The 115343-nt window shown below is 62.3% G+C and carries 88 protein-coding genes, 4 tRNA genes and 2 riboswitches (2 of these 94 cut by a window edge); of the genes, 61 read left to right on the plus strand and 31 right to left on the minus strand.

The genetic code is table 11. From position 1 onward, the window contains the following. The 3 genes in view from dapF to AC3RCG_RS02790 are tightly spaced (at most 11 nt apart) and all read right to left on the minus strand, a layout consistent with a single transcriptional unit that may run on beyond the window. Window positions 1-584, minus strand: partial view of a diaminopimelate epimerase gene (gene dapF / locus AC3RCG_RS02780; protein WP_099408032.1) — the 5' portion only. 280 nt of this gene lie to the left of the window's left edge; only the first 584 of its 864 coding nucleotides appear in the window; it begins with the start codon at window positions 582-584; its stop codon lies beyond the left edge, outside the window. A gap of 11 nt (window positions 585-595) precedes the next feature. Next, window positions 596-1471 (minus strand): LpxL/LpxP family acyltransferase, encoded by an 876-nt coding sequence (locus tag AC3RCG_RS02785; protein ID WP_099408031.1) that lies wholly within the window; start codon window positions 1469-1471, stop codon window positions 596-598. Continuing rightward, complete coding sequence (locus AC3RCG_RS02790; RefSeq protein WP_099408030.1) at window positions 1468-2337, minus strand: lysophospholipid acyltransferase family protein; 870 nt, start codon at window positions 2335-2337, stop codon at window positions 1468-1470. The genes AC3RCG_RS02785 and AC3RCG_RS02790 overlap by 4 nt, the downstream gene beginning before the upstream one ends. Before the next feature lie 188 nt (window positions 2338-2525). Here AC3RCG_RS02790 and metK point away from each other — a divergent pair, with 188 nt between their 5' ends. The 4 genes from metK to metF all read left to right on the plus strand — a co-directional run bounded on the left by metK (window position 2526) and on the right by metF (window position 6701). After that, on the plus strand, window positions 2526-3692 hold the full coding sequence (gene metK / locus AC3RCG_RS02795) for a methionine adenosyltransferase (RefSeq protein WP_099408029.1): 1167 nt from the start codon (window positions 2526-2528) through the stop codon (window positions 3690-3692). Window positions 3693-3814: 122 nt separating this feature from the next. Beyond that, a riboswitch (S-adenosyl-L-homocysteine riboswitch) is annotated at window positions 3815-3883 on the plus strand. A gap of 27 nt (window positions 3884-3910) precedes the next feature. Beyond that, window positions 3911-5335, plus strand: a complete 1425-nt coding sequence (gene ahcY / locus AC3RCG_RS02800; RefSeq protein WP_070289496.1) for an adenosylhomocysteinase — start codon at window positions 3911-3913, stop codon at window positions 5333-5335. Window positions 5336-5527: 192 nt separating this feature from the next. After that, a complete protein-coding gene (locus tag AC3RCG_RS02805) occupies window positions 5528-5884 on the plus strand; it encodes a phage holin family protein (protein WP_034783534.1) in 357 nt (118 codons plus the stop codon). After that, window positions 5871-6701: a methylenetetrahydrofolate reductase [NAD(P)H] gene (metF, locus tag AC3RCG_RS02810; RefSeq protein ID WP_070313029.1), complete on the plus strand. Its 831-nt coding sequence runs from the start codon at window positions 5871-5873 to the stop codon at window positions 6699-6701. The genes AC3RCG_RS02805 and metF overlap by 14 nt, the downstream gene beginning before the upstream one ends. A 14-nt stretch (window positions 6702-6715) precedes the next feature. Here metF and AC3RCG_RS02815 read toward each other — a convergent pair whose 3' ends face one another. Then, complete coding sequence (locus tag AC3RCG_RS02815) at window positions 6716-7315, minus strand: 5-formyltetrahydrofolate cyclo-ligase (RefSeq protein ID WP_492402378.1); 600 nt, start codon at window positions 7313-7315, stop codon at window positions 6716-6718. Window positions 7316-7380: 65 nt separating this feature from the next. On the opposite strand from AC3RCG_RS02815, the gene AC3RCG_RS02820 reads away from it, so the two are divergent. The 4 genes from AC3RCG_RS02820 to AC3RCG_RS02835 all read left to right on the plus strand — a co-directional run bounded on the left by AC3RCG_RS02820 (window position 7381) and on the right by AC3RCG_RS02835 (window position 11967). After that, window positions 7381-9336, plus strand: coding sequence for a lytic transglycosylase domain-containing protein (locus tag AC3RCG_RS02820; protein WP_492402377.1), 1956 nt, complete (start codon window positions 7381-7383; stop codon window positions 9334-9336). A gap of 12 nt (window positions 9337-9348) precedes the next feature. Further along, complete coding sequence (locus AC3RCG_RS02825; protein ID WP_070220832.1) at window positions 9349-10065, plus strand: glutathione S-transferase family protein; 717 nt, start codon at window positions 9349-9351, stop codon at window positions 10063-10065. A 12-nt stretch (window positions 10066-10077) separates the two neighbouring features. Further along, window positions 10078-11175, plus strand: a complete 1098-nt coding sequence (locus AC3RCG_RS02830) for a tRNA nucleotidyltransferase/poly(A) polymerase-related protein (protein ID WP_070313028.1) — start codon at window positions 10078-10080, stop codon at window positions 11173-11175. A gap of 87 nt (window positions 11176-11262) precedes the next feature. Further along, the gene (locus tag AC3RCG_RS02835; RefSeq protein ID WP_070313027.1) at window positions 11263-11967 is read left to right on the plus strand and encodes a GNAT family N-acetyltransferase; all 705 of its coding nucleotides are present in this window, start codon (window positions 11263-11265) and stop codon (window positions 11965-11967) included. Here AC3RCG_RS02835 and AC3RCG_RS02840 read toward each other — a convergent pair. Continuing rightward, window positions 11959-12483, minus strand: a complete 525-nt coding sequence (locus AC3RCG_RS02840; protein WP_070220829.1) for an Lrp/AsnC family transcriptional regulator — start codon at window positions 12481-12483, stop codon at window positions 11959-11961. The two genes, AC3RCG_RS02835 and AC3RCG_RS02840, sit on opposite strands and share 9 nt — an antisense overlap. 125 nt (window positions 12484-12608) lie before the next feature. On the opposite strand from AC3RCG_RS02840, the gene hppD reads away from it, so the two are divergent. The 10 genes from hppD to kefC all read left to right on the plus strand — a co-directional run bounded on the left by hppD (window position 12609) and on the right by kefC (window position 28947). Beyond that, window positions 12609-13736, plus strand: coding sequence for a 4-hydroxyphenylpyruvate dioxygenase (hppD, locus tag AC3RCG_RS02845; RefSeq protein WP_492402376.1), 1128 nt, complete (start codon window positions 12609-12611; stop codon window positions 13734-13736). Between the two features lie 357 nt (window positions 13737-14093). Further along, on the plus strand, window positions 14094-17690 hold the full coding sequence (locus AC3RCG_RS02850) for an indolepyruvate ferredoxin oxidoreductase family protein (protein ID WP_121670885.1): 3597 nt from the start codon (window positions 14094-14096) through the stop codon (window positions 17688-17690). 124 nt (window positions 17691-17814) lie between these two features. Beyond that, complete coding sequence (locus AC3RCG_RS02855; protein ID WP_492402375.1) at window positions 17815-19311, plus strand: S41 family peptidase; 1497 nt, start codon at window positions 17815-17817, stop codon at window positions 19309-19311. A 165-nt stretch (window positions 19312-19476) separates the two neighbouring features. Next, window positions 19477-22200 (plus strand): TonB-dependent receptor plug domain-containing protein, encoded by a 2724-nt coding sequence (locus AC3RCG_RS02860; RefSeq protein ID WP_121670886.1) that lies wholly within the window; start codon window positions 19477-19479, stop codon window positions 22198-22200. Between the two features lie 194 nt (window positions 22201-22394). Then, a complete protein-coding gene (locus AC3RCG_RS02865) occupies window positions 22395-24170 on the plus strand; it encodes a M14 family metallopeptidase (protein WP_492402374.1) in 1776 nt (591 codons plus the stop codon). A 97-nt stretch (window positions 24171-24267) separates the two neighbouring features. Continuing rightward, window positions 24268-25407 (plus strand): MGDG synthase family glycosyltransferase, encoded by a 1140-nt coding sequence (locus AC3RCG_RS02870; protein ID WP_492402373.1) that lies wholly within the window; start codon window positions 24268-24270, stop codon window positions 25405-25407. Further along, complete coding sequence (locus AC3RCG_RS02875) at window positions 25404-25886, plus strand: hypothetical protein (RefSeq protein ID WP_070220815.1); 483 nt, start codon at window positions 25404-25406, stop codon at window positions 25884-25886. Before AC3RCG_RS02870 ends, AC3RCG_RS02875 begins: the two co-directional genes overlap by 4 nt. Beyond that, complete coding sequence (locus AC3RCG_RS02880) at window positions 25883-26467, plus strand: dual specificity protein phosphatase family protein (RefSeq protein ID WP_492402372.1); 585 nt, start codon at window positions 25883-25885, stop codon at window positions 26465-26467. The genes AC3RCG_RS02875 and AC3RCG_RS02880 overlap by 4 nt, the downstream gene beginning before the upstream one ends. Beyond that, on the plus strand, window positions 26464-27048 hold the full coding sequence (locus tag AC3RCG_RS02885) for an SRPBCC family protein (RefSeq protein WP_492402371.1): 585 nt from the start codon (window positions 26464-26466) through the stop codon (window positions 27046-27048). The genes AC3RCG_RS02880 and AC3RCG_RS02885 overlap by 4 nt, the downstream gene beginning before the upstream one ends. An 84-nt stretch (window positions 27049-27132) precedes the next feature. Next, on the plus strand, window positions 27133-28947 hold the full coding sequence (gene kefC / locus AC3RCG_RS02890; protein WP_492402370.1) for a glutathione-regulated potassium-efflux system protein KefC: 1815 nt from the start codon (window positions 27133-27135) through the stop codon (window positions 28945-28947). An 85-nt stretch (window positions 28948-29032) separates the two neighbouring features. Here kefC and pepF read toward each other — a convergent pair whose 3' ends face one another. The 4 genes from pepF to AC3RCG_RS02910 form a co-directional block, all read right to left on the minus strand. Next, complete coding sequence (pepF, locus tag AC3RCG_RS02895; protein WP_492402369.1) at window positions 29033-30922, minus strand: oligoendopeptidase F; 1890 nt, start codon at window positions 30920-30922, stop codon at window positions 29033-29035. A 179-nt stretch (window positions 30923-31101) separates the two neighbouring features. Next, complete coding sequence (gene ttcA, locus AC3RCG_RS02900; protein ID WP_409028786.1) at window positions 31102-32064, minus strand: tRNA 2-thiocytidine(32) synthetase TtcA; 963 nt, start codon at window positions 32062-32064, stop codon at window positions 31102-31104. Window positions 32065-32069: 5 nt separating this feature from the next. Continuing rightward, the gene (locus tag AC3RCG_RS02905; RefSeq protein WP_070220805.1) at window positions 32070-32468 is read right to left on the minus strand and encodes a dihydroneopterin aldolase; all 399 of its coding nucleotides are present in this window, start codon (window positions 32466-32468) and stop codon (window positions 32070-32072) included. 52 nt (window positions 32469-32520) lie between these two features. Beyond that, complete coding sequence (locus AC3RCG_RS02910; RefSeq protein ID WP_492402368.1) at window positions 32521-33309, minus strand: SDR family oxidoreductase; 789 nt, start codon at window positions 33307-33309, stop codon at window positions 32521-32523. 74 nt (window positions 33310-33383) lie between these two features. Between AC3RCG_RS02910 and AC3RCG_RS02915 the strand changes: the two genes are divergently transcribed. From AC3RCG_RS02915 to AC3RCG_RS03005, 19 genes are all read left to right on the plus strand, one after another. Continuing rightward, window positions 33384-34535 carry a class I SAM-dependent methyltransferase gene (locus AC3RCG_RS02915; protein WP_230504094.1) on the plus strand — a complete coding sequence of 384 codons (1152 nt, stop codon included), beginning with the start codon at window positions 33384-33386 and terminating at the stop codon, window positions 34533-34535. A 149-nt stretch (window positions 34536-34684) separates the two neighbouring features. Continuing rightward, entirely contained in the window at window positions 34685-35776 is a 1092-nt protein-coding gene (locus AC3RCG_RS02920; RefSeq protein ID WP_070220799.1) for a J domain-containing protein, read from the plus strand. Between the two features lie 63 nt (window positions 35777-35839). Continuing rightward, window positions 35840-37435, plus strand: a complete 1596-nt coding sequence (locus tag AC3RCG_RS02925; RefSeq protein WP_070220797.1) for a DUF3369 domain-containing protein — start codon at window positions 35840-35842, stop codon at window positions 37433-37435. 133 nt (window positions 37436-37568) lie between these two features. Then, complete coding sequence (locus AC3RCG_RS02930; RefSeq protein ID WP_230504090.1) at window positions 37569-39215, plus strand: response regulator; 1647 nt, start codon at window positions 37569-37571, stop codon at window positions 39213-39215. Between the two features lie 232 nt (window positions 39216-39447). Then, window positions 39448-39532: transfer RNA gene (locus AC3RCG_RS02935), tRNA-Tyr, on the plus strand. 63 nt (window positions 39533-39595) lie between these two features. Further along, a tRNA-Gly gene (locus tag AC3RCG_RS02940) sits at window positions 39596-39669 on the plus strand. Window positions 39670-39712: 43 nt separating this feature from the next. Continuing rightward, window positions 39713-39787 (plus strand) — tRNA-Thr (locus tag AC3RCG_RS02945). A gap of 88 nt (window positions 39788-39875) precedes the next feature. Beyond that, the gene (gene tuf / locus AC3RCG_RS02950) at window positions 39876-41066 is read left to right on the plus strand and encodes an elongation factor Tu (protein WP_077398776.1); all 1191 of its coding nucleotides are present in this window, start codon (window positions 39876-39878) and stop codon (window positions 41064-41066) included. A 66-nt stretch (window positions 41067-41132) separates the two neighbouring features. Further along, window positions 41133-41208: transfer RNA gene (locus tag AC3RCG_RS02955), tRNA-Trp, on the plus strand. Window positions 41209-41240: 32 nt separating this feature from the next. Further along, window positions 41241-41624 carry a preprotein translocase subunit SecE gene (gene secE, locus AC3RCG_RS02960; RefSeq protein ID WP_010394308.1) on the plus strand — a complete coding sequence of 128 codons (384 nt, stop codon included), beginning with the start codon at window positions 41241-41243 and terminating at the stop codon, window positions 41622-41624. Continuing rightward, on the plus strand, window positions 41624-42250 hold the full coding sequence (gene nusG, locus AC3RCG_RS02965) for a transcription termination/antitermination protein NusG (protein ID WP_070223388.1): 627 nt from the start codon (window positions 41624-41626) through the stop codon (window positions 42248-42250). Before secE ends, nusG begins: the two co-directional genes overlap by 1 nt. Window positions 42251-42468: 218 nt before the next feature. Then, the gene (rplK, locus tag AC3RCG_RS02970) at window positions 42469-42903 is read left to right on the plus strand and encodes a 50S ribosomal protein L11 (protein WP_034783246.1); all 435 of its coding nucleotides are present in this window, start codon (window positions 42469-42471) and stop codon (window positions 42901-42903) included. Continuing rightward, on the plus strand, window positions 42903-43598 hold the full coding sequence (gene rplA, locus AC3RCG_RS02975; RefSeq protein WP_034753134.1) for a 50S ribosomal protein L1: 696 nt from the start codon (window positions 42903-42905) through the stop codon (window positions 43596-43598). Before rplK ends, rplA begins: the two co-directional genes overlap by 1 nt. Window positions 43599-43918: 320 nt before the next feature. Further along, window positions 43919-44458: a 50S ribosomal protein L10 gene (gene rplJ, locus AC3RCG_RS02980; protein ID WP_034753621.1), complete on the plus strand. Its 540-nt coding sequence runs from the start codon at window positions 43919-43921 to the stop codon at window positions 44456-44458. A gap of 67 nt (window positions 44459-44525) precedes the next feature. Beyond that, window positions 44526-44897, plus strand: coding sequence for a 50S ribosomal protein L7/L12 (gene rplL / locus AC3RCG_RS02985; RefSeq protein ID WP_070223390.1), 372 nt, complete (start codon window positions 44526-44528; stop codon window positions 44895-44897). Window positions 44898-45141: 244 nt separating this feature from the next. Next, complete coding sequence (rpoB, locus tag AC3RCG_RS02990) at window positions 45142-49248, plus strand: DNA-directed RNA polymerase subunit beta (RefSeq protein WP_070223392.1); 4107 nt, start codon at window positions 45142-45144, stop codon at window positions 49246-49248. A 109-nt stretch (window positions 49249-49357) separates the two neighbouring features. Next, complete coding sequence (rpoC, locus tag AC3RCG_RS02995; RefSeq protein ID WP_034753138.1) at window positions 49358-53599, plus strand: DNA-directed RNA polymerase subunit beta'; 4242 nt, start codon at window positions 49358-49360, stop codon at window positions 53597-53599. A gap of 1521 nt (window positions 53600-55120) precedes the next feature. Further along, window positions 55121-55753 (plus strand): transcriptional regulator, encoded by a 633-nt coding sequence (locus tag AC3RCG_RS03000; protein WP_070310050.1) that lies wholly within the window; start codon window positions 55121-55123, stop codon window positions 55751-55753. Between the two features lie 76 nt (window positions 55754-55829). Then, complete coding sequence (locus AC3RCG_RS03005) at window positions 55830-56669, plus strand: HDOD domain-containing protein (protein WP_070223450.1); 840 nt, start codon at window positions 55830-55832, stop codon at window positions 56667-56669. Between the two features lie 61 nt (window positions 56670-56730). Here AC3RCG_RS03005 and AC3RCG_RS03010 read toward each other — a convergent pair whose 3' ends face one another. The 6 genes from AC3RCG_RS03010 to AC3RCG_RS03035 form a co-directional block, all read right to left on the minus strand. Then, window positions 56731-57906, minus strand: coding sequence for a zinc-dependent alcohol dehydrogenase (locus AC3RCG_RS03010; RefSeq protein WP_070291754.1), 1176 nt, complete (start codon window positions 57904-57906; stop codon window positions 56731-56733). Continuing rightward, a complete protein-coding gene (locus AC3RCG_RS03015) occupies window positions 57903-58982 on the minus strand; it encodes an SRPBCC family protein (RefSeq protein WP_492405452.1) in 1080 nt (359 codons plus the stop codon). The genes AC3RCG_RS03010 and AC3RCG_RS03015 overlap by 4 nt, the downstream gene beginning before the upstream one ends. A gap of 158 nt (window positions 58983-59140) precedes the next feature. Continuing rightward, window positions 59141-60961, minus strand: a complete 1821-nt coding sequence (locus tag AC3RCG_RS03020; RefSeq protein ID WP_492405453.1) for a DUF885 domain-containing protein — start codon at window positions 60959-60961, stop codon at window positions 59141-59143. A gap of 136 nt (window positions 60962-61097) precedes the next feature. Continuing rightward, entirely contained in the window at window positions 61098-62195 is a 1098-nt protein-coding gene (locus tag AC3RCG_RS03025) for a M48 family metallopeptidase (protein ID WP_492405454.1), read from the minus strand. Next, window positions 62192-63358, minus strand: coding sequence for an HPP family protein (locus AC3RCG_RS03030; protein WP_492405456.1), 1167 nt, complete (start codon window positions 63356-63358; stop codon window positions 62192-62194). Before AC3RCG_RS03030 ends, AC3RCG_RS03025 begins: the two co-directional genes overlap by 4 nt. 79 nt (window positions 63359-63437) lie before the next feature. Beyond that, entirely contained in the window at window positions 63438-63728 is a 291-nt protein-coding gene (locus AC3RCG_RS03035) for a DUF3349 domain-containing protein (protein ID WP_240453684.1), read from the minus strand. 167 nt (window positions 63729-63895) lie between these two features. Here AC3RCG_RS03035 and AC3RCG_RS03040 point away from each other — a divergent pair, with 167 nt between their 5' ends. Next, entirely contained in the window at window positions 63896-64408 is a 513-nt protein-coding gene (locus tag AC3RCG_RS03040; RefSeq protein ID WP_205602315.1) for a thioredoxin family protein, read from the plus strand. Window positions 64409-64425: 17 nt separating this feature from the next. Here AC3RCG_RS03040 and AC3RCG_RS03045 read toward each other — a convergent pair whose 3' ends face one another. Beyond that, window positions 64426-66414, minus strand: a complete 1989-nt coding sequence (locus tag AC3RCG_RS03045) for a methyl-accepting chemotaxis protein (RefSeq protein WP_492405459.1) — start codon at window positions 66412-66414, stop codon at window positions 64426-64428. Between the two features lie 167 nt (window positions 66415-66581). Further along, window positions 66582-67079 carry an Lrp/AsnC family transcriptional regulator gene (locus AC3RCG_RS03050; protein ID WP_070223410.1) on the minus strand — a complete coding sequence of 166 codons (498 nt, stop codon included), beginning with the start codon at window positions 67077-67079 and terminating at the stop codon, window positions 66582-66584. Window positions 67080-67246: 167 nt separating this feature from the next. On the opposite strand from AC3RCG_RS03050, the gene AC3RCG_RS03055 reads away from it, so the two are divergent. Both AC3RCG_RS03055 and AC3RCG_RS03060 read left to right on the plus strand, forming a co-directional pair. Then, complete coding sequence (locus AC3RCG_RS03055; RefSeq protein WP_492405461.1) at window positions 67247-69274, plus strand: aminotransferase class V-fold PLP-dependent enzyme; 2028 nt, start codon at window positions 67247-67249, stop codon at window positions 69272-69274. A gap of 407 nt (window positions 69275-69681) precedes the next feature. Continuing rightward, the gene (locus tag AC3RCG_RS03060) at window positions 69682-78309 is read left to right on the plus strand and encodes a glycoside hydrolase family 94 protein (protein WP_492405482.1); all 8628 of its coding nucleotides are present in this window, start codon (window positions 69682-69684) and stop codon (window positions 78307-78309) included. Here the strand turns inward: AC3RCG_RS03060 and AC3RCG_RS03065 are convergent. After that, the gene (locus AC3RCG_RS03065; RefSeq protein ID WP_070223414.1) at window positions 78306-78512 is read right to left on the minus strand and encodes a hypothetical protein; all 207 of its coding nucleotides are present in this window, start codon (window positions 78510-78512) and stop codon (window positions 78306-78308) included. The genes AC3RCG_RS03060 and AC3RCG_RS03065 overlap by 4 nt on opposite strands. 113 nt (window positions 78513-78625) lie before the next feature. Further along, window positions 78626-79201, minus strand: coding sequence for a TMEM165/GDT1 family protein (locus AC3RCG_RS03070; RefSeq protein WP_492405463.1), 576 nt, complete (start codon window positions 79199-79201; stop codon window positions 78626-78628). A gap of 21 nt (window positions 79202-79222) precedes the next feature. Beyond that, window positions 79223-79392, minus strand: a riboswitch (yybP-ykoY riboswitch). 145 nt (window positions 79393-79537) lie between these two features. On the opposite strand from AC3RCG_RS03070, the gene AC3RCG_RS03075 reads away from it, so the two are divergent. The 5 genes from AC3RCG_RS03075 to AC3RCG_RS03095 all read left to right on the plus strand — a co-directional run bounded on the left by AC3RCG_RS03075 (window position 79538) and on the right by AC3RCG_RS03095 (window position 86311). Continuing rightward, complete coding sequence (locus tag AC3RCG_RS03075) at window positions 79538-81931, plus strand: M1 family aminopeptidase (RefSeq protein ID WP_070310043.1); 2394 nt, start codon at window positions 79538-79540, stop codon at window positions 81929-81931. A gap of 118 nt (window positions 81932-82049) precedes the next feature. Beyond that, on the plus strand, window positions 82050-83909 hold the full coding sequence (locus AC3RCG_RS03080) for a M1 family metallopeptidase (RefSeq protein ID WP_070310042.1): 1860 nt from the start codon (window positions 82050-82052) through the stop codon (window positions 83907-83909). Between the two features lie 22 nt (window positions 83910-83931). Beyond that, on the plus strand, window positions 83932-85569 hold the full coding sequence (locus AC3RCG_RS03085; protein ID WP_492405466.1) for a serine hydrolase: 1638 nt from the start codon (window positions 83932-83934) through the stop codon (window positions 85567-85569). Window positions 85570-85836: 267 nt separating this feature from the next. Next, a complete protein-coding gene (locus AC3RCG_RS03090; RefSeq protein WP_492405468.1) occupies window positions 85837-86031 on the plus strand; it encodes a hypothetical protein in 195 nt (64 codons plus the stop codon). Window positions 86032-86119: 88 nt separating this feature from the next. Beyond that, window positions 86120-86311, plus strand: coding sequence for a hypothetical protein (locus AC3RCG_RS03095; RefSeq protein WP_070223423.1), 192 nt, complete (start codon window positions 86120-86122; stop codon window positions 86309-86311). A 68-nt stretch (window positions 86312-86379) separates the two neighbouring features. Here the strand turns inward: AC3RCG_RS03095 and AC3RCG_RS03100 are convergent, their stop codons facing one another. Both AC3RCG_RS03100 and AC3RCG_RS03105 read right to left on the minus strand, forming a co-directional pair. After that, window positions 86380-87210, minus strand: coding sequence for a class I SAM-dependent methyltransferase (locus AC3RCG_RS03100; RefSeq protein WP_492405484.1), 831 nt, complete (start codon window positions 87208-87210; stop codon window positions 86380-86382). Window positions 87211-87295: 85 nt separating this feature from the next. Beyond that, complete coding sequence (locus tag AC3RCG_RS03105; RefSeq protein ID WP_070223425.1) at window positions 87296-87952, minus strand: pyridoxamine 5'-phosphate oxidase family protein; 657 nt, start codon at window positions 87950-87952, stop codon at window positions 87296-87298. Window positions 87953-88059: 107 nt separating this feature from the next. On the opposite strand from AC3RCG_RS03105, the gene pdxR reads away from it, so the two are divergent. Beyond that, a complete protein-coding gene (gene pdxR / locus AC3RCG_RS03110) occupies window positions 88060-89532 on the plus strand; it encodes a MocR-like pyridoxine biosynthesis transcription factor PdxR (protein ID WP_070223427.1) in 1473 nt (490 codons plus the stop codon). Window positions 89533-89547: 15 nt separating this feature from the next. On the opposite strand, the gene AC3RCG_RS03115 is transcribed toward pdxR, so the two are convergent. The 8 genes from AC3RCG_RS03115 to AC3RCG_RS03150 all read right to left on the minus strand — a co-directional run bounded on the left by AC3RCG_RS03115 (window position 89548) and on the right by AC3RCG_RS03150 (window position 98477). Then, window positions 89548-90327, minus strand: coding sequence for a spermine/spermidine synthase domain-containing protein (locus AC3RCG_RS03115; RefSeq protein ID WP_070223429.1), 780 nt, complete (start codon window positions 90325-90327; stop codon window positions 89548-89550). 59 nt (window positions 90328-90386) lie between these two features. Beyond that, a complete protein-coding gene (locus AC3RCG_RS03120; protein ID WP_070223431.1) occupies window positions 90387-90911 on the minus strand; it encodes an FxDxF family PEP-CTERM protein in 525 nt (174 codons plus the stop codon). 238 nt (window positions 90912-91149) lie between these two features. Beyond that, window positions 91150-92466: a sensor histidine kinase gene (locus AC3RCG_RS03125; protein WP_227742088.1), complete on the minus strand. Its 1317-nt coding sequence runs from the start codon at window positions 92464-92466 to the stop codon at window positions 91150-91152. Between the two features lie 14 nt (window positions 92467-92480). Continuing rightward, window positions 92481-93833 (minus strand): sigma-54-dependent transcriptional regulator, encoded by a 1353-nt coding sequence (locus AC3RCG_RS03130; RefSeq protein ID WP_070310037.1) that lies wholly within the window; start codon window positions 93831-93833, stop codon window positions 92481-92483. Between the two features lie 28 nt (window positions 93834-93861). Continuing rightward, entirely contained in the window at window positions 93862-95100 is a 1239-nt protein-coding gene (locus AC3RCG_RS03135) for an ABC transporter permease (protein WP_070310036.1), read from the minus strand. Window positions 95101-95128: 28 nt separating this feature from the next. After that, window positions 95129-96451, minus strand: coding sequence for an ABC transporter permease (locus tag AC3RCG_RS03140; protein WP_492405472.1), 1323 nt, complete (start codon window positions 96449-96451; stop codon window positions 95129-95131). A gap of 9 nt (window positions 96452-96460) precedes the next feature. Further along, window positions 96461-97177: an ABC transporter ATP-binding protein gene (locus AC3RCG_RS03145; RefSeq protein WP_070223441.1), complete on the minus strand. Its 717-nt coding sequence runs from the start codon at window positions 97175-97177 to the stop codon at window positions 96461-96463. 34 nt (window positions 97178-97211) lie between these two features. Then, entirely contained in the window at window positions 97212-98477 is a 1266-nt protein-coding gene (locus tag AC3RCG_RS03150) for an efflux RND transporter periplasmic adaptor subunit (protein WP_492405474.1), read from the minus strand. Between the two features lie 213 nt (window positions 98478-98690). Here AC3RCG_RS03150 and AC3RCG_RS03155 point away from each other — a divergent pair, with 213 nt between their 5' ends. Beyond that, window positions 98691-100256, plus strand: coding sequence for a MutS-related protein (locus tag AC3RCG_RS03155; RefSeq protein ID WP_492405476.1), 1566 nt, complete (start codon window positions 98691-98693; stop codon window positions 100254-100256). A gap of 9 nt (window positions 100257-100265) precedes the next feature. Here AC3RCG_RS03155 and AC3RCG_RS03160 read toward each other — a convergent pair whose 3' ends face one another. Beyond that, the gene (locus AC3RCG_RS03160) at window positions 100266-102191 is read right to left on the minus strand and encodes a phosphoethanolamine transferase (RefSeq protein WP_492405478.1); all 1926 of its coding nucleotides are present in this window, start codon (window positions 102189-102191) and stop codon (window positions 100266-100268) included. A 425-nt stretch (window positions 102192-102616) separates the two neighbouring features. On the opposite strand from AC3RCG_RS03160, the gene rpsL reads away from it, so the two are divergent. From rpsL to AC3RCG_RS03190, 6 genes are all read left to right on the plus strand, one after another. After that, window positions 102617-103000: a 30S ribosomal protein S12 gene (gene rpsL, locus AC3RCG_RS03165; protein ID WP_010394376.1), complete on the plus strand. Its 384-nt coding sequence runs from the start codon at window positions 102617-102619 to the stop codon at window positions 102998-103000. 152 nt (window positions 103001-103152) lie between these two features. Further along, the gene (gene rpsG, locus AC3RCG_RS03170) at window positions 103153-103623 is read left to right on the plus strand and encodes a 30S ribosomal protein S7 (RefSeq protein ID WP_010394377.1); all 471 of its coding nucleotides are present in this window, start codon (window positions 103153-103155) and stop codon (window positions 103621-103623) included. Between the two features lie 108 nt (window positions 103624-103731). Further along, window positions 103732-105837, plus strand: coding sequence for an elongation factor G (gene fusA / locus AC3RCG_RS03175; RefSeq protein WP_070223447.1), 2106 nt, complete (start codon window positions 103732-103734; stop codon window positions 105835-105837). Between the two features lie 72 nt (window positions 105838-105909). After that, complete coding sequence (gene tuf, locus AC3RCG_RS03180; RefSeq protein WP_077398776.1) at window positions 105910-107100, plus strand: elongation factor Tu; 1191 nt, start codon at window positions 105910-105912, stop codon at window positions 107098-107100. A gap of 179 nt (window positions 107101-107279) precedes the next feature. Then, on the plus strand, window positions 107280-107597 hold the full coding sequence (rpsJ, locus tag AC3RCG_RS03185) for a 30S ribosomal protein S10 (protein WP_010394389.1): 318 nt from the start codon (window positions 107280-107282) through the stop codon (window positions 107595-107597). A 143-nt stretch (window positions 107598-107740) separates the two neighbouring features. Next, on the plus strand, window positions 107741-108586 hold the full coding sequence (locus tag AC3RCG_RS03190) for a DUF817 domain-containing protein (RefSeq protein WP_070221709.1): 846 nt from the start codon (window positions 107741-107743) through the stop codon (window positions 108584-108586). A gap of 22 nt (window positions 108587-108608) precedes the next feature. Here AC3RCG_RS03190 and AC3RCG_RS03195 read toward each other — a convergent pair whose 3' ends face one another. Continuing rightward, entirely contained in the window at window positions 108609-109154 is a 546-nt protein-coding gene (locus AC3RCG_RS03195) for a tetratricopeptide repeat protein (protein ID WP_492405566.1), read from the minus strand. Window positions 109155-109330: 176 nt separating this feature from the next. Here AC3RCG_RS03195 and creB point away from each other — a divergent pair, with 176 nt between their 5' ends. The 8 genes from creB to rplB form a co-directional block, all read left to right on the plus strand. Then, complete coding sequence (gene creB / locus AC3RCG_RS03200; protein WP_070292463.1) at window positions 109331-110062, plus strand: two-component system response regulator CreB; 732 nt, start codon at window positions 109331-109333, stop codon at window positions 110060-110062. Continuing rightward, on the plus strand, window positions 110059-111480 hold the full coding sequence (creC, locus tag AC3RCG_RS03205; protein WP_070292326.1) for a two-component system sensor histidine kinase CreC: 1422 nt from the start codon (window positions 110059-110061) through the stop codon (window positions 111478-111480). Before creB ends, creC begins: the two co-directional genes overlap by 4 nt. Window positions 111481-111577: 97 nt before the next feature. Continuing rightward, window positions 111578-112969: a cell envelope integrity protein CreD gene (gene creD / locus AC3RCG_RS03210; protein WP_070221706.1), complete on the plus strand. Its 1392-nt coding sequence runs from the start codon at window positions 111578-111580 to the stop codon at window positions 112967-112969. Window positions 112970-113212: 243 nt separating this feature from the next. Continuing rightward, on the plus strand, window positions 113213-113401 hold the full coding sequence (locus AC3RCG_RS03215; protein ID WP_070221705.1) for a hypothetical protein: 189 nt from the start codon (window positions 113213-113215) through the stop codon (window positions 113399-113401). Window positions 113402-113726: 325 nt separating this feature from the next. Then, the gene (gene rplC, locus AC3RCG_RS03220; RefSeq protein WP_010394393.1) at window positions 113727-114383 is read left to right on the plus strand and encodes a 50S ribosomal protein L3; all 657 of its coding nucleotides are present in this window, start codon (window positions 113727-113729) and stop codon (window positions 114381-114383) included. A 3-nt stretch (window positions 114384-114386) separates the two neighbouring features. Further along, complete coding sequence (rplD, locus tag AC3RCG_RS03225) at window positions 114387-115007, plus strand: 50S ribosomal protein L4 (RefSeq protein WP_034753197.1); 621 nt, start codon at window positions 114387-114389, stop codon at window positions 115005-115007. Then, on the plus strand, window positions 115004-115321 hold the full coding sequence (gene rplW, locus AC3RCG_RS03230) for a 50S ribosomal protein L23 (RefSeq protein WP_010394398.1): 318 nt from the start codon (window positions 115004-115006) through the stop codon (window positions 115319-115321). Before rplD ends, rplW begins: the two co-directional genes overlap by 4 nt. Next, a protein-coding gene (rplB, locus tag AC3RCG_RS03235; protein ID WP_034753198.1) for a 50S ribosomal protein L2 crosses the window boundary here: on the plus strand, window positions 115321-115343 show its 5' end (the start). The gene runs 805 nt beyond the window's last position; the window shows 23 of its 828 coding nt (coding positions 1-23); its start codon is at window positions 115321-115323; its stop codon lies off the right edge, out of view. The genes rplW and rplB overlap by 1 nt, the downstream gene beginning before the upstream one ends.

The following is a 115343-nucleotide window of genomic DNA, read 5'->3' on the forward strand; positions in this document are numbered from 1 at the left end:
TGGTGCTCGATGCGCGGGCCCGTCACTTCCAGGTCTTGCGCATCAACATCGTCGACCACTTGCACGGCATGCGGATTGCCCATCGAGACGACGGATACCAGCACGGAAGCTGCGTGGCCCGGCAAGGCCAGGTCCAGCGGCCATAAGGTGTCGTTGCCTTGCGCTACACCGGCGAGGCCGGCCGCATCGAACGGTACCTGCTGTGGCTCGAGCACGGGCGCGCCCATGTCGACCGTGATGCTGCCGTCGAGTTCCAGGCGCGGCGCGATGACGCCGGCCATGGTTTCCACGCGGATGCTGGCCTTGCTGGACAAGCCTTTTTCGCTGACGAACTTGACGAAGGCGCGCGCGCCGTTGCCGCACTGTTCCACTTCGCCGCCATCGTTGTTATAGATGCGGTAGCGGAAATCGCAGCCGGGCAGGCGCGGCTTTTCCACCACGAGGATCTGGTCGGCGCCGATGCCGAAACGGCGGTCGGCCAGGCGCTGCCATTGGGCCGGCGTGAAGTCGATGTCCTGATTGATGGCGTCGATGACGATGAAGTCATTGCCCGCGCCGTGCATCTTGGTAAAGTGGAGTTTCATGTTCTGCCGTATCACTTGTGCTGGTTATAGAACGAGGCTTCGCCTTCCGGACGCGTCTTGAAGCGTTTATGCGTCCAGAAATACTCGGCCGGCGCTTCGCGCACGCGCTCTTCGATGAATTCGTTCATGCGGCGCGTGGCGGCCGTGATGTCGTCGCCCGGATAATCGTCCCACGCCGGGTAATAGGTCACTTGCCAGCCCTGGTAATTGGGTAAAAAAGTGGCGATGACGGGAATCACCTGCGCCTTGGCGGCCAGCGCCAGGCGCGCCGTGGCCGTCAGGGTGGCGGCTGGCACGCCGAAGAAGGGCACAAATTCTGCATCCTTTTCGCCGAAATCCATGTCCGGCAGCATGAAATACGGCAAGCCGTCGCGCAGCGCGCGCAAAATCGTCTTGATGCCGTCCTGGCGCGTAAACAGCTTGGGCGGCTTGAAGCGCGAACGGCCGTTGCGCAAGGCCTGGTCGAAGGCGGCATTCTTTTGCTGCACGTACATCGACGAAGCGGAAATTTCCATGGCCGTGGCGGCGCCGGCCACGTCGAGGCAGACGAAGTGCGGGCACAGCAAGATGGTGGGCTTGGCTGCGATCTGCTGGCCCGGGAAGGCGGGCACCTTTTTGATCAGGCGGTTCAATCGCGCTTCTGATGACCACCACAGAATGCTGCGTTCCCACACGCTGCGCGAATAGGCCTGGAAATGCTGGCGCGCCAGCGCCACGCGCTGGGCTTCCGTCAGTTCCGGCATGCACAGGCGCAGATTCGTCAGGGCGATCCTGCGCCGCGTGGGCATGGCGATGAACAGCACGCTGCCGACGGCCATGCCGAAGCGGCCGAGGATGGGCAAGGGCAGCCAGTGCAGCAGCCACATGAAGGCGATCAGCAGTCTCATGCCTGCTCCCCGGCGGCATCGGTCGTGGCGGGCGTGGGCGGCGCCGCGCCGCGCGGCACTTTATAGCGGTTGTAGCTCCACAGGTATTGCGCCGGGCTGCGCGCGATCAATTGCTCCATGGCAGCATTAATGGTGCGCGCCTGTTCGGCCGAGCTGCTGTCGAGCGACTCGGTGAAGGGCACGAAATGCACGACATAGCCGCGCCCGCCCGGCAGGCGTTCCGCGTAGGTGATGATGACTTCGGCGCCGCCCATCTGCGCCAGCTTGGCGGGTAGGGTCATGGTGTAGGCGGGGCGGCCGAAGAAATCGGCCCATACGCCTTCGCCTTCCTGCGGCACCTGGTCGGGCAGCAGGCCGATCGGTTGTCCCTTTTTCAGGCATTTGGCGAAGATGCGCACGCCCGACATGTTCGCCGGCGCCAGCATCAGGTTTTCGCGCGCGCGCGCCCCTTCGATCAGCGGTTTCAGGGCGGCGCGCTTGGGCGGGCGGTACATTACGGTGAGCGGCGTGCGCAGGGCGATTTGCTGGGCGACGATTTCAAAGCAGCCCAGGTGTGGTGTCAGGAAGACAATGCCGCGGCCATGCTGCAGCGCTTTTTCCACCAGTTCCCAGTTTTCCACCGTCGCATGGCGCGCCACGCGCTCGGCGGGGGCGCACCAGATGAAGGGCAGTTCCAGCACGCTCTTGCCCGCTTCGGCCACGGCCGTGTGCAAGTGTTGCGAAAACCCCGCACCTTGCATGTTCTCGCGCATGCGGCGGCGGTAGGATGGGGAAATGGCGTAAATCACCCATCCCAGCACAGCGCCAAGGCCATGCAGGACGGGCAGGGGAAAGACGGACAAGAAGCGGAAAATTGGGACTAACATGTATAAGCTATTTCCAGGAATGGCGTGTTGCCGTGCCAAAATTTTTTAAGAAGCGTAAAATACCACGTATGCAGTAACCGCTGAGTTAATAGACAACTTGCGATGCGGAATATAAATCTCGCTAAAGCGTCGCAGGCAAAATCCTCTTTACTGCGACAGAACATTCACATAGTAATCAGGAGCTTGCAATGTCAAACGACTATCTCTTCACTTCCGAATCCGTTTCGGAAGGCCATCCCGACAAGGTTGCCGATCAAATTTCCGACGCCATCCTTGACGCCATCCTGGCCCAGGATCCAGCCGCCCGCGTGGCCGCCGAAACCCTGTGCAACACGGGTCTGGTGGTACTGGCTGGCGAGATTACCACGCACGCCAATGTTGATTATATTCAAGTTGCGCGCGAAACCATCAAACGCATCGGCTACGACAACACGGAATACGGTATCGACTACAAGGGTTGCGCCGTGCTGGTGGCCTACGATAAGCAGTCGCCGGACATCGCGCAAGGCGTCGATGAAGGTGCGGGCATTGACCTGGATCAAGGCGCCGGCGATCAGGGCCTGATGTTCGGCTACGCCTGCGATGAAACGGCCGAGCTGATGCCCGCCGCCATCCACTACGCGCACCGCCTGGTCGAGCGCCAGTCGCAACTGCGCAAGGATGGCCGTCTGCCATGGCTGCGTCCGGATGCGAAATCGCAAGTAACCCTGCGCTACGTCGATGGCCGCCCCGTCGGCGTGCACACGGTGGTGCTGTCGACCCAGCATGCGCCGGAAATCTCGCACAAGCAGATCGAAGAAGCCGTCATCGAAGAAATCATCAAGCCCATCCTGCCGCGCGAATGGCTGACGGAGACCAAATTCCTCGTCAACCCGACGGGCCGTTTCGTCATCGGCGGTCCGCAAGGCGATTGCGGCTTGACCGGGCGCAAGATCATCGTCGACACCTACGGTGGCGCGGCCCCGCACGGCGGCGGCGCGTTCTCGGGCAAGGACCCATCGAAAGTCGACCGTTCGGCAGCGTATGCGGCCCGCTACGTGGCGAAAAACATCGTCGCGGCCGGCCTGGCGCGCCAATGCCAGGTGCAGGTCAGCTACGCCATCGGCGTGGCCAAGCCGATCAACATCACCGTCTACACGGAAGGCACGGGCGTGATTCCCGACGCGGAAATCGCCAAGCTGGTGCTGGCGCACTTTGATTTGCGTCCAAAAGGCATCGTGCAAATGCTCGACCTGCTGCGCCCGATCTACCAGAAGAGCGCCGCCTACGGCCACTTCGGCCGCGAAGAGCCGGAATTCACGTGGGAGCGCACGGACAAGGTCGCCCTGCTGCGCGACGCTGCCGGCCTGAAGTAATCTAGCCCGCTTGCAAAAGAAGCGCCCCGGCCAGCTGGCCGCGGGCGCTTTTTTTATATGTTGTTAGTTGGCAATGCATGGCGAACAAGCTGGCGCGCCGGCATTGACGATGTTAAAATCCACCGTCCGAGGAGCGTTGCGACGAAGAAATTCGCCAGGCTCGGAATATCCTGCAACCGCGCTCACGTACCTTTTTCAACAACTGAAAGGAGGGCGTGATGAACGCCGTACTCAAATCGCAACACGACTACACCATCGCCGATATCACCTTGGCCGCATGGGGCGACAAAGAAATCAAGATTGCTGAAACGGAAATGCCTGGCCTGATGGCCATCCGCGAAGAATTCGCGGCAGCGCAGCCTCTGAAAGGCGCGCGCATCACCGGTTCCATCCACATGACCATCCAGACCGCCGTGCTGATCCAGACCCTGGAAGCACTGGGCGCGCAAGTGCGTTGGGCATCGTGCAACATTTACTCCACGCAAGATCACGCTGCCGCCGCCATCGCTGCCGCCGGCACGCCGGTGTTCGCCGTCAAGGGCGAGTCGCTGGACGACTACTGGGAATACACGCACCGCATCTTCGAATGGCCGGATGCGGACGGCAAGGCTGTCTACTCGAACATGATCCTCGACGATGGCGGCGATGCTACCCTGCTGCTGCACCTGGGCGTGCGCGCGGAAACCGACCTGTCGGTGCTGGCCAACCCCGGTTCGGACGAAGAAATCTGCCTGTTCAACTCGATCAAGAAGCACTTGCTGGCCGATCCGACCTGGTACTCGAAGCGCCTGCCGGAAATCCTCGGCGTGACGGAAGAAACGACGACCGGCGTGCACCGTTTGTACCAGATGCACAAGGAAGGCAAGCTGGCTTTCCCTGCGATCAACGTCAACGATTCCGTCACGAAATCGAAATTCGACAACCTGTATGGCTGCCGCGAGTCCCTGGTCGACGGCATCAAGCGCGCCACCGACGTGATGATCGCCGGTAAAGTGGCCGTCATCGCCGGCTACGGTGACGTGGGCAAGGGTTCGGCGCAAGCCATGCGCGCCCTGTCGGCGCAAGTATGGGTGACGGAAGTCGACCCGATCTGCGCACTGCAGGCGGCGATGGAAGGCTACCGCGTGGTGACGATGGATTACGCGTGCGAACACGGCGACATCTTCGTCACTTGCACCGGCAACTATCACATCCTGACGCACGATCACCTGACGCGCATGAAAGACCAGGCCATCGTCTGCAACATTGGTCACTTCGACAATGAAATCGACGTCGCTTCGTTGAAACAATACGAGTGGGAAAACATCAAGCCGCAAGTCGACCACATCATCTTCCCGTCGGGCCGCCGCATCATCCTGCTGGCCGAAGGCCGTCTGGTCAACCTCGGTTGCGGCACGGGCCACCCGTCGTACGTGATGAGCTCGTCGTTTGCCAACCAGACGATCGCCCAGATCGAGCTGTACGCGAACACGGCCAACTACCCGGTCGGCGTGTACACCCTGCCAAAACACCTCGATGAAAAAGTCGCCCGTTTGCAACTCAAAAAGTTGAATGCGCAGCTGACGGAACTGACGCAAGAGCAAGCCGACTACATTGGCGTGCGCACGGAAGGCCCCTACAAGCCTGAGCACTACCGTTACTAAGATGGTTGCCTCATGAACCTACTGCGCGGCGCGGGGCGCGGCCGGCGATGCTCGCTGTACCTTCGTACAGCTGCGCTTCTCGGCCACGCCGCGCATCCGCTCGCTACGGTTCCTGAGGCAACAAGACTGATCGGTGTACTTTGAAAAGGCCGGCTATGCCGGCTTGCCCCTCTTTTTTGACAGGCTAGAGAAATGCGCTTGCTACTGATTTGGTTTATCAATGCGGCAGCCCTGTTTGCCGTCCCCTACCTGATGCACTCGGTGACGATGAGCAGCGGCTGGACCGCGCTGCTGGCCGCTGCCGTGCTGGGGCTGGTCAATGCGCTGATCCGTCCCTTGCTGATCCTGCTGACCCTGCCCGTGACGTTCCTGTCGCTGGGCCTGTTCATTTTGATCATCAATGGATTCCTGTTCTGGCTGGTGGCGCAGGTGATCGATGGTTTCCATGTCGCCAGTTTCTGGTCGGCCGTGGGCGGCGCCATTCTGTACAGCATCATTTCCTGGGCCCTGTCGACCTTACTTTTGAGTAATGACGATGGAAAAGCATAATTTCAGTATTGAGTTTTTCCCGCCGAAAACCCTGGAAGGGGCGGAAAAGCTGCGCGCCACGCGTGTCAAGTTGTCTGAATTGCATCCGAAGTATTTCTCGGTGACGTTCGGCGCGGGCGGCACCACGCAGCAGGGCACGCTGGACACCGTGCGCGAGATCCTGGCGGCCGGCGAACAGGCCGCGCCGCACCTGTCTTGCGTCGGCGGCTCGCGCGAATCGATCCGCGCCGTGCTGGCCGACTTCAAGGCGGCCGGCGTGAAGCGTATCGTGGCCTTGCGCGGCGACTTGCCGAGCGGCTACGGCGCCTCGGGCGAGTTCCGCTACGCCAACGAGCTGGTGGAATTCATCCGCGCCGAGACGGGCGACCATTTTCATATCGAAGTGGCCGCCTATCCGGAAGTGCACCCGCAAGCCCGTTCGCCGCAGGACGACCTGAACGCGTTCGCGCGCAAGGTGCAGGCCGGCGCCAATGCGGCCATCACCCAGTACTTCTACAATGCCGACGCGTATTTCCAGTTTGTCGAGCAGACGCAGAAGATGGGCATCAACGTGCCTATCGTGGCCGGCATCATGCCGATCACGAACTACACGCAGCTGATGCGCTTTTCGGACATGTGCGGCGCGGAAATTCCACGCTGGGTACGTCTGAAACTGGCCAGCTTCGGCGACGACAGCGCGTCCATCAAGGCTTTTGGCCTGGACGTGGTGACGGGCCTGTGCGAGCGTTTGCTGGAAGGCGGCGCGCCAGGCTTGCATTTCTATAGCATGAACCAGGCGGCGCCCACGACGGCCTTGTGGCAGCGCCTGGTGAAATAAACCGTCCTGACTTGTCAGAACAGATCGCCCTCGGTCACGATGTGATCGAGGGCGATGTCGTATTCGCCGTTGGGAAAACTTGCCGCCAGGCAGGCATACGCGATGCCGAGCGTACGCGGACGGGGTGTTTGGGCCAGCGTGCGGTCGTAATAGCCGCCGCCATAGCCGAGGCGAAAGCGTTCCTGGTTAAAACCCAGGCAGGGCACCAGCAGGGCGGCCGGCGCCGGGCGCAGGCGCAATTGCGCGGGCACGGTCACGCCCATGCCATCCTTGACCATGGGCTCGCCCGGCGTCCAGTCGGAAAATGCCAGCGGCGCATGTTTTTCCAGCACCACCGGCAAGCTTAATTGCACGCCGCGCGCGGCCAGCTGCGCATACGCGCCGTGCAAGTCCGGCTCGCCGTGCAGGGGCCAGTACACGCCCAGTTCCTTGACGTTTTCTTGCGCGCACCAGTCGAGCAGCCGCTGCGCGATGGCCGCATCCCACCTTGCTCGCGTGGTCTCGGGCAGGGCGCGCCTGGCCGCCAGCAAGGCTTTGCGCAAGCCGGCTTTTTCCTGTGGCGCAATGGGTGGCCGTGTAGCCGGATCGCATGTTATTCTAGGGTCGCTATTCATATCACCATCAAGTTAAGATTGAGAGTCGTACATTGATTTCCCCACTGAAATGGATTGCCGGCACGATGCTGTGTGTTGCATCGGCCTTGTCTCCCCTGGCCGCCCTGGCCCAGGTATCGACCACCGTCTCCCCAGCCGCCCCCGACACGCGCAGCGAGGACGATGCCTTCCTGCTGCTGCGCGACGCCGCGCGCAAGGATGACGCCGAAAAAGCCGACTTTTATGCGGGGCGCCTGACGAATTACCAGATTCCATCGTATGTTGACTATTATCGGCTGAAACCGCGCATCAAACTGCTGACCGAGGCGCAATTTCGCGATTACCTGAACCGCTACAAGGGCAGCGCCATCGCCGACCGTTTCCGCAACGACTGGCTGCTGGAACTGGGCCGCAAGCGCGACTGGGTCGTGTTCGATGAACAATATCCGCAATTCGCCCTCGACGACGATACCCAGCTCAAGTGCTATGCGCTGATGTCGCGCGCCGCCAAGGGGCAGAACGTGGCGTCCGAGGCGCGCAAGCTGCTCGTCGCGCCGCCTGGCTATGGCGAAGCGTGCGGCAGCCTGATCGCAGCACTGGCGCAAAATGGCCAGTTCGACGCGAACGACCTGTGGGCGCAGATCCGCCTGGCGGGCCAGACCAACGCCACGGGCCCGGCGCGCCGCATCGCGCTGCTGCTGGGCGCCTCCGACGCGAAGATGGCGCAGGCGATCGACTTGCCCGCGCTGGTGCTGGCCAAGGGCCCCGGTCTAAGTCGCGCCGACCACGAGATGTACCTCGTGGCCGTCGGCCGCATGGCGAAAAGCACATTAAAACTGGGCGTGGTGGCGCTGCAAAAGGCGAGTGCGCAGCTGACGGCACAGGAACAGGCCATCGGCTGGGCCAGCCTGGCCCTGCAGGCGTCGTATTCGCTGGCGCCGGAAGCATTCGAATATTGGCAAAAAACCAATGGCGCACCGTTGACCCAGGAGCAGATGCAATGGAAGGCGCGTATCGCCTTGCGTGAAGGCAACTGGCCGCAGGTGAAGGCGGCGATCCAGGCCATGCCGGCCTCGCTGCGCACGGACCCGACCTGGGTCTACTGGCTGGCGCGCGCGCAGCAGGCGGAAACGCCGGGCCGCCCGAATGCGCAGGCCGATGCCCTGTACCGCACGATCAGCGATCAATCGAATTTCTACGGCTTGCTGGCCAATGAAGAGCTGGGCAACCACCTGGTCTTGCCGCCGCCGGGCCAGCCCGTCACGCCGGCGGAAATCGCCGCCATGGCCGCCAATCCGGGCTTGCAGCGCGCCTTGAAATTCTTCAATATGCGCTTGCGCTTCGAGGGCACGCGCGAGTGGAACTGGGAATTGCGTTCGATGACGGACCGGCAACATCTGGCGGCCGCGGAATTTGCGCGCCAGAACAATGTGCTCGACCGCATGGTCAACACCTCGGACCGCACGCGCCTGGAAGTGGACTATACGCAACGCTACCCGACGCCGCACGACGACGTCATGCATCCGGCCACGCAAACCCTGGGCCTGGACAAGGCCTGGGTGTACGGCTTGATCCGCCAGGAATCGCGCTTCATCATGGATGCGCAGTCGCACGTGGGCGCGTCCGGTTTGATGCAGGTCATGCCGTCGACGGCCCGTTATGTCGCCAAGAAGATCGGCCTGACCGATTTCGTCACGGAAACCTTGAGCGATGTGCGCACCAACGTCTTGCTGGGCACGAATTACCTGAACATGGTGCTCGGTGGCCTCGACGGTTCGCAAGTGCTGGCCAGCGCCGCCTACAACGCGGGGCCGGGGCGCTTGCGCATCTGGCGCGCCACCATGACGCGGCCGCTGGAAGGCGCCGTCTTTGCCGAGATCATTCCCTACACGGAAACGCGCGGCTACGTGAAAAACGTGATGGCCAACGCCACGTATTACGCGGCCCTGTTCGAAAAAAGCCCGCAGTCGCTGAAAGCGCGCCTGGGCACCGTGGGGCCGAAGAATAGCGCCGTTTCTGCCGATTTGCCATCATCCAACTAAAGCTAGCCGACCATGCAAACGACCATCCTTGATCCCAGCCTGACGCAAACCCTGGCCGCCGCCCGCGAGCCGGGCCTGACCCTCATCATCGGCAACAAGAATTACTCGTCGTGGTCGATGCGCCCGTGGGTGGCCATGACGGCCTTCGGCATTCCGTTCCACGAAGTGCGCGTGCTGCTCGACCAGAGCGACACGGCCACCAAAATTGCCGAATATTCGGCTTGCGGCCGGGTGCCCGTGCTGCTGGCGGGCGAGATCACGATCTGGGACAGCCTGGCCATCTGCGAATACCTGGCCGAGCAGTTTCCAGATAAACACCTGTGGCCGCAGGATGTGGCCGCGCGCGCCATGGCGCGTTGTGTCTGTGCGGAAATGCATTCGGGCTTTACCGGCTTGCGCACGGATATGTCGATGAATATCAAGGCGAAGTTGCCGGGCCGTGGCCGCACGGCCGCCGCCCAGGCCGACATCGGCCGCATCAGCGAAATCTGGGAAGAGTGCCTGTCGCGCTTTGGCCACCACCAGTTCCTGTTTGGCGAGTTTTCCATCGCCGATGCGTATTTCGCCCCCGTCGTCATGCGTTTCCGCACGTATGGCGTGTCGCTGGCGCCGGCCCTGAACGCCTACTGCGAGCGCGTGCAGGCGCACCCTGCCGTGGCCCGCTGGATCGCGGAAGCGCTGGCGGAAACGGAAACGGCGCCCAAGCACGACGCGGAATTGCCTGATTAAGAAAAGAGTGTTATGAAGATATACACGGTCGGTGGCGCGGTGCGCGACCAACTGCTGGGCTTGCCCGTGAAAGACCACGACCACGTTGTCGTTGGCGCCACGCCGGAAGACATGCTGCGCCAGGGTTTCCGGCCCGTCGGCAAGGATTTTCCCGTCTTCCTGCACCCGAAGACGCAGGAAGAATACGCCTTGGCCCGCACGGAACGCAAGACGGCCCCCGGCTACCGCGGTTTTGTCTTCCACACGGCGCCCGACGTCACCCTGGAAGACGATCTGGTGCGGCGCGATCTGACCATCAACGCCATCGCGCAAGCCGAGGATGGGACCTTGACCGACCCGTTCGGCGGCATTCAGGATATCCAGAATAAAATCTTCCGCCACGTCTCCGACGCGTTCGGCGAAGACCCCGTGCGCATCTTGCGCCTGGCCCGCTTTGCCGCCCGTTTCGACGCCTTTACGGTGGCGCCCGCCACCATGGCCCTGATGCGCCGGATGGTGCTGGACGGCGAAGTCGACGCCCTGGTGGCCGAGCGCGTGTGGCAGGAAGTGGCCAAGGGACTGATGGAAAGCCATCCTGCGCGCATGCTGACGGTGCTGCACGAGTGCGGCGCACTGGCGCGCATCATGGGGGAAATTACCATCAGCGAGCGCTTGCTGCAGGTCGTCGACCACGCGGCCGCGCAAGGTCATGACTTGCCCGTGCGCTTTGCCGCCTTGATGCTGCATTTGAGCAAGGATGCCATCGAGCAGCTGAGCGAGCGCCTGCGCGTGCCCAACGAGTGCCGCGAACTGGCCGTCATGGCAGCGCGCGAGCTGGACAATATCAACGGCGCGCTGGATTTGGGCGCCGAGGCCATCGTCAGTCTGTGCGAACGCTGCGACGGCTTGCGCAAGCCGCAGCGCTTCGTGCAACTGTTGCAGGCCGTGGCCTGCGACGGACTGGTCACCGGCGGCTTTCCGCAGGCGGCGCGGCTGCAGGGCGGGCTGGACGCGGCGCGCGGCGTGAATGCGGGTGCGCTGGCGCAAGGCTGTACGGAGCCGAAACGCATCCCCGAAATCATCCATGCGGCACGGGTGGCGGCCGTGGCGGCCTTCCTGGCCCAGGCTTGAATGGTGGGAATAGGCTACAATGGCGCCATGATGTTGCACTGCACAATAACGGCCTGACGTGCCGCAGCACCGCCCCCAGGAGTCGACGTGACCTTACCCAAGCTGTTTCAAAACCCGTTTCGCCGCTGGCTCAGCCGTAGCGGCGGCGGGCGCCCGACCGTGCTCGTCAAGCAGTTGCATGAGCGCGACCGGCGCCGCATGATGAAGCATTTTCTGTCGCTCGAGAAAAGCGACCGTTTGCTGCGCTTCGGCAGCGCCTTGCCCGATGAACTCGTCGCGCAGTACGTGCAAAAGATGGATTTCTCGCGCGACATGATCTACGGCGTCTACAACAGCCTGTTCAAGCTGGTGGGCGTGGGCCATCTGGCGTTTGCGCCGAAGGACCAGTCGCCGGCGAAAAGCGTGGTGACGGACAAGGAGCAGGTGGCGGAATTCGGCGTGTCCGTGTCGAAATCGATGCGCGGCATGGGCGTCGGTTCGAAACTGTTCGAGCGGGCGGCGATTCACTGCCGCAACAACGATGTCGATACCCTGTACATGCATTGTTTGTCGTCCAACAAGACGATGATGCATATCGCCAAGAAGGCGGGCATGGAAATCCAGCGCGACTATGGCGAAGCTGATGCTTATTTGAAACTGTTGCCGCCAAATCCCTCCAGCATGCTGCAGGAAGCCGTGCAGGAGCAGTTCGCCATGTTCGACTACACCTTCAAGGCGAATGCGCGCGCCGCCAGCAAACTGTTCGAGCGCTTGCCGGGGCGCAAGAAGCAGCCCGGGCCGCCATCACAATAAGGGCAGGGCCGTCGTATCCTTGATGCGCTGCAAGGCAAAGCTCGATTTGACGTCCAGCACGGCCGGGTGGCGCAGCAGCGTGGCCATCATGAAGCGCGAAAAGTGTTCCATATCTTCCACGTGCACGCGCAACAGATAATCCATTTCGCCCGTCATCGCATAGCAGGCCACCACTTCCGGCCAATGCGCCACGGCCACGGCGAAGTCGGCGCGCGGCGAGGTATTCGTCACCAGATTCGGCGCCAGCACGCGGGCCGTGCTGTGGGCCGTGGCGTCGCTGTGCTTTTCCAGCCGCACGTTCACGTAGGCGAGCAAGCCCAGGCCGATCTTTTCCGGGTCCAGCAGGGCCACGTACTGGCGGATGACGCCCGCTTCTTCCAGCCGTTTGACGCGGCGCAAGCATGGCGATGGCGACAGGCTGACCTGCTCGGCCACGTCCTGATTCGACAGGCGGCCATCGGCCTGCAGGACGGCGAGGATCTTGCGATCCGTTTTATCCAGCGTAATTTTGCTCATGCTTCCTCCGGTGGTTCGTATTTCACGCAATATTATTGCGCAAATCATGATTGTTCGGGAGATCTTTGGCATTTAATGCCCGTGACCCACGCCTATACTGTGCGCTACTTCTTGGAGGAGACATCATGCAATTTCAGCCTTGGGATAACCCGATGGGTACCGATGGTTTCGAGTTCGTCGAGTATGCAGCACCAGACCCAAAAGCATTGGGCAAGCTGTTCGAGAACATGGGATTCACGGCCATCGCGCGCCACCGCCACAAGGATGTCACCCTGTACCGTCAGGGCGACATCAATTTCATCATCAATGCCGAACAAGATTCGTTCGCGCAGCGTTTTGCCCGCCATCACGGCCCGTCCGTGTGCGCCATCGCCATCCGTGTCGACGACGCGGCCTTCGTGTATCGCCGCGCGCTGGAACTGGGCGCCTGGGGTTTCGATAACAAAACGGGTCCGATGGAGCTGAATATCCCCGCCATCAAGGGCGTGGGCGATTCGCTGCTGTACTTCGTTGACCGCTGGCGCGGCAAGGGCGCCGACAAGCCGGACGCGGCCGCACCGGGCGGCATCGGCGACATCAGTATCTATGACGTCGATTTCGTCGCCATTCCCGGCGCCGTCGCCAATCCCGTCGGCCATGGCCTGACCTACATCGACCACCTGACGCACAATGTGCACCGTGGCCGCATGAAGGAATGGGCAAGCTTCTATGAAAACCTGTTCAACTTCCGCGAAGTGCGCTATTTCGACATCGAAGGCAAGCTGACGGGCCTCAAATCGAAGGCCATGACCTCGCCGTGCGGCAAGATCCGCATCCCGATCAACGAATCGTCGGACGACAAGTCGCAGATCGCCGAATACCTGGACCAGTACCATGGCGAAGGCATCCAGCACATCGCCCTGGGCACGGACAATATCTATGCGTCCGTGCAAGGCATGCGCGATACGGGTATCGATTTCCAGGATACGATTGAAACGTACTATGAGCTGGTCAACCGCCGCCTGCCGAACCACGGCGAGCAGCTGGAAGAACTGCGCCGCCTGCGTATCCTGATCGATGGCCACAGCACGGAAACGGAACGCGAACTGCTGCTGCAAATCTTCACGCAGACGGTGATCGGCCCGATCTTCTTCGAGATCATCCAGCGCAAGGGCGACCAGGGCTTCGGCGAAGGCAACTTCCGCGCCCTGTTCGAGTCGATCGAGCTGGACCAGATCAAGCGCGGCGTGCTGAAAGATACGAACGCGGCCTAAGCCGGGGGCTGTTTGTCGGCTTACGCCGTTCCGGCTAAGCCGACCTACACGAATGGCCCGGTAGGCCGGATGAGCGGGGCCGCCGAGGCGCAGCGTCATCCGACATTGCCAGCAAGCGGCCAATATCTGTAGGTCGGATGAGCGCAGCGTCATCCGACATTGCCGACATTGCCAGAAAAAGAAGCAGCAAAAAGGTAAAACACGGGAGTGCAGCGCAGCAAAGAACTGCGCGCCTTCCTGTGGTAGTCTACGACAAACAAGTCATTTTTCCGCACCGGCATTGCTCATAAAGCGCGGCCGGTACGTGTGAGTTCAACCGACCTGCACGCGTAGCACAGAGAATAATGGAGACAAGTAATGAATGCACCAATCAAGGGCTCGAGTCTTGAGCCGGGCGCGCACGCGTCCGAAATTTCCCTGAACGACAAATACACGCTCGAGCGTGGCCGCGCCTTCATGACGGGCACGCAAGCGCTGATCCGCCTGCCCATGCTGCAGCGCGAGCGCGATGTAAAAGCTGGCCTGAATACGGCCGGCTACATCACCGGTTACCGCGGTTCGCCTGTGACGTCCGTCGACATGACGGCGATCAAGGCCAAGAAATACCTCGATGAACACCACGTCAAATTCCACCCGGGCCTGAACGAAGACCTGGCCGCGACGGCCGTCTGGGGCACGCAGCAGACGAATCTGTTCGAAGACGCGAAATACGACGGCGTGTTCGGCATGTGGTACGGCAAGGGTCCCGGCGTCGACCGCTGCGGCGACGTCTTCAAGCACGCGAATAACGCCGGTTCCGCCAAGCACGGCGGCGTGCTGGTGCTGGCCGGCGACGACCATGCGGCGAAATCGTCGTCCACGGCGCACCAGTCCGACCATATCCTGAACGCCTGCGGCATCCCCGTGCTGTACCCGTCGTCGGTGCAGGAATACATCGATTACGGCTTGCACGCCTGGGCCATGAGCCGCTACACGGGCCTGTGGGTCTCGATGAAATGCGTGACCGACATCATCGAGTCGGGCGCCGCCGTCGATTTCGACCCGGACCGCGTGCAGATCACTTTGCCGACCGACTTCGAGATGCCGGCCGGCGGCTTGAACATCCGCTGGCCCGACACGGTGCTGGAACAAGAAGTTCGCATGAACAGCTACAAATGGTATGCGGCGCTGGCGTATGCGCGTGCCAACAAGCTCAACAAGATCATCTGGGACAGCCCGAAGGCGCGCATCGGCATCATCACGGCCGGCAAATCGTATCTGGACACGCGCCAGGCGCTGGCGGATCTCGGCATCGACGAGCAGACGGCGTCCGACATCGGCATCCGCCTGTACAAGATCGGCATGACCTGGCCGCTGGAAGCGGACGGCGTGCATGAATTCGCCAAGGGCCTCGACGAAATCCTCGTGGTGGAAGAAAAGCGGCAAATCCTCGAATACGCGCTGAAGGAAGAGCTGTACAACCTGAAGGACGGCGAGCGTCCGCGCGTGGTCGGCAAGTTCGACGACACGGGCGAGTGGAGCAACCAGAAGGGTACGGGGCACGGCGACTGGCTGCTGCCGGCCACGTATGAACTGAACCCGGCCATGATCGCCCGCGCGATCGCCAGCCGCATTTCGCGCTACTACGCGGGCCATCCCGTCGAGCAGCGCGTGAAGGAACGCATCGCCTACCTGGAAGCGAAGGAAAACGTCCTCAAGGCCATCAGCGTAAAACCCGATCCGCAAAAGGACCGCACGCCGTTCTTCTGCTCCGGCTGCCCGCACAATACCTCGACCAAGGTGCCGGAAGGCTCGCGCGCGCTGGCCGGCATCGGCTGCCATTACATGGTGCTGTGGATGGACCGCGAAACGTCGACCTTTACCCACATGGGCGCCGAAGGCGTCACCTGGGTGGGGCAGGCGCCGTTCACGAATGAAAAGCACGTGTTTACCAACCTCGGCGACGGCACGTATTTCCACTCGGGCATCCTGGCCATCCGCGCGGCCGTCTCGGCCAAGGTCAACATCACCTACAAGATTCTGTTCAACGATGCGGTGGCCATGACGGGCGGCCAGGAATTCGACGGCCCCCTGTCTCCGGCCATCATTTCGCGCCAGATCGCCGCCGAAGGCGTCGGTCCCATCATCGTCGTCACGGACGAACCGGAAAAATACCCGGACGATTACGCCTGGGCCGAAGGCGTTACCGTGCGCCACCGTTCGGAACTGATGGACGTGCAGCGCGAACTGCGCGACATGCCCGGCGTGTCGGCCATGATCTACGACCAGACCTGCGCCTCGGAAAAACGCCGCCGCCGGAAACGCAATGAATACCCGGACCCGGCCAAGCGCGCCGTCATCAACGAAGCCGTCTGCGAAGGCTGCGGCGACTGTTCCGTGCAATCGAACTGCCTGTCGGTGGAACCGCTGGAAACGGAACTGGGGCGCAAGCGCCAGATCAACCAGTCGTCGTGCAACAAGGATTTCTCGTGCACGACGGGTTTCTGCCCCAGTTTCGTGACGGTGGAAGGCGGCGGCCTGAAAAAGCCGAAAAAGGCGGCTGCCGCCGACAAGGATGCGCCAGCCGCACCGGCCTTGCCGACGCCAAGCATTCCATCGACGGCCGAGCCGTTCGGTATTCTGGTGACCGGCATCGGCGGCACGGGTGTCGTCACCGTCGGCCAGATCCTGGCCATGGCGGCCCACGTGGAAGGCAAGGGCTGTTCCGTGCTGGACATGAGCGGCCTGGCGCAAAAGGGCGGCCCCGTGATGTCGCACGTGCGTCTGGCGGACCGCCAGGAAGATATCCACTCGACGCGCGTCGGCACGGGTGCGGCCGACCTGGTGATCGGCTGCGATTTGATCGTCACGGCCAGCCGCGACGCCCTGTCGCGCATGGGAGAGGGGCGCAGCTGGGCCATGATCAACTCGACCAGCTCGTCGACGGCCGCCTTCGTGAAGAACCCGGACTGGCAATTCCCCGGCGCTTCGGCGCGCATGGAAATCGAAAAGGCCTGCGGCAGCGACCACGTCGACTTCATCGACGCGGGCCAGATCGCCACGGCGCTGATGGGCGACTCCATCGCGACGAATATGTTCATGCTCGGTTACGCCTGGCAAAAGGGCAAGGTGCCCTTGAGCGAAGCGGCCATCATGAAGGCCATCGACTTGAACAACGTCTCGGTGGCATTCAACAAGGCGGCCTTCAACTGGGGCCGCGCGGGCGCCCACGATGCGGCCAGCCTGGTGCGCATGACCACGCCAGCGAAGGTGGTGGAATTCAAGCGCATCGACACGCTCGACGACATCATCGAAAAGCGCGTGGCCCTGCTGACGGCTTACCAGGACCGCGCGTATGCGCAGCAGTATCTGGACTTCGTCGGCCAGGTGCGCGCCGCCGAAAGCGCACTGAACGGTCCGCACTTGCGCCTGACGGAAGCCGTGGCCCGTTACTTCTACAAGCTGATGGCCTACAAGGACGAGTACGAAGTGGCGCGTCTGTACACGGACGGCGCCTTCCAGGCGAAGATCGCGTCCATGTTCGAAGGCGACATCAAGCTCAAGTTCCACCTGGCGCCGCCGATCATGGCGAAAACGGATGCCCAGGGTCATCTGATCAAGAAGGAATATGGCCCGTGGATGCTGAAGGCCTTCGGCGTGCTGGCCAAGTTCAAGGGCTTGCGCGGCACGGCCTTCGACGTGTTCGGCCATACGGCCGAGCGCAAGATAGAGCGTGCGCTGATCGCGGAATACCGCGCGACGGTGGGCGGCTTGCTGCCGAAGCTGACGACGGCCAAGCTGGCGCAAGCCGTGGCGATCGCCAGCATTCCGGAAGACATCCGCGGCTATGGCCACGTGAAGGAGCGTCATTTGAAGGCGGCGAAAGAGAAGGAAGCGAGTCTCTTGATCGCCTTCAATGCGCCGACGCCGCTGCCGCCCGTCGTGGCAGCACCCGTGGCGGCCACCGTGGCGTGATGGGGTGAGTTCCTCGCTGTAGCAATGGCGCCTGCGGGCGCCATTTTTTTTGTATCAAAGAAAGCAACGCTTGCTGGCGAAACGCATTATAATTTTTCGATAATTTCTTTATGGAAAGTTTCTCATGCATTCCCTGCGACTTGGCTCCCTCGCTGTTTCCCTCGTATGTGTGTTGAGTGCCTGCGGCGGCGGAGGCGGCAGCAGCGACAGCGCGCCCGTCGTCCCGCCCGTGACTCCGACAGGGCCGACGGCGCTGGTTGCCTCCTCCACGGTGGCGAACCGTTGCGAGGCGCCGCGCAGCGGCAGCAGCATCGACAAGCCGGGCAGCTTGCTCGATGAGCAAACGTGGGTGCGCAGCTGGATCGATGAAACGTATCTGTGGTACCGCGAAGTGCCGACCACCTACCTGCCGCAAAGCTTTTCCACGGCCAAGGCGTATTTCGATGTGCTCAAAACAACGGCCACGACGGCGTCCGGCAAGCCGAAGGACCAGTTCCATTTCACGTATACGACGGCCGAATGGGAAGCCTCGCTCAACGGCGTGGAGCTCGGTTACGGCATGTTGCTGGCGCTGACGCGCACCACGCCGCCGCGCAAGGCCGTGATCTCGATCGTCGAGCCAGGCTCGCCGGCCGACCTGGCGGGCTTGCGCCGCGGCGATGAGCTGCAAACCGTCGATGGCACCGATTTCGTCAATGCCCCCGACGCTGCCAGCGTGAAGATCATTAACGCCGGCCTGTTCCCTGCAGCGCAAGGCACGCACACGCTGGCGTTCAGCCGCAATGGCTCGCCCCTCTCGGCGAACCTGCAGGCGGTGGAAGTGAGCACGAGCGCCGTGCAAAACGAGCGCATCATCGACACGCCCACGGGCAAGGTGGGCTACCTGACCTTCAACACCCACAACAACGTGGCCGAACGCCAGCTGGTCGAGACCATGCGCCGCTTCCAGGCGGCCGGCATCAGCGACCTGGTGCTTGACGTGCGCTACAACGGCGGCGGCTATCTCGATGTCGCCAGCGAGCTCGCCTACATGATTGCCGGTCCGCAAGTCACCACCGGCAAGACCTTCGAGCAGGTGCTGGCCAATGACAAGACGCGGCCGGAAGCGCCCGTGCCATTCCACACGCAAAGCCAGGGCTTTGCCGGGCCGAATCCCTTGCCCAAGGGCACGCCTTTGCCTTCGCTGGGCCTCAAGCGGGTGACCTTGCTGACGACGGGCAATACCTGTTCGGCCAGCGAAGCGATCATCAACGGCTTGCGCGGCGTCGACGTGCAGGTCAACCTGATCGGCGGCACGACGTGCGGCAAGCCCTATGGTTTCTATCCCACGCCGAATTGCGGCACCACGTATTTCGCCGTGCAGTTCCAGGGTGTCAACGCCAAGGGCTTTGGCGACTTTGCCGATGGCATGGCGCCAACGTGCGATGTGACGGACGATTACCAGCACGCGCTGGGCGATCCTGCCGAAGCCATGCTGGCGGCGGCGTTGCGCTACCGCGGCAGCGGCAGCTGTACCCCGGCCACGGGCGCGCTCAGGCTGTTGAGTTCGATGGCGAGTCCGGCCGACACGGCCATGCGCCTGCTGCGCCCGGCCTACAAGGAAATTGCTGTATTGAAATGATAAAACCCCATGTTGCCCCCCTTCCTGGATGAGGGTGGGGCATCTTTCTTCTCACAAATATTTCTATATAACAATTATGATATATAGAAAGACGAATCCATTCGTTCTGTAATTGCTGGCATCTTGATATCTTTCGCCTTCTCCCTAACCTTGAGAAGCGCAAAGATGCCTATACAATTCAAGTTACCACCGCTCACCGTAGCCGTACTGGCCATCCTTGGCGGTTCCGCATGGCAGGCGCACGCGCAGACGCAAGCGCCCGCAGCGGATCAGCAGCCGGCGGCCACCCCGCCAGCCGTCGTGGTCACCGGTTCGCGGATTCCCCGCGCCAGCCTGGAGGGACCATCGTCCGTCACCATCCTGACGGGCGATGAAATCACCAAGCAAGGGTACAAGAACGTCTTCGATGCGCTGACCAACCAGGTACAGAACAGCGGCTTTACGCAAGGCGAGGACTTCGGCAACACGTTTACGCCGTCGGCCAATACCATCAGCCTGCGCGGCCTCGGTCCGAACCACACCCTGATCCTGCTCAATGGCCGCCGCCTGGCCGACTTCCCCGTCGCCTACGAAGGCACGGTCAACTTCACCAACCTGGCGAATATCCCGTCGAGCATTGTCGACCGCATCGAGATCCTCAACGGCGGCGCCTCGGCCATCTATGGTTCCGACGCGATCGCCGGCGTGGTCAACGTCATCCTGAAAAAGCAGACGGAAGGTTTCGATATCAACGTCAAGGCGGGCGGCACCACGCGCGGCGGCGCCGGCAACCAGCGCGTGCAGCTGACGGGCGGCGGCAATTTCGACAAGCTGCATACCTTGTTCAGCGTGGAGCTGAGCCAGCGCGATCCGCTGTCGAGCCTGCAGCGCGACTTCATGGCCACCCGCTCGGGCACGCCGACGAATATCGCGTCGCGTCGCGTGGTAAAGGCGGGGTCTTCCGGCACCTATGTGGACCTGGGCGACACCTGCACGCAGTTCGGCGACCTGTTCGGCGGCAGCACCGTCAAGTATCAGGCGAAGAACGGCAGCTATTGCGCCAGCCCGAAAGTGGGCCCCACTTACTGGACCACGCAAACCAAGAACCGCAGTCAGAACGTGTTCGGCAGCGCCAACTATGAGCTGTCGCCGGAAACGACCTTGTTCGCCGACTTCCTGATCGGCAAGAACTCGACCGAGAACAACACGCGCGGCCCGACGTGGACGTCGTCGTCGACGGGCAGCAGCTATTTCCGCAACCAGAATACCGATCGCTACGAAGCGTGGACGCGTTATATCTCGCCCGAGGAAATGGGCGGCGTGGAGCGCTACAACCGCAAGTGGGACGACCTGGCCACGGCCATCTCGCTGGGTGCCAAGGGCCGCGTGCCGGGCACCAGCAGCTGGCAATACGAAGCCAATTACAATGCCTCTGTGTACAAGAGCGAAAGCCACACGCCGCGCGCGCTGGCCAATATCGACAGCTTCTTCCTGGGTCCGAAACTGGGCACCGATGCCGCCGGCGTGCCGGTCTACGCGCCGGATCCGGCCCGCCTGTCGCGCCGGGTGACGGCGGCCGAATTCGACAGCATCACGGGCAATTCCGACAGCGACGACAAGGCCTGGACGAATACCCTGAGCCTGGCTACCAACGGCGACCTGTTCCAGCTGCCCGCTGGCGTGGCGAAGATCGCCACCATCGCCGAAGTGGGCAAGCAGGGCTTCAGCAACGTGCCCGACGCGCGCCTGAACGAAGGTTACTTCAACGTCGCCACCAAGTCCGACATCACGGCCGGCACGCGCACCCGCTATGCGCTGGGGGCGGAAGTGAACCTGCCGCTGCATGAAAAGCTGACCGGCACCCTGGCCGGCCGCTACGACCGCTACAGCTTTGCCGGCCGCCATGACGGCAAGTTCACCTATAACGGCGGCCTGGAACTGCGTCCCACGCCGGAGCTGCTGTTCCGCGCCAACTACGCCACCAGCTTCCGCGCGCCGGACATGAACTACATCTACAAGGCGCGCGGCACCGGTTACTACTCGAGCACCACCGACTATTACCGCTGCGGCGTCGCCGGGCAGGCCATCGATGATTGCGACTACGCGAACAAATCGCCGGGCGCCGACTATGTGCAGAACGGCAGCAAGGATCTGCAGTCGGAGAAGGGCAAGTCGTTCGGCGTGGGCGCCGTCTGGTCGCCGACATCCAATTTCGACGTCTCGGTCGACTACTGGAATATCAAGATCGACGACCTGGTAACCAACCTGAGCTCCGACAAGATACTGCGCGATGAAGCCGATTGCCGCCTGGGCAAGACCGACATCAACTCGCCGACCTGCGTCGATACCCTGAACCGCGTCGAGCGCTTTGCCGCCAATGCGCTGAACCGTGCCGGCGAGATCAAGACCATCACCGTCAATCCGATCAACGCGGCCAAGCAGAGCAGCAGCGGCATCGACATCAGCGTCAAGTATTTGCTGCGCACGACGGACTATGGCCGCTTTGCCTTCAAGGCCAACTACGCCAAGGTGCTGAGCAATAAATCGCAGCAATTCGTCGGCGACGAAGAGATCGACGAGCTCAAATCGCTGAACAATTCGGACTGGCGCGATAAGCTCAACCTGAGCGTGAACTGGAGCGCTGGCGACTGGTCGAACACCTTGCTGGTCAGCCGCTACAGCAAGATCCCGAACGCCGCCGGCAAGGCCTATCTGACGCCGACGGCGCTGGCCAACATCAGCACCGTGTACCGCATCAACGACCGCGCCACCTTGTCGCTGATCGTCAACAACGTATTCGACAAGATCAAGCGCGACGACAGCGGCGGCTGGCCGTACTATCCGGTGGGCAGCTACAGCCCGCAGGGACGCCAGGGATGGGTCGAATTCAATTACCACTTCGGTAGCTGAAACCCGGGGTCAGACCCCCGCGAACGTTGGCGCAAGTCTCTGAGTCAGCGGCATTGAGGGTCTGACCCCAGCCTTTGCGGTGTTGGAGGTAAATAGAAAAGCCGGGAGCGCATATTGCTATCCTGGCTTTTATTTTTTTCGCTTATTTAGCCATATAATCCCCCGCTTCCCATCTGCCCGCTGGAGCCTCCCCCATGCTACGCCTCGCCCTGCTGTCCGCCGCCATATTGTCCGTCTTTGCCTCTCCCGCCCAAGCCGGCGCGCCGTTGACCACGGTGGCCGAACGCTCGGGCTTTGTCAGCACCGGCCGCTATGCGGAAGTGGAAGCCCTGTGCCGCCAGTTCCAGGCGCGCTATCCGAAGCAGGTGCGCTGCGTGGAATTTGGCCGCACGCCGGAAAACCGCCCCATGCTGGCACTGGCCGTCTCCAACACGGGCGCGCTGACGCCGGCCGAGGCGGCGCGCCGCAAGCTGCCCGTGCTGCTGGTGCAGGGCGGCATCCATGCGGGCGAAATCGATGGCAAGGATGCGGGCTTCCTGGCCTTGCGCGAAGTCTTGGAGGGCAAGGCGGCGCCCGGCGCGCTGGATAAACAAGTGCTGCTGTTCGTGCCCGTCTTCAATGTCGACGGCCACGAGCGCTTCGGTGCGTGGAACCGTCCGAACCAGCGCGGCCCCGTGGAAATGGGCTGGCGCAGCACGGCGCAAAACTACAATCTGAACCGCGAATACATGAAGGCCGATACGCCCGAGATGCAGCACATGCTGGCGCTGGTGAACGCCTGGGTTCCGCTGGCCTATGTCGACTTGCACGTCACCGATGGCGCGCAATTCGAACCCGATATCTCGATCCAGGTCGAACCCGTGCATGCGGGCGACGCGGCCCTGCGCGTGGCCGGCACGGCCTTGCGCGATCAGGTCCTGGCCGACCTGGCAAAGCAGGGCTCGGACCCGAAACCGTTCTATATTTCGTTTGCCGAGAACGACAATCCGCAGTCGGGCTTTGTCGATTCGGCGCCGAATCCGCGCTTCTCGCATGGCTATTTCCAGCTGCGCAACCGCTTCGGCATGCTGGTGGAAACCCATTCGTGGAAGGACTATCCGACCCGCGTGCGCATCACGCGCAACACCATCGTTTCGCTGCTGTCGCAAGTGGCGCAGCATGGCGCGCAGTGGCGGCAAACGGCGCTCGAGGCGGACGCGCGCGCCGCGCAGCTGGCCGGCGCCACCTTGCCGCTCACGTATAAAACGACGGACAAGCGCCGCATGATCGCGTTTCGCGGCTACGCCTACACGCGCACGCCATCCGAGGTGTCGGGCGCGCTGATGACGCGCTACGACGAAAGCACGCCGCAGATCTGGAACGTGCCCCTGCGCGACGAGATCGTGCCCGACCTGCAGCAGGCTGCGCCCAAGGCCGGCTACCTCGTGCCCGCGGCGCAGGCGCAGATGGTGGCGGCCAAGCTGCGCCAGCATGGCGTGTCGTATCAGGTGCTGGCCACCGCGCCCGGCACGCTGCCCGTCGAAACCTTCCGCGCCACGCAGGTGAAATTCGGCGCGCAGTCGTTCGAGGGGCGCCAGACGGCGGCCGTGCAGGGCGAGTGGCAGAAAGAGGAGCGTCCGGTCGGTGCAGGTGCGCTGTACGTGCCCGTCAATCAGGCCAAGGCGCGGCTGGTCGTGGCCCTGCTCGAGCCGCGCGCGCCCGATTCCCTGCTGGCCTGGGGCAGCTTCAATACGGCCTTCGAGCGCAAGGAATACATGGAAGAATACGTGGCCGAAGACGTGGCGCGCGCCCAGCTGGCGGCCGATCCGGCGCTGGCGGCGCAGTTCCACGAAAAGCTGGCCAGCGACCCCGCGTTTGCAAAAAGCCCGGCCGCGCGCCTGGAATTCTTCGCCCGCCGCCACGCCTCGTGGGATGAGCGGCTGAACCTGTACCCGGTGCTGCGCACGGATGTCGCGCCGGCGCTGAAGTAAGGGAAGCCGCGCGCCTTGCTAATTTGCAATGTGCGCGGCGTGGAAAATGGTATTGTGCCTGTTTTCCCGATCAGGGCTTCCAGTGGAGCACCAGCGCATGCCGCAGCAAACACCGAAAAAAATTCTTATCCTGAGCGTCTCGGCCGGCGCCGGCCATATGCGCGCAGCGCAAGCCATCGAGGCATACGCGGCGCGCGATGACGGCGCCGGCCCTGCGGCGCTGGCCAGCCATCTCGACATGATGGATTTCGTCACGCCCGCATTCCGCAAGCTGTACACGGATTTTTATATCAAGCTGGTCAACAAGGCGCCCGCGCTGTGGGGCTATCTGTACCATGCCACCCACGACGCGCCGCGCGACAGCTCGATGCAGCGATTGCGCCGCGCCGTCGAGCGCCTCAACACGCGCGCGCTGATGGCGCAGATCGCCGCCTTCCAGCCCGATGCGATCATCTGCACGCATTTCCTGCCGGCCGAACTGCTGTCGCGCGCGCTGCGCCAGCAGCAACTGGCCTGCCCGGTGTGGGTACAGGTCACCGATTTCGACTTGCACCGCATGTGGGTACACGAACAGATGCAGGGCTATTTCGCCGCCACCGACGAAGTGGCGTTCCGCATGCGCCACGAAGGCATCCCCGCCGAGCGCATCCATGTGACGGGCATCCCCATCATGCCCGCCTTTGCGCAGGCGCCCGGTCGTGCGCAGTGCGCGCAGGCGTTTGGCCTCGACCCGCGGCGCACGACGATTCTGCTGATGGGCGGCGGAGCGGGACTGGGCAGCCTTGAAACGGTGGCCGCGCGCCTGCTGGCGCTGCCGGGCGACTTCCAGCTGATCGTGCTGGCGGGGAAAAACGCGGCCGCACTGGCGGCGCTGCAGGCGCTGGCCGGCCAGTATCCGGGCCGTCTGCTGGCGCAAGGCTTTACCAGCGAAGTCGAGCGCCTGATGGCGTGTGCCGATCTGGTGATCACCAAGCCGGGCGGGTTGACCACGTCCGAATGCCTGGCCCTGGGCTTGCCCATGATCGTCAACTCGCCGATTCCGGGGCAGGAAGAGCGCAATGCCGACTATCTGCTGGAGCAGGGCGTGGCCCTGAAGGCATTCGACGCCGTCACCCTCGAATACCGCGTGCGCCTGTTGCTCGATCATCCGGAGCAGCTGCAAGCGATGCGCACGAAAGCGCTGGCCCTGGGCCGTCCGCGCGCCGCCCTGGATGTACTGGCGCAGGTGCTGGCTTGACAGGGGGCGTAGTAAAACCCTGGCAGATCGCCCTGACGCTGGCCTGGGTGGCCCTGCTGGGACTATTCTTCGCCCAGGTGGAAATCCAGATCGAGGGGCCGGCCGGGTGGGCCGCGAACCTGCCCACCTGGCGCATCGAAAGCCATTGGCTGCTCGATATCTTCTGGGGCGGGCGGCCGATGACGGGCTACCATGCCTGGGTGTTTCCCTTCATTGCCCTGTTCTTCCATTTTCCCATGCTCTTCCTGGCGCAATGGTCGCCGCGCCTCGAGTGCCGCGCCATCGGCTGCATCATGCTGTTCTGGATCATCGAGGATTATCTGTGGTTCGTGCTCAATCCCGCCTATGGCGTGGCGCACTTCAATCCGGCCCACATCGCCTGGCACAAGCACTGGCTGTGGTGGGCGCCGACCGATTACTGGGTATCGCTGCTGCTGGCTGGCGTGCTGCTGTGGTTTTCATACAAGAGGAAGTCATGACCTTATCGCCCTTGCCGCATCTTTTGCTGCTATTCCTGGCCCTGGCGGCCGGTTCCGCCGGCGCGCAAGCGCCCGGGGCGCCCGAGCGCAATGCCGAGTGGGCGACGCCGCTGCCGCACGTGTCGAACCTGCACCAGGTCACCCCCGTCCTGTACCGCAGCGCAAAGCTCGACAGCGCCGACGTGGCCCAGCTGCAGACGCTGGGCGTGAAGACGGTGATCAGCCTGCGCTCCTTCCACTCCGACACGCAGGTGCTCGATGGCAGCGGCATCCGCGCCGTCCGCATTCCCATCAATACCTGGGCCATCCGCGACAAGCATGTGATCGAGACCATGCGCAGCATCCGCGCCGCCGAACAGCAGGGACCCGTGCTGCTGCACTGCCTGCACGGCGCCGACCGCACGGGCCTGATGGCCGCCATGTACCGCATGCTGTACCAGGGCTGGCCGCGCGCGAAGGCGATCGACGAGTTGAAAAATGGCGCTTACGGCTATCACGCCGTGTGGAAGAATATCGAAAGCTACCTCAAGCGCGTCGACGTGGCGGCGCTGCGCGCGCAGATTGAACAGGAAAAACCATGAAGACCCTGCTGTTCGCACTGGCCGCCTGTTCCGCCTGTTATCCGCCGGCCGCCCTGGCGGCCACGCCTGCGCTCGATGTGCGCGATGTCAGCAAAGCCGGCATGCCCGGCAAGACCTTTGCCGCCACGACCAGCATGCCGGCCAGCGTGGACACCGTCTGCGCGGCCATCCAGGATTTCGCCGGCTATCCGCAGTTCATGCCGAACGTGGACAAGATCAAGGTGACGGCCGCCGGCGGTGGCGCCTCGCTGGTCGACGTCACGCTCAAGCTGCCAATGGGAAAAATCAAGCAATACCGCCTGAGAATGACGCCCAAGGTGCTCGACGCGAGCTGCAGCCTGGCCTGGAAGCTGGTGCCGATGGAGGGACTGAAGGTGGAGGACACCATCGCCGACACCAGCGGCTACTGGCAGCTGTCGCCCGATCCGCTCGATGCGGGCGCTGCCGCCGTCAGGTACCAGGTGTACACGGATCCGGGCCCCGTGCCGATGGGCCTGGGCTGGATCGTCGACAGCATGAGCCGCGACAGCATCCCGAAAATGTTCGACGCGCTGCGCGCGCGGGTGGCCGCGCGCAAATAGCCGGCGTGGCGGAGCAGCCACTTCACGCGGGCGCGCCACTTCAGGCATGATGTCGTTTCATCCACACATCCGCCCGGAATCCGCATGGAACACCACAGCTTTCTCATCAACATACTGTTTTACCTGGTCGCCGCCATCATCATGGTGCCGCTGGCCAAGCGTCTGGGCATGGGTGCCGTGCTCGGTTATCTGGTGGCCGGCGTCGTCATCGGACCGTGGGGCCTGGGCCTGATCAAGAATGTCGAGGTGATTCTCAGCTTTTCCGAGTTCGGCGTGGTGCTGCTGCTGTTTCTGATCGGACTGGAGCTCGAGCCCAGGCGATTGTGGCTGCTGCGCCGGCCCATCTTCGGCTGGGGCGGGGCGCAGGTGGGCGTCGTCAGCGCGGGACTGTGCGCCGTGGCCATGGCGTTCGGCGTGGACTGGCGCACGGCGCTGGTCGGTGCGCTGGGGCTGTCGCTGTCGTCGACGGCCATCGTGCTGGCCACCCTGGGCGAACGTAAACTGATGAGTACGCCGGCCGGTTCCGCCGGCTTTTCCATCTTGCTGTTCCAGGATATCGCCGCCATTCCCATGATCGCGCTGGTGCCGCTCTTGGGCGGCCTGGTCACGCATAGCGGCGAACCGGGCTGGCTGCGCGTGGCCAAGCTGGCCGCCGTGCTGGCCGCCCTGGTGATCGGCGGGCGCTTCCTGGTGAACCCCATCCTGCGCTTCATCGCCAAGACGGACTTGCGCGAAATCTTCACGGCCTTTGCCCTGCTGCTGGTGATCGCCATTTGCGTGCTGATGGAATCGGTGGGCTTGTCGATGGCGCTGGGCACCTTCATGGCGGGCGTGCTGCTGGCCGATTCCGAATACCGGCATGAACTCATTTCCGACCTGGAACCGTTCAAGGGTTTGCTGCTGGGCCTGTTCTTCATCGCCGTGGGCATGTCCGTCGATTTCGGCGTGCTGCGCGCCCAGCCGCTGCTGATCCTGGCCCTGGTGGCGGGGCTGCTGGTAGTCAAGACCGGCTTGCTGTATGTGTTGTCGAAGTTTTTCGACATTCCCCGCGGCCAGCAGCTGTTTTTTGCGCTGCTGTTGTCGCAGGGGGGCGAATTCGCTTTCGTCGTGTTTGCCGCCGCCGAGGCCGCGCATGTGTTTGCGCCGCAGACGGCCGCGCTGCTGGTCGTGGTGGTGACCCTGTCGATGGTGGCCACGCCCTTGCTGCTGCTGGCGCACGACAAGTTCGTCGCGCCGCGTCTGCAGGGCGAGAAGAAGCGCCGTCCCGACGACCATATCGAGGCGCAGGACAACCCCATCGTCATCGCCGGCTTCGGCCGCTTCGGCCAGATCATCGGCCGCCTGCTGGCGGCCAACAAGATCGGCGTGACGGTGCTCGACCACGACCCGGACCAGATCGAACTGCTGCGCAAGTTTGGCTTCAAGGTGTTTTATGGCGACGCCACGCGCGTGGACCTGCTGGTGGCGGCCGGCATCGAGAAGGCGAAGGCGCTGGTGATCGCCATCGACAATGTGGACGACAGCCTGGCCCTGGTCGACGCCGTGCGCCTGCGCCTGCCCGAGCTGACGATCCTGGCGCGCGCGCGCAACGTCACGCATTACTATGAATTGATGAAGCGGGGCGTGACCCTGATCGAGCGCGAGACGTTTGCCGCGGCCCTGTTGCTGGGCGAGCAGACCTTGCAGCAGGTGGGCTTCAGCGCCGAGCGGGCGCAGCGCGCGGCCGGCATCTTCGGCCGGCATAACCTGAAAACTTTGCTGGAAGTGGCGCCGCACTTCCAGGACCAGCAAAAAGTCATGTCCCTCACGCGCCAGGCGCGCGAGGAGCTGGAAGACATGTTCGAGAGCGATGCGGCGGCGTTTGCGGCGGCGGAAACGGAGAACGGTAGGTCGGATTAGCGGGAACCGCGTAATCCGACATCGTGTTGGCGGTGTCGGCTTACGCGCTTTGCGCTAAGCCGACCTACGCCTCCTGGCAAGCGGCTTATTTCCCCCGCTTCGCTTCGATCGTCTCGATCTGGTCCATGATGCCGTTCATGCGCGCCGCCAGCGCCTGGTACGGTTTCGGCGAGGCCAGGTCGACGCCGGCCGCCTTCACCAGATCGTAGGGGTAGGCCGAGCCGCCCGCACTGAGCATCTTCAGGTAGGCGGCCAGCGCGCCCGGTTCCTTGTCGAGGATGCGCTGTGCGAAATCCTGCGCCGCCGCGATCGAGGTGGCGTACTGGAACACATAGAAGCCGTGATAGAAATGCGGCACATACGCCCATTCCAGCGCGTAGGCGGGGTCGATGGTCATGACGCCCTGCGCTTCGCCGTGGTAGCGCTTGAGGATATCGGCATAGATGGCCGTGATTTCTTCGCCCGTCAGCGACGCTCCCTTGTCCACCTTGCCGTGGATGGCCGCCTCGAATTCGGCGAACATGGATTGGCGGAAGAAGGTGCCGCGCAGGTTTTCCAGCGCCGCGCCCAGGTACAGCAGGCGCTCGTCGTCATCCTTGGCCTGCTTCAGGCGCGCGTCGAGCAGCAGCGCCTCGTTCGTGGTCGAGGCGATTTCCGCGACGAAGATGCTGTACGGCGCATAGATCGACGGCTGCGCCTTGTTGGCCAGCACCGAGTGCATGGCGTGGCCCCATTCGTGCGTCAGGGTGCTGACGGCTTCGTAATTGTCCGTGTAATTGAGCAGCACGAACGGATGCACGTCATACGCGTCGCCATTCATGTAGGCGCCCGCCACCTTGCGCGGACGCGGATACACATCCATCCAGCGCGCGTCCACGGCGGCAGTGAGCGCCTTGACGTAGTCGGGGCCCAGCGGCGCGGCGGAAGCGAGCATCATCTGCTTGCCTTCGGCCAGAGGGAAGGTGCGCTCGCTTTTCAGCAGCGGCGCATACACGTCGTAGTACGCCAGGTCCTTGATGCCCAGCATGCGCGCGCGCAGCTTGAAGTAGCGGTGCAGGGTGGGCAGGTTGGCGTTGGTTTGCGCGATCAGGGTCTGGTAGACGGCCGGCGGCAAGTTGTCGGCATCGAGCGCGGCGCTTTGCGAATCGGCGTAACGGCGCACCTTGGCATACGCGGCATCCGTTTTCAGCTGGCCGTACAGGGTTTCGCCGAACGTGCGTTCGTACTCTTTCCACTTGCCGAAGAAGGCGTCGAACACCCGCTTGCGGTCGGCGCGGTTGTCATCGCCCCGGTATTTCGTGTACGCCGCCTGGTCGAGGCGCACTTGCTTGCCGTCCGACAGTGTGACGGTCGGCCACGGGATTTCCGCGTTGGCCAGGGTGCGGTAGACGCTGGCGGCCGAGCTTGTTGCCAGGCCGAACTGCGCCACCAGCTGTTCGCCGGCCGCGTCGAGCGTGTGCGGCGCGCTGCGCAGCATGTTACTCAATTGAAAGCGGTACAGCTGCAAGCCCTTGTCTTTCGCCAGCATGGCATCGATGCGCTTGCTGCCCAGGGCGAGGATTTCCGGCTGTAAAAAGGTCGCCGCCTGGGTGAACTCGTTGCCCAGCAGGGCGGCGCGCTGGTTCAGCTGGTTGCCCTTGCTGTCGCCCGTATCCTGGTCGTAATACTGCGCCGCATAGGTATACAGCGTGTTGACGCGCTTGCGCGCATCGGCGTACAGGTCCAGGCAGCTTTTCAGGCGGGCCGGCGAGCCTCCCAGCTGCCCCTTGCAGCCGCCCAGTTGCTGCAGCTGGGCCGACAGTTTTTTCGCGTCGGCGTCGAATGCGGCGTCGTTTTGATACAGCGCCGTCAAATCCCAGCGGTCGGCCTGCCTGTCGGTCTGAGCGGGGGCTGGCGCAGGAGCGGCAGAGGCGGTGGCGAGGCTGAGGGCCAGCAGGGAGAACAGCAGGGGGCGCTTGAGTGCGGATGGCGTCATGGTTCATTCCAGTGAGGTTGTCGGAAGAATGCGTGCTGACCGCCGGGCAGGGACGTGCGCGTGACACACCGCGTACCGGCAGAGTTACCTACGGTACAGCAAATGAGGGGAGGGGGAAAGAGGCGGGGCGCCGCCACCTGGGCGGTGGCGGCGAAACAACACGGGCTGAGAACAGCCGATTACAGCGCTTGCAGCGGAATCGTGCCGAACGTGGTCGGCGTCGAGCACGGCTCTTCGTCGAAGGCGATGTCGCCCATGGGGTTGGCCACGCCATCCGCCTTCAAGTCCTTGAAGCCGAACAGTTTCGGATCCATCAGGTGCGATGGCGCCACGTTCGACAGGGCCGAGAAGATGCTTTCCACGCGGCCCGGGAATTTCTTGTCCCATTCGCGCATCAAACCCTTGATCTGCTTGCGCTGCAGGTTTTCCTGCGAACCGCACAAATCGCATGGAATGATGGGGAAGCCCTTGACTTCCGCATAGCGCTGCGTGTCTTCTTCCTTCACATACGCCATCGGGCGGATGACGATGTGCTTGCCGTCGTCCGATTGCAGCTTGGCCGGCATGCCTTTCAGTTTGCCGCCGAAGAACATATTCAGGAAGAACGTTTCCAAAATATCATCGCGGTGGTGGCCCAGGGCGATCTTGTTGGCGCCCAGCTCGTCGGCCACGCGGTACAGGATGCCGCGGCGCAGGCGCGAGCACAGCGAGCAGGTCGTCTTGCCTTCCGGGATCAGGCGCTTGACGATGCTGTAGGTATCCTGGTTTTCGATATGGAAGGCCACGCCCAGTTCCGTCAGGTAGGCGGGCAGGATTTCCGGCGGGAAGTTCGGCTGCTTCTGATCCAGGTTGACGGCGACGATATCGAAGTGAATCGGCGCACGCTCGCGCAAGGTCATCAGGATGTCCAGCAGGGCATAGCTATCCTTGCCGCCCGACAGGCACACCATTACCTTGTCGCCGTCTTCGATCATATTGAAGTCGCCGATGGCCTGGCCGACCAGGCGGCACAGGCGCTTGTGCAGCTTGTTGTTTTCCAGGGCGATCTTTTCCGCCTTCTTGCGCGCCAGTTTCTGCGCTTCCACATTGGCCGGGAATTCCACGGCCGTCGTCGTCGTTTCCAGCACGGCGGTGTTGCTCATGTTGTTCATGCTTCATCCTTGATCTTGAATACTTCCACGCCCACGCCTTCGCAGTCGGGATACACGTCCGGTTTCATGCTCGACACGCGCGCGGCGCGCACGCGCGGGTGCGCCAGCATGGCGGCGAGCACGTCGTCGACCAGGCTTTCCTGCAGCTGCACGTGGCCTTGCGCCATGCGCCTGGCGATGGTTTCGCGCATGAAGTCGTAATCGACCACCTCTTCCAGCTGGTCATCCTTGGGCGTCGACAGGGCCAGGGGAATGTACAGGTCGACGTTGATGAGGACGCGCTGCTCGCCCTTTTTTTCGAAGTCGTAGACGCCGATGTTGATGAGGACTTCGTAATTGCGCAGGAACAGCCGGCGGCAATCAAGCAGGCGAGGGTGGGACAGGGCGGACGACATAGTTTTACCTTTTCGGGAATGCTGAATGCGGGTTGTTTGGCAGGGCTGCTGATTATTTGGTCAAAAACATGACGTCGCGCGGCAAGCCGATCAAATGCTGGCCGCCATCGACCAGCAGGGTCGTGCCCGTCAGCGCGCGCGCGCCGGCCACGTAACAGACGCTGTCGGCCACATCTTCGGGCGTGCTGGAGCGTCCCAGCGGCGTGTTTTCATGCGCCTTGGCAAAGTTCGCTGCCGTCTGCTCGCCGGAGACCATGGTGATGCCGGGGGCAATGCCCACCACGCGCACTTTCGGCGCCAGCGCCTGGGCCAGCATGGTGGTCGCCGACAGCAGCGCCGCCTTGGACAGGGTGTACGACAAAAAATCAGGATTGAGATTGTACAGTTTTTGGTCCAGCAAGTTGATGACCACGGCTTGCCCGCCTGCCGGGGTGGCATGGTACAGCGCTTGCGCCAGCAGGATGGGGGCGGCCAGGTTGGCGTGCATGTGGGCGTCCAGGGCGGCGAAGGAAAAATCGCCCGCATTGTCGTATTCAAACAACGATGCGTTGTTGACTACGCAAGTGACGGGCCCCAGCGCCGCCTGTGCCTGCGGCAGCAGCTGGCGCACGGCGTCTTCCTGCGCCAGGTCGCAGGCGAACGCTTGCGCGCGGCGGCCCAGCGCCGTGATGTCCGCCACCAGGCTGAGCGCTTCATCGCGCGAGTCGCGGTAGTGGACGGCGATATCCCAGCCGTCACGCGCCATGCCCAGCGCGATGGCGCGGCCGATGCGGCGCGCCGCGCCCGTGACAAGGGCGACGCGGGGAATGCTGTCGAAGGGCGTTGTCGTTGCTTCTGTCATGTCTTTGCTATGGTTGAGATATTCGGTGGACGCCACACTGGCGGCATGCGCCGCCGATTCGCTACAATGCGGGAATGTCTCTTCCCGCACCCGATAGCGACGCGCTGGCCGCGTCCCATGCCTTGCAGCACCAGATTGCCGCCGAAATCGCGCGCAATGACGGCGCCATTCCTTTTGTCCGCTTCATGGAGCTGGCGCTGTACGCGCCTGACCTCGGCTATTACAGCGGCGGCGCCGCCAAGCTGGGCAAAGATGGCGATTTTACAACCGCGCCGGAGATTTCGCCCCTGTTCGGCGCCACGCTGGCCCATGTGGCAGCCGCTATTATGGCGCAAACGGCCCCGCGCATCCTCGAATTCGGCGCCGGCACGGGCAAGCTGGCTTTCGATATCCTGACGGAAGCGGCGAATGCCGGCATCGCTATCGAACAGTATGCGATCGTCGAATTGTCCGGCGAATTGCGCGCGCGCCAGGAGCTGGCGCTGGCCGGCTTCCCGCAGGTGGTGTGGCTCGACGGCTTTCCCGACAGTTTTGAAGGCGCCGTGTTCGGCAATGAAGTGCTCGACGCCATGCCCGTCAACCTGATCAGCAAGACGCCCGCCGGCTGGTGCGAACTCGACGTCAGCATTGCCGACGGCCAGTTCGTGTTTGTCGAACGCCCTGCCGGCGCCGACGTGGCCGCGCAGATCGCCGCCCAGGTGCCGGACGCCGATGACTTGCCGGTCGGCTATGTCACAGAAATTCATGGCGTGGCCTGCGGCTTCATGCGCTCGCTGGCGCGCATGCTGACCAATGGCAAGGGCGGCGCGGCCGTGCTGTTCGATTACGGTTTTCCTGCGCACGAGTATTATCTGGACTTGCGCGCCACGGGCACCCTGATGTGCCATTATCGCCACCATGCCCACGCGGAACCGTTTTATCTGCCCGGTTTGCAGGACATCACGGCTCACGTGGATTTTACGGCCATGGCGGTGGCGGCGCAGGATGCGGGCCTCGACGTGCTCGCATACATGAACCAGGCGTCCTTCCTGCTGGGCTCCGGTATCGGCGACTTGCTGCTGCGCACCGACCCCGAGCAGGTCAAGACCTACCTGCCGCAGGCCAGCGCCGTGCAAAAGCTGGTGTCGCCGGCCGAGATGGGCGAATTGTTCAAGGTGCTGGCGGTGGGGCACCAGGTGGCGTTGCCGGAAGCGCTGTTGTCCAGTGACCGCAGTCACCGTCTGTAAGCGCGGTCAATATCAAGGCAGGGCCGTACCGCCCTGTAATTTCCTGTCCGCCGGTGGTTATTATCTTGTCATATCGTATATGATGACCGACACAGCACGGTTCCATCCTGCAAGAACCCGTCGCCGCGCACCGATTTCAAGATAGAACGATGGGAAAGATACATACACACTATGACAACCTGAAAGTGGCGCGCCTGGCGCCGCAGGAAGTCATACGTGCCGCGTATAAAGCCCTCAGCCAGAAATACCACCCCGACAAGAATCCCGGCGACGAAAAGGCCGCCCGCATCATGGCCATCCTCAACAGCGCCTATGGCACCTTGTCCGATCCGCAACGCCGCAAGGAACACGACGAATGGATCGCCGCCGAGGAGTGGGAAATCGAATGGCTGGAAAGCACCCACCACGAAGAAGGCAAGAGCCGCGATGGCCGCGCGAAAGGCCATGCCCAATCGCATGAGCACACCTGGGCGCAGGATGTGCCGCCGCCGAAGGGCAAGCCGCGGAGTGGGGCGCTGCCCATCTGGCGCAACTGGCGCTGGTGGCTGAGTTTGCTTGTCTGCCTGCTGCTGGGCTGGCTGGGCGCCTTGCTGATGCTCGATACCTCACCGCCCGTGCCTGCCGCGCTGGCGTCGGCCTGGAGCGGGCTGGCCCGCGATGGCGCCAGGGTGCACCCGGACACGGCAACGGCGGAGAGCGCAGCTACGCCGCCGGCAAAAAACGAGGCGGTGGCTATCGATAGCTGGGCCGTGGGCAAGCCGTATGCGGCCGAGCCCGCGCAAGCGAAGGCGCCCGAGATCCGCGTGCTGGCCGTGGCGCAGCTGAGCCTGAAAGCCAGCCGGCCCGCCTGCGATGGCGCCAGCCAGGCCGAGTCGGCGGGGCTGGTGGCGCCGAATGGCGAGCCTTGGCCGGCGCGGTCCGGCTATGTCGATGGCTTCCCGATCGGCAACAAGGGCGATGAACTGAGTTTGACCATCGATAACAGCAGCAATACGGCACCCGTCTTCGTCAAGCTGTATGACCAGGAGCGGCGCTCGAATGTGCGCTACCTGTATATCCTGGCCAATGACAAGCTGACCGTGGAGCAGCTCAGCGCGGGCAAATACGAAGTGCGCTACCAGGCCGTCGGGCCAGGCCAGGACAATTGCGGCGGCACCACGCGCAGCGGCGCCTCGATACCGGCGCCGGCGCCTGCCGCGGGAGAGGGTGGTACGCAGAATCCTGTTGTAAGCAGCATCTAATCTGATTATGCTTGATATGCGTCAACGCAGCGTCCACATCGAACTTATCCCTTAGGAGTATTCATGACCGACCTCAAAGCCGATGCAGATGATAACTGGCTGCTCGACGAAGATGAGCCGGTGGCCAGTCCAGCCGGGTTGGCCGCGCCCGACCAGCGCCTGTGGCGTGTGCTGATCGTCGATGACGATGTCGATGTGCATGCGGTCACGCGGCTGGCGCTGCGCAATGTCAGCTTCAAGGGCCGCGAACTGGAACTGTTTTCCGCCTACAGCGGCCGCGAGGGGTACGAGATCCTGCGCGACACGCCCGATATCGCGCTGGTGCTGCTCGACGTGGTGATGGAAACGGATGATGCCGGCCTGATCCTCGCCAAGCGCATCCGCGCCGACCTGAACAACTCCATCGTGCGCGTCGTGCTGCGCACGGGCCAGCCGGGCCAGGCGCCCGAGCAGCGCGTCATCATCGAATACGACATCAACGATTACAAGGCCAAGACGGAGCTGACGACGCAAAAGCTGTTTACCACCGTTATCTCGGCCTTGCGCGCCTACGAGAGCCTGATGATGCTCGAGCGCAGCCGCATCGGCCTGGGCAAGATCCTCGCCGGCGCCACCAATCTGTACCAGATCCATTCGCTGCGCGAATTCGCTTCCGGCGTGCTCAACCAGGTTAGCGCCATCCTCGACGTGGGTGCCGACGGCGTGCTGTGCCTGATGCAGGGCGGCGCCGGGCGGCCCGAGGTGGTCGCTGCCACGGGCACCTACGCCGTGCTGGCCGAGGCGGAAGCCATGCCGGCCGACCACGCGCTCACGCCCACCATCGACAAGGCGTTCGCGGAAAAACGCAGCCAGTTCGAGCACCCGGCCAATGTGCTGTTCATCCACACGGAAGGCAACCGCGAGCTGGCCATTTCCGTCACGCCGCCGTGGCCGCTGGCGCAGATCCAGCGCGACTTGCTGGAAGTGTTTTGCCAGCGCATCGCCGCCGCCTTCGACAATCTGTACATGTTCGGCCAGCTGCGCAAGGCGCAGGAAGCGACCGTCGTGGCGCTGGCCGACCTGGCCGAGTTCCGCGACAGCGACACGGGCGGCCACGTGCGGCGCGTGCAGCAGCTGTCCGACGCCATCGCCCTGCGCATCCAGCAGCGCGGGGTGTATGCCGACGAACTCACGCCGCAGCTGCTCGACATGATCGGCCTGGCCAGCATCCTGCACGACGTGGGCAAGGTGGCCACGCCGGACGCCGTGCTGCTCAAGCCGGGCCGGCATACGGACGAGGAGCGGGTGCAGATGCAGCTGCACGCCAGCGTCGGGCGCACCATCCTCGAGCGGGCCGCCAACATGGTCGACGGCGTCAGCTACCTCACGTATGGCGCGCAGATCGCGGGCGGCCACCATGAACATTTCGACGGCGCCGGCTATCCGAACGGGCTGAAGGGACGCGACATTCCCTTGGCCGCGCGCATCGTTGCCGTGGTCGACGTCTTCGATGCCTTGCTGCATGAGCGGCCGTACAAGGAGCCGTGGCCGTATCCGCAGGTGCGCGAATACATCGAACAGCGCAGCGGCAGCCAGTTCGATCCGGAAGTGGTGGCGGCGCTGCTGGATCTGATCGACAACGAGCCGCAACTGTGGCATCCGGAGCGCGCCACCGCTTGAGCAGCAACTTCGTTGGCGCTTTTCGGCACGGCCCCATTCCCTTGCGCGCGGCGCCGTCATATACTCGGCAGCCTCATGCTGGCCGGCGCCACGCACCGGTGTGGCGCGCCGCGGAGTTTTCGGACATCACGACATGAAAGAACTCAAGGGCCTTAGCGCACTGATCATCGAGCCGCATCCGGGCATGCGCGCCAGCCTGCACAATATGCTCAACCTGTGCGGCCTGGCGAAGATCGACGACGCGGCCAGCTCGGGCCAGGCGATCCGCATGCTGGGCAGCAAATCGTATGATCTGATCCTGTGCGAATACGACCTCGGCGGCGGGCAGGATGGCCAGCAGATGCTGGAAGACTTGCGCCACCATAAATTGATGCACGCGTCGACCATGTTCTTCATGGTCACGGGCGAAGGCAGCTTCGCCAAGGTGGTCAGCGCCGTCGAGCTGTTGCCCACCGATTACATCCTCAAGCCATTTACCGCTGACAACATGCTCGAGCGCATAGCCCGCGCGCTCGACAAGCGCAATGCCTTCGTGCCCGTGTACGAACTGATCGACGTGGGCAATGAGCGCGCGGCGATCGCCGCCTGCACCGAGGGCGCGAGCCTGTACCCCCGTTACGCCACGGATTTCCTGCGCCTGCGCGCGGAGCTGCATTTGCTGCTGGGCGAGGCGGCCGATGCCGAACCGATCTACACAGCCTTATACGAAAGCAAGTCCATCGGCTGGGCGCGCCTGGGGCAGGCCAAGACGCAGTTCCTGCTGGGCGAGTACGAAGCGGCGCAGGGCACCCTGGAAGGGCTGCTGGAAAACAACAAGCGTTTTCTCGACGCCTATGACTGGCTGGCGCGCACGCATATGGCGCAAGGCAAGCCGGAACTGGCGCAGGCGGCCTTGAGCGAAGCGGTGGCCCTGTCGCCGCATGCCGTGCGCCGCTTGCGCCGCCTGGGCGAGGCGGCCCTGGCGGCCGACGATATCGACATGGCGGAAAAATCCCTGAAACTGGTGGTCAGCAAGGCCAAATATTCGGAATTCCGCGATCCGGAAGACCATGTGCGCCTGGTGCAGACCCTGGTGCGCAAGGGAGATCCCTTGCAGGCGGGCGCCGTGATCCGCGACCTCGACAAATCGATGGGCGGGCAAAAGAATGCGGAACTGTGCAGCGCCCTGTGCAGCGCCATGCTGCATGCGCATACGGGCAACGAGGAGCGCCTGCAGCAATCGCTCGACGCGGCCCTGGCCGCCAACCGGCACAGCGTGGGCAGCTCGAATACGCTGAAAACGGAGCTGGCGCGCCACTGCCTGGCGCACGGCCGCGAAGACGGCGCGGCCGAGGTGATGCGCGAAGTCATGCGCAATGCGCCCGACAGCGCGGCCATGACGCGCGCCATGGCCGTGTTCGAACAGGCGGGGCGCGAGGAACTGGCCAAGGCATTGGCGCGGCAAAGCCGCCAGGAAGTGGCCGACATGGTGGCGGCCGGGGCAGCCCGGGCGGGCGAGGGCGATTTCCGCGGCGCCGTCGATCTGATGGGCGAGGCCGTCACGCGCCTGCCCGACAATCCGCAGGTGGTCTTCAATGCGGCCGTGGCCGTGCTGAAATGCCTGGAGCACGAGGGCTGGGATGAGCGCATGGGGCAGCAGGCGCTGACTTTTATCGCCGGCGTGCGCCGCCTGGACCCGCGCAATCCCAAATTGCCCGTGCTGTCGGGCCTGCATCAGCAGTTGTTGCGTAAATACAAGCCCTTGGGCAATGCCTGGATGCATCCGCCTGACGCAAGGTAAGCGGGGAAATGCGGGGCAAATGACGGGAAAATGCGGCTTGCCGGCAGGGGCGATAAAAAAAATACGAAAAAAGCTGACTTTTTCGCGCCAACCCTTGCACTTTCTCAAATCGGGAGCTTATAATCACGCCCCGAAGCAGCCAACTTCTTCTTTATACGCAAATGCAGCAGTCAGGCATCAGTGAATAAGGTTGACAGTTGTGAGTAGATGCTTCATACTCTGCGGTTCCCGCGGAGGGGTGGCCGAGTGGTTAAAGGCGACAGACTGTAAATCTGTTCTCTATGAGTACGCTGGTTCGAATCCAGCCCCCTCCACCAAGTTTTTGCAAGGAAAACTGGGTAGTAGCAAAAAGCAAGTGAAGATAAAGTGAACGATACCTCGCGGGTGTAGCTCAATGGTAGAGCAGAAGCCTTCCAAGCTTACGACGAGGGTTCGATTCCCTTCACCCGCTCCAGTTTCCGTTCAGATGCTTGATGCATCGCATGCAACAAATTACAGCCCTTGTAGCTCAGTGGTAGAGCACTCCCTTGGTAAGGGAGAGGCCACGTGTTCGATCCACGTCAAGGGCACCAGAATTCGCAGCAGGCAGCACAGAAGCAATTCAAACCAGACCGTCGGGCGTGTGCCTGAGCAATCTAATCAAATCATTAGGAGTTCAAAATGGCAAAAGGTAAATTCGAACGGACCAAGCCGCACGTCAACGTCGGCACCATCGGCCACGTCGACCACGGTAAAACCACGCTGACCGCTGCAATCGCAACGGTTCTGTCGAAGAAATTCGGCGGCGAAGCTAAAGCATACGACCAGATCGATGCAGCACCAGAAGAAAAAGCGCGCGGTATCACGATTAACACCGCCCACGTCGAGTACGAAACGGAAACGCGTCACTACGCGCACGTTGACTGCCCAGGCCACGCCGATTACATCAAAAACATGATTACCGGTGCAGCCCAGATGGACGGCGCGATCCTGGTGTGCTCCGCAGCTGACGGCCCAATGCCACAGACCCGCGAACACATCCTGCTGGCCCGCCAAGTTGGCGTTCCATACATCATCGTGTTCCTGAACAAGTGCGACCTGGTCGACGACGCAGAGCTGCTGGAACTGGTTGAAATGGAAGTGCGCGAGCTGTTGTCGAAGTACGAATTCCCAGGCGACGACCTGCCTATCATCAAAGGTTCGGCACGTATGGCGCTGGAAGGCAAAGAAGGCGAAATGGGCGTTGACGCAGTGCTGCGTCTGGCCGATGCGCTGGATGCTTACATCCCAACGCCAGAGCGCGCTGTTGACGGTGCGTTCCTGATGCCAGTGGAAGACGTGTTCTCGATCTCGGGTCGCGGTACCGTTGTGACCGGTCGTATCGAGCGCGGCATTGTCAAAGTCGGCGAAGAGATCGAAATCGTCGGTATCACCGATACCGTCAAAACGACTTGCACCGGCGTGGAAATGTTCCGCAAGCTGCTGGACCAAGGTCAAGCTGGCGACAACGTTGGTCTGCTGCTGCGCGGCACCAAGCGTGAAGACGTGCAACGTGGTCAAGTTCTGGCCAAGCCAGGCTCGATCAAGCCGCATGCGCACTTCACCGGCGAGATCTATGTTCTGTCGAAAGACGAAGGCGGCCGTCATACGCCATTCTTCAACAACTACCGTCCACAGTTCTACTTCCGCACGACGGACGTAACCGGTTCGATCGAGTTGCCAGCAGACAAAGAAATGGTCATGCCAGGCGATAACGTGTCGATCACCGTCAAGCTGATCAACCCGATCGCGATGGAAGAAGGTCTGCGCTTCGCTATCCGTGAAGGCGGCCGTACCGTCGGCGCCGGCGTGGTTGCAAAAATCATCGCATAAGGAAATGTTATGCTTCCACCCGGGGCGTCCTGGGTGGTAGAATAGCACTCCTCGAAAGTTTTACGTAGGGACGTAGCTCAATTGGCAGAGCGTCGGTCTCCAAAACCGAAGGTTGGGGGTTCGATGCCCTCCGTCCCTGCCACCGTCAAGGTGCAGGGCACCGAAAGTAGAAAAATGTCAAATCAATCCGTGCAAACCGTTAGCACGTCGAGTGACAAGATAAAAGTCGCGCTGGCAATAGTAGCTGCGATTGCAGGAGTAGTCGGGTTTTATTACCTGGCAGGCCAACCAGCTCTGGTGCGTGCAAGCGCGCTTGTGGCTGGTTTGGTTATTGCTGTTGCGCTCTTGTATGTCTCGACGACCGGCCGTGAATTTCTCAATTTCGCCAAAGAAGCTGTGCGCGAAACCAAGAAAGTCGTTTGGCCTACCCGCAAAGAAGCCACGCAGATTACCGCGATCGTGTTTGCCTTTGTGCTGGTCATGGCGATTTTCCTGTGGGGCACGGATAAATTGCTCGAGTTTTTGTTGTATGACGTAATTCTGGGTTGGAAAAAATAATGAGCGAAAATGTGCATGATGAAGCGGCGGAAGAGTCCGTTCCGGGCGACGCTCCGGCAGCGGATACTGGTGCAGCGCTGAGCGTGCCAGTGAGCAGCAAGCGCTGGTATGTCGTGCATGCTTATTCCGGCATGGAAAAAAGCGTCATGCGCGCACTGACCGAGCGCATCGAGCGCGCGGGCATGCAAGACCAGTTCGGCCAGATCCTGGTGCCGATCGAAGAAGTTGTCGAAGTCAAGAATGGCGTGAAGTCCGTCACCGAACGTCGTTTCTATCCTGGCTATGTGCTGGTTGAAATGGAAATGACGGACGAGAGTTGGCACTTGGTCAAGAACACCAGCAAGGTTACCGGTTTCATTGGTGGCAAGTCGAACAAGCCGACGCCGATCTCCGCGCGCGAAATCGACGGCATCATGAAGCAGATGCAGGAAGGCGTTGAAAAGCCCCGTCCGAAAACCTTGTACGAGGTGGGCGAGCAGGTACGCATCAAGGATGGTCCGTTCACCGATTTCAACGGCAATGTCGAAGAAGTCAATTACGAGAAATCCAAAGTGCGCGTCTCTGTCACCATCTTCGGCCGCGCTACCCCGGTAGAGCTCGAATTCGGCCAGGTCGAAAAAGTTTAAGGCGGTTCACAAAACCGTAGCGAGCGGATGTGGGTTGTGGCTGAGAAGCGGAGCTGTGCAAATGCACAGTGAGCATCGGAAGCCGCAAATCGCGCCGCGCAGTAGGTTTGAAAGCGCCACCAGGAGCGTTGCGGTAGTAACAGCAAAATCCGGTCAGAGGAGCCCCGCCAGGGTAGGATCGGCGGGGCGCTACTACTCAATCCAAGATAGGAGCCATCATGGCAAAGAAAATCATTGGTTTTATCAAGCTGCAAGTGCCAGCTGGTAAAGCAAACCCATCCCCACCAATCGGTCCAGCTCTGGGTCAACGCGGTCTGAACATCATGGAATTCTGCAAAGCGTTCAACGCGCAGACCCAAGGTATGGAACCAGGCATGCCGATCCCAGTCGTGATCACCGCGTTCGCTGACAAGTCCTTCACGTTCGTGATGAAGACGCCTCCAGCAACCTACCTGATCAAAAAAGCTGCTGCGATCACCAAAGGTTCGCCGAAGCCACATACCGACAAAGTCGGTACGCTGACCCGCGCACAAGCTGAAGAAATCGCTAAATTGAAAACCCCTGATCTGACCGCTGCCGACATGGATGCTGCTGTACGCACCATCGCTGGTTCCGCTCGTTCGATTGGTATCACGGTGGAAGGTGTTGTATAATGGCTAAGTTATCCAAACGTATCAAGGCTTTGAAAGCCAAAGTCGACCGTACCAAAGTGTACGCTTTCGACAACGCTGTCGCTCTGATCAAAGAGTGCGCAACGGCCAAGTTCAATGAATCGATCGACGTATCGGTACAACTGGGTGTTGATCCTAAGAAATCCGACCAAGTGGTGCGCGGCTCCGTCGTGCTGCCAGCTGGTACCGGCAAAACCGTACGCGTGGCAGTCTTCGCGTCGGGCGAAAAAGCGGAAGCTGCCAAAGCAGCTGGCGCCGACATCGTTGGTATGGAAGACCTGGCCGAGCAGATCAAAGCCGGCGACATGCCTTTCGACATCGTCATCGCTTCGCCAGATACCATGCGTATCGTTGGTACCCTGGGTCAGATCCTGGGCCCACGCGGCATGATGCCTAACCCGAAAGTCGGCACTGTTACTCCTGACGTCGCTACCGCCGTGAAAAACGCGAAAGCCGGTCAAGTTCAGTACCGTACCGACAAATCCGGTATCATCCACGCTACCATCGGCCGTAAATCGTTCGCTGACGCAGATCTGAAGTCGAATCTGGTCGCACTGATCGACGCACTGAACAAAGCCAAGCCAGCATCGAGCAAAGGCGTGTACCTGCGCAAAGTTTCGCTGTCGTCGACCATGGGCGCTGGCGTCCGTGTTGACCAGGCTAGCCTGGCAGCTTAAGTAACAGAATCAAGTCCTGTAGCGCCTTCGGGCGCTGCGGGCGCATCTTTGGGCTGTCTGCCTGGTGTTCACATCAGGCAGGCAGACAATCAAAGACCGTTGGGCCGACTGCGATTGCACATGCAGAAGGTTAATAGGCTTGCCGGCAACGGCAAGTGCCCAACGCAGATGGTGTACCCGAACAAGTTTTGTAGTCCTCATGCTGCGTGAATCCATCCGCTCAGTTTAGTACTTCTTGACTTCGGACGCCGTGTTCGAACCGATGCAAGGCGCTCAACCACTCGGTTGTGATCGCTGAACATCATTTAAGGAGGTTGACCGTGAGTCTCAATCTGAATGACAAAAAGGCCGTCGTCGCCGAAGTTTCCGCACAAGTAGCAAATGCGCAAACGATCGTCGTGGCCGAATATCGTGGCATCCAGGTTGGTCACTTGACGCAACTGCGTGCTAAAGCGCGTGCCCAAGGCGTGTACCTGCGTGTGTTGAAAAACACTCTGGCTCGTCGCTCCGTTGAAGGTACCGCATTCGCCAGCCTGGCAGATGCCATGACCGGCCCGTTGATCTACTCGATCTCGGCCGATGCCGTTGCAGCAGCTAAAGTCATCGCTGACTTCGCTAAAACCAACGACAAACTGGTCATCAAAGCAGGTAACTACGCAGGCAAGCCGCTGGATACAGCTGCTGTCACCGCGTTGGCGAGCATTCCTAGCCGTGAAGTCCTCATTTCGCAGTTGTTGGGCGTTATGCTGGCTCCGGTTTCGGGCTTTGCACGTGGTCTGGCTGCCCTGGCAGCGAAAAAAGGCGAAGGCGCCGAAGCTCCTGCAGAAGCAGCAGCAGAAGAAGCCCCAGCAGCCGCTTAATTGCGCGCGCTTTTTTCTCTCAGTACCAATCTGATGTAACTAACGTAATAAATTTAGGAGTTTCAAAATGGCAATTAGCAAAGACGATATCCTGGAAGCAGTTAGCGCCATGTCCGTAATGGACCTGAACGACCTGGTTAAAGCATTCGAAGAAAAATTCGGCGTGTCCGCAGCAGCAATGGCTTCGGCCGGTCCTGCAGCAGGCCCAGCAGCAGCTGCTGAAGAGCAAACCGAGTTCAACGTTGTTCTGGACACCTTCGGCGCAAACAAAGTTGGCGTCATTAAAGCAGTTCGCGAAATCACCGGCCTGGGCTTGAAAGAAGCTAAAGACCTGGTCGATGGCGCACCAAAAACTGTGAAAGAAGCAGTGTCGAAAGCTGACGCTGAAGCTGCAGTGAAGAAACTGGTTGAAGCCGGCGCAACCGCTTCGATGAAGTAATATCTGTACCGGCGGCAGTTAGCGCCCGAGTCAAAGTCTGAGGTTTCCCCTCGCAAGGGGGGAAATCCGACTTTGGCTCCTTTGTCGTCTGCATCGTATTTGTCATGTAGTTGTAGCAGCAGTTTTTATTCGATTCAAGCCGGAAAGCAGAGCCTTGAGGTTTCGTCTGTGTCACACGCAGCGGTGCAAACGAACACTTGCAAAACCTGAATTTTCTATCCTTTCTGTCACTCACGGAGTGTCCATGCACTACTCATTTACTGAGAAGAAACGCATTCGCAAATCATTCGCGAAGCGCGCCAACGTTCACCACGTTCCGTTCCTGCTGGCGACCCAGCTCGAGTCTTATCATAGCTTCTTGCAAGAGGACATAGCACCGTCCGGCCGCAAGAATGATGGCCTGCAGTCGGCTTTCACCTCGATTTTCCCTATCGTGTCGCACAATGGTTTTGCGCGACTCGAATTCTTGTCGTACGTTCTGGGCGATCCTGCCTTTGACGTCAAAGAATGTCAACAACGTGGCCTGACGTTCGCGTCGCCGCTGCGCGCGAAAGTGCGCCTGGTGATCCTGGACAAGGAATCGCCGACCAAGCCCGTCGTCAAAGAGATGAAGGAACAGGAAGTCTACATGGGCGAATTGCCGCTCATGACGACCACCGGTTCGTTCGTGATCAACGGCACGGAGCGGGTGATCGTTTCCCAGCTGCACCGTTCGCCTGGCGTGTTCTTCGAGCACGACCGCGGCAAGACTCACTCGTCCGGTAAGCTGCTGTTCTCCGCGCGTATCATTCCTTACCGCGGTTCGTGGCTGGACTTCGAGTTCGACCCGAAAGACATCCTGTTCTTCCGCGTCGACCGCCGCCGCAAGATGCCAGTGACGATTCTGCTTAAAGCCATCGGCATGTCGCACGAGCAAATCCTGGCGAACTTCTTCGTCTTCGACAATTTCAACCTGCGCTCCGAAGGCGCGGAAATGGAATTCGTCTCCGAGCGTCTGCGCGGCGAAGTGGCGCGTTTCGACATCGTCGACAAGTCGGGCAAGACCCTGGTGCTGAAAGACAAGCGTATCAACGCGAAACACGTGCGTGATATCGAAGCTGCCGGCATCAAGCACATTTCCGTACCGGAAGACTACCTGCTGGGCCGCGTATTGGCGAAGAATATCGTCGATGGCGACACCGGTGAAGTCGTCGCTTCCGCGAACGATGAGCTGACGGAAGACCTGTTGGGCCGCCTGCGCGACGCCAACATTTCCGAAATCCAGACCTTGTACACGAACGACCTGGACCAGGGCGCCTACATCTCGCAAACCCTGCGTATCGACGACACCGCCGACCAGATGGCTGCGAAAGTGGCGATCTACCGCATGATGCGTCCAGGCGAACCGCCAACGGAAGATTCCGTTGAAGCGCTGTTCAATGGCCTGTTCTACAACTCGGACCGCTACGACCTGTCGGCCGTGGGCCGCATGAAGTTCAACCGTCGCATTGGCCGCGATGAACTGACCGGCGCCATGACGCTGTCGAACGAAGACGTGCTGGCCGTGATCAAGATCTTGGTGGAACTGCGCAATGGCCGCGGCGAAGTCGACGATATCGATCACTTGGGTAACCGTCGCGTACGTTGCGTGGGCGAACTGGCCGAGAATCAATTCCGCGCCGGCCTGGTGCGTGTTGAGCGCGCCGTCAAGGAACGCCTCGGCCAAGCCGAAGCGGACAACCTGATGCCGCACGACCTGATCAACTCGAAGCCGATTTCGGCTGCGATTCGCGAGTTCTTCGGTTCGTCCCAGCTGTCGCAGTTTATGGACCAAACCAATCCTCTGTCGGAAATTACCCACAAGCGCCGCGTATCGGCTCTGGGACCCGGCGGTCTGACACGCGAACGCGCCGGCTTTGAAGTGCGCGACGTGCATCCGACCCACTACGGCCGCGTCTGCCCGATCGAGACACCGGAAGGTCCGAACATTGGTCTGATCAACTCGCTGGCTCTGTACGCCCGCCTGAATGAATACGGCTTCCTGGAAACCCCGTACCGCAAGGTCGAAGGCTCCAAGATTACCGATCAGATCGACTACCTGTCCGCCATCGAAGAAGGCCGCTACATCATCGCTCAGGCGAATGCGACCATCAACGACGCCGGCATGTTGTCCGATGAACTGGTCTCGGCCCGTGAAGCCGGCGAAACCATCCTGGTCTCCCCGGAGCGCATCCAGTACATGGACGTGGCGCCAGGCCAGATCGTTTCCGTCGCTGCCTCGCTGATTCCGTTCCTCGAACACGATGATGCAAACCGTGCATTGATGGGCGCCAACATGCAACGCCAGGCCGTGCCTTGCTTGCGTCCGGAAAAAGCGCTGGTCGGTACCGGTATCGAACGCACCGTTGCGGTCGACTCGGGCACCACCGTGCAAGCGCTGCGTGGCGGTATCGTCGATTACATCGATGCGGGCCGTGTCGTGATTCGCGTCAATGATGACGAAGCGCAAGCTGGTGAAGTGGGCGTCGACATCTACAACCTGATCAAGTACACCCGTTCGAACCAGAACACCAACATCAACCAGCGTCCTATCGTGCAAGTGGGCGACCGTGTTGCCAAGCGCGACGTGATCGCCGACGGCGCATCGACCGACCTGGGTGAATTGGCGCTGGGCCAGAACATGACCGTGGCCTTCATGCCATGGAATGGTCTGAACTTCGAAGATTCGATCCTGATCTCGGAAAACGTCGTCAAGGACGACCGCTACACCTCGATTCACATCGAAGAGTTGTCGGTGGTGGCCCGTGACACGAAACTGGGCGCGGAAGAAATTACGCGCGACATCTCGAACCTGGCTGAAAATCAGCTGGCACGTCTGGATGAGTCCGGTATCGTCTACATCGGTGCAGAAGTCCAAGCGGGCGACACCCTGGTTGGTAAAGTGACGCCAAAAGGCGAAACCCAGCTGACCCCGGAAGAGAAGCTGCTGCGCGCGATTTTCGGCGAAAAAGCCTCGGACGTGAAAGATACGTCGCTGCGCGTGCCTTCGGGCATGATCGGTACCGTGATCGACGTGCAAGTCTTCACCCGTGAAGGCATTGTGCGCGACAAGCGTGCCCAGCAAATTATCGATGACGAACTGAAACGCTTCCGTCTGGACTTGAACGACCAGATGCGTATCGTTGAAGGCGATGCCTTCCAGCGTCTGGAAAAAATGCTGATCGGCAAAGTTGTCAACGGCGGCCCGAAAAAGCTGGCCAAAGGCGCCAAGATCACCAAGGAATACCTGGCCGATCTGGACAAATACCACTGGTTCGACATCCGCCCTGCGGACGACGATGCCGCGGTAGCGCTGGAAGCGATCAAGGAGTCGATCAACGAGAAGCGTCACCAGTTCGATCTGGCCTTCGAAGAGAAGCGCAAGAAACTGACGCAAGGCGATGAGCTGCAACCAGGCGTGCAAAAAATGGTCAAGGTCTACCTGGCCGTGAAACGCCGCCTGCAGTCGGGCGACAAGATGGCAGGTCGCCACGGTAACAAGGGTGTGGTTTCCCGTATTGTTCCTGTGGAAGACATGCCATACATGGCCGACGGCACGCCAGCCGACGTTGTGCTGAACCCGCTGGGCGTTCCTTCGCGGATGAACGTTGGTCAGATTCTCGAGACGCACTTGGGCTGGGCTGCCAAGGGTCTGGGTATCCGCATCGGCGAAATGCTGAAGGCGCAAACCAAGGTCGAGCAAGTGCGCAAGTACCTGACGACGATCTACAACGACAACGGCCGTGCGGAAGACCTGAACGACTTCGACGATGAAGAGATCATGAAGCTGGCGGAAAACCTGAAAAAAGGTGTTCCATTCGCCACGCCAGTGTTCGACGGCGCCAATGAAGAAGAGATCCGCCGCATGCTGGACCTGGCGTATCCGGACGACATCGCCAAGAACCTGGGCATGACCGCTTCGAAAAACCAGGTGACCATGTATGACGGTCGCACCGGTGAAGCGTTCGAGCGCAAGGTCACTGTCGGCGTCATGCACATGCTGAAACTGCATCACTTGGTTGATGACAAGATGCATGCGCGTTCGACCGGTCCTTACTCGCTGGTGACGCAACAGCCGCTGGGTGGTAAAGCCCAGTTCGGTGGTCAGCGTTTCGGTGAGATGGAAGTCTGGGCACTGGAAGCGTATGGCGCGTCGTATGTCTTGCAAGAGATGTTGACGGTCAAGTCCGATGACGTGAATGGCCGTACCAAAGTGTACGAGAACCTCGTCAAGGGCGACCACGTGATCGACGCCGGCATGCCGGAATCGTTCAACGTGCTGGTCAAGGAAATCCGTTCGCTGGGTATCGATATCGACCTCGAACGCAACTAAACGACAGCACCCTGTCATTTGGTTTGGGAAACACAAAGCCCGGCTGGGAAACCACGCCGGGCAATGTAGTCTCAGGAATATAGAAATTTAATCACCTCTGGAGTGATACATGAAAGCACTGCTCGATCTATTCAAGCAAGTACAGACCAACGAGACCTTCGATGCAATCAAGATCGGTCTCGCTTCGCCTGAGAAAATCCGTTCGTGGTCCTACGGCGAAGTCAAGAAGCCGGAAACCATCAACTACCGTACCTTCAAGCCTGAGCGCGACGGCCTGTTCTGCGCCAAGATCTTTGGCCCGATCAAGGATTACGAATGCCTGTGCGGCAAGTACAAGCGCCTGAAACACCGCGGTGTGATCTGCGAAAAGTGCGGCGTCGAAGTCACCTTGGCCAAAGTGCGCCGCGAGCGCATGGGCCACATCGAGCTGGCTTCGCCGACCGCGCACATCTGGTTCCTGAAGTCGCTGCCGTCGCGTCTGGGCATGGTCCTGGACATGACCCTGCGGGACATCGAACGCGTGCTGTACTTTGAAGCATACGTCGTGACCGATCCAGGCATGACCCCGCTGAAGAAGTGCCAGATCATGTCGGAAGACGACTACGCCGCCAAGTACGAAGAGTACGGCGACGACTTCACCGCCTTCATGGGTGCCGAAGGTATCCGTGAACTGCTGCGCTCGATCGACATCCACCGCGATGCCGAAACCCTGCGCGTGGAACTGAAGGAATCGAAATCCGAAGCCAAGATCAAGAAATACGCGAAGCGCCTGAAAGTGCTGGAAGCGTTCCAACGTTCGGGCATCAAGCCTGACTGGATGATCATGGAAGTGCTGCCAGTGCTGCCGCCGGAATTGCGTCCGCTGGTACCGCTGGACGGTGGCCGTTTCGCGACCTCGGATCTGAACGATCTGTATCGCCGCGTCATCAACCGTAACAACCGCCTGAAACGCCTGATGGAGCTGCGCGCTCCAGAGATCATCACGCGTAACGAAAAGCGCATGCTGCAAGAAGCGGTCGATTCGCTGCTGGACAACGGCCGTCGCGGCAAAGCGATGACCGGCGCCAACAAGCGTCCGCTGAAGTCCTTGGCCGAGATGATCAAGGGCAAGGGCGGCCGTTTCCGTCAAAACTTGCTGGGCAAACGCGTCGATTACTCCGGTCGTTCGGTCATCGTCGTGGGCCCGCAATTGAAACTGCATCAGTGCGGCTTGCCGAAACTGATGGCGCTGGAACTGTTCAAGCCATTCATTTTCAATAAACTGGAACTGATGGGTCTGGCGACCACGATCAAGGCAGCGAAAAAGCTGGTCGAGATCCAGGAACCGGTCGTATGGGACATCCTGGAAGACGTGATCCGCGAACATCCGATCATGTTGAACCGCGCACCAACCTTGCACCGTCTGGGTATCCAGGCGTTCGAGCCAGTCCTGATTGAAGGCAAGGCCATCCAGCTGCACCCGCTCGTCTGCGCCGCATTCAACGCCGACTTTGACGGTGACCAAATGGCGGTCCACGTTCCTCTGTCGATCGAAGCGCAGATGGAAGCACGCACCCTGATGCTGGCATCGAACAACATCCTGTTCCCATCGAACGGCGAACCGTCGATCGTTCCTTCCCAGGATATCGTGCTGGGTCTGTACTACGCGACCCGCGAAGCGATCAATGCGAAGAACGAAGGGATGATGTTCCCTGACGTGTCGGAAGTGATCCGCGCCTACGACAACAAGGAAGTCGAACTGACGACCCGCGTCACCGTGCGTATTACCGAATACCCGAAAAACGCCGAAACGGGCGAATTCGAGAAAACGGTTACCCGCTACGAAACGACGATCGGCCGTGCGATCCTGTCGGAAATTCTGCCGAAAGGCCTGCCGTTCTCCGTCTTGAACCGCGCGCTGAAAAAGAAAGAAATTTCCAAGCTGATCAACACGTCGTTCCGCAAGTGCGGCCTGCGCGCCACCGTGGTGTTCGCAGACAAACTGATGCAATCGGGTTTCCGCCTGGCGACACGCGCCGGTATCTCGATCTGCGTCGACGACATGCTGGTACCGCCTCAAAAAGTCACTTTGATCGCGACGGCCGAATCGGAAGTCAAGCAGATCGAACAGCAATACGCCTCGGGTCTCGTGACCGCCGGCGAGCGTTACAACAAGGTCGTCGATATCTGGGGCAAAACCTCGGATGAAGTCGGCAAGGCCATGATGGACCAGCTCAAAGTCGAAGACGTGATCCGCCGCGACGGCACCAAGTCGACGCAAGAATCGTTCAACGCCATTTACATGATGGCCGACTCCGGCGCGCGCGGTTCCGCAGCCCAGATTCGCCAGTTGGCCGGTATGCGTGGTCTGATGGCCAAACCGGATGGCTCGATTATCGAAACGCCGATTACCGCGAACTTCCGCGAAGGTCTGAACGTTTTGCAGTACTTCATTTCGACCCACGGTGCGCGTAAAGGTCTGGCCGATACGGCGCTGAAAACGGCGAACTCCGGTTACCTGACGCGTCGTCTGGTGGACGTGACGCAAGACTTGGTGGTGATCGAGGACGATTGCGGCACCATGAACGGTGCCGTCATGAAGGCACTGGTCGAAGGTGGTGAAGTCATCGAACCGTTGCGTGACCGTATCCTCGGCCGCGTGGTGGTGCATGACGTCGTCAATCCTGAAACCCAGGAAACGCTGTACGAAGCCGGCACCCTGATGGACGAAGACATGGTCGAAGAGATCGAGCGTCTGTCCATCGATGAAGTCAAGGTCCGCACGCCACTGACTTGCGACACGCGCTTCGGCCTGTGCGCCAAGTGCTATGGCCGCGACCTGGGCCGCGGCATGCTGGTCAACGCCGGCGAAGCCGTCGGTGTGGTGGCAGCGCAGTCGATTGGTGAACCTGGTACCCAGCTGACCATGCGTACGTTCCACATTGGTGGTGCGGCATCGCGTGCGGCAGTGGCATCGTCGGTGGAAGCCAAGTCGAACGGTACCATCCGCTTCACGGCAACCATGCGTTACGTGACGAACGGCAAGGGCGCGCAAATCGTCATTTCCCGTTCCGGTGAAGTGCTGATTACCGACGACCACGGCCGTGAGCGTGAGCGTCATAAAGTACCGTACGGTGCGACCCTGATCGTCAAGGACGGCATGGTCATCAAGGCCGGTACGGCCCTGGCAACGTGGGATCCGCTGACCCGTCCGATCATTACCGAATACGCCGGTCAAGTGCGTTTCGAGAACGTCGAAGAAGGCGTCACCGTCGCCCGTCAGGTCGACGAAGTGACCGGTCTGTCCACCCTGGTGGCGATCGATGCGAAACGTCGCGGTTCGCTGACCAAGACCCTGCGTCCGCAAGTCAAGCTGATCAACGACGCGAACGAAGAAGTCAAGATCGCCGGCACCGAACACTCGGTGGCGATCGGCTTCCAGGTCGGCGCGCTGATCATGGTCAAGGACGGTCAACAGGTATCGGTGGGTGAGGTGCTGGCACGTATTCCTACCGAATCGCAAAAAACGCGCGATATTACCGGTGGTCTGCCACGCGTTGCGGAACTGTTCGAAGCGCGCTCGCCGAAAGATGCCGGTATGCTGGCGGAAGTCACGGGTACGGTTGCGTTCGGTAAAGAAACCAAGGGCAAGCAGCGTCTGGAAATCACGGACATGGACGGCAACAAGCATGAGTTCTTGATCACCAAGGACAAACAAGTGCTGGTGCATGACGGCCAAGTCGTGAACAAGGGCGAGATGATCGTGGACGGCCCGGCCGATCCGCAAGACATCCTGCGCCTGCTGGGTATCGAAGCGCTGGCACGTTACATCGTTGACGAAGTGCAGGACGTGTACCGTCTGCAAGGCGTGAAGATCAATGACAAGCACATCGAAGTGATCGTGCGTCAGATGCTGCGCCGCGTACAGATCGTCAATGCCGGCGACACCAACTACATCGTTGGCGAGCAGGTAGAGCGTTCGGAACTGCTGGACGAGAACGATCGCATGGCCGTTGAGAACAAGATTCCAGCGACCTACGAAAACGTCTTGTTGGGTATTACCAAGGCATCGCTGTCGACCGATTCGTTCATCTCGGCCGCATCGTTCCAGGAAACCACCCGCGTGCTGACCGAAGCGGCGATCATGGGCAAGCGCGATGGTCTGCGCGGCCTGAAAGAGAACGTCATCGTCGGCCGTCTGATTCCTGGCGGTACGGGCCTGGCCTTCCACCGCGCACGCAAAGAGAAAGAAGCGTGGGAAGTGGAAGAGCGTCAAGCACTGCTGCTGGCCGAGAAAGCCTCGATGGCTGGCGAAGCTGCCGAAGCGCTGCAGGATATTGAGACCCAGCAACACCACGGCGACGAAGCGTAATCTGCGCTGCTAGCTGACAAGAACGGCATCTTCGGGTGCCGTTTTTTATGCCCGTTGCGCGGCCTTCCACGATGCACGCAAAGAGAAAGAAGCGTGGGAAGTGGAAGAGCGTCAAGCGCTGCTGCTGGCCGATAAAACCACGCTGGCCGGTGCAGCCACCGAAGATCTGCTAGAAAATCGAGACCCAGCAACACCACGGCGACGAAGTGTAATCTGCGCTGCTAGCTGACAAGAACGGCACCTTCGGGTGCCGTTTTTTTATGCCCGTTGCGCGGCCTTCCACGATGCACGCAAAGAGAAAGAAGCGTGGGAAGTGGAAGAGCGTCAAGCGCTGCTGCTGGCCGATAAAACCACGCTGGCCGGTGCAGCCACCGAAGATCTGCTAGAAAATCGAGACCCAGCAACACCACGGCGACGAAGCGTAATCTGCGCTGCTAGCTGACAAGAACGGCACCTTCGGGTGCCGTTTTTTTATGCCCGTTGCACAGCCTTCCACGATGCACGCAAAGAGAAAGAAGCGTGGGAAGTGGAAGAGCGTCAAGCGCTGCTGCTGGCCGATAAAACCACGTTGGCCGGTGCAGCCACCGAAGATCTGCTAGAAAATCGAGACCCAGCAACACCACGGCGACGAAGCGTAATCTGCGTTGCTAGCTGACAAGAACGGCACCTTCGGGTGCCGTTTTTTATGCCCGTTGCGCGGCCTTCCACGATGCACGCAAAGAGAAAGAAGCGTGGGAAGTGGAAGAGCGTCAAGCGCTGCTGCTGGCCGATAAAACCACGCTGGCCGGTGCCGCCACCGAAGATCTGCTAGAAAATCGAGACCCAGTAACACCACGGCGACGAAGCGTAATCTGCGCTGCTAGCTGACAAGAACGGCATCTTCGGGTGCCGTTTTTTTATGCCTGTCCGCATTGCCATGCGCGAAAAGATAGCGTGGCAGGCGGTAAATGATGGCAGCCCATTCCATTTGTCTATTCGTTTGGCATGCATATCGCCACGGCAGCACATCATTTATATCGCTCACTGAGGAACACGATTTTCGGCTGTCGCTTGTTCGCACCCATTCATTTTTATTTCGCAGCCTATTTATATAAATGGCAAGCGTAAAATGGAAGGGCAACGCATGCATTAGAAGTCATGCTCTTATTACTGGCCCAGATGACGAACAAGATTCCTATGCAGGCATGCATCCTGATACGCTGATAGCTTAATACGGCCGAGTTAAATTACGTCGAGCATGTTTGAATTGATGGACTAAAACCGTGTAACGCGGTTGACGCCAGACTCGTGCAGGTGCGAGGCAGGATGGGTAGACGTGGCGCCGACGAATTTGAAGTGAGCGCTTACAAGAATGGCTGCTTGCCGTTGACGGCTCTTGGCTACTGCTGTTGCGTCATCCCGCTTTGCTGCCTATGGGCTCGCCCAACTGCTGGTGATGACGCATCACGGCGTTGTTGTGGCGTCACGCCCCGTTGCCTGCGCCACGCCAGTTTTCAGTTCATTCATGCTAAGATTTGGCGCATGATTGCCCAAGCCCTGTTTACTCCCGCCCAGCAAAAACTGCTGGGTTTGCTCTTTGTCCGCGTGAATGAAGGCTTTCACTTGAACGAGATCATGCGCTTGACGGGGCTGGGCAGCGCGTCGGCGCAGCGCGAGCTGCGCCGTCTGCATGAGTCCGGCCTGATCATATCGGAGCGGATCGGTAATGTGCGGCGCTTCTGGCCTAACAAGGAAAGTCTCGTGTATCCGGAGTTGAGCGGACTGGTGCAAAAAACCTTCGGCATCGTCGGCGTGCTCAGCATGACTCTGGCTCCATTGCGTGCCCAGCTGCACCTGGCATTCGTGTCGGGCGCCACGGCGAAGGGACAGGACCTGCCTGGCAGCGCCATCGATTTGCTGCTGGTGGGCGAAGAAGCCAATTATGGCGATCTATTGACGGGATTGGCCCCGGCCGAGCGAACCTTAAGGCGTAAAATCAATCCCAACCTATATACGCTGGCCGATTATCGCCGGCGGCTGCGTGAAGGCCAGCCATTTCTGCTGCAGGTATTACAGCAGCCGAAGTTGTTTGTCATCGGCGATGAATCGCTATTGCAGGCGCTGGCATTACCGGATTCTTCATTACAAGCGAATGACATGCCATCTGTATTCTAAAGACCGGGCCTGGCATTCAATTTCAGGTACATGAAATTGTTGGCCAGAATAATATCTGAGGCGGATTGATCGTATGATGAATAAACTACAGGCTTTCGGTTTAATTGTTTCCCAAGCGGTGCGCGGAGAATTAACGTTTCCCACGAGCGTTAATTCAGCACTGCAATTGCAATTGGCCCTGGCTGAACCGGACTGCCATATCGACCATGCGATCAAGCTGGTACTGGCAGAGCCCCTGCTGGCGGCGCGCACGGTCGCGCTGGCCAATTCGGCCGTGTACAGCCGCGGCGATGCGGCGCCCGTGACCAGCGTGCGCGCCGCCGTCATGCGCATGGGCTACCGCAATCTGTACGCGCTGGTGGCGGCCATGGTAGTGCGCCAGTTCGGCAGCAAGATCATCGACCCCGTGCTGCGCCAGAAGGCGACCCAGCTGTGGGAGCACACTGCCCACGTGGCGGCGCTGGCGCACGTGCTGGCCCGCCGCGTGACGAACGTCGATGCCGATACGGCGCTGTTCGCCGGCATCGTGCATGAGGTGGGCGGTTTTTACCTGTTGTCGCGTGCCGATGAATTTCCCGGCCTGCTCGACGACGATGCCGATCACTGGATGGAGTCCGCCGAAGAAATTATTTCCCGCGAAGTCATGAAGAAGCTGCTGATTCCGCGGGCCGTGAGCGAAGCCATCGAAGGCTTGCGCGATGGCTTGCTGTCCATTCCGCCCGACTCTCTGCTCGACACCTTGTTGTTGGCCAAGCAACTGTCGCCCGTGCCCTCGCCCTTGCAGGTGACGTACGTGGAAATGCTCACGCCCTCCGATTCCGTCATCGATTTCATTATCGACAACGAGACCCTGCAAAGCATCCTGGCCGAATCGGACGAGGAAGTACGCTCGATGAGTGCCGCGCTGCTCGTCTGAGGTCAGCGTATTGCTTGTCTGACCCGCCCACGCCGTCTGCCAGCATGCCTGCCGGGACCGGTCAGGGGCCGGGATGCAGTACGACCTTGATGCATTGCTCCTGCTTCTTCTGGAAGATATCGTAGCCGTGCGGTGCTTCGTCCAGGCTCAAGTGATGGGAAATGATGGCACCGGGATCGAGCTCGCCCCGTTGTATCCGTTCCAGCAGCGGCTGCATGTAGCGCTGCACGTGGGTTTGCCCCGTCTTGATGGTCAATGAACGGTTCATGATGGAGCCAAACGGGATCTTGTCGCTGAAGCCGCCATACGCGCCCGGCACCGAGACGACGCCGCCGTTGCGGCATGCCATCAGTGCTTCGCGCAGGGCTGTGGGGCGGTCCGATTCCAGTTTCATCGTCTGCTTGAGGCGGTCGTAGATATAGCTGACGCCGGAACCGTGCGCTTCCATGCCGACGGCATCGATGCAGGCATCGGGCCCCCGTCCTCCCGTCATTTCCCGCAGGGCGTCGGGCACGTCCACCGCATCGAAATGCAGGGTTTCGGCGCCGGATAGTTCGCGTGCCATGCGCAGGCGTTCCGGGTAATGGTCGATGGCGATGACGCGCTCGGCGCCGAGCAGGAAGGCGCTCTGGATGGCGAACTGCCCCACGGGGCCGCAACCCCACACGGCCACCACCTGGCCCGGCGTGATGGCGCAGGCTTCGGCCGCCATGTAGCCGGTCGGCAGTATGTCCGAGAGGAACAGTACCTGTTCATCCTTGAGCTCGTCCGGCACCTGAATGGGGCCGACGTCGGCAAACGGCACGCGCACGTATTCCGCCTGGCCGCCCGCGTAACCGCCCGTCAGGTGGGAATAGCCAAAGATGCCCGCCCCCGAGTGGCCCCACATCTTTTCCGCCATGTAGGCGTTGGGATTGGAGTTCTCGCACACCGAGTACAGCTGTTGTTCGCAAAAGAAGCAGCGTCCGCAGGCGATGGGAAACGGCACGACCACCCGTTCTCCCACCTTGAGTTTGCGCACCGCGGAGCCCACCTCCACCACCTCGCCCATGAATTCATGGCCGAGGATGTCGCCTTGTTCCATGGTGGGCACGACGCCATTGTAGAGGTGCAAATCGGAACCGCAGATGGCCGTGGAACTGACCTTGATGATGGCGTCTCCGGGATTGAGGATGACGGGATCGGGTACTTGTTCGATCCGCACGTCGCGCTTGCCGTGCCAGCAATTGGCTTTCATGACACACCTCCGTTTGCTTGCGGTCGAGGGGCAGCGGCCGTGGCACCAGCCTTGTGCAGCAAGCGCGTCTTGAAGCTGCGCTTGCCCGACGGCTGGCCCTCGGTGGTGCTGACCTCGCCCGTTTCCATCCACTGCTTGAAGCGGCGCAAGGTGGTTTCGATCTGGTAGGCGGGCGCCTGGCTGAACAGGCCCGCCACGGCCGCGCCCACCTTGCCGGCCGGCGGCTGCATGTGCAGTTGCATGGTGACCACGGTGCCGCGCCCGCCGGGAGCGGGCGACAGTTCCAGCGCTCCCGTTTCGGCATGGTTCTGTGCCGCGCGCCAGCGCAAGCCCTGACCCGGACGCTCTTGCGTCAGTTCGCCTATCCACTCGCCCTCGACGCTGTGCCAGCGCGAGCGGCGCGCATTGATCACCTGCACCGACTGCAGGCCCGGCATGAAGCGGGGCAGGTTTTCCAGGTCGCGCCAGGCGCGGTAGCAATCGTCGGCGGAACGGTTGACGATGACGCTCTTTTGCAGCGCCAATCCCTCTTCGCCGGGCGCGGGTAATTCGCTCAGCTTGCGCGGCGCCAGTTGGGCGCTGGCGATGTAGTCGATGGCCGTCACGCCTGCCACCACGGCCGCCGTCGCCGCCAGGCGCGTGCGCGCATGGCGCCGGCTGGCCATGGCCACGCCCAGCAGCGACAGGTCCATGGCGTCGCCGGCGATGCGCGACCAGCGCCATGCCGGAGCGGTTTCGCCGCGCAGCAAGGCCACGCCGCACGCCATTTCGCGCAGGCCGATGGCGCGTATCCAGAAAGACGAGACGCCGCGCAAGCCGCTGGCCCGCGCCAGGCCGCGCGGCGCCACCAGCTGGGCCAGGCCCAGGCCGATGCTGAGCCAGCCAAGCGCCGTGATCATGGCAGGCTTGCCGCGTGCGGTATCGTCGGGAATGTGCCGCGGCGGCCGGCCATCGGCCTGGCCGCGCGCACTGGTGTAGTGAAGAATGGCGTCATGCCCGTGATAGGGCATCTCCGCTGACGTTTGCCATGCGGGCGGGCCAGCCGTGGCGGCGTCGTTCCTGTCTTCGCTTTGCATGCTGCCTCCCTTCTGTGTATGGGAATTAGGCAGCATTGTCTGGTACGCGTTCCGGCGGGCGTGCGCGACATACGCTGGATCTGTGCCAGATCAAATATCGGCACGAAAAAAAACGGCAGCCCCAACTGGCGCTGCCGTTCTCGCAAGAGTGGGCTAGCTTACTTTTGCTGCGCGATCCACCGGTCGACCTTGGCTTCCAGCAGTTTCAGGGGCAGGGTTCCGTCGCCGAGCACCACTTCGTGGAACTTCGGCAGGCTGAACTTGTCTCCCAACGCCTGCTGGGCACGCTGGCGCAGTTCGACGATTTTCAGCGAACCGATCTTGTAGCCCAGCGCCTGGCCAGGCCAGGCCATGTAGCGTTCCGTTTCGCTCCTCGCCACGGCGTCGTAGCCGAGGGTGTCGCGCATGTACTTGATCGTCTGCTCGCGTGTCCAGCCCTTGGTGTGCAAGCCCGTGTCGACCACCAGGCGCACGGCGCGCAGCATCTCGTCGTTCAAATGGCCGAAGTACTGGGCAGGATCGTCGAACAGGCCCATTTCCTTGCCCAGGGTTTCCGCATACAGGGCCCAGCCTTCCGTGAAGGCATTGTTGCCGCCGAAGCGGCGGAAGTTCGGCAAGTCCATCTCTTGCACCAGCGCCAGGTGGAAATGGTGGCCAGGTTTGCCTTCGTGCAGGAACAGGGTGGTCATGCCCGTGTCGCCATACAGTTTCGGATCCGTGACGACGGACCAGAACACGCCCGGGCGCGAACCGTCGGCGGCCGGGGCCGTGTAGTGATCGGCGGCCGTATCGCGGCTCAGTTCAGGTTCCAGGCGCAAGTCCAGCGGCGCTTTCGGCACCAGGGTGAACAGGGCGGGCAATTTGCTGTCCAGCAGCACGTTCAGCTTGCGGTAGACGTCGAGCACTTCCTGCTCCGTCTTGAACGGGCGGTATTTCGCCTGTTCCGACACCCACAAGGGCAAGCCGGCGGCCGGGCCGTTGTAGCCCATCTTCGGACCGACGATCGCGTATTGTTCCTGGATGCGCGCCACTTCCTTCAAGCCGATGGCGTGGATCTGCTCCGGTTTCAAATCCGTCGTGGTGCTGCTGGCCACGCGCGTCTGGTACCAGGCCGCGCCATCGGGCAGGGCGCTCCAGCCGCTGCTCGTGCGGCCGGCCGGCAGGTAATCGCGTTCCATGAAGGTGGCCAGGCGCTGCAGCGCAGGCATCAGCTTGGCCTCGATGATAACGGTGTAGGTTTGCGTCAGGCGTTCCCTGTCGGCGGCGGAAAAGCTGGCCGGCAAGTTCTTGATGGGCGTGTAATACACGCTGTCCTGCGGCGTGGCGCTGACGAGCTTCTTGAATTGCGGCAGGGCCGATTCCGTCAGCGCCTTCGGCAGCACGATGCCCTTTTGCATGCCGACTTTCATGTTGGCGATGGCCTGGTCTATCCAGCCCGGCAACTGGCCGATACGGCTCAGGTAAGCGTCATACTCCTTGACCGTGGTCAAAGGTTGCGATGCCTCGCCGCCCGCATAATTGGCCAGGGTGACGGGCATGCTGTCCATCTGGTTCAAAGGCAGCAGGTATTCGGGGAAGCGCTCGAAGCTCAGCGCCGTGGCCAGTTCATAGTCGAGGATATCGTAGTTGATCTGGTCTTGGTGCGACAGCTGCGCGCGGGCAATACCGCGCAGGGTCTTCTGGTACTGGCGGTACAGGGCGAACTGCTTTGCGCGCGCGGCGGGCACGATGGCTGAACCGAGCTGGTCGTCAAAACGGTTGTCGCCGCTCTCTGTGGCATTGATCGGCTCGAAACGGGCCAACGCATCGTAGTACTGGTCGGCCAGCACTTGCAGCTGCTGCTTGGCTTTTGGCGCGCTGACGGCCGGCGCGACGGCCGTTTTGGCCGCGGGCTGGGCCGCTTGCGCCATGGGCGCGTAGGCGAGCAACAGGGAGATGGCCAGGGTGCCGAGGGTGCCGGCGGCAAAACGATGCTTCATGCGCGAAATCCTTTGTAAGGAGGGAATGAACGGAGGCGTAGCGAGGTCGGAGGTGGCCGTTCAAGAAGGAACAGCCGGGGCGTAAGCATACGCCATTGCCCAGTGCGTTTGGATAAATTGTGCGGAAGAAATGTTGCTATTTTTCCGTAGGCGGCAGGGCCGCTTTCATCGCTGGCCAGTGACGGCTGGTCAAGGGTAGGCAGGCCGGGCAGGGCGTGGCGTCGATCAGGCTTTCGATCTGCTGCGCGCGCGCCGCCGTTTGCGGATGCGAGGAAATCCATCCCGGCACCTTGGCCTGATCCTTGCCATCGAGCCTCTGGAAAAAACGCAGCATGCCGTCGGGGCGGATCCGCGCGCGCTGCAAGGCCAGCAAACCCAGACGGTCCGCTTCCTCTTCCATATCGCGGCTGAAATACAGGGTGCCGGCCTGGTGCGCCAGCATGGCGGCCACGGCGCTGATGTCGCCGATGGTCAGGCCCACCAGGGCGCCCCAGCCCAGGCTGCTGATCATCTGCCGCAACGAATGGCGCTGTTCCACGTGCTGCACTTCATGCGCGAGCACGCCGGCCAGTTCGCCCGGGTCCCCCGCCTGGCGCAGTAAGCCCGTATGCACGACGATGATGCCGCCTGGCATGGCAAACGCGTTGACCGTGTCATCCTGCTTGACCAGCCAGCGGTACGGGTAGCGCGAACCGGCCGTCAGCGTGCGGCCGATGTCCTGCACCGTCTGCTGCGCCACGCCGCTCTCGACGATGCCGCCCTGCGCGCGCACTTGCGCCAGGGCCAGTTCGCCCAGCTGCTTTTCCGTCGACAGGGGAATCCATCCCGCCAGCACGCCGATGGCGTTGCTTCCTTGCCACCACAACAGGGCAGTGGCGACGACGGTCGCGCCCGTCAAACCGGCCAGCCAGCCCGACACTTGCCCCCGGTTGCGCTGGCGCTCGCTCCACAGGCGCTGCAGTTGCGGCTGCAGCGCGGCCGGCGCTTCTTTTAACACGATGGCGATGTCGTCCGCTGTCAGCGGCTTGAGCGAGGCTTGCCGTCCTTGTTCGTCGAGCCAGTTCAGGAACAGTTCCGGTCCGTCGACACCGCCCACGCTGACGACCAGCTGCGCCACGTCGACATCATGGCCGGGCGCATCGATGGCCAGCTGGCTGCCGAAAAAATGCGCACTGACGGCTGTGCCCGCCGGGCCGCCGTCGGGGCCGCTCAGCAGGGCCCGGAATGGCGTCATGCGGCGGCCTCGGCAAAGCGGCTTTCGTACAGGGCGGCCATCAGGTCGGACTGGCTGATGATGCCGGCCAGGCGTTCTTCCTCGTCGAGGATGGGAATATGGTGATAGCCGGCGTCGGCCATCAGGGGCACGAGATCGATGATGGGCGTGCCGAGGCGGGCCGTGTGCGGCGACGCCGTCATCAGCTGTCCCACCGCTTCCGGCTTGTCGCTGTGGGACAGGCCGCTGCGCTGCAGCAAGCCGCGCAGGCGCTGGCGCATGCCCTGGTAATCGTCGAGGCCGCCATGGCGCAGGAAATCCGTCTGCGTGATGATGCCGATGACGCGGCGCGCCCGGTTGACAACGGGCAGGGCGCCTATATCGTGCTCGCGCATGGTGCGCCATGCAACATCGAGCGGCGTGCCGAATTCCACGCTGAGCACGTCTTTCGACATGATGTCGGCGCAGGTGACGACGCCGAAGCGGCGCTGGTAGGCGCGCATTTCCGTTTGCAGGAAGATCGCCTGCAAATCGTCGCGGCTGATGTCGAGCACTTCACTGTGCTGGCGCAAGACGGCATCGAGGTCGTCCGGTGAAAAGCCCAGGCGGTTGCTGGGCACCTCATCCTTGGTGGCGTGCGGATGCGGCGCCACCAGTTGCTGGACGTGCGGGTAGCGGCGTCCCGTCAGGTTGTTGTACAGCACGGCGCAAGCGACCAGCACGGCGGAATTGAACAGTACGGTGATGAAGACGAATTCAAAGCCGGCCGCATGCACGCTGGCGCCGCCGACGACGGTGGTGAGCGCCACGGCGCCGCCAGGCGGATGCAAACAGCGTAGGGCAAACATGGCGCCGATGGCCAGGCAGGCGGCCAGCGCCGCCACGCCCACGCTGGATCCGAACCATTTGACGCAGGCCATGCCGACCAGGCCGGAGACGACGTTGCCGCCCACCACGGACCACGGTTGCGCCAGCGGGCTGGCCGGCAGGCAGAACAGCAGCACGGCCGAGGCGCCCATGGGCGCGATCAGGTAGACGCTGGCGCTGTCCGGGGCCAGCAGGAAATGGCAGATTAGGCCCGTCAGCAGCAAGCCGCAGATGGCGCCCGCGCAGGCGCGCAATTGTTCGCGGCGGCTGCCGTTGTTCGGTTGCGGCAGCCAGCGTGCCAGGAAAGAAGTCGTCATGGGGAGGGCGCGTTCGGGCCGCGTTGCTCAGTGTGAGCCCGATATTATCCCATGCGTTCCATTTCGCTGCCGGTGGGCATTAATCCTCGGCGCAGACGGCCTGCAAGCCGTGCCGTGCCAGCAGTTTCCTGGCGGCCGCGATGGCGGACGGCGCCGGCTCGCTGCTGGCGCAGGCATAGATGTCATTGAGGATCGTCGCCGCATCTTTGCCCGTGACGGCGGCCATCAGCTCGGTCAGGTTGCGGTCGGAAAAGTGTTCATACAGCAGGGCCAGCACGGCGAAATATGCCGTATCGGGCATGCCGCCGGGATAGGCGTCGCGCAACATGCGCGCGGCGCCGGACAGCGTTGGGGGTAATGTATCTGGCATGCTCAAGCGGCTTCTCCTGGGTGGTGCTCTGATACGTGCTTATATGTTTTCCGCATAAGCACAGTGCAATTAAATGGTGGATATTTCTTACAAGCAGGCATATTCTAGACAATCACGCCCGCTGGCAGCTGTTCAGCTGGCTTCACGATTTCTCTCAGGAGCCCTGCATGCGCCTTTCCCGTTTCGTCGCCCCATTCTTTGCCAGCCTGCTGCTTGCCGGTACCGCTATTGCCGCCGCCCCCACACCGGCCAACCCGGTCGCCACGCCGCATCTGCCGTACAACGCGGCGGCCGACGCCAAGGCCGACGTGGCCCGCGCGCTGGCCGAAGCCAAGGCGGCGCACGTGCCTGTCTTGCTGATCTTTGGCGCCAACTGGTGCGAGGATTGCCGCGCACTCGACAAGGCCTTGAAGGAAGGCAAGAACGCCGAGCTGATGCAACAGCAGTTCAAGGTCGTCAAGGTCGACGTGGGTAACTTCGACCATAACCTGGACGTGGCGCAAGCCTATGGCAATCCGCTCAAGAAAGGCATCCCCGCCGCCGTGCTGGTCTCGAGCGACAACAACCAGGTGCTGTACGCCACCAAGGGCGGCGAACTGGCGAATGCCCGCCGCATGAGCGAGAGCGGCATCTATGATTTCTTTAAACAAGCCGCCAGCGTGAAAGCGCCGGCGATTTAAGCGTTTTTCAAACTTCCTTAAAACTCTTCCCACGCATCGCTGGCCGGCGCTTTCGGGCGCGCTGGCGTGGGCAGCATGGGCTTGTGCGCTGGCTGCCGAGGCTGCTGCTGCTGCTGCTGCTGCGCCGCATGCCCCGTTTCTTCCAGCTTGAAAACGCTGACCACCTGCGCCAGGCGTCCCGCCTGGTCCTGCAGGGATTGGGCCGCCGCCGCCGCTTCTTCCACCAGCGCTGCATTTTGCTGGGTCGCATCATCCATCTGCGTGACCGTGGCATTGACTTGCGCGATGCCCTGGCTTTGTTCCTGGCTGGCCGACGCGATCTCTCCCATCAGGTCTGCGACTCTCTGGACGGAGACGACGATGTCCTGCATGGTGGTGCCGGCCGAGTCGACCAGCTTGCTGCCCGCTTCCACCTTGCTGCCCGAGTCGACGATCAAGTCCTTGATTTCCCGGGCTGCTGCCGCTGAGCGTTGCGCCAGGTTGCGCACTTCGGTTGCCACCACGGCAAAGCCGCGGCCCTGTTCGCCCGCGCGGGCCGCCTCGACGGCAGCGTTCAGGGCGAGGATATTGGTTTGAAAGGCAATGCCGTCGATCACGCCGATAATATCCGCGATCTTGCGCGAACTTTCCGTAATCGCGCCCATCGTCTGCACGACTTGGCCGACCACTTCGCCGCCTTTGACGGCGTGGCCCGAGGCCGACACCACCAGCTGATTCGCCTGGCGCGCGTTGTCCGCATTCTGTTTCACGGTCGACGTCAGCTCTTCCATGGCCGCCGCCGTCTCTTCCAGGCTCGATGCCTGGGCTTCCGTGCGGGCAGACAGGTCCAGGTTGCCCGACGCGATCTGGCTCGATGCACTGGCAATGGCCCCGGTACTGTCGCGAACTTCGCGTATCGTCACGTTCAGCGACGCGACGAAACGGTTGAAGGCAGCGGCCAGCGCGCCGACCTCGTCTTCCGATTCCACGGGCATGCGGCGGCTCAAGTCGCCATTCCCGCTGGCGATTTCGCTGAGCATATCCGCTGCCCGCGCGACGGGCGCGGCGATGGCGCGGCTGATGACATAAATGATGCACAGGGCGATACCGCCACCGACCAGGCCGGCAATCAGGGCGGCGATCAGGGCCGAGCGCGTGACATTGCCCAGCACTTCCGCTTCCGGCACTTCGGCCACCACATATAGATTGAGTTCCGGCACGAAGGACGCGGCGACGAACTGGCGTCCCGCAGGCGCGTCGTAGACGGCGTACGCGTATTTGTTGCCGGTCAGCAGGCTCTTGCTCAGGCTATCGCTAAATCCGGGTAAATCCTTGAGCAGGTGCTTGCCGTCGGACAGGGCCGTGTCGCGGTGCACCAGCAGCACGCCATTGGCGCGCGCCAGGTAGACATGGCCCGTCTGGCCGATCTTGTAGCTGCGGATGGTGTCGGCCAGCGCATTGATGGACAAGCCCAGGCCGGCCGCGATCTGCTTTCCGCCCGCCGTCTGGCCGCGCGCATTCAGATAGAGCATCAGGTCGCTGGAATTGTCCGCCTTGTCGATATCGAGCGTGTAGGCCTTGTCGCCGGCCAGCAAGCCATAAAACCACTGGTCGGCGGCCTGGTTCTTGTCCAGGGTGCGCAGCAAGCCTTCCGTGGTGAAGTATTTGCCCGTGCTGGCGGAAGCCCAGTTGATCGAGGCGGCCTTGTTCTTGTCCTTGACCACGGTAGCGTAGCGCTGGAAGGTGGCGATGCCGCTGTCGGGCAAGCCGGCGTCTTCCCAGTCTTGCAGATAGACATCGTTGGCCATGGTTTGCACCACCGACAGGGGTTGGCTGATCTGGCGCAGCACGTCGTTGCGGATCTCGCCCACCTGGGCCGGCAATTCCTGGCTGACGACGCGCTCGCGCACGTAATCGCTGCTCATGCGCACGCTGAGGAAAGACGAGATCGCCATGAAGAGCAGCAGGCACAAGCCCATGCTGAACAGGAGTTTTTTCTGGATGGAGAGGCGGCGGAGCAGAGACATGGAAGACCTTGGAGGATGGCCTGCACAATAGACAGAAAGCGGGCAGGCGAGCGGACAGTATACCGGCCGCGCTGCGCGTCCCGCCGCACGAATGCTGCTTTTTGTTTACTTATGTTGCGTTGCGGCAACGTACTTTCCCCATCTGCCCCGCATGGCCGGAAAACGCCTCAGGCAGGCAAGCCGTGGGCGATCAATTCCAGCGGCAATTCCGTGCTGCACTTAATTTGCTCCATGGAAAAGGCGGACGACACGCCCGTCAGTTGCGCGGCCTTGATGAGTTTTTTATAAAACGTGTCGTAGCCCTTGATGTCGGTGGTGACGACTTTCAGCAGGTAGTCGATGTCGCCGCTCATGCGGTGAAATTCCTGTACCTCGGGCAAGACGATGACGGCGGCGGCGAAGCGGCGCAGCCATTTTTCATCGTGCTGCCCCGTGCGCACGCTGACGAAGACGGTCACGGGCAAACCCACTTTTTGCCGGTTGACGATGGCCACGCGGCTCTCGATATAGCCGTCTTCCTCGAGGCGCTTGACCCGCTTCCAGCACGGCGTGCTGGACAGGCCGATCTTTTCGCTGAGGGCGGCGATCGACAAGGTGCCGTCCTGCTGCAGGGCGGCGAGGATGGCGCAGTCGAATTTGTCGAGCGAGGCGTTTGGTGAATTCATTTTAATATTCCGGTTTTTATAGCATGAACATGCTGCATAGTAGCGTAGTTGCAGTGTCTTTTGGCATATCTTCACGGGGACCGGCCGGTAGACTATCGAGATAGCCCAGCCGCCTGCGCTGCGCCTTTTTAACTGCGCCCTTTTTATAGAATATTCGGACTGCCATCATGAAAGACATCTACCTCGACAGCAATGCCACCACTTGCGTGCTGCCCGCCGCCGTTGCCGCCGCCCGGCAAGCGATGGAGCAGGGCTATGGCAACCCCAGCAGCACACATGCGACGGGTTTGCAGGCCAAGGCCATGATGGATGGCGTGCGCCAGCGTGCCAGCGGCTTGCTGGGCGTGGGCGACGGCCGATTGATGTTCAACAGCGGCGCCACCGAGGGCATCCAGACGGCCGTGCTGTCGGCCCTGTGCGCGCTGCGCGAACGGCGCGACGCGGGCAAGCGCATCGGCAGCCTGCTGCTGTATGGCGCGACCGAGCACAAGGCCGTGCCGGAGAGCCTGGCGCACTGGAACCGTTTACTGGGCCTGAACCTGGAAGTGCGCAAGCTGCCCGTCGATGCGCAGGGGCGCCACGACCTGCAGGCGCTCGATGCGCTGATCGGCGAGGCGGCCATGCTGTGCACGATGGCGGCGAATAATGAAACCGGTGTCGTCAGCGATTTGTCCGCCATCGCCCAGCTGCTGCAGGAACGCGGTGCCGACGCCTACTGGATGGTCGATTGCGTGCAGGCGCTGGGCAAGCTGAAACTGAACCTGGCCGCCACGCGCATCGACTACGCGCCGTTTTCCGGCCACAAGCTGTATGCGCCCAAGGGCATCGGCATGCTGTACGTGCGCGCCGGCGCCCCGTTTACGCCCTTGATGATGGGCGGCGGCCAGGAAGCGGGCCTGCGTTCTGGCACGGAAAACATGGCCGGCATCGCCGCGCTGGGTGCCGTGCTCGCCGCGCTGGACGATGGCAAGACCTTCCGCAGCCACGCCGACCTGGCCGCGTTCCGCGAGCAGCTGGTGGCCAGCCTGGAACACGCTTTCCCCGGCATCGTGTTCAATATGCCGTTCGATCTGTCCTTGCCGACGACGCTTAATTTTTCCGTGCCGGGCCTGTCCTCGAAAGAGCTGCTGGACCTGTTCGACGCGGCGCGCGTGCGCGTCAGCTCGGGCAGCGCCTGTTCCGCCGCCAAGGCGCTGCCCAGTTATGTGCTGGAAGCGATGCACGTGCCGCAATGGCGCGCCAGTTCCGCCATCCGGCTGTCGTTCGGTCCCCTGATCGATGCGGCGACGGTCGCTTCCGCCTGCGCGCGCATCGAGCGCTGCGGCGAAGCGCTGCGCAGCAGCTGTCTGCTGCCGTCGGCGCTGGCGCCATCGCCGCAGGACGGCATAATCCAGCTGAGCGTCGACGGCCAGTGCACCTGGCTGCTCAGCGACGCCGCCAGCGCCAGTTGCGTCGTCATCGATCCCGCCGCCGCGCTCGTGCCGCGTCTGGCCGCTTTCATCCGCTGCCAGCACCTGGCCTTGCGCGCTATCGTGCATACGACGGCGCCAGCGGACCATGGCGCCGCGCGTCTGGCGCTGCTGCAGGAACTCGCTATCGAGCAGGTGGGCCGCGTCGATATCGATGGCGAGCTGGCGCTGGGCCGGCAGCGGCTGCGCCGCATCGAGTGCGGCGAAACCCATGTGTACCTGCTGGAGCAGCGCTTCGCCTTCATCGGCTCCCTGGCGCCCGAGGCGCTGACCCCCTTGCTGGATGCGGCGCTGCTGACGCAGGACACCGTGCTGTGCGCGTCCGGCGACGACGGCAGCATCTGCGGCACCGTGCGCACGGTGCAGAACGGTAGCGTGCCGGCCGCCGAACTGCAGCTCGACGCGGCCGCCTTGCCCGCCTTCCTGCGCCAGCATCCCGACGCCATCCTGATCGACGTGCGCGAAGCGTATGAACACGCGGCGTGCGCCGGCACCGTGTTCGAGGGCTGCGAAGTGCGCAGCGTACCGCTGAGCCGCTTGGCGGGGCAGGTGGCGGCCTGGCTGCAGCAGCCGCAGCGCCCGCTGGTGTTTTTCTGCCGCAGCGGCAACCGCAGCGCACGGGCCGCCGCCTGCCTGCGCCGCCTCGGTCACGGCGCGGCATGGCAACTCAACGGCGGCATGGCAATGGCGGAGGCGACGCGCCATCCGCTGGCGATTGCGGCCTGAACTGCTTGAACTTTCTTTCATGAAATATTGCACCGTGCCATCATCGGCACGGTGCGCGTCGCGCCTTTTCTCCCGTTCATTTCCCACCGGCATTTTTCTGCCATTCAACACGCTGATTTCTTTGCTGAAACGTCCCTAAAACACGGAGTATGTACGCTAGCGCACGGTCTTGCCTGCGTCGCCCTCCTACGATGAAGTTCAGAAAATCTCTCTATACCCTGAGATTCGTCGCAACGCTCCGGCGCTTCGCTTTCCGTCTTCGCCAGTGTCCGATCGTGTTCTTCCAGACTGGGCCTGCATGACGGTGGCCGCTGGCTGCCTGCGCGCACCTAGCGAGGCTAAAGTTGAAAGAGTACACAGCAGTTGTCACGCAGCAGATCAAGGAACAGGTTTCCAAAGTCAAAGAAATCTTCCGCGACCATTCCCTTGCACCGGACACCTTCGACGCCGCGCGCGACGATGCCTTGCCCCTGCGTTCCGAGTTATTCAGCGCCATGCAGATGGCCGCCCACGGCAAGCATGTGGCCGCCGGCCATGCGGTGGGCAGGCATCATGGCCGCGACCGCCTGTTGGCGCGCCTGGCCGACAATGCGGCCCTCATCACGGCCACCGTCAACGAGCTGACGGCGACTGTCAAAAGCGGGCGCCAGGTCACGCCCGCCTCGGAGTGGCTGCTCGATAATTTTTATCTGATCGAAGAGCAGATCCGCACCACGCGGCGCCACTTGCCGAAGAATTACAGCAAGGAGTTGCCACGGCTGAGTTCCGGCGTGGATGCGGGCTGCCCGCGCGTGTATAAAATCGCGCTGGAAATCATCTCGCACGGCGATGGCAGGGTCGACCTGGAAAACCTCTGCCACTTCGTCGAGGCTTACCAGGACGTGGCCACCTTGACCCTGGGTGAACTGTGGGCCGTGCCCATCATGCTGCGTCTGGCGCTGATCGAAAACCTGCGCCGCGTTGCCGCGCGCGTGGCCGACGACCGCATGCAGCGCGACCTGGCCAACACCTGGGCCGACCAGATGACGGAGATCGCCGAGCGCAATCCCAGCGGCTTGATCCTGCTCGTGGCGGACATGGCCCGTTCGAATCCGCCGATGACCAGCGCCTTCGTGGCCGAATTGTCGCGCCGCCTGCAGGGACAGAGTTCCTCGCTGACCCTGGCGCTGTCGTGGCTGACGCACAAGCTGGCCGAGTCGGGCCTCACCATCGAGCAGCAGATCCAGTCCGAGATCGGGCAGCAGGCGGCCGACCAGGTCTCGATCGCCAACAGCATCGGTAGCCTGCGTTTTCTCGGCACCATGGATTGGCAGGAATTCGTCGAGACCATGAGCGTGGTCGAGCAAACCCTGCGCCTGGACCCGGCCGGCACGTATGGCTTGATGGATTTCGCCACGCGCGACAGCTACCGCCACGCCATCGAACGCATCGCCAAGCGCAGCGCGCGCAGCGAAGTGGAAGTGGCCGAGATGGCGGTGCAGCTGGCGCACACGCACGGCAATGGCAATGACGCGCGCCGCGGCCATATCGGCTTTTACCTGGTCGGGCGCGGCGTGCTGGTGCTGGAAAAGCAGGCTGGCGCCAGGCTGCCGTTCATCGAGGCGCTGCAGCATACGGCGCGCGCCGCGCCGCTGGCCAGCTATCTGGGCGCCATTGCGTTCCTGACCCTGGCGACGAGCGCCTTGCTGCTCGAGCGCGCCGTGCGCCATGGCGTGCAGGGCTGGCCCCTGGCGGCGCTGGGCGCGCTGGCGCTGCTGGGCAGCAGCCAGCTGGCCGTGGCCGTGGTGAACTGGCTGGCAACCCTGATGACGTCGCCGCATCCGCTGCCGCGCATGGATTACCGGTCCGGCATTCCGTCCGATGCGCGCGGCATCGTCGTGGTGCCGACCCTGATCTACAGCGCGGAAAACGTGGCGGCCCTGTGCGAGGCGCTGGAAGTGCGTTATCTCGCCAACCGCGACCCGAACCTGCGTTTCTGCCTGCTGACGGATTTTGTCGACGCGCAGGCGCAAACCCTGCCCGGCGACGAAGCCCTGCTGAACCAGGCGCAGGAGACCATCCGTGGCCTGAACGAGAAATACCGCGTGGAGGGAGCCGAGTTCAAAGACAATGGCGACCCGGCCGATCCGGAAGAGCTGGGCCATGCGGGGCCGTTCCTGCTGCTGCATCGTCCGCGCCTGTGGAATTCGCAGCAAAACGCGTGGATGGGGCAAGAGCGCAAGCGCGGCAAATTGTCCGACCTGCACGCGTTTTTGCGCGGCGGCGCGCGCGACAAATTCTCGCTGGTGGAAGGCGAGTTGCGCGGCCTGCGCACGATCAAATACGTGATCACGCTCGACACCGATACGCAGCTGCCGCGCGACGCGGCGCGCGAATTCATCGCCACCATGATGCACCCGCTGAACCGTCCCGTGCTCGACGCGGCCGGCACGCGCGTGGTGGCCGGCTACGGCATCCTGCAGCCGCGCGTGGCCGTGGCCCTGCCCAGCGCGAACGCGTCGCGCTACGAACTGCTGTGCGGCGGCGAACCGGGCATCGACCCGTACACGCGCACCGTGTCCGACCTGTACCAGGACGTGTTTTATGAAGGCTCGTTCATCGGCAAGGGCATCTATGACCTCGACATGTTCGAGCGCGTGCTGGGCCAGCGCCTGCCCGACAATAAAATCCTCAGCCACGATTTGCTGGAAGGCTGTTATTTGCGCGCCGGCCTGCTCAGCGACTCGCAGCTGTATGAAGAATATCCGGCCCGCTACGACGCCGACGTCAGCCGCCGCCAGCGCTGGATCCGCGGCGACTGGCAGCTGATCGGCTGGCTGCTGGGCCGGGTGCCGGGCCGCGCCGGCAAGCGCGAACGCAATCCTTTGTCGATGCTGTCGCGGTGGAAGCTGTTCGACAACCTGCGCCGCAGCGTCGTGGCGCCGGCCACCACCGTGTCCCTGTTGCTGGTGTGGGGTTTCCTGCCGCACGTGGCCTTCTGGAGCGCGGCCGTGCTGGCCATCATCTTCCTGCCGCCCGTGTTTTCGGCCCTGTACGATCTGCTGCGCAAACCGCGCGACACCCTGTGGCGCCAGCATCTGGCCGCGTTCGAGCGGCGCTGCGGCGTGCAGTTTTCGCACGCCATGCTGACCCTCGTCTTCCTGCCGTACGAAGCGTGGATCAGCCTGGACGCCATCGTGCGCACCCTGTGGCGCCTCGGTGTGTCGCACAAGCATTTGCTCGATTGGCGCGCCTCGAACCTGCACAGCTCTTCCGGCAGTCAAGCCGACAGCTGGCGCGCCATGTGGTGCTCGCCCGCGCTGGCGCTGGCCACCTTCGGCGCCTTGCTCTACTGGCGCCCGGCCGCCTTGCCGGCCGCCGCCGTGGTACTGCTGCTGTGGCTGGCCGCGCCAGCCATCGCCTGGTGGATCAGCCGCCCCATCGAGCGGGCCGTGGCGCGCCTGTCGGCCGAGCAGGGGCGTTTCCTGCATGGCGTGGCGCGCAAGACCTGGGCGTATTTCGATACCTTCGTCGGGCCGGACGACCACTGGCTGCCGCCCGATAACATGCAGGAACACCCGAACCTCGTGGTGGCGCACCGCACCTCGCCGACGAATATCGGCCTGGCGCTGCTGGCCAACCTGACGGCCTACGATTTCGGCTACATCACCCTCGGCCAGTTGATCGAGCGCAGCCGCGCTACCCTGCACAGCATGGGCGAGCTGGAACGCTTCCAGGGCCATTTCTATAACTGGTACGACACGCAAACGCTCAAGGCGCTGCAGCCGATGTACATCTCGACGGTCGACAGCGGCAACCTGGCCGGCCATCTGCTGACCTTGCAGCCGGGACTGGTGGAACTGTACGACGCTCCCATCATCGGCGCGCAAGTGGTGCAGGGCATCCGCACGACGGCGCAGGTGCTGCAGGAATTCATCGCCGCCGAAGGCGAGGGCAAGGCCATGCGCGAGAGCATGAGCCTGTTGCAGGCGTCCGCCGCGCCCGTCACCCTGGCCGAATGGCATGCTTATCTCGCCGCCGCGAACGGCGCAGCCGATGCACTGCTGTCGCTGACCCTGCAAAGCGAGGATGGCGAGCTGTCCATGTGGACGGGCGCGCTGGCGCGCCAGTGCCGCGCGGCGCTGGCCGAATTGCTGCAACTGGCGCCGTGGGCGGCGCAGGCGGGTGTCGATCCTGCTTGGCTGCGCATGCCGACCCTGCGCGAACTGGCCAACCTGGAAGTGTCCGAAGGCACGCCATCCGAGCTGGCCGCCCTGCTGGCGCAAGGCCGCGAACAGGCGGGCCGCCACATGCGCGACATCGCCCACGCGGCGGGCCAGGCGCGCGACTTCGCGCAGATCGAATACGGTTTCCTGTACAACCCGTCGACCAAGCTGCTGGCCATCGGCTACAACGTCAGCGAACGGCGCCTGGACCCCAGCTACTACGATTTATTGGCTTCCGAAGTGCGTCTGGCCAGCTTCATCGCCATCGCCCAGGGGCAGCTGCCGCAGGAGCACTGGTTCGCCCTGGGCCGCCAGCTGTGCATGGTGGCCGGCCAGCCCGTGCTGCTGTCGTGGAGCGGTTCGATGTTCGAGTACCTGATGCCGCTGCTGGTGATGCCGAACTACCCGAACACCCTGCTCGACCAGACCTACCATTCCGTCATCGAGGCGCAGATCGATTACGGGCGCCAGCGCGACGTGCCGTGGGGGATTTCCGAATCCGGCTACAACACGGTCGACGCCAGCCTGAATTACCAGTACCGCGCCTTTGGCGTGCCCGGCCTGGGCCTCAAGCGTGGCCTGGCCGACGACCTGGTGGTGGCGCCGTACGCCAGCATGATGGGCCTGATGGTGCAGCCGGAAGCGTCGTGCCAGAACCTGCAGCGCATGCAGGCGGCCGGCTACATGGGTCGCTACGGCTTTTTTGAAGCGATCGATTTCACCACCGCGCGCCTGCCGCGCGGGCAGGGCAGCGCCGTCATCCGGTCCTTCATGGTGCACCACCAGGGCATGGGCTTTCTGGCCCTCAGCTACCTGCTGCACGACCGGCCGATGCAGCGCCGTTTCGAGTCCGATCCGCTGCTGCAATCGGCCTTGCTGGTGCTGCAGGAACGCACGCCGCAGGCCGGCGCATTTTACTCGAACACGGCCGAACTGGCGGTGCTGCGCAGCGGCGCGCCCGAGCAGGCCATGCCGATGCGCATCCTCACGCAGGCCAACAGCGCCGTGCCCGAAACGCAGCTGCTGTCAAACGGCCGCTACCACGTCATGGTGAGCAATGCGGGCGGCAGCTACAGCCGCTGGAAAGACCTGTCCGTGACGCGCTGGCGCGAAGACAGCACGCGCGACAACTGGGGCAATTTCTGCTACCTGCGCGACCTCGACGACGGTGAAGTCTGGTCCACCATGTACCAGCCGACCCTGGCCGAACCGAAGAAATACGAAGTGATTTTTTCGGAAGGGCGGGCCGAGTTCCGCCGTGCCGACCATGGCCTCGACCTGTACACGGAAATCGTCGTCTCGCCCGAGGACGACATCGAAATCCGCCGCACGCGGATCAGCAATAATTCGAACCGCCAGCGGCGCATCGAGATCACCAGTTTTGCCGAAGTGGTGATGGCGCCGGCGGCGGCCGATGCGGCCCACCCCGCGTTCAGCAAACTGTTCGTGCAGACGGAAATCCTCGCGCATGAAAAGGCGATTTTATGCACGCGCCGGCCCCGCTCGAAAGACGAGCAGATGCCGTGGCTGCTGCATGTGATGACGGTGCACGATATCGAGCGCTACGAAGTGTCGTTCGAGACGGACCGCGCGCGCTTCATCGGCCGCGGCAACACGGCGCAGCTGCCGCAGGCGCTGCAGGACGACGGGCCGCTCAGCGGCGGCCACGGCTCCGTGCTCGACCCCATCGTGGCCATCCGCTACGTCATCACGCTCGAACCCGACCAGGCCGTCACCGTCGACAGCGTCACCGGCATGGTGGAGCAGCGCGAGGCGGCGCTGCACCTGATCGACAAATACCAGGACCGCCATCTGGCCGACCGGGTCTTCGAACTGGCCTGGACGCACAGCCAGGTGGTGCTGCGCCAGTTGAACGCCAGCGAAGCGGACGCGCAGCTGTATGCGCGCCTGGCCAACGCCGTGATCTACCCGAATGCGGCCTTGCGCGCCGAAGCGAGCATCCTGATCAAGAACCAGCGCGGCCAGTCCGGCCTGTGGGCGTATGCGATTTCCGGCGACCTGCCCATCGTGCTGCTGCAGATACGCGACGCGGCCAATATCGAACTGGCGCGCCAGATGGTGCAGGCGCATGCCTATTGGCGCCTGAAAGGATTGATCGTCGACCTGGTGATCTGGTACGAAGAGCAGTCGGGCTACCGCCAGCTGCTGCACGACCAGATCATGGGCTTGATCGCCTCGGGCATCGATGCGCAGGCGATCGACCGCCCGGGCGGCATCTTCGTGCGCCTGGCCGAGCAGATCGCCAACGAAGACCGCATCTTGCTGCAATCGGTGGCGCGCGCCATCATCAGCGATTTGCGCGGCACCCTGGCCGAGCAGGTCAAGCGTCCGCCGAGCCCCGTGCTGCGCATGCCGCCGCTGCTGCAGGACCCGGCACGCGAGCATGGCGGCGTGCCGCACCGGGCGCCGCAGCGCGAGCTGATCCTGGAAAATGGCCTCGGCGGTTTCACGCCCGATGGGCGCGAATACGTGATCACCACGGCAGAAGGCAAGCAGACGCCGGCGCCGTGGTCGAACGTGCTGGCCAATGCGCAGTTCGGCACGGTGGTGTCGGAAGCCGGCCAGGCGTACACGTGGAGCGAGAACGCGCATGAATTCCGCCTTACGCCATGGCAGAACGACCCCGTGTCCGACCTGTCGGGCGAAGCGTTTTATGTGCGCGACGAGCAGACCGGCCAGTTCTGGTCGCCTTCGTCCCTGCCCGCGCGCGGCAGCGGCGACTACGTGACGCGCCACGGTTTCGGCTACAGCATTTTTGAGCACAGCGAGGGCGGCATCGCCACCGAACTGTGCACCTATGTGGCGCTTGATGCGGCCGTCAAATACTCGGTGATCAAGGTGCGCAACGACAGCGGCGTGCCGCGCCGTCTGTCCGTCACCGGCTACGTGGAATGGGTGATGGCCGACCTGCGCGCCAAGTCCGGCATGCATGTGGCCACCGAAGTCGATACGATCAGCGGCGCGCTGTTTGCGCGCAATAACTACAACACGGAGTTTTCCGGCCGCGTCGGCTTTTTCAATACGGACGCCAGCATCCGCTCCATCACCTGCGACCGTAATGAATTCATCGGCCGCAACGGCAGCCTGGCGCAGCCGGCGGCGCTGCGCCGCGTGCGCCTGTCCGGCAAGGCGGGCACGGGGCTGGACCAGTGTGCCGCCATCCAGGTACCGTTCGAACTGCAGCCGGGACAGGAGCGCGAAATCGTCTTCCTGCTCGGCGTGGGCGGGCGCCGCAATGCCGACGCCAGCACCATGGTGCAGCGCCATGCGGGCAAGGAAGCGGCCCGCATGGCGCTCGACGCGGTACGCGCGCACTGGGACACCACTCTGGGCGCGGTGCGCATCGAAACGCCCGACCCGTCGCTCGACGTGATCGCCAATGGCTGGCTGATGTACCAGACCATCGCCTGCCGTTTGTGGGCGCGCAGCGGCTATTACCAGTCGGGCGGCGCCTACGGTTTCCGCGACCAGCTGCAGGACGCGATGGCGATGATCCACACGGCGCCGCAATTGCTGCGCAAGCACTTGCTGCTGTGTGCGGCGCACCAGTTTGTCGAAGGCGACGTGCAGCATTGGTGGCATCCGCCGTCGGACCGGGGCGTGCGCACGCACTGCTCCGACGATTACCTGTGGTTGCCGCTGGCCGCCTGCCGCTATGTGATCGCCACGGGCGACGTCAACGTGCTGTCGGAAGTGGCGCCCTTCATCGAGGGGCGGGTCGTCAAGCCGGAAGAGGATTCCTACTATGACTTGCCCATGCGTTCGGGCGAGTCGGCCGACCTGTACGAGCACTGCGTGCGCGCCATCCGCCATGGCTTGCGCATGGGCGTGCACGGCTTGCCGCTGATCGGTTCCTGCGACTGGAACGACGGCATGGACAAGGTGGGCGAACATGGCAAGGGCGAGAGCGTCTGGCTGGCCTTCTTCCTGTACGAAGTGCTGCAGCGTTTCGCCGAGGTGGCCATGCTGCGCGGCGACGCCGCATTCGCCCAGTTCTGCCGCGACGAAGCCGTGAAACTGGCGGCCAACGTCGAGGAACATGCTTGGGATGGCGAGTGGTACCGGCGCGCGTATTTCGACGACGGCACGCCATTGGGTTCGCACACGAACGAGGAATGCCAGATCGATTCGATTTCGCAAAGCTGGGGCGTGCTGTCGGGCGCCGCCAACAAGGAGCGGGTCGCCGGCGCCATGCGCCAGGTCGATGCGCGCCTCGTGCGCCGGGATTCCGGCGTGATCCAGCTGCTCGATCCGCCGTTCGACAAGGCCGACCTCAATCCCGGCTACATCCGCGGCTATGTGCCGGGCGTGCGCGAGAACGGCGGCCAGTACACGCATGCTGCCATCTGGACGGCGATGGCGTTTGCCCGCATGGGCGACGGCGAAAAGGCGTGGGAATTGCTGCGCATGATCAATCCCGTACGCCATGGCGTCGACGCGCAGGCGGTGGCGCGCTACAAGGTGGAACCGTACGTGGTGACGGCCGACGTGTATGCCGTGGCGCCGCACGTGGGGCGCGGCGGCTGGAGCTGGTACACGGGATCGTCGGGCTGGCTGTACCGCCTGATCGTCGAATCCCTGCTCGGCTTGACGCGCGAAGCGAACGTGCTGCGTCTGGCGCCGGCCATGCCGGCCGAATGGGGCAGCTTCAAGCTGCACTACCGTTTCGGCGCCAGCAGCTATGCCATCACGGTGGAGCAGGCGCAGGGGCGGCCCGAGGGGTTGTCGCTCGATGGCGTGGTACAGGGCGGCAACAGCATCGCCCTGCGCGACGAGGGCCGCGAGTATGCGGTGCTACTGCTGCTCTAGTTTTGCCACTTCTCGTGTTCGGGACGGCGCCGGCCAGCCAGCAGGATCAGGCCGGCGCCAAATAGCAGCAAATCGCGCGTGCGCACTTCGGGCGCGGATGGCGTCGCCGTCTGGTGGTGACGCAAGGGTGCCGCCATGGCGGCGGCAGGCTGGCTGGCGCAAGCGGCCAGGCACAGCGCCGCCACGTTTCTATTCAACTGCATACATTCCTCAAGAAAGCGCGCTGACCGTTCCGGATCGGCGCGCCGGTATTCATGCCGACGATATTGTAATTATTAGCATGAATATTGTAAATTGGAAATTATACAGGGTTGTCTCAAAATCCCAGGGCGGCGCCCGCGCCCAGCAGGGTGGCCACGCCCAGCACGGCAAAGACCAGGGCCGCGATACCATGCACGAGGCGCAGCGGGACGCGGTTGGCGATCCTGTCGCCCAGGTAGACGGCCGGCACGTTGGCCAGCATCATGCCGAAGGTGGTACCCAGCACGACGGAAACGATATCGTGGTAGCGCGCCGCCAGCGCCACCGTCGCCACCTGCGTCTTGTCTCCCATTTCCGCCATGAAGAAGGCGATCAGGGTGGTCAGGAAGACGCCGTATTTGGCCAGCTTGGTCTCGTCTTCATCGAGCTTGTCGGGGATCAGGGTCCAGGCGGCCATGGCCAAAAAGGAGACGCCCAGCACCCAGCGCAGCACGTCCGGGCCCAGCATGCCGGTGATCCAGGCGCCGACGGCGGCGGCGAACGCGTGGTTGGCGACGGTGGCGACGAAAATGGCCAGCACGATGGGCAAAGGCTTGCGGAATTTGGCGGCCAGCAGAAAGGCCAGCAGTTGGGTTTTGTCGCCGATTTCAGCGAGACCGACGATGCCGGTGGAGATGAGGAATGCTTCCATGAGATTGCAAGAGGTACGCGGGCCGGACGAATTAACCAATGATCCACGGGCGACTCCGGCCCATGCGGCCGCCCTGGATCAATGGTCTCGTCAAGTTTTGCAACCACCTGCACCATGGCCTGCGGGCCAATCATGTTGATACAGGTTCCCGCGGCAGGACCGCAGGACGACTACTCCCCAATGTTCGAGGCGCATCATACGCCTATGCGTGTTTCTGCGCCAGTGCCGCCGGCCCCGGGCGCCGTGCTGCGTGTGGGACTTCCACAACAATGATCGATTGCAAACAGACTCGACTTAGAATGCAGTTCTGTCCACGACTCCCAGATGGAATGCGCCATGCCGGTCCTTGTCCGCTTGCTTGCCCTGTGTTTGACCTTGTTTGCTCCCTTGCCTGGCCTGTGCGCCGCTGCGCCCTTCGACGACAAGTTCCGCCAGCTCGAAGAACTGCTGCCCACGCCGAACAGCTACCGCACGGCGTCCGGCGCGCCCGGTCACGCCTACTGGCAGCAGCGCGCCGATTACGTGATCCGCGCCACGCTCGATGAAGCGCGCCGCGCCATCACGGCCAGCGAGCAGATCACCTACCACAACCGTTCGCCCGACAGCCTTGCGTATCTGTGGCTGCAACTGGATCAGAACGGCTTGCGACAGGATGCCGACCAGCGCCGCGTATTGAGCGCGCCGTCGCGCCAGGCCTGGTTGAGCGGCAGCGAAGAGGAGGCGCTGAAATTCGAGGACTTGCGCGCCATCCACGCGGGCCGCGAATTCGACGGCGGCTTCAAGCTCACCGCCGTGAAAGCGGCCAGCGGCAAGCCGCTGCCGTATGTGGTCAACCAGACCATGCTGCGCATCGATTTGCCGGTGGCGCTGGCGCCCGGCCAGAGCATCACGTTCAACATCGACTGGTCGTACCGGATCAATGACCAGAAGGTGCTGGTCGAGCGCTCCGGCTATGAGTATTTTGAGGACGACAAGAACGCGATTTTCCAGATCGCGCAGTGGTTCCCGCGCATGGCCGCGTATTACGACGCCGTCGGCTGGCAGCACAAGCAATTCCTCGGCTCCGGTGAATTCACGCTGGAGTTTGGCGACTACGAGCTGTACCTGACGGTGCCGGCCGACCACGTGGTGGCCGCCACGGGAGAGCTGCAAAACCCTGGCGCTGTATTGAGCGCGGCGCAGCGCGAGCGGCTGGCGCGGGCGAAAAACAGCGCTGCGCCGCTGCTGGTGATCACGCCGGAAGAGGCGCTGGCGGCGGAAAAGGGTAAAGCCACAGGCATGAAGACCTGGCACTTCAAGGCGGCCAATGTGCGCGACGTGGCGTGGGCGTCGAGCCGCAAGTTCATCTGGGATGCGCAGGGGCTGAACAGCGGCGGCAAGCGCGTGATGGCCATGTCCTACTATCCGAACGAGGGCAATCCGCTGTGGCAGCAGTACAGCACGCGCGCCGTCGTGCACGCGATCGAGCAGTACAACAAGTACAGTTTCGACTATCCCTATCCGAATGCGATCTCCGTCAATGGCGCCGTGGGCGGCATGGAGTATCCGATGATTGCGTTCAATGGCGGGCGCCCCGTGAAGGACAAGAAGACGGGGGAACTCACGTATTCGAAGACGACCAAATATGACCTGATCGGCGTGATCATCCATGAAGTGGGCCACAATTATTTTCCCATGATCGTCAACTCGGATGAGCGCCAGTGGACGTGGATGGACGAGGGCCTCAATTCCTTCCTGCAGTACCTGGCCGAGCAGGCGTGGGAAGAGCATTTCCCCTCCTGGAATGGCGAGCCGCGCAAGATCGTCGACTACATGCGCAGCCAGAACCAGGTGCCCATCATGACCAATTCCGAGTCCCTGCTGCAGTTCACGGCGAACGCCTACGACAAGCCGGCCACGGCGCTCAATATCCTGCGCGAAACCATCCTCGGGCGCGAGCTGTTCGACTTCGCCTTCAAGCAGTACGCCTTGCGCTGGAAGTTCAAGCGCCCGACGCCGGCCGACTTTTTCCGCACCATGGAAGATGCGTCCGGCACGGACCTGGACTGGTTTTGGCGCGGCTGGTTCTATACCACCGATGCGGTCGACATCAGCATCGACGGCATCAGCGAATACGGCGTGAGCACGAAGAATCCGGAGGTCGAGAAAGCGTGGAAGAAGGCGCAGAAGGACGCGCAGCCCATCTCGATCTCGGACCAGCGCAACAAGGCGCTGCCGAAGAAGGTGGATACCGATCCAGCGCTGAAGGATTTCTATAACCGGCACGATGAATTCACGGTCACCAACAAGGACCGCAACAGCTATGCGGAAGAGCAGGAAACGCTGGAGCCGTGGGAGCGGAAGCTGCTGGAACAGCGCAACATGGGCAAGCATCTGTACCTGGTCGACTTCTCGAATCTCGGCGGCCTGGTGATGCCGCTGATCCTGGAAATCGAACTGAAAAGCGGCAAGAAAATCATCGAGCGCGTGCCGGCCGAAGTGTGGCGCTACGCGCCGCACAAGATCAGCAAGGTGATCATCACGGACGAGCCGATGGTGGGCCTGGTGCAGGACCCGTACTGGGAGACGGCCGATATCGACACCAGCAATAACGCCTGGCCGCGAAAGATCACGCCGTCGCGCCTGGAGTTGTTCAAGCAGGACCGCGACAAGCATAATCTGATGAAGGATTTGAATACGCCGCTGAAGGCGCCCGAGGCCAAGCCGCAAGCCAGGGCAGATGAAAAATAGGGAAACAGCGCCGGCCGGTCCGGCGCTTTTTTCTGCCGGCCTGCGCCGGAAGTGCTATTCTGCGCGACGCCCCGGCGCACACGGACCGGGGCTTTCGCAAATCATTCAAAAGACGACCATGCAAACTTTGACCTTCCTGCGCGCGCTGGGCTGTGCGCTATTTTGCCAGCTAACGCTGGCTGCGCACGCCGATCCCCTCAGCTATGCGCGCTACGACCAGGTGCGCACGCGCGACCTGCAGCTGGACCTGAAAGCCGACTTCAAGCAAAAGACGCTCTCCGGCTATGCCGAGCTGTCCTTGAACTGGATCGATCCGGCGGCGCGCACGCTGGTGCTCGATACGCGCGATCTGTCGATCGCCAAGGTGCAGGTACAGGACAAGCGCGGCGCCTGGCAGATGGCGCCGTACCAGCTGGACAAGGCCGACCCGGAAAAGGGCCAGGCGCTGCGCATCACGACCACGGGCCAGCCGGGCAAGGTGCGCGTCTACTATCACACGGCGCCGAACGCCATCGCGCTGCAGTGGCTCACGCCGCAGCAGACGATGTCGGGCAAGCTGCCGTTCATGTTCAGCCAGTCGCAAAGCATCAACGCCCGCTCGTGGGTGCCGTCGCAGGATACGCCGGCCGTGCGCTTTACGTATAGCGCGCGCATCGAGGCACCAAGCGGCATGCGCGTCGTGATGAGCGCCGAGAACGACGAAAAGGCGACCGGCAAGGGCGGCTGGAAATTCAGGATGCCGCAGCCGATTCCCTCGTACCTGCTGGCCATCGCCATCGGCGAACTGGAAGTGCGCAAACTCGGCCCACGCTCCGCCGTGTATGCGGAACCGCCGCGCATCAAGGCGGCCGAGTACGAGCTGGCCGATACGGAAAAGATGATCCAGGCAGCCGAGGCGCTGTATGGCCCGTATGGCTGGGGGCGCTACGACATGATCGTGCTGCCGCCGTCGTTTCCCTACGGCGGCATGGAAAACCCGCGCCTGACCTTCCTCACGCCGACCATGATTGCGGGCGACCGCAGCCTGGTCGACCTGATCGCGCATGAACTGGCCCACTCCTGGTCGGGCAACCTGGTCACCAACGCCTCGTGGAAGCACATGTGGCTCAACGAAGGCTTCACCACCTACGTCACGACGCGCATCGTCGAGCAGCTGTATGGCAGCGACGTGGCGCAGATGGGCGTGCAGGTCGACCAGGAAGAACTGGCCGCGTCGATCAAGGAGTTGCCGGCGGCGAAAACGGCGCTGATCACGCGCGATGCGGATGTCAATCCCGCGGAAACGTACACGGACGACGGCATCATCTACCCGAAAGGCGCCTGGTTCCTGGCCACCATGGAGCGCCGCGCCGGCCGCGCCGTGTTCGACCCCTTCCTGCGCGGCTGGTTCGACCAGCATGCGTTCCAGAGCGTGACGACGGAGCAGTTCATCGCCTACCTGCGCAAGAACCTGCTGGCGCAGCATCCGGACGTGATGCCGGAAGCGGAACTCGAGGAATGGCTTTATGGCACGGGCGTGCCGGCCAGCGCGCAGCGCGTCGTCTCGCCGCGCCTGGCGCTGCTCGACCAGCACCGCGACGCCTGGCTGAAAGGCGAACTTGCCACCAAGGATCTGGGCATGGACAAGTGGATCGCCATCGAATCGATGCACTTCCTGAACGACATCAACAACAAGGCCAGCGCGGCGCAATTGCGAGAGCTGGACCAGGTCTACGGCGTGGGCAAGAGCGGCAACAATGAAGTGGCCTACCGCTTCTACCTGGCCTCCGTGAACGCGGGCTACGACGTGCGTCAGCCCTTGCAGGCATTCCTGCTGAGCGTGGGCCGCCAGAAGTTCGTCGTGCCCCTGTACAGCGCCTTGATGAAGACGCCGCAAGGCCATGCCTGGGCCAAGGACGTGTATGCGCAGGCGCGCGAACGCTACCACCCGGTGACGCAGGAAAGCGTCGATAAATTGATGGCCGCGCAAGCGCATTGAATCTTCTTTGGATAACCTGACCATGCATACCATGAACCGCCTCGCCGCCGCCATCGTGCTGGCGTTTTCCAGCATCGCCGTGCCGGCGCTGGCATTTGACGCCGCCCCCGTCGTTGCCGCTGCGCCCGCGCCCGCGCCGGCCTTCGATCTTGAGCGCGACGTCGCCACCGCCCTGAAAGTGTTCGACGTGCCCGGCATGGCGATCGCCGTCGTCAAGGATGGCAAAGTCGTCACCGCCAGGGGTTTTGGCGTGCGCAAGCTGGGCGAAGCGGCCGCCGTCGATGCGCAGACCGTGTTCGAGGTGGCATCGAACTCGAAGGGTTTTACGGCCGCCGCGCTGGCCATGCTGGTCGACGAGGGCAAGCTGGCCTGGGACGATCCCGTCACCAAGCATCTGCCCGGCTTCCAGATGCACGATTCCTACGTCACGGGCGCCATGACCATCCGCGATCTGCTGACGCACCGCAGCGGCCTGGGCCTGGGCGCCGGCGACTTGCTGTGGTGGCCCACCACCACGTTCAGCACCGACGAGATTATCGAGAAGCTGCGCTACATCCGTCCGGCCACGAGTTTTCGCAACAGCTATGCCTACGATAACCTGCTGTACATCGTGGCCGGCAAGATCATCGCCGACAAGGCGGGAAAAAGCTGGGGCGAGGCCATGCATGAGCGCATCCTGGCGCCGCTGGGCATGACGGGCACCACCACCAGCCTGGCCGAGAATGCGGGCAATCCCGACGTCGCCAGCGCGCACAGCAAGATCGACGGCAAGATCGCCGCCGTCAAGTCGATGCCCGTGCCGAACGCCGTGGGCGCCGTCGGCATCAACACGAATGCGGAAGACATCGCCAAGTGGATGATGGTGCTGCTCGACGGCGGCAAGATCGCCGGCGTGCAGGGCAAGGACGGCAAGGAAGCGCGCCTGTTCAGCGAAAAGCAGGGCCGCGAAATGTGGACGGCGCAAACGCCGATCAAGATCCCCGAGCCGAAACCGGCGTTGGCCGCGACGAAACCGAACTTCAGCGCGTATGGCCTGGGCTTCCAGCTGCGCGACTACAAGGGCATGAAGGTCGCCATGCACGGCGGCGCGCTGCAGGGATTTTATTCGCGCGTGGTGATGGTGCCGGAAGCGAAATTGGGCGTGGCCATCCTCACCAATGCGGAAAATGGCGGTTCGATGACGGCGCTGCAATGGCGCATCCTCGACCATTACCTGCAGGCGGCGCCGTCGGACTGGCTGGCGCTGGTGGCCAAGGTGGAGCAGGACCAGCATGCGGAAGAAGTGAAAAAGCAGAGCAAGGCATCGAGCGCGCGCGCGGCGAAATCGCAGCCTTCGCTGCCGCTGGCGGCGTATGACGGCGAGTATGAAGACGCCTGGTACGGCAAGGTCGTGATCAAGCCGGAAGGGAAAAAACATATCCTCAGTTTTACGCGCACGCCAGACCTGACGGGCGAGCTGGAACACTGGCAGCACGACACCTTCATCGTGCGCTGGAAAGAGCGCAATTTCAACGCCGACGCCTACGTGACGTTCTCGCTCAATCCCGATGGAAGCATCGACCGGGTGAAGATGGCGCCCGTGTCGGCCGAGACGGATTTCAGCTACGACTTCCAGGACCTGAGCTTGGTGCCGGTGAAGCCGAAGGAAGCGAAGAAATAAAGGGTCGATACCAAAACCGCAGCCTGTGCTGCGGTTTTTTTTCGCCCGTTGCCATGCAAATGCGCGGCGCAAGGGCGGCGGGCCGGTTTTTATTCCATGAAATGGGGCGAAAAATAAACGTTATCTTGATTTGTGGTTTGCGTATTTACTAACTTTTCAAGGTGCTACTATTTCCACGCGTCATAAGCCCGGAGATGGCTGAATGCGGGCGGCTGGCGCTTGTGCCATGGTTTTTATATCGACTCAACTCTTGGGAATGGGATAAAAATGATCAATGTGAAAAAAGCCGTATTTGTCTTTTGCGCCGCCGTCGGTTTTGCCGGCGCCGTCAGTTCTTCGGCGTATGCCCTGCCGTCGCGCGAAACCTGCGAGGAAGCCCGCGATTCCTGTCTCGCCGATGGCAATGAAAACGACTGCGCGCTGGTGCGTCGCCTGTGCGGCGTGTACGGCATTCACGTCTGAGCGTGCTGCTGCCTGCGTGCACGCGCTGTTGTGATCTTCCAGTTCACTAGTTTCTAGATCGGCTCAACTCTTTGGGAGTGAAATAAAAATGATCGATGTGAAAAAGGCGATATTTGTCTTCTGCGCCGCCGTTGGTTTGGCCGGTGCCGTGAGCACCGCGTATGCGCAGCCGACACGCCGGGAGTGCATGCAGGCCCTGATTGACTGCACCGAAAATGGCACGGCGAGCCAGTGCATGCTTGTCTCGCGCTCTTGCGGCGTGTACGGCATTTACCTTTAAGGCGCGCTGCGCGCACAAGTCAATGGGGCGCGCCGTATCGGCCCGCCGCCATTGGCTTTTCTAGTGACTCAGGGTTTGACGAACTTCAAGGTCATGCGGTCGCTCTCGCCGATGGCCGTGTACCTGGCCCGGTCCACATCCTTGTTGGCGTAGGTGGGCGGCAGCGCCCAGACGCCGCCTTGATGGTCCGCCGTGTCTTTCGGATTGGCGTTGATGTCCGACTTGCCCGCCAGCTTGAAGCCCGCGCCTTCGGCCAGCTTGATCACATACGCTTCGTGCATGTAGCCGCTGCTGGCCGTGGCGTCCTGCGCCTTGTTCGCCGGCAGGCGATGCTCGACGACGCCGAAGACGCCGCCCGGTTTCAGGCTGTCATACACTTCCTTGAACATGGTCTGCATGCCCGCTTCGCCGATCGGTATCCAGTTGTGGATATTGCGGAAGGTGAGCACCATATCGGCCGTGCCCTTGGGCGCGATGCGGTAGGTGGTGGGCGGTGCGAAGGCGCCGATTTCCACCTTGCCGAAGGCGGCCGGGTTGGCGTCGAGTTTTTGCTGGAAGCGCGCCGCGCCGCGGCGTGCTCCTTCGCTGGCCGATTGCGGGTCGTTGCCGGCCGCGATCAGCTTGCCGTTGTCGCGCAGGTAGGGCGCCAGGATCTCCGTGTACCAGCCGCCGCCGGGCGCCAGTTCCACCACCGTCATGGTCGGCTTGATGCCGAAGAACGTCAGTGTTTCATACGGGTGGCGGGCGCTGTCGCGCAGCGCATTGGCCGGCGTGCGCGCGTTGCCGGCGATGGCCGCCTTCAGGGCCGCGTCGCCCGCATCGGCGGCCAGTGCCGCGCCGCTGCCGCCACAGGCCAGCATGACCGTCAGGGCCGCAGCCAGGGATACTCGCTTCATCATCATATGCTCCATGCGTGATTGTGTCGGTTTGTAACTTGGTGGCGATCGCCATCAACGCCGATCATCGGTCAAGCACGCCGGCCGGTCAAGCGGATTCCGTCCCCCAGGCGGCGGCATACGGGGGCAACTCGCAGGTGTTGAGCGCATCGGCGATGGCCGTGCCACGGCCGTGCGTAAAGGGCAGTTCGCCCGTCCAGACGGCATGCGCCATGTCGTCCGCGTCGTCGAGCGGGCCGCCCTGGCGCTGCTTGACGGCATATTCGTCGAGCGCAATGCGCAGCACGGTGGTGGCCGCGTATTCCTTGGCGCTGCCGCCGCGTACGTGCGCCAGGCGTCCCGGCACCAGCTTTTCCATCAGCGCGTCCATGGCCGCATGCTGCCGGCCGATATCGCTTACTTTTTCAAACTGCCCGTACACCATCGCCGAACGGTAGTTCATCGTGTGATTGAAGGCGGAGCGCGCCAGCACCAGGCCGTCGAGATGGGTGATGGTCACGCAGACGTCGCTCTCTTGCAAACGCTTGAGCATGCGGCTGCCGTTCGAGCCATGGATGTACAGGTGGCCATCGATGCGCCAGCAGGCGGTCGGGATGCAATGGCTGCCCTTGTCGTCGTGGAAGGCGATATGGCACAGGTAGGCGGCATCGACGATGGCGTACAGGGCGGCTTGCTCGTAGCTGGCCAGTTCGGCGACGCGGCGCACGCGGGTACGGGGGCTGGGAGGCAGGGCGGTAGCGTTCATGGCGGGAATCCGGTTGGTTGAAGAAGCAGGCCGCACTATAATCGGCATCTGGCCCTGAAAAAAGATCCAGAACTGCCAAATAATATAGAGCCACGATGAAAGGACGCATGGATTTCGCTTTGCTGCTGGGCGCGTTCGAGCGCACGCACCGCGAGCGGGGCTGGCCGCGCCAGCGCCTGCTGCATGAATGCCTGCGCGCGGCCATCCGCGGCGGCCAGCTGGCGCCGGGCACGCGCCTGGCCGCCACGCGCGTGCTGGCGGCCGAACTGGGAGTGGCGCGCAATACCGTGCTGTATGCCTACGAGCAGCTGGCCAGCGAAGGGTTTGTCTTGCCGGACCGGCGCGGCACCGTCGTCGCCGGCGGCGCCGGCATGCCGGTGACGTCGCCAGTGAGCGGCGGCCAGGATGGCTTGTCGCGCCGCGCCCGGCATTTGCGCGGCGTGTCAGGACAGGATGCCAGCGCGGCGTTGGTGTTTCCCGCCGACGCCATGGGCGCGTTCGCGCCTGGCGTGCCGGCGCTCGACGCATTTCCGCTGGCGCAGTGGCGGCGCATGCTGGACCGCGCGTGGCGCGCGCTGACGCCGCGCCAGCTCAATTACGGCGACCCTTCCGGCGAGCCCCAGCTGCGCATGGCCATCGCCGACCATTTGCGCGCCGCGCGCGGCGTCGTCTGCGATGCGGGCCAGGTGTTCATCACGGACGGCACGCAGAGCAGTCTCGATGTCTGCCTGCGCGCGTTTGCCGACCAGGGCGACACCTTGTGGATCGAGCATCCCGGCTATGGCGGCGCGCTGGCGGCGGGCCGTGGCGCCGGCTTGCAGGTGACCGGCGTCGCCGTCGACATCGATGGCATCGCGCCGACGGACGCCGACTGGCGCGATACGCCGCCGCGTCTGATCTACACGACGCCGTCGCACCAGTATCCGACGGGCAGCGTGCTCAGTCCCGCGCGCCGCATGGCGCTGCTCGAACGCGCGCGCGCGGCCGGAGCGCTGATCATCGAAGACGATTACGACAGCGAGTTTCGCCATGGCGGACCGCCCCTGGCGGCCATGCAGGGACTGGTGGCCGACGCGCCCGTCGTGTATCTGGGCACTTTCAGCAAGACCATGTTCCCCGCCTTGCGCATCGCCTTTATCGTCGTGCCGGCCGCGCTGGCCGGCGCCTTCGCGCAGATGCAGGCGCAGGGCGCCGCGCGGGGCCGCGTCGCCGAGCAGCTGGCGCTGGCCGAGTTCCTGCGCAGTGGCCTGTTTGCGCGCCACGTGCGCCGCATGCGTCGCCTGTATCGCCAGCGCCGCGACGCCTTGAGCGAGGCCTTGCGGCGCCATGCGTGCGCGGGCGCGGCCATCCATGGCGGCACGGCCGGCATGCACCTGGCGCTGCGTTTTCACGATAGCGCATGGGATGACCTGGCGCTGAGCCGCCGCGCCGCACAGGACGGCATCGTGGCGCTGGCGCTGTCCGCGCATGGCACGGGAGACGGGGCGGCCTGGAGCGGTTTCCTGCTCGGTTATGCGCAGGTGCCGGCCGAGAACATGGATGGCCTGGCGCGCCGCTTGGGCGCGCTGCTGCCGGCGTGATGCGGCGCTACCGCCTTACTGCTGATCCTGCATCCACTGCTTCAAGCCGTTGACCCAGTTCTTGGCGGGCAGGTTGAACTGTTTCTTGATGGTGGCGGCGCGTTCATATAGCTCGCTGAAGTCGAGCGATGGCGATTTTTTGAAGGCCAGCACGACGATGTTTTCATCTTCCATTTCCGGCACCCAGACGACGGCGTCGAAGACCAGTTCCATCGCCTGCAAGTTCTTGTCGTAGTTGGGGAAGTCGCCGAAGACATTCGTGCACATGATGCCGTCGTCCGTCAGGCAGTCAAAGCAGGCCTGGTAGAACTCGGGCGTGTCGAGCACGGGGCCGCGAGCGTCTTCGTCGTACAGGTCCACTTGCAGCGCGTCGACCGTGCCGTGGTTGGCCGGGTCGAGCACGAAGTCGAGCGCATTCATTTCGCGCACGTCGAGGCGAGCATCGTTCGGCGGCAGCGCGAACTGGGCGCCGCAGATGGCGATCACGTTCGGATTGAGTTCGATGGCCGTGACCGTGGCGTCGGGAAAGCGGCGGTAGCTGAACTTGGTCAGCGCGGCGCTGCCCAGACCCAGCTGCACGATGCGTTTGGGCTGCGTCTTGAACAGCATCCACATCATCATCATCTGCACGTACTCGAGCTCGATGGCGTCAGGTTTGTCCAGGCGCATGGCGCCCTGCACCCACTTGGTGCCCAGGTGCAGGTAGCGGATGCCGCGGTGTTCGGTGGTGGTGGCGGGCGGGTGGCCCGGGTGGCTGAAAGCGGTGTTGCTGGTGGAGATAAAGTCGGTCGTCATGGCGCCAGTTTAGCAGCCGCCAAAGAAAAAGACGCCGTGGCGTCTTTTGGTTAGAGCGCTCAAGATTGCTTGCGGCGTCGCGCCAGGAAGCCGAGTATGCCCAGGCCGGCCAGCAGCATGCCATAGGTTTCCGGTTCGGGAACGGGCGCCAGGTTCAGATTGAAGACGCCGCCATAGCTGCCGCCCTTGGTATTGCCGATGACGGTGAGGACCAGCGGGCCGTTGAACAGGAGGCTTGTAGGCGCCAGGACTTCGCCCTGGGCATAGCCAAAGGGGGTGGGGCTGCCAAACCCCGTCAGGCCGATGCCATTCAGGTTGGCGCTGCTGAAGCTGATGGAAGAGCTGTCCGAACCCGTGACGGACAGGTTGGCCAGGAAGGCTTGCGCGGTTGAACCGAAGGTCGCGTTGGGCGTGAACGTGAACGTATCGGTGAAGTCGCCGAGCGGGCTGGGAACGGCGCTGAAGCCGCTGGTCCACAGATTGCCCGTGGTATTGACGAGGTTGACTGTGTAGGCGGTGGCGCTGGCGCTGCCAATGGAAGCAGCGCTCAGGACTGCCGCTGCGATGAGTGATTTTAATTTCATATTGATCCCCGCGAAAAAACGATTAATGTTTCAAAAAAACCGTACCGCGTTGATAAATTATCGCCGAGACTAGTCATTGTCAATTAGTTATTTTGATATCATTATGCAAACTCAAATAGCTTATTTCTAACACACGGGCATGGCGCCCGTGTGGTTGCAATATTTGACATGATAATTATCAATATTGCACTGAAAAATAATTGCGGGTGATGTGATTTAAAGATCGTTACACAAGGAACTAATTTCTGTCGAGTAAGGGAAGAATCAAGGTCACCGCCAGGCCGCCGTCCTCGCGGTTGGCCAGGGTGATGCGCCCGCCATGGGCTTCGGCGATTTCGCGCGCCAGGGCCAGGCCCAGTCCCGTGCCGCTGCGCTTGGTGGAATAAAACGGCACCAGCGCGTTTTCCAGCACGGCGCCGCTCATGCCCGGCCCGCGGTCGCTCACTTCGATGCGCAGCTGCCCTTGCGCCTGGCTGACGTGCAGGCCGATATGCTGGAGCTTGGAGCCGGACTCCAGCGCATTCTTGAGCAGGTTCAGCAGCGCCTGCTGCATTTGCGCCGCATCGAACACGGCAGCCTGCGCGGGAGGCGGACCGTCCAGCGTGAAGGCCGCTTGCGAGGCCAGGCTGTCGAGAAAGGGTTGCCATTCGCATGGCGCCAGGCGCGGCGCGGGCAGCTTGGCAAAACGCGCATAGCCGAGGATGAAGGTTTCCAGGTGGCGCGTGCGCTCTTCGATGGTGGCGAGGATTTGCGGCAGGCGTTCCGTCTGGCCGCGGCGCACCAGCTCGGCGCCGGAATGGGCCAGCGAGGCCAGCGGCGCCAGCGAGTTGTTGAGCTCATGGCTGATGACGCGGATGACCTTTTTCCAGGTTTGCACTTCCTGGCGCCGTAGCTCCAGCGTCAGCTGGCGCAGCAGCAGCAGTTCGTGCTTGCGCCCGTTCAGGCTGAAACTGCGCCGCGCCAGGTGGTACACCTCTTCCTGTTCCCCTTCGCCGCTGGTAAACAAGCCGTCGTTGCGGCGCGCCAGCGCTTCGGCCAGGGCCGGCGCCGCCTGCCGCACGATGTCGGCCAGATGATGCCCTTCGAGCCGGCGCCCGTGGTGCAGCAGCTGGCGCGCGGCCAGGTTGGCGTAGACGATGGCGCTGCCCTCGGCCACCAGCAGCATGGCCACCGGCGTGTTTTGCACCATGGTGTCGAGCAGCAGTTCGCGCTGCACCAGGTCCAGGCGCTGCTTGCGCAGCACGTCGCCCAGCGCATTGTGGGCCGCCACCAGGTCGGCCAGTTCATCGTTCTGCGGCCAGCGCAGGCTGAAGCCGAAGTCGCCGTCCTGGTAGCTGGCGACCGTGCCGCTCAAGGCGCGAAACAGCGACAGCATTGCCTGCAGCTGCGCGCGGATGGTAATGACGGCCACCGGCAGCACGCACAGCAGGGTCCCGGCCAGCACCAGCAGCGGCTGGCCTGGCAAAAAATGCGCGAGCAGCAGGGCGATGACGATGCCCAGTACCAGCAAGGTGACGATCAGCGCCGTCCAGCGCGTGAGCAGGGAAAGACGCATGGGGCGGTCTGCCATCAGCCGCGCGCGATGCCCAGGCGCTCCATGCGCCGGTACAGGGCCTGGCGCGACAGTCCCAGTTCCTGCGCCGCCTGCGCCACCACGCCGTGCGCGCGCGCGAGCGCCGCGGTGACGCTGTCGCGGTCCGGTTCCACCGCGGCGGCATCCTGCGGCGCGCGCGGCGATGCCGCACCGGCCAGCGGCAAGCCCGTTTCCAGCGCGCCGATCACCGGGCCGGCCGTCAGCAGGCTGGCGCGCTGCATGACGTTTTTCAGTTCGCGCACATTGCCCGGCCAGCCGTGGGCCAGCAAGCTAGCCTGCGCCTGCGCGTCCAGCGTTTTTTCGCTGCCCAGGAAATGCCGCGCCAGCACGAGGATGTCCAGCGGACGCTGGGCCAGCGGCGGTAGCCGCAGTTCGATCACGTTCAGGCGGTAGAACAGGTCTTCGCGAAACGTGCCGGCCTTGATCATCGCCGGCAGGTCGGCATTGCTGGCGCTGATGACGCGCACTTTCACTTGCCGCTCGCGGTTCGAGCCGAGGCGTTCGAAGCGCCCCGTTTCGAGCACGCGCAGCAGTTTCATTTGTCCGGCCAGCGGCAGGTTGCCGATCTCGTCGAGGAACAAGGTGCCGCCGTCGGCCGCGTCGAACTTGCCGTCGCGCGCCCGTGTGATGCCGGTATAGGCGCCGGCCTCGGCGCCGAACAGTTCCGCCTCGATCAGCTCCACGGGAACGGCGCCGCAATTGAGCACGACGAAGGGGCCGCCGGCGACCTGGGAATTGGCTTGCACGATGGCGGCGATGCGTTCCTTGCCGCTGCCGTTCGGCCCCGAAATGAGCACGGGCACGTCGGCGCGCGCCACCTGGCACGCCAGGTGCACGACTCTTTCGGTGGCCGGGTCTTGCCATACCATGCCGCGCAAGTCGAAGTCGTGTTCCAGAGCGTGGCGCTGGCGCTGCTCGGCCAGCACGCGCTGGCGCAGCGCGCGGTTGGCCTGTCCCAGTTCCAGCAGGTTCTGCACGCTGGCGATCAGGCGTCGGTCATCCCAGGGCTTGGCCAGGTAGTCGGCCGCGCCGGATTTGATCAGGTCGACGGCCGCGTCGAGCTGGGTCCATGCCGTCAGCAGGATCACGGGCAGGTCGGGGTAGCGCGCGCGGATCGCGTGGAACAGCGCGCTGCCTTCCTCGCCCGACGTGGTGTCTGCCGTGAAGTTCATGTCCTGCACCACCAGGTCGATGGCGTGGCGCTCGAGCAGGCGCAAGCCTTCCTCTGGCGAGGCGGCGCGCACGGCGTCGATCTCGTGCAGGGAAAACAGCACGTCGAGCGCAATGGCCACGGCGGCATTGTCGTCAATAATCAGTACGGTAGGCATGCGCGCAGCATATCACTCAGGTGCCGGCTCAGGTACTGCGGGTGGCAGTGGCCGGCGAAATGCTGGCCGCGCGCCATGCCGGGCCGTACACGGCGCCCAGGCCCAGCAGCCAGAACACGAGCGCGCCGGCCAGCAGGTAGCCGGGCGGCAGGCGCGCCATTTCCAGCTGGCTTACCAGCAGCTGGTTCAAGCCCAGGGCCAGCAGCACGCCGCACGCCACGCCGACGCTGGTGATCATGAAATTCTCGGTCAGGAAGTAGCGCAGGATGTCGACGCGGCGGGCGCCCAGTGCGCGCCGCACGCCGATCTGCTTTCTGCGCTGCGTCACCCACAGGCTGGCGATGCCGACGATGCCGCTGGCCGTCACGAGCAGCAGCAAGGTCGACACGGCGATCAGCATCCAGGACAAGCCCTGGTCGGCCCGGTAGCGTGACGTGCGGTGCTTTTCCAGTGTATCGGTGCGTACCAGCAGGCGCTCGCTGGTGGCGCTGCGGATGGCTTGCTCGGCCTCCTTCATCAGGCGGTCGCGCTGGCCCGGCTCGGCCCGCACGGCGTACAGCAGCGAGTCGCGCGAACCCGTCAGGCGCGCCGGCAGGATCAGCGAATGCTCGCCATGCGCGCTGACCTGGCCGACCTGTGTCTGCAACCGCTCCACCACGCCGATCACGCGCATTTCGTCGTCATCGTCGCCGGTGCCGTTGAACAGGGTCTTGCCGACAAAGCTGCTTTCGCCAGGCCAGATCTTTTGCGCTGCGGCGAGCGTCACGATGACCACCTTGGGAAAGGTCTCATCGACTTTTTCATCGATTTCCAGCACCTCGTCGGGATGGAAATCACGGCCTTCCACCAGCTTGAGGCCGTATGTCTTGACCAGCGAGTCAGGCGTGAAATACATCGACGTGGTGGCGCTGGCCGTGGGCTGTCCACGCTTGATGGAGACATTGGTGCTGCTGCCGGAACGCGACAGCACGGCCTGCGAGGTCTGCGCCACGGAGAGCACGCCGGGCAGGCTGCGCAGCAAGGCGGCCTGGCGTTTCTGGTCGGCCAGCTGGCGCTGGTGGCTGCCTTTGTCCATGCTTTGGATATTGACATAAAAGATGTCGTTTTCAGCGGCCACGCCGGTGGGGCGGGCGGCGATCGCCTGGCGCAGGTTAACGATATGCAGGGCGTTGGCCAGGATGGCCAGGCTGATGGCGACCTGCACGGCGACGAGTACGGCACCGGTTTTGCTGCGCATCAGTGCCGACAGGATGGGGCGGATTTCCATGTTGAACCTCATTGCGGTACGGTGAATGTCATTGGGATTTGAGCTGTATCGCCGGCGTCACCTGGCAGGCGCGCCAGGTGGGCAGCAACCCCGCCAGCAGGGCGGCCAGCACGGAGACGGCAAACGTCAGCAGCAGCATCGGGATATCCATGTGCGCCACGGTGCCCAGTTCCTTCGATTGCGAACGCACGACGGCCAGCGCTGCATACGCCAACAGCAGGCCCAGCACGCCGCCGGCCAGGCCGATGACGCCCGTCTCGATCAGGAACTGGCGAAAGATGTCGCGCCGCGTGGCGCCCAGCGCACGGCGGATCCCCACTTCACTGGCGCGCACGGAAAACTTCGCCAGCAGCAGGCCGATGGTATTGACCAGGCATAGCAGCAGGAAGCCGAAGGCCAGCCAGGCCGCCAGCTTGTTGTCGTTGTCGACCACGTTCAGGAACACCATCCATTCCTTGACGTTGTACAGCGCGTTGGGCGCGTGGCGCGGCATGCGGCCCAGCTTGCGCTGCTCGGCAGCATAGCTGTCGAGATATGCCTGCAGCTCGCCACGCTGGCCCGCGTTTTCCATCTCGAACCAGAACTGCAGCCAGGTACAGTCCGACGCCAGGGTGCCCTGGAAGCCGGGGCCGCGTTCGACGCCGCTGCAGGCCATGCCGCCGTCATGCCGCGTTTCATGGCGGATGGCGCTGGCAAACGGAATGAAGAATTCATCTTCCGTGCCAAAGGCGCCCTTGCTGCCGATGATGCGGTGTATGCGCGGCACGGGATCCCAGTGATCGAGCACGCCGCTGACCAGATAGGGCTGTCCCAGTACCGTCACGCGCCGGCCCACGGGATTGACCGTACCCAGCAGTTTTTCCGCCAGCGAGCGGCTCAGCACGATGATGTCGGCGCCGCTGGCGTCATCGGTTTCGCTCCATGGCTGGCCATACAGGAAGGGGACTTCGAACATGGCGAAGAAATCGCGCGTGGGCGCCAGGCCCTGGGCCTGGAAGGCGCCGATATCCGTGCGTGCTGGCTCGACCGGGCCGGCCACGCCGTACATGACGGTGCGGCGCACGCCCATGTTGCTGGCCATGAAATTCTTCGCGTCGGTGTAAGCCAGCTGCGACTGGCCGAAGCTGGGCTTGGCGCCCGGCACATAACTTTTCAAGGGGACGACGTCGATCATCGGCACGAACAGGCGGTCGCTCTTGTGCGGCAGCGGGTCGCCCGACATGGCATGCAGGATGGTGACGGTCGACACGCTGGCGGCCACGCCGACGGCCAGGGTCAGCACCATCAGCGCGGTCAGGGCGCGGTTGCGGCGCAGGCTGCGCAGGCCCAGCGTGAAATAGTAGCGGAACATGGTCTCTCCTTACGCGGTCGCGGCGTGCTGCGGCCTGGCCGACAGCGAGGCGCCGTGCTGCACCAGGTCCGACACCTGGCCGTCGATGATGTGCACGTTGCGCTGGCTGCGCAGCGCCAGTTCCGGATCGTGCGTGACCATCAGGATGGTGGTGCCTTGCGCGTTGATGTCTTCCAGCAGCTCCATCACGCCGCGCGCCATCTGCGTGTCCAGGTTGCCCGTCGGTTCATCGGCCAGCAGCAGCTTGGGCGACCCGGCCAGCGCGCGCGCGATCGCCACGCGCTGCTGCTGGCCGCCCGACAGTTCGGCTGGATAGTGTTTCATGCGCGACGCCAGGCCCACCTTGGCCAGCGCGTCCTCGATGCGCTCCTTGCGCTCGGCGCGGTTGAAGCCCCGATAGCGCAGCGGCACGTCGACATTGTCGAACAGCGACAGGTCGGGAATCAGATTAAAACCCTGGAAGATGAAGCCCAGCTTTTCATTGCGCAGGCGCGAACGGGCATTGTCGTCCATGCCCCTGACGTTGACGCCGTCAAGGATGTATTCGCCGTCGGTGAATTCCTCGAGCAGGCCGGCGATGTTCAGAAAGCTCGTCTTGCCCGAGCCGGACGGCCCTGTGACGGTGACGAATTCACCTTGTTGTACGTGGATGTCGAAGCCGCGCAGGGCGTGGGTTTCGATCATGTGGGTGCGGTAGACTTTGCTCAGGTTGTGCATGCGCAGCATGGCGGGGCCTCTTGTGGGGTGAGATGAGTGAGATTCAGTTGAGCGAGACGCGGGCGGCGTTCTCGAAGTTTTCCGTGCCGGCGACGACCACCTTGTCGCCCAGCTTCAAGCCGTCGAGGATTTCCACGGCCGCCACGCTGGTCGCGCCCAGTTTGATCGGCGTGCGCATCGCCACGCCGTTGCGCACGACGTAGGCGAAACGGCCGCCTTCGGCTTCGACGAAGGAGCCGCGCGCCAGCATCAGCACGTCCGGTTTTTCATCGATCAGCAGGCGCGCCGCCACGCGCTGGTTCTGGCGCAGGCCGGCCGGCTGCGCGCCGTCGAAACGCACGCGCGCCAGCACCTGGTTTTTCACCACTTCGGGCGACAGCGCCGACAGCTTGCCGGTTGCCTTGACTGCGCCCGTTTCGATCTCGGCGCGCATGCCCAGGCCCATGTCGGCCACATAGGTTTCCGGCACTTCAAGCTCGACTTCCAGCTGCGACAGGTCGACCAGGGTCATCAGCGCGGTATTGGCTTGCACCACGCTGCGGTTGGCCACCGACAGGGTGCCGATGAAGCCGTTGACGGGCGCGCGCACGGTCAGCTCGTCGACCCTGCGCTGGGCGTTGTCGCGGACGAGGCGCTGGCGTTCCAGTTCGTTGACCTTGGTCTTCAGCGCCAGGGTCACGTCTTCGCTTTCCAGGCCCGCCGCCTGCGACGCGTGCTTGCTGCGGATATCGGCCGAATTCAGGGCATCCTTCGCCTTCTGGTAATCGATCTTGGCGATGATGCCCACCTGCGCCACGCTCTCATAGCGCTCCAGGGTGCGCTGCGCGGACAGGCGCTCGATCTCGGCCGTGTCGGCTTCACGGCGCGCCAGCAGTTTCTGCTTCTTGGCCAGGATCTGCTGGCGCGCCACTTCCGCCTCCAGCTGCTGCACGCTCGACTGCTCGCGCTTGAGGGCGTCGGACAGGTCAGGCGACTCCAGCACGGCCAGGATGTCGCCCTTTTTCACCGTGTCGCCCGCCTTCGCTTTCAGCGTGACGGTGGCCACCGTGGTCGAATACAGGGTGGGGCTGATCGAGGCGACCACGCGGCCCGTGACGGCCGCGTCGCGGATCAGGGTGCCGCGCGTGACGTCGGCGATGCGCAGGCGGCTGCTGTTGACGGAATGCTCGCTGTTGCGCCAGCCGGCAACGACCGCGACGGCGGCGCCGATGACGATGACGGCGCCGGCCAGCAGCAGGGCGCGTTGCTTGCGGCGCTGGCCCGGCGGGGCGGACAGTACGGCGTCTTGAGAGGAGGTATCGCGGATCATGGTCATGTCTCGTGAAGGATGACTTTTCCAATGCACGATCCATGCCAATAATTAAGTCGTTGATTTGACTGGGAAAAATATCGGGCGTCCGGCTGTCCGCCGTGTCCGTGCCGTCCGGCGTGTCCGCAGGCGCAGGCGCAGGCGGCACTTGATAAATTGGCAATCGCCTGCATCTGCGGTGGCATTCCCTTCATCGACTCCTCCGCAGGCGCCATGCATCCGTTCCTCCAGCAACTTTTCCCTGCCAGCGCCTTCGCGCCGGCGCTCGATTATCCTTTCGCGCGCAGCGACGTGGCGATGCTGCAGCGGCTGACGGGCGAGGCGCCATCGCTCGATGGCCAGACCTGGGACGAGCTGCTGCTTGACCAGTATGCGGCGCAGCTGGCGCGCGAGACCAGCATCTTCGGCCAGCAGGAGCTGCACCGGCGTCTGAGCGGCGGCCAGGCCGATCCGGCCTCTGTCGCGCGCGTCCGGCAATTGCTGGACGACCCGGCACAAGTGGCCAGCCTGGAGCGCGTCTGCCTGCCCTTGCGCCAGGCCGATACAGAGGTGAGCGAGACCCTGTTCGGCGCGGCGCTGGCACCGGCGCCATGGTGGAGTGCCTGGCTATGGCTGGTGCCGCTGGCCCTGTTGCTGGCCATCGCCGCCGCCTGGCTGGTGGGCTGGCCGGCGCTGTTTGGCGTGCTGGCCGCCTGTGTCGCGCTGATGGCCGTACAGGTGCGTTTTTACGAAAGCGCCAAGCAATGGGAGCGCACGCTCGATACCTTGCGCCTCCTGCTGAAAACCCGTGCCGCGTTGGCGCGGCTTGATGGACCGGCAGCCTTGCCATGGGCTGCCGGCGGCGCGCAGGCGGCCAGGCTGACGCGCGCCATCGAGCGCTCGCTCCTGCACTACGTGCCCTTCATCGATACGGTACTGGTCGAATATGGCGACTGGCTCCTGCTGAAAAACATCAAGCGCTATTTCCGCACGCGCCAGTTGGTGGCGCGGCAGCTGCCCTTTCTGCGCGACAGCTTCACCCAGGTGGCGCAGCTGGAAGCGGACCTGGCGCTGGCGCGGCACCTGCGCGCGCTTCCCGTGTTTTGCTGGGCGGGCACCGCGGCGCCGCGCTCCCTGGCCTTGCAGGGCATGCGGCATCCACTGCTGGCGAACGCCGCGCCGCTGTCGTTCGGCGTGCAGGGCAAGGGGGGCTTCATCTCCGGACAGAACGGTATCGGCAAGAGCACCTTGCTGCGTTGCATAGGCTTGAACCTGGTCTGCGCGCGGGCCTTTGGCTTTTGTCATGCGCACAGCGCCGATGTGCCGCGCCTGGCCGTGTATGCGAGCATGCAGAACGAGGACTCGCTCGATGGCGGCGAGAGTCTGTACATCGCCGAATTGCGCCGCGCGCGCGAATTGCTGGCGTTGGCCGAGGAGGGGACGCCGGCGCTGTTCCTGATCGACGAGATTTTTCGCGGCACGAACCACCTCGAATCCGTGGCGGCGGCTGCCGCCGTGCTGCATACGCTGGCCGCGCGCCACCTGGTGATCGTCTCGTCGCACAACCTGGTGCTGGGGCCCTTGCTGGAAGACTGCCTGGCGCCGTGGTGCGTGCGCCGCGACGATGCGGGCGCGCTGCTGCTGGCGCCCGGCGTGCTGCAGGCCACGAACGGCATCGCCCTGCTGGCGCAGCGGGGCTTTGACAGCGCCATCGAAGACAAGGCGGAACGCGTCTTCGACTGGCTCAGCATGCACATGGCGCAACCGGCCGATTGCGGCGGCGTGCTGGAACGGGCGTGATGGCCGCCCTTACTTGTCCTGCTTTTCCGGCGTGCTCTTGTCGATCACTTCGCGGCAATCGCCGCGGATGATGGCGTTGTCGTAGTTGGTCCAGCCGTAGCTGTCGACGTAGCGCTTGTGCTGCTTGAAGCGGGGGCTGGCGATGCTCCATTCGGGCTGTTCGCCGGCAAAGCGGATGTCGCCCAGGTCGAGCAGGGTGTGGAACATGTTTTCCGTCGACAGGCGCGCCTTCTGATGGCGCCGCAGCTGCGTCACCTTGTCCGGATAATGCTGCTGGAATTGCGGCGAGTACCAGACGAAGGCGGGCACGTGGAATTCGAACTGCGTGTTGTGCCCATGGAAGGCCAGGCGGCAGGTGCCGTCGTACAGGGTCTGGCCGTGATCGGCCACGTAGACGAGCGAGCTGCGCAGGGCGGTGCGCTGGCCGTCGTCCTTCAGCATGCCGATCACGTTCGACAGGAACCAGTCCGTGTACAGGATGGAGCTGTCGTAGCTGTTGTTCAGCTGCGGCTTGATGGCCGTGTCCGTGTAGACGGGCTTGTCGACGCCGAACAGCGACGGCTGCCACTTGTCGAACGATTTCGGATAGCGCTGGCTGTAGTTCCAGTGGCTGCCCAGGGTATGCAGCACGATGAGTTTTTTCGGCGCCGGGTCGGCCAGCGCGTTCCTGAACGGATCGAACAGGATCTGGTCGAAGTTCGAATTGTTGGTAAAGCCGCCCAGGTTCAGGAACTGCACCACGTCCGCTTCCTTGGCAAATACGGACACGGGCGTGTCGAACTGGCCGAACGAGATCTGGTTCGACAGCCAGTAAGTCTTGAAGCCCGCTTCCTTGTAGGCGGTGAGGAAGGATTTTTCCGAGAAGCCATCCTTGAGGCTTTGCGTGGCCGGCTTGCGCGAAATGATGACGGGCACGGACAGGCGCGTGGCGGAAACGGCCGTGATGACGTCGGCCAGCGGCACCAGGTTGGCTTCCTGCTTCAGCAGGGGATTGGTGTCGCGTTCGTAGCCGTTCAGGCTCCAGCGGTCGTAGCGCGACGATTCGCCGATCACCATGACCACCACTTCCGGATGGGGATCGGGCTGTTGCTGGTGCGCGCCGAAACGGAAGCTGCTGCTCTTCTGTCCCAGCTCGGCCAGGTACCGACGCTCCTTGTAGAAATCGAAGCCGCGCGCGGCCAGGCCGAAGGGCCAGGAATTGCTGACGGTGTCGAAGGCGTAGGGCAGGCGCGCCCAGTGGGGCAGGCTGGGCCAGCCCAGGCCCGTCTCGTCGGCGCCGGCGATGCTGGCGTTCTCGGGCTTGCTGCTTTCCTCGTCTTCCTCGGCCGTTTCGTCGTCGGCCGAACTGGCGTCGCCGAAGCCGGAGGCACCGGCCTTGCCGCTGGCCGCCGGATGGCTGGCCTTGGCGGATGCGGGGGCGCTGTGCAGCACCTTGGCCTCGAAACCGAATTCGTAGCCATACCACCAGAAGCCGCCCAGCAGGATCAGCAGCATGAAGGCGGCCGGGCGCGTCTTGCCGCGCCAGTCCAGGTCGCGCGTGCGCGTGGCCGCATACCAACTCAGGGCGCACCAGGCGATCACGCCCAGCATGACGGCGCCCATCAGCCATACTTTTTGCCCGAGGAATTCCATCGCTTCCTTGGGACTGGTTTCGAAGATGATGCCCAGGTGGTGCGTGGAAATACCCTGGCCATAGAAGATGAACAGGTAAATTTCCGTCGGCAGGGCCAGGAAGGCCGGCACCAGCAGCCAGTGGAAGTAGGCGGGGCGCTGGAACACGCTCCAGACGGCTAGCCAGGCCAGCAGCTCGAACGTGAGCATCTGCCACGGATGCTCGAGCGCGCGCCCCAGCAGCGTGGGGATGAAGGGCACGGCCGTCAGCAAGGCATACGTCAGGAGCAGGAACAGATTGGCAGGGCGAAGCAAGGAGCGCATAAGGGAAGGCAGCGAAAAATGTCCGCTATTATCAATCCTTTTGTTGTCTCGCGTTCATACAAGAATGCGACCGTGCATTCCGTGGTCGCTAGGAAAGAATGCCAAATCATCAATCGTTTTCGGATGCCGGCGTCCGTATGGTGTCGCCAGAAATTAGTCAAAATGCCACAAATACCCCCGTTCTTTGCCTTTTTTTATAGCAAAAAGCGGTAAACTGATTGACCCCCTGTAACACAAGGTCTAAACTAGCGAGTTCTCGATTTTATTCTGCTCATCGTTTACGCATTACTTGGCATTTCATGGCCGCTCCTTATCGAGTGGCTGCGGGCGCCTCCGGTGCGCAGTAGATGAAAGCGGGACGAGGTTTTAGTCGCCGGGCATCTTGCCCGGGTTATTAATCGTAGTTTTTTGTTGGATTTATAACGATGCCAACCATCAATCAATTGATTCGCAATCCACGCGTCGCTTTGACCGTGAAGAGCAAATCGCCGGCGCTGGAAAACAGCCCGCAAAAACGTGGCGTCTGCACACGTGTTTACACCACGACTCCAAAGAAGCCTAACTCGGCTCTGCGTAAAGTCGCTAAAGTTCGCCTGACCAATGGTTTCGAAGTCATTTCGTACATTGGCGGTGAAGGCCATAACCTGCAAGAGCATAGTGTTGTGCTGTTGCGCGGCGGCCGCGTCAAGGATTTGCCGGGTGTGCGTTACCACATGGTTCGCGGTGCCCTCGATACCCAAGGCGTCAAAGACCGTAAGCAATCGCGTTCGAAGTACGGTACCAAGCGCGCTAAAGCTGGCAAGAAGTAATAAGTTGTACGCAGCAAACCCAAGTTTCGCTCAGTGGCAACTAGCTAAGTGAATGTAGTCGACCGCATCTGGTCGAGTAAGTGGAAGACTATGATGGTCGTCCGCGAGTGTGCGAAGAACGCGCGCTCAACTGAAGATTGAAAGGAATTGATATGCCACGTCGTCGTGAAGTACCCAAGCGCGAAATTTTGCCAGATCCAAAATTCGGCAACACTGATGTCGCTAAATTTGTAAACGTGCTGATGCTGTCCGGTAAGAAATCGGTTGCAGAAAACATCATCTACGGTGCTTTCGAGCACATCGCAGCAAAATCGGGCAAAGATCCGCTCGAAGTTTTTGCTACCGCAATCAACAACGCCAAGCCATTGGTTGAGGTGAAATCCCGTCGCGTCGGTGGTGCAAACTACCAGGTGCCGGTCGAAGTTCGCCCAGTCCGTCGTATGGCCCTGTCCATGCGTTGGTTGCGTGAAGCTGCTAACAAGCGCAGCGAAAAATCGATGCCACAACGCCTCGGCGGTGAGCTGATGGAAGCGGCTGAAAGCCGCGGCGGCGCGATGAAAAAACGCGACGAAGTCCATCGTATGGCTGAAGCGAACAAAGCGTTCTCGCATTTCCGCTTCTAATATAAAGCCAGCTACCGCAAGGCGGCTGTCAAGCATCTGTTGTTCGAGGCCGGGCTCATTTTTGCAAAAAAATGCTGCTCGGTTTTGTCCATTCATTTAGGATTAATTATGGCCCGCAAGACCCCCATTGAGCGCTACCGCAATATCGGTATTTCCGCTCACATCGATGCAGGTAAGACGACCACGACCGAGCGCGTCCTGTTCTACACAGGCGTGAACCACAAGCTGGGCGAAGTCCATGATGGCGCTGCCACCACCGACTGGATGGCACAAGAGCAAGAGCGCGGTATCACGATTACCTCGGCTGCTGTTACGTGCTTCTGGAAAGGCATGGCAAACAACTTCCCAGCGCACCACATCAACATCATCGACACCCCAGGCCACGTTGACTTCACCATTGAAGTGGAACGTTCGATGCGCGTGTTGGATGGCGCCTGCATGGTTTACTGTGCAGTCGGCGGCGTGCAGCCACAATCGGAAACGGTATGGCGTCAGGCTAACAAGTACAAAGTGCCGCGTCTGGCCTTCGTGAACAAGATGGACCGTACCGGCGCCAACTTCTTCAAGGTCTACGATCAGATGCGTTCGCGTCTGAAAGCGAACCCAGTACCTATTCAGATGCCTATCGGCGCTGAAGACGTCTTCACCGGTGTGATCGATCTGGTCAAGATGAAAGCGGTTATCTGGGACGACGCGTCGCAAGGCATGAAGTTTGAATACGGCGACATTCCTGCACACCTGGCCGCTGATGCTGCCAAGTGGCGCGAGAACATGGTTGAAGCCGCTGCTGAAGCGTCCGAAGACCTGATGAACAAGTACCTGGAAGAAGGCGACCTGTCGGAAGCCGAGATCAAGGCTGCTCTGCGTCAGCGTACCATCGCCAGCGAAATCGTTCCAATGTTGTGCGGTACCGCCTTTAAAAACAAGGGCGTGCAAGCCATGTTGGACGCGGTCATCGAGTACCTGCCATCGCCTATCGACATTCCGCCTGTCCCAGGTCTGGATGACGACGAGCAGCCAGTCGAGCGCGCAGCTGACGACAATGAGAAATTCTCGGCATTGGCGTTCAAGATCGCAACCGATCCGTTCGTCGGTCAGTTGTGCTTCATCCGTTGCTACTCGGGTACCCTGAATTCGGGCGACTCGGTGTTGAACTCCGTGAAGCAGAAGAAAGAGCGTATCGGCCGTATCGTGCAGATGCAAGCGAACGAACGCGAAGAAATCAAGGAAATGCGCGCTGGCGACATCGCCGCCGTTGTGGGTCTGAAAGACACCACCACGGGCGATACGCTTTGCGACGAAAAAGCCAGCGTGGTTCTGGAGCGCATGGTCTTCCCTGAGCCGGTGATTTCGCAGGCAGTCGAGCCAAAAACCAAGGCCGACCAGGAAAAAATGGGCCTGGCGCTGAACCGCCTGGCTGCAGAAGATCCATCGTTCCGCGTGCGTACCGATGAAGAATCGGGCCAGACCATCATCGCCGGTATGGGCGAGTTGCACCTGGACATCATCGTTGACCGCATGAAGCGCGAATTCAACGTTGAAGCGACCGTCGGCAAGCCACAAGTGGCTTACCGCGAAACGATCCGTAAAGTGTGCGAAGAGTCGGAAGGCAAATTCGTCAAGCAATCGGGTGGTCGTGGTCAATACGGTCACGTGGTTCTGAAGATCGAACCGCAAGAACCGGGCAAGGGCTTCGAATTCGTTGACGCGATCAAGGGCGGTACCGTTCCTCGCGAATACATCCCTGCAGTTGAAAAAGGTGTGCGCGACACGCTGACTTCGGGCGTGATGGCTGGCTACCCAGTCGTTGACGTGAAAGTCACGCTGTTCTTCGGTTCGTACCATGATGTTGACTCGAACGAAAATGCATTCCGCATGGCCGCTTCGATGGCATTCAAAGATGGCTGCCGCAAAGCATCGCCAGTCATCCTGGAGCCGATGATGGCCGTGGAAGTGGAAACGCCGGAAGACTACGCCGGTACCGTGATGGGCGATCTGTCGTCGCGTCGCGGCATGGTGCAAGGTATGGATGAAATTGCTGGCGGTGGCGGCAAGATCATCAAGGCCGAAGTACCTCTGTCGGAAATGTTCGGTTACGCTACATCGTTGCGTTCGTCGACCCAAGGTCGTGCGACTTACACGATGGAATTCAAGCACTATGCTGAAGCACCTAAGCATGTGACTGAAGCAATCGTAAGCTCGAAAGCTAAGTAATAGAAGTTCCGGGCCGGCTTTCACGAGAATGCCGGTCCCTACATTTAAATCATTGTTCTAAGGAAGAATAAAATGGCAAAAGGTAAATTCGAACGGACCAAGCCGCACGTCAACGTCGGCACCATCGGCCACGTCGACCACGGTAAAACCACGCTGACCGCTGCAATCGCAACGGTTCTGTCGAAGAAATTCGGCGGCGAAGCTAAAGCATACGACCAGATCGATGCAGCACCAGAAGAAAAAGCGCGCGGTATCACGATTAACACCGCCCACGTCGAGTACGAAACGGAAACGCGTCACTACGCGCACGTTGACTGCCCAGGCCACGCCGATTACATCAAAAACATGATTACCGGTGCAGCCCAGATGGACGGCGCGATCCTGGTGTGCTCCGCAGCTGACGGCCCAATGCCACAGACCCGCGAACACATCCTGCTGGCCCGCCAAGTTGGCGTTCCATACATCATCGTGTTCCTGAACAAGTGCGACCTGGTCGACGACGCAGAGCTGCTGGAACTGGTTGAAATGGAAGTGCGCGAGCTGTTGTCGAAGTACGAATTCCCAGGCGACGACCTGCCTATCATCAAAGGTTCGGCACGTATGGCGCTGGAAGGCAAAGAAGGCGAAATGGGCGTTGACGCAGTGCTGCGTCTGGCCGATGCGCTGGATGCTTACATCCCAACGCCAGAGCGCGCTGTTGACGGTGCGTTCCTGATGCCAGTGGAAGACGTGTTCTCGATCTCGGGTCGCGGTACCGTTGTGACCGGTCGTATCGAGCGCGGCATTGTTAAAGTCGGCGAAGAGATCGAAATCGTCGGTATCACCGATACCGTCAAAACGACTTGCACCGGCGTGGAAATGTTCCGCAAGCTGCTGGACCAAGGTCAAGCTGGCGACAACGTTGGTCTGCTGCTGCGCGGCACCAAGCGTGAAGACGTGCAACGTGGTCAAGTTCTGGCCAAGCCAGGCTCGATCAAGCCGCACGCGCACTTCACCGGCGAGATCTATGTTCTGTCGAAAGACGAAGGCGGCCGTCATACGCCATTCTTCAACAACTATCGTCCACAGTTCTACTTCCGCACGACGGACGTAACCGGTTCGATCGAGTTGCCAGCAGACAAAGAAATGGTCATGCCAGGCGATAACGTGTCGATCACCGTCAAGCTGATCAACCCGATCGCGATGGAAGAAGGTCTGCGCTTCGCTATCCGCGAAGGCGGCCGTACCGTCGGCGCTGGTGTTGTTGCAAAAATCATCGCTTAATTATTGAGCGAATATAAAAGAAGACGCGTCGTCGCCCGGCGCCCTTCTTTTTATTCAACTGCCGGGGTTGGCAAGCATTTTGGTGCTATCATGTCGACCCTGACGGTTGTTGCGTCAGAAATTCCCGTATGACCTCATTGCCGTGCAAACCGCGCGGTTCGTTCTTTTAAGGAAATATCATGTCGGCACCAAACCAAAAAATCCGTATCCGCCTGAAGGCTTTCGATTACAAGCTGATCGACCAGTCCGCTCTGGAAATCGTTGAGACCGCGAAGCGCACCGGCGCTGTCGTCAAAGGCCCAGTACCACTGCCTACCCGTATTCAGCGTTTCGATGTGCTGCGTTCCCCGCACGTCAACAAAACTTCGCGCGATCAGTTCGAGATCCGTACGCACCAACGCCTGATGGACATCGTTGACCCAACGGACAAAACCGTTGACGCGCTGATGAAGCTGGACCTGCCAGCTGGTGTTGATGTCGAAATCAAACTGCAATAATCGTTTTTAAGAAGGCCGGCGGGGTATCCCGCCGCCTGAGATGGGGCCGGGCCTGCTCACGATCGTGAGTGCGCCCGGCCCCATTGCTTTTGTGCCGTGCAAAACCACTTTACAGTGCCGCCCCCGCCCGATAAAGTTGCCGCATGCTCAACGCCCTCGATACCCACCTGCTCAATGCAACTCCCCGTCAGCGCCTGCGCGGCTGGCCGCGCTTCCTGACCGAATTTTTGTATTTCGGCATCAAGGAGGCGAGGTCATGCCTGTTTGTGGGACTGTTTTTTGCTGCCGTCTTCCTGGTGCCGCGCGCCGGCCTGTTCGGCCTGCCGCGCTATGACGTGCTGCTGCTGGTAGCGCTGGCGATCCAGGGCGCGATGGTCTGGAGCGGGCTGGAAACGTGGGATGAATTGAAAGCCATCTGCCTGTTTCATGCGGTCGGCTTCGCGCTGGAGGTGTTCAAGGTGTCGGGGACGATACAGTCGTGGAGCTATCCCGACTTTGCCTACACCAAGGTGTTTGGCGTTCCCCTGTTTTCCGGCTTCATGTATGCGGCTGTCGGCAGCTACATCATCCAGACCTGGCGCCTGCTCGACATGCGGATCCGCCACCATCCGCCGTACTGGATGGCGGTGCTGATCGCGCTGCTGATCTACGCTAACTTCTTTACCCACCACTACATCGGCGACTATCGCTGGTACCTGGCCGCCTGTGCGCTGGGCTTGTATGCGCGCACCACCGTGGTGTTCCGCCCGCTCGACCGCGACCGCAGCATGCCCCTGCTGCTCGGTTTCGTGCTGGTCGGCTTCTTCATCTGGCTGGCCGAAAACATCAGCACCTTCTGGGGCGTGTGGCGCTATCCGAACCAGCTTGGCGCGTGGTCGGTGGTGCACGTCAGCAAATGGAGCTCATGGTCGCTGCTGGTGGTGATGACGTTCACCATCGTGGCCCACCTCAAGCACATCAAGGCCAGCATCCACGTGGCCCAGCCTTAGGCCCGGCTCTGGCAGTCGCTTATTACAGGCTGGCCGCCACCGCCTCGAAGCGCGCGCCCAGCGCTGCTTGCGGGCCGCCTTGCAGCTGTTTGGCGTACTGGCGCAGCACTTCCGCCGAATACGTGCGCGAGGCGGGCGACAGCTTCGGCAGCAGCGGCAGCACGCGTTCCAGATAGCCCGTGCCTTCCTGCCATTTGCCTTGCGCGGCCAGGGCCGACGCCAGTTCCACCATGCGGCGGCCGACGCGCGCATCGCTGCGCGGCTGCGCCGCCTCCTCCGTGGCCAGGGCTTGGCGGTACAGTTGCTCCGCTTCGGCATTCTTGCCCTGCAAGCGCTTGATGCGGCCCAGGTTGGACTGGCGCTGCGAGACGATGTCCGCGCTGGCTCCGGCCTGCTCGGCGCTGCGCAGCGCCTGTACGCAAGCCAGTTCCGCTTCGCCAAACTGGCCTTTGCGTTCGGCCGCCTTACAGGCATCTTGTTGTGCGTTGGAGGTGGCGAGTGTCGCTGGCGCCGCGCAGGCGGCCAGCAGGCTGACAGCGCATAGCAGGCTGATGGTATGGGTCTTCATAGTCTCCTCGGACGGGTGTCAAACACGGTGTATCGGCGGAGTCATGCCGTAATAAATATACTCCAAGTTTTTTGGGGCGGGTGGCTTTTCGCCGGCGCACGCGATGGACGCCGGATTGACGCCGCTTGCATGCTTCAGGGATACTCCGGGCTTGTCCACTAATGCGTGCCGCCGCCATGTCCAAGACTGTCCTGATCGTGGAAGATGAACAGGCGATTGCCGACAGCATCGCCTATGCCCTGCGCACGGACGGCTTTACGCCGCGCCATGTGATGTTGGGCGAGCACGCCCTGGCCGCGCTGCGCCCCATGTCCGGCGAAGACGCTCAGACGCCTGTTCTCGTGGTGCTCGACGTGGGCTTGCCTGACATGAGCGGGCTGGAAGTATGCCGCCGGCTGCGCCAGTTTTCCGAGGTGCCCGTGATCTTCCTGACGGCCCGCAGCGACGAGATCGACCGTATCGTCGGCCTGGAAATCGGCGCCGACGATTACGTCACCAAACCGTTTTCGCCGCGCGAACTGGTGGCGCGCATCCGCGTCATCCTGCGCCGCGCAGGCGTCGCCCAGGCGCCGCGCGAGGCGGGCATGACGATAGCTGCGCCTGTCGTCGCGACCGCGCCGGCGCGCTTCGAGTTGCGCGCGCTCGAGGCGCGGGTACTGTTTCACGGCCAGCCGCTGGACCTGACCCGCTATGAATACCTGTTGCTGAAAACCCTGCTCGCGCATCCGGGCCACGTGCTGTCGCGCGCGCAGCTGATGGAGCGCGTGTGGAGCGGGGCGCCCGACACGCTCGAGCGCACGGTCGATGCGCATGTCAAATCGCTGCGCGCCAAGCTGCGCGCCGTCGATGCGCAGGCCGATCCCATCCACACCCACCGTGGCCTCGGCTACAGCCTGGCCGGCGCATGAAGATCGGCCTGCGCATTCTGCTCGGCTACTTCCTGATCGTCGGACTGGCCGCGTGGTTCCTGCTGAATGTCTTCATGGAGCAGGTCAAGCCGGGCGTGCGCTCGACCCTGGAAGACACCCTGGTCGACACCTCGCAGCTTCTGGCCAGCCTGGTGGCGCCCGACGTGAAGGCGGGCACGCTGGCGCAGTCGCCCGTGGCCGCGCGCATGCAGGATTACGCGCGCCATGGCGTGGACGTCAATATCAATGGCGTGCGCAAGCGCACGCTCGATTACCGCATCACCATCACGGACCGGCACGGCATCGTGCTGTTCGACTCCAGCGGGCGCGACGTGGGGCGCGACTATTCGCGCTGGAATGACGTGTATCTGACCTTGCAGGGCAAGTATGGCGCGCGCAGCACGCGCAGCCGGCCCGACGACGAGATGTCGACCGTGATGCACGTGGCCGCGCCGATTCGCGACGGCAATGAGGTGATCGGCGTGCTGACGGTGGCCAAGCCGAACGCCAGCGTGCAAGCGTTTGTCGAGCGCAGCCAGCGCAAGATCCTGCAGCGCGGCGCCGTGCTGTTGCTGCTGTCGCTGCTGATCGGCCTGGCGTTCGCGTGGTGGCTGCACCATGCGCTGGGCAAGCTGATGACCTATATCGGCGATGTGGAAGCGGGGCGCAAGGTGGCGCTGCCGGCGCTGGGTACGAACGAGATCGGCACCCTGGGACGGGCGCTGGAGGCGATGCGCACGCGTCTGGAAGGCAAGGAATACGTGGAGCAGCTGATGCATACGCTGACGCATGAATTGAAAAGCCCGATCGCCGCCATCCAGGCCTCGGCCGAGCTGCTGCAGGAAGACATGCCGCCGGCCGAGCGGCGCCAGTTCCTTGCCAGTATCCTCGAGCAGAACGCGCGCCAGCGGCAATTGATCGACAAGCTGCTGGCCCTCGTGCGCGTGGAGAAGCAGCAGCGCCTCGACCACCCCGAGCGCATCGCGCTGGGGCCCCTGCTCGCGCAAGTGGCGCAGGATGCGGCCGCCACGCTGGCGGCGCGCGGCGTGCGCCTGCAGCTTCAGGCGGACGAGGCGAGTGTGGACGGCGATGCCTTGCTGCTGCGCCAGGCGCTGGGCAATCTGCTCGACAACGCGGCCGGCTTTGCGCCGCCGGGCAGCTGCATCGATGTGACGGCGCATCGCCAGGGCACGCACGTGGAAATCGCCGTGCGCGACCGCGGCGCAGGCATCCCCGCGTATGCGCTGGAGCGCGTCTTCGAGCGTTTCTACTCTCTGCCGCGCCCGAGCACTGGCAAGAGCACGGGTCTGGGCCTGCCCTTCGTGCGCGAGGTCGCTTCCTTGCATGGCGGCACGGTCGAGGTGCTCAATCATGCGGACGGTGGCGCCTGCGCGCGCCTGTGCCTGCCGCTGGCCTAGCACACTCTTAGCGCACTTTATTTGCCCGCTTCACACGGACTGCATCGTCAGCGCATACAGCTTTTTTACACTGGCCGCCTTACTTCAAGGATGCGCCATGCAAAAAACTCTGTTAGTCAAAGCGTTGATCGTGTTCGGCCTGATGCTGATAATCGGCCTGCCTTTGCTGATGATTCAGGAAACGATCAAGGAGCGGATGGAATTCCGCCAGGAAGCCGTCAACAGCATCGCCGCCGATTCGGTGCGCGAACAAACCATCATCGGCCCCATCCTGGTGATTCCCTACACGGAGCAGTATGAAGAGCGCGTGGAGGTGGCCAAGGGAGATGACAAGGAAGCGAAATCGGCGGTGCGCTCGGAGTTGTTGCGCCGCACGGTGCAGCGCCGTCTGCTTGTCTACCCGAACAATTTACTGCTCAACGGTAACATCGACACGGACCGCCGCTACCGCGGCATCCACCAGGTGCTGGTCTACAGCGGCCAGCACGCGTTCAAGGGCGACTTCACGGTGCCTGCCGGCAGCCAGCTGCCGCGCAAGTCGCCGGATTCGCGCGTGACCCTGGGTGCGCCGTTCGTGGCCCTGTCCATCGAGGACGTGCGCGGTATCCGTAATATTCCGAAAATCGACTGGGGCGGCCAGAAGATCGAGTTCGAGCAGGGCACCGACCTGTTTGCCTTCCGCAGCGGCCTGCATGCGCCACTGGGCGCCATGCCTTTGACGGCACCGCAGCAGGTGCACTTCAGTTTTGATCTGGGCCTCGACGGCATCGAACGCCAGCACTTCGTGCCAGTGGCGAAAAACAGTCAGATCAGCATCAAGTCGAACTGGCCGCATCCGCAGTTTGGCGGGCGCTTCCTGCCGTCGCCGAAATTCCGCCAGATCAACGCCGATGGCTTTCAGGTCGAGTGGAGCATCTCCTCGCTGGCCACCAATGCGCAAACGCAGCTGAGCACGATCGAGGGCGAGTTCAAGGTGCCCGACAGTGCGCCGCTGGGCCAGATCGACCGCTTCAGCGTGGGCTTCATCGAGCCGGTGAACGTGTATTCGCAATCGGACCGGGCCACCAAATATGGCTTGCTGTTCGTGGCGCTGACCTTTGCCGCCTTCTTCATCTTTGAAATCCTGAAAAGCCTGCCGATCCACCCGGTGCAATATCTGCTGGTGGGCCTGTCGCTGGTGATCTTTTTCCTGCTGCTGGTGGGCCTGGCGGAACACATCGCCTTCCTGACCGCCTATCTGATCGCCAGCGCCGCCTGTATCGTGCTGACCAGCTTTTATCTGGTGCACGTGCTGCACAACGCCTGGCGCGGGATCGGCTTCGGCGTGGGGCTGACCATGCTGTATGGCGCCCTGTATGGCTTGCTGAGCTCGGAAAACAATGCGCTGGTGATGGGCAGCATCCTGCTGTTTGCCGTGCTGGCCGCCATCATGGTGGCGACGCGCAAGGTGGACTGGTATCAGATTGGCAAAGGAGCGCCCCAAGAGTAAGACTTACCTGGGTGCCATGCGCCACCTTGCAGCCAGCTCGGACAGTGATATGCCCGGGCTGGCTTTTGCATTTTGCGCGGGGAAAGAACCGCAGCATTAATTGGTAGTTGGTTGGTATTGTTTACGGTATGCTATTGGCATTGCTTTTTAGGTAATGGCGGGCGCCGTGGCGTCTGCCCGGGGCGGTGCGAGGATGGCGTGGCGTCCTGGTTGTTTGTCCATCCGATAAAACGGAGATGCAATATGATCAAGAAGACGATGGTTTTTCTGTTTGCGTTGGGCCTGAGCGCCTCGTACGCGTTTGCCGCTGGCGACGTCACGCAGTGCTATAGCGAGTGCGGGCAAAAAGTGGCGAATTGCCGGGCGCACCTCGGCGGCAGCCCGATCTGCGAGGACCTGTACGAACATTGCCTGATCAACTGCCAGCAATAAGCTTTTCCGGGTGCCACGCCCAGGATGAGTGGAGCAGGGCGCGCATGCCATGGCGCGCCCTGCGTGTTTCTGGCATCGCCCGCGAGGCCGCATGCCGCCGTGCTTTGCGCCCGTGAGCTTGCCTTGCGGCAGCGTTTTTCAGGCGCGCCGGCAACTCCCGCAGGGGCGTCGCGCAACACTTTGACATACCTCGTGTTAACTTGTTGCGTCAAGGGTTTTTGTGCTATATACTAGCCGGCTTCGGTATGGATTCGTCTTTTTTGAGTCCTACGTTACTTTGTAGTTAAACAAGCCCCGCCCAATCGCAGGTGGGAATGGAGAAAAAATGAGCCTAGGCCTTCTCGGTCGCAAGGTTGGTATGATGCGCATTTTCACGGATGAAGGGGATTCGATCCCGGTCACCGTGTTGGACGTATCGAACAACCGTGTTGCGCAAATCAAAACCCCTGAAACAGATGGCTACTCCGCTGTTCAGGTCGCATTCGGTCAACGTCGCGCTTCCCGCGTGACCAAAGCTGTTGCTGGTCATCACGCTAAAGCTGGCGTTGAAGCCGGTACTCTGTTGAAAGAGTTCCGTGTCGACGCTGCCAAAGCCGCTGAACTGAAAGCTGGCGATGTTGTCGCTGCTTCCCTGTTCGAAGTCGGTCAAAAGATCGACGTGCAAGGCGTTACCATCGGTAAAGGCTATGCAGGCGTTATCAAACGTTACCACTTCGCTTCTGGCCGTGCAACGCACGGTAACTCGCGTTCGCACAACGTTCCAGGTTCCATCGGTATGGCACAAGATCCAGGTCGCGTTTTCCCTGGTAAGCGCATGACCGGTCATCTGGGTGACGTTAACCGTACGATCCAGAACCTCGTGATCGCCCGTATCGATGCCGACCGTCAGCTGCTGCTGGTTAAAGGCGCGATTCCAGGTGCGAAAAATGGCCAGGTAGTTGTCTCGCCAGCCATCAAAACCAAAGCCAAGAAGGGAGCTTAAACGATGGAACTCAAGCTTCTGAATGCGCAAGGTCAAGCCGCCTCGAACGTTGCTGCAGCCGATACGATTTTCGGCCGTGACTACAATGAAGCGCTGATCCACCAAGTCGTCATCGCTTATCAAGCGAATGCACGTAGTGGTAACCGCAAGCAAAAAGACCGTGAAGAAGTTCACCACACGACGAAAAAGCCATGGCGCCAAAAAGGTACCGGCCGCGCTCGTGCTGGTATGTCGTCGTCGCCACTGTGGCGCGGCGGTGGTCGGATTTTCCCGAACTCGCCTGACGAAAACTTCACCCACAAAGTGAACAAAAAGATGTATCGCGCAGGTATCTGCTCGATCCTGTCGCAGCTGGCTCGCGAAGAGCGCCTGATCGTCATCGACGATCTGACGATCGACGCGCCAAAAACCAAGCTGCTGTCGCAAAAATTGAACGGCCTGGGCTTTGATTCGGTTCTGATCATCACCGACGTTCTGAACGAAAACCTGGAACTGGCATCGCGCAACCTGCCTAACGTACTCGTCGTTGAGCCACGTCACGCAGACCCGATGTCCCTGGTGTTCTACAAGAAGATCCTGGTCACCAAAGCTGCATTGGCCAAGATTGAGGAGATGCTGGCATGAGCGCGATTTTGAAACATAGCGAAGAACGCTTGATGAAGGTGCTGTTGGCGCCCGTGATTTCCGAAAAGGCCACCATGGTCGCGGAAAAGAACGAGCAAATTGTATTCCGCGTACTGCCGGATGCAACCAAGCCTGAAATCAAGGCAGCGGTCGAACTGCTGTTCAAGGTTGAAGTTCTGTCCGTGCAAACTGCAAACCGCGAAGGTAAGCAAAAGCGCACCGGCAAGTTCAACGGTCGTCGTAACCATACCAAGCGTGCTTTCGTGTGCCTGAAGCCTGGCCAGGAAATCAACTTCTCCGAGGAGGCTGCATAATGGCACTCGTTAAGATGAAACC

The organism is Janthinobacterium sp. GW823-FHT01H08, assembly GCF_058797855.1.

Bases quoted from the DNA above. Each gene is read 5' to 3' on its own strand.
- AC3RCG_RS02905 (WP_070220805.1), bottom strand. From the start codon at position 32,468: ATGTCGTCCGCCCTGTCCCACCCTCGCCTGCTTGATTGCCGCCGGCTG.
- AC3RCG_RS03000 (WP_070310050.1), top strand. From the start codon at position 55,121: ATGATTGCCCAAGCCCTGTTTACTCCCGCCCAGCAAAAACTGCTGGGT.
- AC3RCG_RS02865 (WP_492402374.1), top strand. From the start codon at position 22,395: ATGCTACGCCTCGCCCTGCTGTCCGCCGCCATATTGTCCGTCTTTGCC.
- AC3RCG_RS03095 (WP_070223423.1), top strand. From the start codon at position 86,120: ATGATCGATGTGAAAAAGGCGATATTTGTCTTCTGCGCCGCCGTTGGT.
- AC3RCG_RS03135 (WP_070310036.1), bottom strand. From the start codon at position 95,100: ATGGAAATCCGCCCCATCCTGTCGGCACTGATGCGCAGCAAAACCGGT.
- creB (WP_070292463.1), top strand. From the start codon at position 109,331: ATGTCCAAGACTGTCCTGATCGTGGAAGATGAACAGGCGATTGCCGAC.
- creD (WP_070221706.1), top strand. From the start codon at position 111,578: ATGCAAAAAACTCTGTTAGTCAAAGCGTTGATCGTGTTCGGCCTGATG.
- AC3RCG_RS03035 (WP_240453684.1), bottom strand. From the start codon at position 63,728: ATGCCAGATACATTACCCCCAACGCTGTCCGGCGCCGCGCGCATGTTG.
- tuf (WP_077398776.1), top strand. From the start codon at position 105,910: ATGGCAAAAGGTAAATTCGAACGGACCAAGCCGCACGTCAACGTCGGC.
- AC3RCG_RS02790 (WP_099408030.1), bottom strand. From the start codon at position 2,337: ATGTTAGTCCCAATTTTCCGCTTCTTGTCCGTCTTTCCCCTGCCCGTC.
- AC3RCG_RS02855 (WP_492402375.1), top strand. From the start codon at position 17,815: ATGCATTCCCTGCGACTTGGCTCCCTCGCTGTTTCCCTCGTATGTGTG.
- AC3RCG_RS03155 (WP_492405476.1), top strand. From the start codon at position 98,691: ATGCATCCGTTCCTCCAGCAACTTTTCCCTGCCAGCGCCTTCGCGCCG.
- AC3RCG_RS02920 (WP_070220799.1), top strand. From the start codon at position 34,685: ATGGGAAAGATACATACACACTATGACAACCTGAAAGTGGCGCGCCTG.
- AC3RCG_RS03005 (WP_070223450.1), top strand. From the start codon at position 55,830: ATGAATAAACTACAGGCTTTCGGTTTAATTGTTTCCCAAGCGGTGCGC.
- rpsG (WP_010394377.1), top strand. From the start codon at position 103,153: ATGCCACGTCGTCGTGAAGTACCCAAGCGCGAAATTTTGCCAGATCCA.
- metF (WP_070313029.1), top strand. From the start codon at position 5,871: ATGGAAAAGCATAATTTCAGTATTGAGTTTTTCCCGCCGAAAACCCTG.
- AC3RCG_RS03105 (WP_070223425.1), bottom strand. From the start codon at position 87,952: ATGAACGCTACCGCCCTGCCTCCCAGCCCCCGTACCCGCGTGCGCCGC.
- AC3RCG_RS03130 (WP_070310037.1), bottom strand. From the start codon at position 93,833: ATGCCTACCGTACTGATTATTGACGACAATGCCGCCGTGGCCATTGCG.
- AC3RCG_RS03055 (WP_492405461.1), top strand. From the start codon at position 67,247: ATGAAAGACATCTACCTCGACAGCAATGCCACCACTTGCGTGCTGCCC.
- AC3RCG_RS03065 (WP_070223414.1), bottom strand. From the start codon at position 78,512: ATGCAGTTGAATAGAAACGTGGCGGCGCTGTGCCTGGCCGCTTGCGCC.
- AC3RCG_RS02910 (WP_492402368.1), bottom strand. From the start codon at position 33,309: ATGACAGAAGCAACGACAACGCCCTTCGACAGCATTCCCCGCGTCGCC.
- rplD (WP_034753197.1), top strand. From the start codon at position 114,387: ATGGAACTCAAGCTTCTGAATGCGCAAGGTCAAGCCGCCTCGAACGTT.
- rpoC (WP_034753138.1), top strand. From the start codon at position 49,358: ATGAAAGCACTGCTCGATCTATTCAAGCAAGTACAGACCAACGAGACC.
- rplW (WP_010394398.1), top strand. From the start codon at position 115,004: ATGAGCGCGATTTTGAAACATAGCGAAGAACGCTTGATGAAGGTGCTG.
- rpsJ (WP_010394389.1), top strand. From the start codon at position 107,280: ATGTCGGCACCAAACCAAAAAATCCGTATCCGCCTGAAGGCTTTCGAT.
- AC3RCG_RS03150 (WP_492405474.1), bottom strand. From the start codon at position 98,477: ATGATCCGCGATACCTCCTCTCAAGACGCCGTACTGTCCGCCCCGCCG.
- metK (WP_099408029.1), top strand. From the start codon at position 2,526: ATGTCAAACGACTATCTCTTCACTTCCGAATCCGTTTCGGAAGGCCAT.
- tuf (WP_077398776.1), top strand. From the start codon at position 39,876: ATGGCAAAAGGTAAATTCGAACGGACCAAGCCGCACGTCAACGTCGGC.
- rplK (WP_034783246.1), top strand. From the start codon at position 42,469: ATGGCAAAGAAAATCATTGGTTTTATCAAGCTGCAAGTGCCAGCTGGT.
- AC3RCG_RS03215 (WP_070221705.1), top strand. From the start codon at position 113,213: ATGATCAAGAAGACGATGGTTTTTCTGTTTGCGTTGGGCCTGAGCGCC.
- AC3RCG_RS02850 (WP_121670885.1), top strand. From the start codon at position 14,094: ATGAATGCACCAATCAAGGGCTCGAGTCTTGAGCCGGGCGCGCACGCG.
- AC3RCG_RS02805 (WP_034783534.1), top strand. From the start codon at position 5,528: ATGCGCTTGCTACTGATTTGGTTTATCAATGCGGCAGCCCTGTTTGCC.
- kefC (WP_492402370.1), top strand. From the start codon at position 27,133: ATGGAACACCACAGCTTTCTCATCAACATACTGTTTTACCTGGTCGCC.
- rpsL (WP_010394376.1), top strand. From the start codon at position 102,617: ATGCCAACCATCAATCAATTGATTCGCAATCCACGCGTCGCTTTGACC.
- AC3RCG_RS03045 (WP_492405459.1), bottom strand. From the start codon at position 66,414: ATGTCTCTGCTCCGCCGCCTCTCCATCCAGAAAAAACTCCTGTTCAGC.
- AC3RCG_RS03075 (WP_070310043.1), top strand. From the start codon at position 79,538: ATGCCGGTCCTTGTCCGCTTGCTTGCCCTGTGTTTGACCTTGTTTGCT.
- AC3RCG_RS03145 (WP_070223441.1), bottom strand. From the start codon at position 97,177: ATGCTGCGCATGCACAACCTGAGCAAAGTCTACCGCACCCACATGATC.
- AC3RCG_RS03050 (WP_070223410.1), bottom strand. From the start codon at position 67,079: ATGAATTCACCAAACGCCTCGCTCGACAAATTCGACTGCGCCATCCTC.
- AC3RCG_RS03100 (WP_492405484.1), bottom strand. From the start codon at position 87,210: ATGATGAAGCGAGTATCCCTGGCTGCGGCCCTGACGGTCATGCTGGCC.
- secE (WP_010394308.1), top strand. From the start codon at position 41,241: ATGTCAAATCAATCCGTGCAAACCGTTAGCACGTCGAGTGACAAGATA.
- AC3RCG_RS03090 (WP_492405468.1), top strand. From the start codon at position 85,837: ATGATCAATGTGAAAAAAGCCGTATTTGTCTTTTGCGCCGCCGTCGGT.
- AC3RCG_RS03085 (WP_492405466.1), top strand. From the start codon at position 83,932: ATGCATACCATGAACCGCCTCGCCGCCGCCATCGTGCTGGCGTTTTCC.
- AC3RCG_RS02915 (WP_230504094.1), top strand. From the start codon at position 33,384: ATGTCTCTTCCCGCACCCGATAGCGACGCGCTGGCCGCGTCCCATGCC.
- AC3RCG_RS02885 (WP_492402371.1), top strand. From the start codon at position 26,464: ATGAAGACCCTGCTGTTCGCACTGGCCGCCTGTTCCGCCTGTTATCCG.
- AC3RCG_RS03195 (WP_492405566.1), bottom strand. From the start codon at position 109,154: ATGAAGACCCATACCATCAGCCTGCTATGCGCTGTCAGCCTGCTGGCC.
- AC3RCG_RS02870 (WP_492402373.1), top strand. From the start codon at position 24,268: ATGCCGCAGCAAACACCGAAAAAAATTCTTATCCTGAGCGTCTCGGCC.
- AC3RCG_RS03070 (WP_492405463.1), bottom strand. From the start codon at position 79,201: ATGGAAGCATTCCTCATCTCCACCGGCATCGTCGGTCTCGCTGAAATC.
- creC (WP_070292326.1), top strand. From the start codon at position 110,059: ATGAAGATCGGCCTGCGCATTCTGCTCGGCTACTTCCTGATCGTCGGA.
- AC3RCG_RS02830 (WP_070313028.1), top strand. From the start codon at position 10,078: ATGAAGATATACACGGTCGGTGGCGCGGTGCGCGACCAACTGCTGGGC.
- AC3RCG_RS03020 (WP_492405453.1), bottom strand. From the start codon at position 60,961: ATGAAGCATCGTTTTGCCGCCGGCACCCTCGGCACCCTGGCCATCTCC.
- AC3RCG_RS02860 (WP_121670886.1), top strand. From the start codon at position 19,477: ATGCCTATACAATTCAAGTTACCACCGCTCACCGTAGCCGTACTGGCC.
- AC3RCG_RS03030 (WP_492405456.1), bottom strand. From the start codon at position 63,358: ATGACGACTTCTTTCCTGGCACGCTGGCTGCCGCAACCGAACAACGGC.
- AC3RCG_RS03115 (WP_070223429.1), bottom strand. From the start codon at position 90,327: ATGACGACCGACTTTATCTCCACCAGCAACACCGCTTTCAGCCACCCG.
- AC3RCG_RS02930 (WP_230504090.1), top strand. From the start codon at position 37,569: ATGAAAGAACTCAAGGGCCTTAGCGCACTGATCATCGAGCCGCATCCG.
- fusA (WP_070223447.1), top strand. From the start codon at position 103,732: ATGGCCCGCAAGACCCCCATTGAGCGCTACCGCAATATCGGTATTTCC.
- AC3RCG_RS02840 (WP_070220829.1), bottom strand. From the start codon at position 12,483: ATGAGCAAAATTACGCTGGATAAAACGGATCGCAAGATCCTCGCCGTC.
- rplA (WP_034753134.1), top strand. From the start codon at position 42,903: ATGGCTAAGTTATCCAAACGTATCAAGGCTTTGAAAGCCAAAGTCGAC.
- AC3RCG_RS03015 (WP_492405452.1), bottom strand. From the start codon at position 58,982: ATGCAAAGCGAAGACAGGAACGACGCCGCCACGGCTGGCCCGCCCGCA.
- AC3RCG_RS03140 (WP_492405472.1), bottom strand. From the start codon at position 96,451: ATGTTCCGCTACTATTTCACGCTGGGCCTGCGCAGCCTGCGCCGCAAC.
- AC3RCG_RS02880 (WP_492402372.1), top strand. From the start codon at position 25,883: ATGACCTTATCGCCCTTGCCGCATCTTTTGCTGCTATTCCTGGCCCTG.
- rpoB (WP_070223392.1), top strand. From the start codon at position 45,142: ATGCACTACTCATTTACTGAGAAGAAACGCATTCGCAAATCATTCGCG.
- AC3RCG_RS03190 (WP_070221709.1), top strand. From the start codon at position 107,741: ATGCTCAACGCCCTCGATACCCACCTGCTCAATGCAACTCCCCGTCAG.
- AC3RCG_RS03125 (WP_227742088.1), bottom strand. From the start codon at position 92,466: ATGCGTCTTTCCCTGCTCACGCGCTGGACGGCGCTGATCGTCACCTTG.
- pepF (WP_492402369.1), bottom strand. From the start codon at position 30,922: ATGACGCCATCCGCACTCAAGCGCCCCCTGCTGTTCTCCCTGCTGGCC.
- pdxR (WP_070223427.1), top strand. From the start codon at position 88,060: ATGGATTTCGCTTTGCTGCTGGGCGCGTTCGAGCGCACGCACCGCGAG.
- AC3RCG_RS02925 (WP_070220797.1), top strand. From the start codon at position 35,840: ATGACCGACCTCAAAGCCGATGCAGATGATAACTGGCTGCTCGACGAA.
- nusG (WP_070223388.1), top strand. From the start codon at position 41,624: ATGAGCGAAAATGTGCATGATGAAGCGGCGGAAGAGTCCGTTCCGGGC.
- AC3RCG_RS03160 (WP_492405478.1), bottom strand. From the start codon at position 102,191: ATGCGCTCCTTGCTTCGCCCTGCCAATCTGTTCCTGCTCCTGACGTAT.
- ttcA (WP_409028786.1), bottom strand. From the start codon at position 32,064: ATGAGCAACACCGCCGTGCTGGAAACGACGACGACGGCCGTGGAATTC.
- AC3RCG_RS03120 (WP_070223431.1), bottom strand. From the start codon at position 90,911: ATGAAATTAAAATCACTCATCGCAGCGGCAGTCCTGAGCGCTGCTTCC.
- AC3RCG_RS02785 (WP_099408031.1), bottom strand. From the start codon at position 1,471: ATGAGACTGCTGATCGCCTTCATGTGGCTGCTGCACTGGCTGCCCTTG.
- AC3RCG_RS03080 (WP_070310042.1), top strand. From the start codon at position 82,050: ATGCAAACTTTGACCTTCCTGCGCGCGCTGGGCTGTGCGCTATTTTGC.
- AC3RCG_RS03010 (WP_070291754.1), bottom strand. From the start codon at position 57,906: ATGAAAGCCAATTGCTGGCACGGCAAGCGCGACGTGCGGATCGAACAA.
- ahcY (WP_070289496.1), top strand. From the start codon at position 3,911: ATGAACGCCGTACTCAAATCGCAACACGACTACACCATCGCCGATATC.
- hppD (WP_492402376.1), top strand. From the start codon at position 12,609: ATGCAATTTCAGCCTTGGGATAACCCGATGGGTACCGATGGTTTCGAG.
- rplL (WP_070223390.1), top strand. From the start codon at position 44,526: ATGGCAATTAGCAAAGACGATATCCTGGAAGCAGTTAGCGCCATGTCC.
- AC3RCG_RS02815 (WP_492402378.1), bottom strand. From the start codon at position 7,315: ATGAATAGCGACCCTAGAATAACATGCGATCCGGCTACACGGCCACCC.
- rplC (WP_010394393.1), top strand. From the start codon at position 113,727: ATGAGCCTAGGCCTTCTCGGTCGCAAGGTTGGTATGATGCGCATTTTC.
- AC3RCG_RS03040 (WP_205602315.1), top strand. From the start codon at position 63,896: ATGCGCCTTTCCCGTTTCGTCGCCCCATTCTTTGCCAGCCTGCTGCTT.
- AC3RCG_RS02825 (WP_070220832.1), top strand. From the start codon at position 9,349: ATGCAAACGACCATCCTTGATCCCAGCCTGACGCAAACCCTGGCCGCC.
- AC3RCG_RS02820 (WP_492402377.1), top strand. From the start codon at position 7,381: ATGCTGTGTGTTGCATCGGCCTTGTCTCCCCTGGCCGCCCTGGCCCAG.
- AC3RCG_RS03025 (WP_492405454.1), bottom strand. From the start codon at position 62,195: ATGACGCCATTCCGGGCCCTGCTGAGCGGCCCCGACGGCGGCCCGGCG.